The following is a 115,343-nucleotide window of genomic DNA, read 5'->3' on the forward strand; positions in this document are numbered from 1 at the left end:
AAGAAAACACTGATTGATGAATGTCAGGATCTTAAAATAACTCCAAAGTGGTTTGCTGATGAAGATGACCCATGGAGTGGAAAATGTTTAGGAGTTAATGAAAAGGGTGAAGTGCATTCTAAAAAGAGTTTAAATCCTTTAAAATGTAGACCGGAGAAAGTAAAAGTTCTGTGGCATAATTATGAAAGATTTAATGGGTTTTGCTTTGAGGTTGACGGTGAAAAGGGTCCTGAGTATTACGCTAAGAAAATTGATATCTCCAAATGCAAGCCAACTTTTACTAAATTCATTTTTTATAGAAAGAAGAATGAAAAGAGTGGGAATTGCTTTGATGCTGACTCAAAGACTGGTGGAGAACTCTACCATAAAAGGGTAGGAGCAAAGTCTTGTAAAAGAGAATTGCCCCAAATTAAAAAAGACTAGATACCAACAGCACTTTGCAATGGTGCTTTATTGTATGTAAAAAGTTCTGTTAGATAACTCGTCTTGTATTGAACGTAGTGAGCAGAACCAGGAATTACTGGATTCATAATGGAGCCCTTCACTGAGTAGCTATCCTTACTTAATATTTCACTATCATGTTCTCTGTTTAAGCTACAATGACCTAGTTCGTGATAGATCATAACTTCCCTTTGATAGCTACTTGCCTTATCCCACCAAGATTTCTTGATAATAACTTCTTTCGTTCCGTCACTATAGCTATTACAAACTCCGTCAAAATTTTCGTTAGAAGTATCACCAAAGTTAACTGGAATATCTCCAATATTAAAGCTTGGTTGATTGAGATACTTTCTCGCATTTGAAGTAAAGCTATCTGTATAGGGTTTGAATGTAGAGTCCGAAGAAGCAAATTGTCTTGTGCCACTAATATGTTGAATATGCTTTTGCGAAGCTACTCCACATCCTGTAAAAGTGAGTAATAAAAATGTCATAAGTAGTAATTGTTTCATTTGATCCCCTTAAATGTCACACACTACTAAGAGCAAGAAGGATGCCGAATATTACCTTATAATTTCAGTAGTTTAATAAGATTTTCTTGTAAAAAAAATGTACAGTGATCTAAGTTGTCTCTTTTTTAAACACTAATTCCATGTATAATTTAACTATATTTAATTGAAGGTAAGTATGAATAGAACAATCTTAATTGTAGATGATGAAGAGGATATTAGAGATCTTTTAAAGGTTTACTTTGTTGATGAGGGATACAAAGTTATCGAAGCAAAAGATGGATTAGAAGGCTACTCTAAATTAGAGAATGAAAATGTCGATGTCATTATTTCTGATGTTAAAATGCCAAATTTAAATGGAATTGAATTTTCAAAAAGAGCGAAGGCCTTTAAGCCTGATATTCCAATCTATCTGGTTACTGCATTTAGCGAATATACTGAAAAAGAAGTTTTGGCCATTGGTGTTGAGGCCATAATATTTAAACCTTTTGATATAAGTGAAATTGTCGATTTAGTAGATCGTCATTTTAAATAGTCCTATGAGAAGTTTATCACAGTGGCTCGAAGAGTATGGACAAAGTCACCAAAATTCAGTCAATCAGACGATTCATAAGATATGCGTTCCTTTGATTGAGTTTTCATTGCTGGGGATATTTTGGTTAATTCCAACGCCGCAGATCTTTTGGAATATTCCTTATCTAAATTGGGCAACTCTGTTTAGCTTCTTAGCATTAATCTTCTATGTTTCTCTTCTTAATTTCAAGTATCTCCTAGGTTCAATATGCATGCTCTTTCCGATGCTTATTCTGATCTCATTTCTTAAAAATAGCTATGGTGGAATTATTATTTATGGATTTGGTTTGATCTTTGCTCTTTCCTGGATAGGTCAGTTTATAGGTCATAAAATTGAGGGGAAGAAGCCATCTTTCTTTAAAGACTTATTCTTTCTTTTAATTGGCCCTCTATGGGTATTAAAGTCACTCTTTCAAAAATTAGGAATTGAAGACTAACTCTTTTTAAAAGTTAAATTATAAATAGTTTGGCCTCTTTCAAGGTACTTTCTTTCAAAGTGAGTACGTCCTCGTACACCATCTCTAGATGTGATCTCTTTACTTTCAATTAATTGAAGTTTCCAAGTTGAAGTCATAAACTCTTTACATTCTTGTGCATAGAAAAGCTCATTCGTTGCAAAGATGATTTCTCCATCGGGCCTTAATGTATGGATAACCTGTTGCATGAAAGGCATGGCATGGAATCTCTTATTTTGATGTGCAGGTTTAGGGTTCGGATTTGGAAAGAGAAAGAAGTACTTACTAACAGTCTCCTTTTCAAGAACATGAGATATCCATGAAATAGCATTTTCGTGTAAAGGTAGAAGATTTGTAGGGCTACCATGATTAATAAATCTTCGGTGAAACTTTTCAAACTTATCTCTTGTGTGCTCCAATGCCACGAGGTATCTGTCGGGATTTGCACCAGAGTATTGTATGGGATGAAGACCAACTCCACAGCCAACTTCTATATCAAGAGGTAATGAAGGGTACTCAAAAGAATCTATTTTAGGTTTAGGAATATTATCTATGGAAAATTTTCTCATTACAATTTTATATCAAATTTCTAATATAGTTAAAAGAAATTCGTGCTATAAGTAGGAATGAATGAAGCATATCTCTATGGACTAGGCGCTAATTTGACTTTCGCCCTTGGTTCTCAGATCTTTACAATGTACTCAAGAAGAATCTCATCAGTTTGGATGAACTTCTTTAAAGCTCTTGTAGGTCTTGTATGCTTTGGTCTATCTGTTTCATTATTCTCTACATGGAATAGTATTTCGCTGACATTCTTTCTACTATTTTTCAGTTCTGGCTTTATTGGTCTTGGAGTTGGAGACATATTCTTGCTTAAATCCTTTAGTGAGATGGGTCCTGGTAGAACGCTTATGTTATTTGGATTTCAACCTCTGATCATTGGCATTTTGAGCTACTTTGTTTTTGGGCAGACAATCGACTCTACTAAATTTTGGGCGATTGCTTTTTTTATTCTCTGTCTGGGCACTTTCTCGATTGAATCATTTAAAAGTTCTGGCTCGTGGAATGTTCGCGCTATTTCTATTGCTTTTCTAGGAATGACTTTAGATGGAATAGGAGTTGTCATTACCAGATATAGCTTTGATAATAATCCTCTGATTGGATCGATGGAGGGGAATTTCTATCGCTGCATTGGGGCCGTGAGTGTCTTTCTCATTCTATCGATAATTAGACCTTTTGGTTTTTTACAGAAATGGAAAATGCAAACCACAAGAGATAAGTTATTGCTTTGTGTTGGAAGTCTTCTTGGAACATTCATATGTCTGGCCCTCTATTTGAAGGCAATGCAAACAGCACACCTAGCAACTCTTTCGGGAATCGCTATTACAGGAACTATCTTTTCAAGTTTATTTGAATCTATTATTGAAAGGAAATGGCCAAGTAGATATTTAATTCTAGCTTTTATTTTCTTTTTATTTGGAATGAACTTTCTTCTTTTCTAAAGAATTATCTCCAAAAATCTTCATGATAGTTGAACTTTGTCAGTCTTCTCACTTCTTGTAGGTAAGTATCTAACTTCTGTGAGAACTGAAACTCTGGAAATATGTACATACCCCATAAGTGTGAAGCTATCATAATGTCTAAGATAGTTATTTTTTCACTCTGATAAAATGGAAGCAGCTCCTTTTCTAGAGAACTTAATGTCGTACTGAGTCCGTTTAGAAAAGTTTCTTTATTTTGTATGAGTTTTGAAAATGGTCCTCGTTTAGATTCTTTCTTATCTTGAAAATACTTTCTCGATTGATCATTGAACTCTGGTGTCCACATCCAATATGGCATACATAGTGAGTGAACATTTGATCCAATTTCGCTAAGTAGAGAATTTAGTTCTTCTAACTTTTCTTCAGTTAATAAGTCACAACGCAATAGGTTGTCAGTATCAAGGATTTTTATAATATCTAAGCTCTCATTACTTACTCTTGAATCTCCAAAATCGAATATAGGAAGCATTTTTACTCCCATTAATTGAACTGGAGTAGATTCATCGTCGTATGGAAGAACAATGGATTCATATTTAAGATTTAAAAGGCCTAGGGCCATTCTAACTCTGACACAGAAAGGGCAATGTACGTAATGATATAGTTTCATAGCAATATATTAGTAGATGAGACTTTTAGTGGCAATTAAAGAGTAGAATATTAAACATTTTCTTAACAGAGTGAGTTTATCTAATTAGAATAATATGTATTATAGGAGAATATAGTGTCACTAGAATTAATATCAAAAGATAAGAGGTTCTATCCTTTGTTTTGGACGATGTACCTAGGTGCATTAAATGATAACTTATTTAAAAATGCTCTCGTTCTATTAATTACTTATAAAAGCATTTCTTTAATGGGAATGAATTCCGGAGCGCTAGTTGCGATGTGTGGAGGGATTTTTATTCTTCCTTTCTTTCTCTTTTCGGCAACTGCAGGCCAGCTGGCAGATTCTAAGTCTAAAACCACTTTGATAAGAATCACAAAAATCACTGAACTCATCGTCATGACTTTAGCGGCAATTGGTTTCTACTCTAACAGTTTCACTTTATTATTAATCGTCCTCTTTTTAATGGGAACTCAGTCTACTTTCTTTGGACCTTTGAAATATGGAATCATCCCTCAGTTGCTCAAAAAAGATGAGTTAGTTTTAGGTAATGCCTATATTGGAGGTGGAACCTTCTTAGCTATACTTGTTGGAACAATTTTAGGGGGAGTTGTTGTTTCTACAGATGATCCCGGACTTTTGAGCTCCCTAGGAGTGCTAAGTGTTTCAATATTAGGTATAATTAGTGCTTTTAAGGTTAAGAATGTTGAGGCGGTAGATTCTACAGTTAGGCCTGACTATACTTTTGTTAGGCCAACAATTGAGATTATCAAGTTAACCATGAAAGAGAGAAGTATCTTTCATACTTGTATGGGAATTTCTTGGTTCTGGTTTATAGGTGCCGCAATTCTTTCTTTAATCCCTAGTCTTTGCAAAGATGTATTTAATGGTAATGAGGCCGTTGGAACTCTTTTTCTCGCAACCTTCACCATTGGGATGGGGATTGGGTCTTTTCTAGCAGAGAGACTTTCTCAGAAAAGACCTGAAACAGGTATGGTCGCAATAGCAGCAGTCCTAATGAGTATCTTTCTTGCTGACCTTGCTTATAGTGCTAGTCAATATAGCTTTATCCAGAGTGAGAATCACTTTAGTGTTTTAGAATTTTTAAGACAAGACTACTCTTTAAGGGCAATAATAGACCTATTACTTGTTTCAGTCTTTGGAGGAACATATATCATTCCTCAATTTACTTATTTACAGGACTTTACTCCAAGAGCTATTTTATCTCGAGTGATTGCTGGAAATAATATTTGGAATGCGATCTTTATGGTATCCGCAGCAGTTATGATTATGGTGTTGAGTTCTCTGAGTATGAGTATCGCACAAATCATTCTTATCATTGCTGTCTTAAACTTTCTATTTTCATTCTATCTCTATTATGTAAACTCTGATGTTACACTTCGATTTCTCTTTTGGATAATGTCCAAAGTCATCTACAAATTAGAGATTGAGGGCAGAGATAATATTCCTACCGATGGAGCAGTAGTTATTGCATGTAACCATGTTAGCTTTATTGATTGGGTTTTAATTATGTCTGCTAGTCCAAGACCTGTTCGCTTTGTCATTGACTACGCCTATTATTATGCAAAGGGTATGAAGTTTTGGTTTAAGCAAGCTCATTTGATTCCTATTGCGACTAGAAAGCAAGATCCTCAAATCCTTAATGAGGCCTTTGAACTTATTAAACAGTCCTTGGAGGAGAAGGCCGTTGTGGGGATATTTCCTGAAGGCTGGATTACAAGAGATGGAAAGCTGAGAAAGTTTCAACCAGGAATTAAGAAAATTGTTGAGACGACTCCTACTATTGTTGTTCCAATGGTAATAAAGGGACTATGGGGATCTTTCTTCTCTTTTGAAGGAAAGGGAGTTTTAAAAGGTTTCTCTTTGAGAAGAAGAAGAGTCACTCTCAAAATTTTACCACCCATAGCTGCTGATAAATTTAACTTTAAGGAATTAGAAGAAATTATACATAGTGAGGCACAATGAAATATCAAAAAGATGGAAATACTGTATTCTTGGTCGCTGATAAGGGTGAGAACCTATTTGAAGCTCTTTATAAGGCCCAAGCAGAGCTAGGTTTTACTGGAGCTCAAGTAAAGGGGATAGGAGCTCTAAAAAATATCGAGATTGGTTTCTTTCATTGCGATGAAAAAAATTATGATAAGACCATAATAAAGGAAGAGAAAGAGCTTCTTTCATTAGATGGGAACTTTACTTTCAATGAAGGAAAACCATTCTTTCACTTGCATGCAGTACTTGGTAATGAGGATTATACAACAAGTGGTGGGCATCTCTTTGATGCGACCGTTGCTGTAACATTGGAAATCTATCTGCAATTAAATAATTTGAAAGTAGAAAGAAAGCCTAATGCTGAAATTGGACTTAATTTGTGTGAGCTTTAAGTGAAGGAAGTAATTGTTGTAGACCTTGATGGGACCTTGGCCGACTGTGAGCATAGAGTTCATCACGTTGAACAGGTACCTAAAGACTGGAAGTCATTTAATGAGAAAATGGAGTTTGATAAACTTAACCTTTGGTGCAAGAAAATTATAGACTCAATGAGAAGTAATGGCATCGAAACAGTTTTACTTACTGGAAGAGGGGAAGAAAATAGGGATAAGACTCTTAAATGGTTAGAAGAAAATGGAGTCGAATTTTTAGATCTTTACATGAGACCAGTAGGTGATGAGCGCGAAGATGCTCATATTAAAAAAGAAATTTACTTAGAAAAAATCGCTCCTAGCTATAAGACGCTCTTTGTTATCGAGGACCGTTTAAGTGTAGTGAAAATGTGGCGATCTATTGATGTTACTTGCTTGCAGTGTGAGTGGGGTGATTTTTAGCAGTGCGTTGCGGCGGTAGTTGAGAGTTAAGAATATGTTAGTTGTGAAATACGATCAGACTATAGTAGAACTATTATATACATTACTTTACGTCTCCAATTGAGGCAAATAGAGGATTAGTGAGCCCAAGACTGCAAATTGTAAAAAATGATAAAATTGTAACGATTATTGGTGACTTCGCTGAGGATAAATTACTCCTTAATGAAGCCACTGATTACTTTAAGAACTGGCTTAATGAGTATCAAGAAGTTCTTGAAGATGACTGTCACTTCTACTTTGAAGATAAGACAGGAAATAAAACAGAATTTAAGTTACAATAGAAATTAGCTAGAACTATAAACCAAGGATGGTTAAATGAAGTTACTTCCATTAATAGTAATGACACTTCTCATTACAACATCATGTAAAGAGCAAAAAGAAGAAGACAAAGCTCCAGATGAAACTTTTAGATTTGGCAAAGAAATCGCCCCTGAGAGAGCTTTATCTGATAGTGAATTTTCACTAATAAAATCAACATGTACGGACTTACAAAATAAGAGAATTAGATTTAGTGAAAGAGGAGATAGGGAGTGGAGTTTTATTTTTACACTGCTTGAAAAATCTTGTTCTGATTCTAACTATGGTGCACCTATAGAAGTGAGCTCGGCCTTAAGAGTTCCTCGCAGTGGCTCTGTGTTCTTTGAGGCCCCAAGAGTAGGAACTTTCTCTTCGGATATTTTAACTGATGAACATCCTAGTTTTGAGGAAATCTGCACTAGTGTTTTAAAAGATATTAATGTTACTAATACGATCACTAGTGGAACTGTAAAGTATCAGTATCGTTTTATTAAGGCGCAAGAAGGAGCAATTTTAGAGATGGCAAAATTCTCTCAAAACGTGAGCGGTCGTTATACTCCTAACTTTATTGAATCATACTCCGTTCTTTCTTCTGCTTATGCCCATAGAGGTGGGATGGTTTACGAAAGGTATCGCGTGACTCCTTGTTCAAATGGATCTTCCCAGATTTACCGTCAGACTCTAAAAAAATAATTTCCCTATTCTTAACCATAACAGTTATCAGCAATGTTATGGTTAAGACTAGATATGGTATTAGCTCTACTAGCCTCAGTTTCCAATCTTGTTTCATTTACCATCCTTGGTTGAAACACTGTCTACTTTCCTATAAGCAAGATAAAGGCCAACATTTTCATACATTACAAGGTCAAAATATCCCCAAATAGTTTCATATAGTCACCGATGTCAATACTCTGTTAAGTCTTTGTGAACTCTTTTGTAGACTCTTGTAATAATTTGTTGAGCTTTCTATAGTGTGACTTCTGGAGGTTCTATGAACATTTTTTTTCTTTCTACTCTTATTTTAAGTACACCTACTTTCGCAACAGAAATTATTTTTCCAAAAAATTATAAAAAAAAGATGAGGGCTTTCATCACACATGCTGAGCCACACGATTTTGATACATTTAAAGTGAGTAATAGATATAATAAAGAATATATTATTATTTGCGCTGGGAATCCATTTCATAATAATAGAACTTCATATATAGAATACGAAAACTTTTTTGGGGTTCATTCGGCCGACTTTAGGTTCAGTAATAATTCCGACTGTCACACTCTAAAGGAATATCTTACTGCTGTCTTTCCAAGTATCAATAAAGAAAACCCCATTGAAATAACCTTCGACAGAGATAAATATGAAGTTGATACAATTATCTTACCAAATTTAGATATGCATGAAGATGGGGAAAGTGAAAAAGATATTTTAAAGTTAAGTACATTGTAGATTGTTTATCTCAAGAATTAGTTCATAATGGATGAATGGAAAGTGGATTAAGAAAGAATATTTCAAAAGTATTTATATTTAATAGTAGTTGGATGTTTCTAATTGTTCTTCCTGTCATGGTGCCTTACTTGAGATCTAAGGGCCTATCCATGCAGGAAGTCTTTGAATTACAGTCTATATTTTCATTCTTTGTTCTCATTTTTGAATTACCGTCAGGATATATTGCAGATTTAATTGGTAGAAAGTACTCTCTCGTTGTGGCCAGCTTCTTTCATGGACTTGGTTTTTCCATTATGCCTTTTGCTGACACATTTTGGCACTTAGTGGGCTTTGAGATTCTTCTTGCTATCGGTGTTTCACTTTTTTCGGGAACAGATATTTCTATAATCTATGACTCTATTGCAGCTATTAAGAATAAAGGACCAGCTGATGTGGAGGGAAAGCTTATTGGGAAAAAAATATTCTACTCCCAAACATCTGAAGCAATTGCTGCTGTGGTATGTAGTTTTCTTGTCATCTATCATTTAAATCTTCCTGTTTATGTGCAAGCGATAACGTGCTGGATTCCATTTTTCATTTCCTGGACAATAGTTGAACCTCCAAGACTATTGATGGATAAGTCTAAGCATAAAGACAACTGGCTCCATATCTTAAAGACAGTCTTTCGAGGAGGAGCTCTACTTAATTTAATACTTCTTAACTCAATTTTTTATTCAGCGTCTACATTACTTGCTGTGTGGGCCTTCCAAGATTATTGGAAAGTGCAGGGAATAGATTTAAAGTATTTTGGACACCTCTGGTTTTTAACAAATATTGTTGTAGGAATTGTCGCTAAATATGCTCATTCCATTGAACAGCGACTTGGTAGTGTCGTAACTTTAATTCTCTTAGGTATTCTTCCCGTTGTAGGTTACTTTGGAATGGGATTCTCTGGAGGAGTAATTGGTGTAGTTTTCTGCTTCTCTTTTCAAGTAAGTAGAGGATTAACTCAAGTCATTTTAAAAGACGCTTTGAACTCAAGAATAAGTGGCGAGTTAAGAGCAACCGTTAATTCTATGGTTGGTCTTGGAATGAGGTTTGTCTTTATTATTGGTGGACCACTACTAGGTTGGCTAATTGATAATAAGGGATACGAAGTGGCATTTGGAAGTTTTGGAAGTTTCTATCTATTAATATTTGTCTTCCTTCTACTTCCGATTTTAAAGCTTAAAGGGGAGTTTAAATAGTGCGACCTCGAAGCCGCACTATTTTAAATTAGAAAGAAGTTGCAGCTTCTACAATATCTTTTTCACTAATATTATGAAGTGAGTATAGCTCATCTGCTAAGTACGCAGATTGTCCAAACTGACCTCTGTTTGCAAGTGACTTAACTTTAAAATCAATATTATTAAGTGCAAGTTCGTGAACTAGTGTCGCTCCCATTCCACCTATTAGTTGATGATCTTCAATTGTAATCAACTTTCCAGCTGTCTTACTTAGTTCGGTCTTAAAAGTTTCAATATCAACTTTATTTGTAAATGGGTTGTTGATAACAGTGGCAGAAATATTTTTTTGCTTTAAAAGTTCCGCTGCTTTTAGTGCCTTTTGAACCATCGGACCATTAGCAACAATTGTTACATCTGTTCCTTGCTCTAAAACTTGGGCCTTTTCCCACTCATAGCTAAGACCTTCTTTGTAATGAGTAGGATGACTTTCTCTACCGTAAAAGAAAAGTACTGAGTCTGCTACTTGTCCAGCTTCACGTTTAGATTTACTCAACTCAATCGCCTTTGTCATATAAGCTTGCGCTTCACTTGAGCATGAGCAAACCACTGTTGTTACATGTGGAATGGCCGCGGTGGCCGCGAGGTAAGTTGTTGCTTGGTGAGATGCTCCATCTGCTGCATCTTGAAACCCTGCATGGCTATAAAGACCAATAATTGGAGCTTGTGAAAGAGAGGACATTATTAATGGAAGATTCCCTTTCGTTACTGCAAATTGTGCAAATGTATCTACAATTGGAATTAGGCCTTGCTTAGAAAGACCTACGGCAGTGTTAACCATATTCGATTCTGCAATACCAACATCAATGAAGTTTCCAGGAAATGCTTTTTGAAAGTCGCTTATTCCAGTAGAGCCCTGTAAGTCAGATGAAACAGAGAAAACAGGAAGACCTGATTCAACCGCTGCAATAGCAGCTCTTGCAAAACCAGGCTGAACTTTTTCTTTCTTTACAGAAGGAGCCGCTGCAGATTCTTCTTTTGCTTGGGGTTTAGAAGAAAGGATTTGTTGGGCCCATGAAGAAAGTTCTTCAGGAGTTTGTCCTTCAAAAATCTCATCTAAAAATGCAGTTAACTTCTCATCATATGCTTTTAGTGGATAACCATGACCACCAGAAGCACTTTCTTCAGTAGACTTTACCCCATATCCCTTTATCGTTTTCACAATAATACAAACAGGCTTATTAGGATTCTTTTTGGCCTTATCTAATGCCGTTTCAATCGTATTATGAACTTTTTGTAGATTGTGACCTTCACTTTCATTAATTACTTCCCAACCAAGAGTTGCAAGTGAGTTGAAAGTAGGGTTCATTGAGAATGAGTCGGCTTCAATTCTTCCTGAAAGTTTTGTATTGTTGTCAGAAATTACTAAAACAAATGGGTTTAGTTGTCCTTTTGCGGCGAGACCAGGAATAGCAGCAAAACTCTCTTTCGTTTCACCTTCCATACTTCCACCGTCACTTAATAGGCAGATGGTCGTTCTATCGTTTCCAATAATTTTATCTGCTAGAGCAAGACCTTGGGCCTGAGGAACACCTGAACCAAGAGGACCGTTAGAGATAAAGACACCTTCAGGATTAAGGTGTGATTCTCCGTGACCAGTTAACTTACTCTCTACAGATCTAAACTTTCTAAGAGCTTCAAAAGTTAAGTCATCAAAACCATAATTTGCTCTTATCGCATAGATTCCATTTTCAGCATGACCAGCGTCGTTGACAAAATTATATTGATCAAACCAATTCGCATTCTTTTGTTTAAACATTATTGCGTGAATTGAAGAAGACATTTCTGCAAAAGCAGCAGGTCCCCCCCAGTGACAGGCGGCGCCACCTATAACTGCATGTTGATTCATGAGTGCAACCAAACCACGTGTCATTTTTGGACATGCCAGAGTCATCTCTGATCCATCGATAGACTTAACTGTCGTTGCATACTTTGGTTCATTCTTTGGTGTCGCAGCTAATTTATTAATTATTTTTAATGGCTTGAGAGTATTGAGTTTACTCATATATTGGCTCCATGAAGTTTGTTAAAAATGTGATCACATAAAGTTAGTCTAAAAACATTAGACTGTTAAGTATTTGCTGATTTTATTGCGCTGGATTGGATTATTAATAAGTTATTAAATTCAGCTAGATGTACTAGGTCTAAATGGGGTTTATTGTCCTTTCATGTCTTTGAAATCTTGATTTTGTTGGCAATTTTGTAAAAACTTGAGAAAAATGCTTGTTGAGATTTGGTTTGTAAGTGCCTGATAAGATAGCTAATTTAAGACAAAAGTTAATTTTATCTTAAGGGAAAATGAAATAATCCGATATAATTTATGTAGTAATAACTTGTAAGAGGTAAGTATGTGCGACGTATGCAAAGCTGAAAATCTCGACTCGGACTTTATGAATGGGGCAAGAAATAAGAATAATGCTTCAAAGTTGTATAGAGTTTTTAAAGGTCAAGTTGCAGTAGTAAAGACTTGTCCACTACATGATATTCAATTATTCATGTTAGGTGAGCAGAAGTTTCTTTTAGAGAATTTGAGTTTTTTAAAATTTTTAAATCAAAATAGGCGAAGTTTTATATCTAATTCATTCTAGCCTGATGACTTCTATTAGACTTATAATTAAGTCTAATTAGGAGTCAGCGTAATGTCGTATCAGAGTTCATTTATAAATGGATCATTTTCTAAGCCTACCCAAAGAAAATTAACAGTAAGCAATAAGTTTTCTAACGAAACCATTGGAGAGTTGTCTTTTTGTGATGATGAAGACCTCGAGAAGGCCATCAGTACTTCGGTTAATGCATTTGAAAGTTATAGAAATACAAGTGCACAATTTAAGTATGAGTGTTTAAAGAAGCTATTAGGTTCTCTAGTGGCAAACAAGGATAAACTAGCTCAACTTATTTGCGAAGAAGCTGGAAAGCCTATTTCATATGCATTAAGCGAAGTCGATAGAAGTATAAGTACAGTCGAGTTTGCTGTTGAAGAGTCGAGACGGATTCGTGGTGATATTATTCCCATGAACTTTTTAAATGCTGTCGGTAGAAGTTCATTCACTAAGAAAGTTCCCCTAGGGCCTGTTCTTGCAATTTCTCCTTTTAATTTTCCTCTAAACCTTGCTCTTCATAAAATTGCACCTGCTCTTGCATGTGGTTGTTCAGTTGTTTTAAAACCATCTCTATCTACACCTTTAATAGGCATAAAATTAGCTGAACTCATTGCATCTGCAGGATTTCCTAAAGGGCTTGTCAATGTTGTTATTTGTGAGGATGAGTTAAGTGAGAGATTAGTTAGGGATGAAAGATTTAAGTTACTATCTTTTACCGGTAGTCCAAAAGTCGGATGGTATTTGAAGTCTATTGCAGGAAAGAAGAAGGTTACTTTAGAGCTCGGTGGAAATGCTGCTGTTATTGTTGATGAAACAAAAGATCTTCCTAGCGTTGCTAAGAAAGTTGCAATAGGCTGTAATTTATATGCGGGACAGATATGTATTTCGACTCAAAGAGTTCTTGTAAATGAAAATATATATGATGATTTTAAGGAACTTCTAGTTCAAGAAATTAAAAAATTACCTATTGGAGATCCGAATAATGCTCAAACAATTATAGGACCCCTTATAAGTGCTGATCAAGTTAATAGAGTTCAAAATCTAGTTGATAGTGCGATTAGGGAAGGGGCAAACGATTTAATAGGTTTCGAGCTTTCGCGTAAAGAAGAAAATATACTCGGCCCTTACTTATTGGAAAATGTCTGTACAACAGATGACTTATGGAGTGAAGAAGCTTTTGCACCCGTGGCAGTAATGAGATCGTTTAAAACTTTTGATGAAGCTATCGCAATGGTTAACGACTCAAAGTATGGTCTGCAAGTAGGTATTTTCACCGACTCGATTTCAAAAGTTAAAAAGTCACTCGATTTTATCGATGTCGCGGGCATTATTATTAATGATATTGCTGGCTTTAGAATTGATCATATGCCTTATGGCGGCATTAAGGATTCTGGCCTTGGACGAGAAGGTATCGTTTATGCTATAGATGATATGACTTTTGAAAAGCTGGTGGTGTTTTAATGCGTTTGTTTCATGTTCTATTATTTTTTATTTCAATCTCAATTTCAGCTAATGAGTGGAAGTTTCTTCAAACATATGAAGGAGTAGATTTATATGAGCTTCAAAACTCTTCCGAATATGCGACACCTTTTAAAGCAATTGGAACAATTCCTGTTGATATAAGTAGTGTTATCAAATCCCTCTTAGACATAGACAAGAAGCATGAATGGGCCCCAAAACTAAAGTCGGTGGAGCTACATAAAGACTTGGGAAAGAATACTTTTATCTTCAGTGAATATTACAGAACTCCATGGCCTTATTATGATAGACAATTTCTATTAATGGGAGAGTTAAAAAAAGAAGGGCGTACAGTCACTTTTAAGGCAAAAAACTATAAAGACGAAAAGCTTATTCATGATGACCATGTTCTTGCTAGTGTTGAGATTTTAGATTTTGTGCTAGAGGAAGTGAGTGGAGGAACAAAAATAACTTTCACTTTTAATGGCGATATGGGTGGTTGGATACCATCTTTTGTTTCTAATATTATTAGAAAGAAATGGCCTCTCAGGTTTATTCAGGCGCTAGAGAGGCTCTCTAAGAGTGGAAAAATTAGAACTACTGACTACTATATCAACTATATGAAGTCTATCGAGAACTAGTTCTATCCCAATCTGTTAAGTTGTACTTATCAAGAATTGATTTTAGCTCTCCAGATTTTCTCATTTTCTTTATATGAAGGTGAAGTTGCTTATCTAATATTACTTTAATCTTTGAGTTATTCTTAGTGACAATTAAAATAGGGTTGTGTCCCGTAAGTGAAGTCGGGCTGATAGATAATGCTGAAGTATGCTTCGATTTAAGAAAATTATATTTCATTACGTTATAATCATCTAACGCAATATCTCCTCGCTTGATTGCAATTAAATCGATTAAGCGCTTATGAATATTGGAGCCCGTAACTTCATTTATTAAGTCTTCGCTACCTTGCCCCTGGTTGATTCTACTCATTTCTTTTACAATATTATCCGTGGCGCGAGATCCTTTTGGAAGCAAGATTTTCTTTCCTTTGAGATCTAGGTTTTCTAAAACAACTATATTATCTTCATTTCTTGAAATAACGCCAGTTGATCTAAATCCTAGAGGCGTTTTAATTGTCGTTAAATTTACTTCATCTCTTAGATCTAGAGCGGTAAGTATTCCAAAGTCAACTTTCTCTTTGTCAATACTATCTGAAATTCTCGCGTATGGAGTAGAAATAGTTTTTAAAGTATCTTTGTTACTTTTAAAGTAGCTTTCAAGTATTTCAACGATATAGCCTTTAAACTCACTGTCTATACAGTAATAAGGACAAGATGGTGTTATAGATACTTTATATGTAGCTGAGAGAACCAGAGGGCTAAATAAGAGATAGATTAATAAAAATCTAATCATTAATTGACCTCTTCAAGTCATTATTCCACTTGCTATTTGTCATCCAAGGTTTAGTAAATGAACTTGGAATCTTGCCATTCCAACCAGGGTACTTACTTAAAGTCTCTTTGGTTATTGGGAAAGTTGGTATTAAAATTTTCTTAGAGACTTCTAGGCCTCTTAAAACTTTATAACCCGTTTTCATACTTTCTCTTCCAATTGAAGCACAAAATTGAGCACTATCAATTACTGTTAACTTTCCATTCTTAATATTTTGTACTGATTTAGGGTCTCCATCAATCGTCGCAATTTTAATCTCTGTTCTTTTATTCTTATAAAGGTGATCGACAATAGACAGACCGCCACCATCATTAACTGTGAATATAACATCTATGCTATTTTTTGACGGAAAGTCTGAGAGAATATCTTTAGCTGCTTGAAGACCAGATACTGGCTCAACAGCATTATAAGTTCCTATGATTTTAAATTTTTGCTTCAGGTTTTTTAGTGTATCTATAAAGCCATCAACTCTTTCAATAGTACTAGAGACTTTAGGGTATTCCACAATGATCAATTTTATCTCATAATCATCTTTGTAGAGTTGAGCAATATATTCTCCACCTAATGAGCCGGCCTGGTAGTTATTTGAAGTTAGAAAGCTGGCCAGCTTTCCATCTAGTATGTACTGGTCATAGGCAATAACAGGAATTTTAAGTTTATTTGCCGCTAATAGAGGAGGTGTTAATGCCGCATTATCAGTTGGTTGGATAATAATAAGATCTACTGGTTTCTTCCTTTTAAGAACTTCGTAAAACTGTTTTATTTGATTTCTCACTCCATTAGTTCCATCACCAGCAACATAAGATATAAGATTAATACGATCAATACCTGCCGAATTAATGGCCTTGGCCTGTTCTTCAAGCCCAGACCTCATAGCGACTTGTCCTTCAATCTTTGAAGACCAATATAAGACTGCAACATCGTAGTCTTTTGCAAATGTTGCTATGCAGAATAATGTGCAGATAATTATTTTAAAGTTCATAGAGGATCTCGATTACTATAGTACATTTGTTCTATTAATTTACTCAATAAAGTATCAAAATTCCATGTAAATATTATGAATAAAGATCGAAGTTACTGTTATCTTAAGTTTCTCTTATTTCATGATATGTGTCATTTTTTCAAACCTTTGCCAAAGTATTAATAATTTTGATGTAATAAATTAAGGAGTTTATTCATGTCTAGATTAGTTCTTTTGGTAAGTAGTATTCTATCGTTTTCAATTCTTGGGAGCACAGCTTCTTGGGATAGTGCAGATTGGTCTCGAACAGCAACATTAGCTAAGGGTGAGAATCGCGAAAATATCTATAATTTAGAGCAAAGTAAATTAGAGAAACTATCTCATAAAGGTTATCTCCATGCTCTACAGTATCCTGTTACAGTGACTGGACTTCTCGTTCCTTATGATCCTTTAAAGAACTTTTTGGAAGCTGACGAAGTCAACCCTCTAAGAAGACTTGTCACTAAACTAGCGAAGAAGAAAGTTGGTTTCAATGATATGGATGAAATGTACAGCTGGCTTGGAGCTAACTCTTATAATGATGAAGATGCTACTGGGATTTATCGTATTCCGTATCCTAATGGAGAGAAACCAGACTTTCCAATGGGGGTGACTTTGATGGAAACAGCGAGGGGAACAGGCATGACTTTTAGCTGTGCTACCTGTCACTCTGCAAATTTATTTGGAACCACTGTCATGGGACTTACTAATAAGAGGGTTCGCGCAAATGAATTCTTTCATATGGCGAAAAAAACTGTACCTCTAATTCCTAGTCGCTTATTTAAAGTTTCAACTAGGGCGACTGAAGACGAGCGCTTGATGTTTAAGAGAACTAAGTACAATCTTAACTCTGTTGGAGTCGTTGTTCCACAAGTGGTTGGTCTCGATACTTCGCTACCGCAAGTGGCCCTTAGTTTATCTAGAAGAAATTTAGATGAATACGCTACAAAGAATAAATTCTTAGAAAAATTTCCTCGAAAAAATGAACTTGAACACTTTGTTGCAGACTCTAAACCTGCAGTTTGGTGGAATTTAAAATATAAGACGAGATGGCTTTCTGATGGTTCAATAGTTGAAGGTAATCCTATTTTAACAAATTTCTTATGGAATGAAATAGGTAGAGGAACGGACTTAAAGAAGCTAGAAAAATGGATGCAAGATAATACTGAAACTATTAAAGAGTTAACTGTCGCAGCATTTTCTACGAAAGCGCCAAGATGGACAGATTTCTTTGATGTAGAAACAATCGACCTAGAGGTTGCCAAACGAGGTGAGGTTGTTTTTAAGAAAAGGTGTGCCGAGTGCCACGGGAATTATGAAAAAGCTTGGAACCTTCCAAACGCTCACGAGCTGGATGCCGTCGAATTACTTGAGACGACTTTAGTCGATTATCATAAGAAGACACCTGTTAAAGATGTCGGAACAGATCCTCAGCGATATCAAGGGATGAAATATTTTGCGAAGAGATTAAATGATCTGAAAATTTCTAAGTGGATGAAGACAACAGTTGTTCCACAAAAAGGTTACGTACCACCACCGTTAGTTGGTATTTGGGCAAGGTATCCTTACCTTCATAATAATTCTATTCCAAACCTATGTGCTTTTCTTACTCGTGCCGATAAGAGACCTAAGAAATTTGTGCAAGGACCTGCTGATAATAGGGAAACTGATTTTGATAGCGAGTGTGTAGGTTATCCTGTTGGAGATGCTATTCCTAAAGAGTGGTGGAAAGATAAAGACGCTATTTTTGATACTACTAAACCTGGACTTAGAAATATCGGTCACACAAAGGCCTTTATTGATAAAGATGGTAATGAGCTATTAACTCCAACTCAAAAAAGAGAGCTTATTGTATTTCTAAAGACTCTATAAGGAATAAATGTGCATACTGTGGAGTATTCTCCTATTACTGAAGAGGATTTAGATTTAGTTTTAGCTTTTACTGATAAATGGATTGGAAAGAATTATTATCAAAAAGAAGAGCTGGCCCAAATTATACAGCAAGGACATAAGTGTAATCTTAATGCTTCTGTTAAAGCTTGTGTTGGGGGAGAGTTGGCCGGAATTAGACTAACTCTTGCTCCAGGTAGTTGGATTAAAGAAACGAGTGAAGGGCTGAGCCTTTCTAAATGGAATATCCCAGAAGGTGATGTTGCCTACTTCAAGTCTCTATTTGTAAGTGAGAAATTTCAAAAGTTGGGGATTGGTAAAGAACTCTCAAAACGTTCAATTGATATTCTTAAGAAGATGAATGCCGCAGGAATTCTTTGTCATTCGTGGCTCGAGTCTCCTGGAAATAGCTCGCAAAAGTATCTTCTCAGTATGGGTTTTAAAGAAGTTCGTCAGCATCAAAAATTTTGGTCACAAATTGATTACTTATGTACTAGATGTTCTCCAAAGAAGTGTGCTTGCACAGCCGCAGAAATGTTGAAGCTTCTTTAAATAAATCTAGTATTTCCTGACAATTACTTCTTGTTAAATATCTATATGATAGTCTTCTAGTCTAGGAGAAATATATGAGTGTATCAATTTGGCAAGACCGATCAAATCGTCACAATTTAGCTGAGCAATGTAGTGATATTATTGTTATCGGTGGTGGCATTGCAGGGCTATCATGTGCCTATTGGATCTTGCAAGAAGATAGCGAGCTTAAAGTAACACTAATAGAAAAAGGCGAAGTTGGTGATGGTGCAACAGGAAGAAATGCTGGCTTCATTACTTGTGGATCTGTAGAGCATTTTAATCGTCTTGTTGAAAAACACGGTGAGAGTGAGGCCTTAGAAATTTGGAAGTTTTCAGAAACAAACCTTGAACTTCTAGAAGAACATCTAATTACTGGGAGTGAAAAAGAGCTCCAATTTGAAAAAAAGGGAAGCTTCTCCCTTGCGTCAACTGAAACTGAATTTCAAGAACTTAAGAAGTCTGCATTACTAATGCAAAAGTTAGGTATAGAGGTAGAAGTCATTGAAAAAAGTGATATCGATAGTAGGCTTGGTGCGAGAGGTTTTATCGGTGGAATTAAGTATCTAGGGGATGCTTCTATTCACCCTATGAAGCTTCTTGATAAAATGAAAGAGAAACTACTTTCATTTAAAAATTTTAAATTATTTGAAAACTCAGAAGTATTTAAGATTAATTCAGTTTCACAAGAAAAAGAAGTTTTAACAAAGGGCCATCGATTTAAGGCCCCAATTGTTGTTCTTGCAACAAATGGTTATTCCGCGTTACTTCATGATTATTTTAAAGATAAGATTTATCCAACGAGAGGGCAGATCTTAGCAACTTCATCTGTTGAGAAGTTTATGGAAGGGCCGTGTTATGCAAATTTCGTACTTGATTACTTTCGCCAACTCCCAAGTGGTGAGTTAGTCATTGGAGGTTTTCGACAATTGCAAAAAGATGTTGAAATTGGATATTCGGATGAGACTTCAGATGTAATTCAAAACGCTTTAGAACAATTCATACAAACTCACTTGCCGGCTCTTTCTGAGGCAGATATTACTCACCGTTGGTCTGGTATCATGGGGTTTTCGGTTGATGGTCAACCTATGGTTGGAGCGATTCCTAGTGATCAGCAAATCTACTTTCTGGGAGGATTTACTGCTCATGGCCTAGGGCTGGCTTTTCATGGGGCAAAGTGTTTAGCTGATATTTTGTTTGATAGAGAGATTCCTTCATTTATTTCGGCAAAGAGGTTTTAATGAAAATTAACGGGCTTTTACAAGAACTTTGGGATGATTACACTTCAATGGCACCGTCGGCACTTTTTATACATGAACTGATGCAGCAGCGAGGAGAGAATGTCGTAAATGATCATATTGCTTTAAGAACATTTTCCCATGAGTCTATTGGTATTGATCAGTTTGCAATACACTTTGAAAAGTTCGGCTATAAACGTTGTGGAGATTATGAATTTGAAGCTAAGAAATTAGATGCTATACACCTTGAACACTCCTGTAATTCTAAGCTTCCAAAAATTTTTCTAAGTGAACTTCGTTATAATGAACTTTCAAAAAACTCTATTGAGATAATAGAAAGGTGTATTGAACCTCTTAAGCTGTTATCAATTGATTCGCTTCTAGCAAAGCCCTTAAGACCATCTATTAGTTTTCGTGAGTATAAGCAGCTATATGAGGAATCTGAGTACGCTGCATGGTTATGCGCAATAGGCTTTAGGGCCAATCATTTTACAATAAGTGTGAATCACTTAAAGACCATTGAGTCTTTACTTGATCTAAATGAGATTTTGAAGGAAAATGGTATTTTATTAAATACTTCTGGTGGAGAAGTGAAAGGTAGCAAGAGTGAATTTTTGGAGCAGTCTAGTACTATGGCCGATAAAATGGACGTTGAATTTACAGACTGTACCGAGAAAGTACCTACTTGTTACTATGAGTTTGCTCTTCGTCACCAGCTGCCAACGGGGAAGCTCTATCAAGGGTTCGTCACAAAATCAGCCGATAAGATCTTTGAAAGTACCAACTGATTCCTGGGTATTTACTAGACCTATTGCTCATAGGGGGCTTCATGGAAATGGGGTCTTGGAAAATACAATCGAAGCCTTTGATAAAGCGATCAAAGAGAATCATCCAATAGAGTTAGATATTAGGGTAACTAAGGATGATAAGTTGGTTGTTTTTCACGATAGAACGACCTCCCGAATCTTTACAGAGAATTTAGATGTAGAGAAAAGTCATTTATCTGATTTATTAAAATTAGAGGCTAAAGAGAATAGTGCAAAAATTCCTACTTTAGAAAATATTTTAGAGTATGTTGATGGAAGAGTTCCTCTTCTTATTGAGATTAAAAATGAGAACTTTGATGGTAGGCTTGAGCGTTTATTAGTCGATCAACTGAGAAATTATCATCATGAGTTTTCAATTCAATCTTTTAATCCTTGGAGTCTAAAGGAAATCTCTCGACTAGCTCCTGATTTTTCAATTGGACTTTTATCTGGAACATTTAAGAAGTCAAAAATGAATTTCTTTTCAAAGCTTGCCTTAAGAAATCTTATCTTCATTCCTTATCTAAGACCTGACTTCCTATCTTTGGAGTTTAGTGGCTATAGTGGTATTCAAAGAAGAATTGCTGAGATTTATGGAAGCGAAAGAGTTATCTTTTGGACTATTCGAGATAAGAAACAATTGCCTCTGCTGGGAAAACATAATTATATCTTTGATAACTTTGAGGACAATAAATGAAAAAGTATGCGATTTTAATACTGTCATTATTAGGAGTAGCTGCTGTAGGCTATTACTTACTATCTTTCGATATTAATAGCGAAATTGAAGAATCAAGCTTGCAGGATGCTCCATCAAAAGAGTCTAAGACCATTGCTTATGAGAGTAATAAGAAGGTAAAGCTCAACATTCATACTGACAACAAAAATAATACTGAAGTTGATGTAGAAGAACTCGAGAAGATCAATGAATATCTAGATCAAGTAGAGAAGGATTGGTACAACGAGGTAGAGAACCTTTTTCTGAGTGATGCTAAAAGTGGAGAAAGCTTTTTGCAAGAATATAGAGATTTAAAAAGAGGTTATGAGCAAGAAAGAGAGCGAAGATATGAAGATTTTCATGCGAAAATGAGAAAAGAGCATGGACCTAATTACTCTTATTCGCCTTCGGTCGATGAAGAAATGTTTAATGAAAAACTAGTAAAATCTTATGAACTCCAGTTAAGCAAAGTCATCGGAGAGAAGCTCATGATTGAATATATGAGTTTAAAAGATTCCTTTAATGAAAAGCAAAAGAGTTCTAAGAAATCGCAAGATGATTTCTTTACATCAATTGAGTTCTAATGAAGAAATGGATTACAACTTCCTATATTGAAAACTTCCGCTCCTATGTATTCAATCACTTTATAGCAAAGAGAAGTAACCATGATCTTTCTTTAAGTGGTGAATTTGATGTTCTTGAATGTCCTAATTGGGTTGTCGTAATTGCGCGTGATGAACATAAGAAATTATTATTAGTTAAACAGTATCGTCACGGTATAGATGACTTCACTCTAGAGGGCCCTGCTGGTGTTATAGATCCTGGTGAAGACCCTATCGTAAGTGCCAAAAGAGAGCTACTAGAAGAGACTGGCCATGAATCAAGTGATTGGACATACCTTGGAAAATTAAGTGCGAACCCTGCTTTTCAGACTAATTTCTGCCACTTCTTCTTTGCTGATAATTGTGCTTACAAAATGGAGCAAAGACTAGACCCACTTGAGGAAATTGAAATAATACTAGTAAATCAATCTGAGATTAAAGAAATGATAGCGAATGGTGAAATTCACCACTCGCTCTACTTGGCCGCCCTGGGGCTTTATCAATTACACTTTAACTCTTCTTTGGAGTTTTCTTCGTAACCTTTTTCTTCGTACTTTTCTTGGAAGGTGATTTTAGCGTGAACCAATCTTCACTAGTAATAGGATGAAAGTAGTCAGCTTCATCGACAAGAAGTTTAGAAGTGGTTGATTCAACTGAAGCGATTTCTACTCGAACCCCTTCTGACTTTAAGTGTGAAACGAGTTCAATATAGTCCGAGTCACCAGACATTATAATAATCGTATCAACTTTTTGTGCTAATTGAGTGGCCTTAATAGACAACGGGATATCTGCACTCTTGTGGCAAGGTCTTACTGAGCCGTGAAAGTTGTTGTGTAGTCTTTCGGCGAGCTTTGAGGAGATATTCTTTCCTTCTCTAAAGTAGATAAAGCGATTTAATCCTCTATTATCTAATAGTTTTGGAATTAGAGAATCAAAATTAAGCATTGTTGATTCTTTCTTTGTTTCTGAATGTATTGATCTCTCAATATTATTCCCATCCACCAAAATCGCAACGGATTGGCTGATTAGTACGTCTTTGTTCATTTTACCTCTTGTTCATTCTTGAGAACGGTATTGAATTAAATTATAGAGTAATGCCCCTATATTTAATCTCTTTGCCTTTATATCTTCATTGTATAAAGGATTGAAGTTGAGGTTAAAGTGATACTTCATCACTTGTCCCTCTGTTGGAATTTTCATATTTTTAATCATGTAGAGAAATACGGTCTTAGTAAACATCTTCTTCCATCCGTAAAGCTCGGCAATCTTAACGATTGAACCTTCGTATATTAAAAATGCCTTATCAAGCTCTCGCATGTCAATAACATTATCATTATTTAAGTCAAATCTAACAAATGTCGACTCTATATTGAGTAGAGCACCCACAACAAGTGTGAAATCTCTAATTCCCATTGGAACAGATTCGTCGTCAACATCTCTAGCAAAACCTTCCGTTTTACGGATGAAGTCCGTAGACTCTTCTCTTGGAGATCTTTTAAAGTAGTTATCTAGCTTAGGAAAGTACTTGCCATAGTCTAGATCATTTAACCAAGCATTAAAGAAGTGTGGTCTGTAGCATCTTGGATAGAAAAGTAAGTCTTGATCAGTTCCTTGATTAGGGCAGTGATTCTTTACTTTATGCATGAGTTCATCGGCCAAAGTTACAGCAACTATAATCATGCTAGCGTACTCGGCCCCTTCATCTACATTAATTGCATTATCACCATCTGATGCATTTTGAAATAAATCACCTAAAAGAATAGTATTTTCACCAAAGGTTTCGATACTCTTTGTCCAGAGATTGAACTCTTCTAATACAGGTTTAAAATCAAATAAGAGCATATTGATTCTATCTACATCAACTGCATCCTTACCATTGACTTTTATGCTATATCCTAGCATTGCTTTTTTCAGTGCGAATCTTATAAGGCTTAATTGTGTAAAGCCATACTGATCTCTTTGAATATCTTTACCAAAGAACTGTATGAACTTTGTTGTCTGTTCATCGCTATCATTTTGACGAACAACTTTTTTAGTAAAGTGTCTATGCTTCTTTACCGTATAAAGAAATTCTCTTCTAAGTGAAGACATAGAACCATCTCTAATAAGAGGATAATCACTGGTGCGATAAAGATTCAAGTAACTAATCTTCTTTGGTGAAGATAGTTCTTTTTCAAAAAACTTATAAGTCTTTTCAGTGTAGTGTAGAGACTCTAAAGCTTCGTGAATCCATTCAAAAATAGTGTAGAGGTGTTCCGATTTAAAATTTGCCACTTCTGGAAATTTTGAAGGGTCAATTTTAGGATCTTTGATTTGATGAAGAACTCTTCCTTTGAACTTTAATAGTGTTGGGGCAAACTTCTCGAAGTCTATAGGTGAAGAGTCATCAGAGGTTGATTGGTGAATGAACCAATTCAACGAATTCATTAACTCATAACCAGTAAAGTAGCTGACTTGCGTATCAAGCACTAAGTTTTTCTTAATCTTGGAGTAAGTTTCAAGGTTAAGTGCCGATTGCTTAATAGTATCTACTTCGTTGGTATTATCTGTATGTATGAGCTTAAATACAGAGGAGATATATGAAGGAATTTTCGTAGAAATAGTTTTTACTTCAGAAAATGTGAGTACATCTCTAGAACCACCAAAGAGTAAGGTCTTTAAGGGTTTTAACTTTTCAATATAGTCAACGATATCTGCATCACTACTTTCTTGATCTACTAGTATAGGCCTTAGTCCTTCTAGGATTCTTACATAGTCCAAATTCTCTTTGATATAGTTCACCCTAGGAAGAACTGCTTGAATAGTGATGTTAAAGAGTTCTGCTTTTTCCTCTAGTTCTTCTGTAAATATATCTACCGCACTCGGGTCTTTTTTCGCAATATCAGATTTTTCGTTATAGCTTTGTAGCAGCTCTAGGGCAGACATTGAAATTTCTGTAATATTTAATAGGGCCTTAATTTCACCAACTGTAATCACTTCTGGTGTTGAGATAAAGACTTCCTCTTTTAAAGTCCTCAGTATTGCATCAATATCACTTTCTTCAAGGCTAATTCCTCCGAGCTCTTTTGACGAATCTTCTGAATTTGGAGAAAAGAGCTCTTTTAGAATAATTTTTAGATCATTCATCGTCATAGACTCAAGTGAGTCATCTTCTTCAATAAGAGATGAAAGATTCTCGACTACTTTCTTTAGAAAATGCCATTTCCATGACGAGTCTTTTTGATATGAATCATTCAGATAGCTCAAGTCAAAGTAGCTCGCCGCTAAACCTTTAATTTTGTCCAATGTTTTATGTAGCTCTTTTTCACTTAGCTGTTCTTTGGTTCCACCAGCGATAAGCACCTTAATACCAAAAATTGCATCCAGAAAGTCTATGTCAAAGTTGAAGCTGTCGACTTCACGACTTAAGGTCTTTGCAAAGTTGAGAATATTAATTCTCTTTGGTAGATGTTCCTCTTTAGAAAGAATATTTTTAATTCTATCGACTCTAATATCAATTTCATTCAAGTACTTCTTTTTAACAATCACTTTTTCTTCAAGTGTGAGAAGTTCAATTTCTTTTGTTAGGGTCTTGTGGTCTTCATAGAACTTCATTCCCTCTAAAGAAATATTCAAGTAGGTGAGAAGATGATTAAATTCGATAAAGTTAAAGCTCGTTTCAGCTCCTCCAATTAGGTCTTTCTTTACACTTTTAAAAACTTTTTCGTAATCTCTTAGATTAAAGTCTGAATCATTACCTGAAACTCTATCGAATATAACGAAGAGGTCCTCTATTTTGAAAATGATGTCACTATCAGGAGCAGGATGAATGATATTTTCGAATCTCTTTAAAATATTTTGCTGAAATCCAATATATGTCTTTTGGTTTTTAAAATGTTCTTTGCGTATAAAAGTTAAGTCTGTTGCCATAACCACCAGTTTAGGTAGTTTTACGATTGCATACTCTATCTCTTTAGAAGTTAAAATATTCTTATCTCCACCAAGAAATATCTTTTTTATAAAGAGAATGGCTTCAGCAAGTTTATCATCAATAGGGTTCTTCCCTAGGTCTATTCGATCATTGAGACCTAATAAGAACTCCTTGAGGTCTACGGATTTAATTTCATTACCTGGGCGATTTATTATCTCTAAAGACGAGTCAGTAAAGTCCTGTAATGCTTTCATTAGGGCCTTTCTCTTTTCAAATGCTTGCTTACCATCTTTTTCATCTTGCATTTCCTTTAATGCTTTAGTGACGATGATGGCCTGCTTATTCACAGTTAAAAGAAGTCTAAAAAGAGGGGAAATATTATCTCTACTTATTGTTGTTGCTTCATCTTTAAGCAGTAACATATTTAGTTCGAAGATTAATTTTAGACCTTGAATGATGGTATCTGAATTATTCTTAAAGAATCGTCTTACGAAATTCGAAAGTTCACTCTCTGATATTGTATCTCTGTCACCACTTCTAACATAGCGACTAAATTGGTTAAAATTCTCTTCAAGACATTTAATTTGATTTTCAATATTGAGATCAAAGATATTACCAAATTGATCAGGGTCTAACTTACAACTAGAACTTAGCTCATTAGAAACAAAGATATCCTGGTCTTTCACCGGGGCGTCGTTAATAAATCCACAAGAACTTACTAAACAAAAGATCAATGTAATAAAGGCAACTTTTAAATTCTTCATTTAACTCTTTGTTTATTTTTTATTGAATTTATCTGATTTGGGCCTTAATTTGAAGAAAAGTATGACGAACCTGTGTTTATTACACAGTGTGTTAAAACTTCTGGTTTGAGCGAGCAATACAAGTCATAATAAGAGAAAAGGAGCATTTTTCTTGCTAAGTTTACGCAATATCAGATATTTAGCCTTGCTGATTGTCAGCATTCCCTGCGCTCACGCAGGTCTTGAAGGTAGTTTCTCGTTTGAAACCTTTCAAAGGTTGAATAATCCTAGCGAAAAGACTGAAGCCGTTAATTGGTCTGGTCTATCTCTTGGTTATAAAGACACAACTAGAGATTCAGAAGTTCAAGCAGAAGGGAGTTTTAGGTACTATTTCAGTGGCCCTAAGTCATTAAATTACTCTGTACCAAGCTTATACTATAGTGCCTTTACGGAAGACTCGACTTGGACCTTTGGTCGTAAAGTCGTAAATTGGTCGCCAAATGAAAAGTACTGGCTCTTAGGTAATTTAAACCCAAGACAGGGTTATACTTTGCTTTCTTCTAAGCAAGAAGGTCTTACAGGTTTACATTACACTAAAGAGATGTCTAAAGAAGCATCTCTGGATATTTTCTTTTCTTATTTTTATATTCCTACCATGAACCCTAGTGTTGATATTCAAGATGGTGAGGTTGTAAGTACTTCGGAGTGGATGAGAATGCCTCCAAAGAAGACGATTATTTTGGATCAGGTCGTTCCAATTTACTATGATATGAATCGACCAACTAATAGTGATATAATTTTTCAAAAAAGTATGGGGATAAGTTCTAAGTACAAGTGGACTGGAGGAAATGTTTCGGCCTATGCGATCTATAAGCCTGAAAGTAGTCTCCGCTCTAATGCAGAGGCGTCTCTATCTAGTGACGGTTCACAGGTTCTGGTAACGGCAAATCCTATTGTAAACCACCACCTTATATATGGTATGCAAACTTCTCAAAAGTTTGGTGATGTTCTAGGTGTAATATCTTTTGATGTAACGGACCCTAATGCAAAATTAGGAGATGACTTCGAGGTTTTAAATCCACTGCAATTAAAAGATAATGATCGGGTCTTCGAAAGTGAGTACTTTTCCATAGAACCAAGTTACGACAAAGAAAGTTATCTAACTTTTTCAGCTCAGGTTGATAGGCCTTTCTACTCACTTTCAATGAATTATATAAAACTTATGAGTGAAAATTCTCGTGGAAGTGATGATTTCTTCTCTGAGACAGTAAAGTGGAAAAGTACAATTGGAACGATGGCAAAAGTTATGTGGACTGATCAGTTCTTTACTTTGCTTGATTATAGACTGGACTTTGAGCGTAAGGATCAGATTATTAGAATGGAAGGAGACTATATTTTTAACAGAAGCCTAGGTGTTAGGTTAGGAGTAGAACTTATAAAGTCTCCGGAGATAAACTCATATTGGAGTGCCTATAGAGCTAATGATACCGTTTATACTTCTTTAAACTATCTCTTCTGATTCCAATTTCTTTTTTCTAAACTCGTCCAATTTTTAAAATTATCTCTAACCTTAGATTCTATCTCATCGAGAGACTGCTTTAGCTCCATCTGATAACTCTCAAAGGATCGATCAGTCGTAATTGCTATCGGGCTTCCATAACAGACAATAATTCTAGTAAAGAGTTTAGGTAATCTAAACTTATCCCAACTATTAAAAGACCAGAACTTCTCAGCAATTGGTAAGTAAGGAATAATAGTTGTTTCAGACTTTATGGCCATATCTACTATGCCTGGTTTAACTTCTTTCGCTGGTCCTTTTGGACCATCAATTGTCACTGCTCCAGGGTGAGCTTGGCAGAGCTTTTCAATCATTTCTTCTTTAGCGGCCTTGCCACCTTTATCTACACCGGCCTTATTTCTAGAGCTTCCTCGAACCACAATTGTTCCTATTTTTTTGCAAGTGTAGGCCACTGGGTCTGCATCCTTAGATCTAGAGACAATGACGATATGTGGATTTCCTCTTTGGGCAAGTATTCCATGTAGCAGGTTTTGATGCCAAATTCCAAGTAGGTAATTGCCATGTTTGCTAAGTTTTTGGGCCTGTGTGATATTTTCAAGTCCCATAAATCTGTATCTGTATGTTGAATTGAGAAGTCTAGCTATAAAGTAGATAATATTGGCAATGAACATAAAAAAAGCTCCTATATAGACAAAGACTATAGAGGAGCACTAATCGCTTTACAAGTAGAGACTATCTATTTGTTGATTGAAATAGAACATCTAGACCAACTTTTTTGATCTTAGATTTCTTAATAATTGATTTTTCCTCATTCTTAGAAAGAGGTTTTGGTTTCGGCGCATGAGCTGCTTTAGACATGTCCATTCCTTCTCTTTCAAGAGCAATACTTACTTTAACCGTTCTACCGTCGATGACTTTTCCATTTAATGCTGCTACAGCATCAAGGGCGGCCTTTTTGGTCTGCATCTCAACAAATGCAATACCTTTACTCTTTTCAGTTTTTTCGTCTAAAATTAAGTTAACTTTTTCAACGTAACCAAATGGCTTGAATAACTTCATTACGCCAAAATCATCTTTTTTATAGTTTAAATTCCCGATGTAAACGACAGGATTCTTCTGCGCGTTTGGATCAAATTTTACAGGTTTCTTTGGGGAGCTAGCTTTAGTAAAGCTATTAGGTCTTTTTGCATTAGTTGTTTTGCCAACTCTTGCTGTGTTTTTCGAGCTACTTCTTTTGAAGTCTCTTTTTTCCGTTTTCATAATGCGTCCTTATAATAGGTTTTTGCGCAATGTAGCACTAATCATTGTAGAAAACTACATAAGAAGTAGAAAATTCAATGTACTTTCTGGCCAGTACTTACTAGCTCATGTAAAAGTATTGTTATTATATTTATATTTGGAGAGAGAATGTTCAAACAATTACTACTAGTTAGTGCTATTTTACTAACTTCACTGAACTCATTTGCAAACTCTGCTGAAAATGCACAGATTACTGATGTGAGTACGTATGAACCTCATTGGACTAAGTTACCAATATTTGGAAAAGAAGCTCATGATCTGGGTTACGAATTGCCAATCCCTGTAGGTCTCTCACTTGTCTATAACTACCAGTCCATCGACTATAAGGCAGATGAAGATCTTCTTGTACAACTCTCTGGAGGAGTCTTAGGAGCACTATTTAAAAGTAAACTTCTTATCCCTAAAGATGATGTTAAAATTACAGGTCATGATTCAAGCGTTCAGCTCAGAGCAGATGCATGGGTCTTTCCTTTTCTAAACCTCTTCGTTGTTGGTGGATATACTGAAGGAAAGAAAAATATTTTAGCAAAAATGGATTCTCTTTCTAATGGTGGGTGGATAGGTGACGCTATATTTGTCGGAAAGACTTTACCGATTCCTATCGAGTACACCGCTGTTAATTTTGGTGGTGGGATGATTCTTGCTGGACAATATGAACTTTTCAAATGGACAAATCCAATTGTCTTCACTTTGATGGGGATGGGGACTAATGCATGGACTGATACATTAGATTCCACTATTCAAATGGGTGTTGCACAATTAAAGCTTGGTCAACGATATAAAGTTCCAGGAGGAATGTTAACTTATCTGATAGGTTATAATTATCAATATCTAAATCAAGATGTAACTGGAAGCTATAATTTTTCTGGAACAGACCTTGAAGTTCTTATGAGAGATGTGGACTTTGATGTAAAAATTCAAAGTAAAGAAACTCATAACCTAGCAGTAAGTTTTAACTATGACTTTGGACATAAGCAGCGTTGGAGTATCTTCACTGAGTATGGATTCCTAAATTGGGATCAAGTCGTTTTCCAACTAGGTAGACGCTTCTAAATTACTTTTGGCACTTAGGGCAGTAGTAAGTACCTCTTTGTGCCAAGAATATCTTTTTAACAGGTGTTTCACCACATAATTGACAGATCTTTTGATAGAAAACAACAAGGTGTCCTACGCCACCTCCAGCACTTCCTGTCGTATCAGCATAACCACCTTGAAATGTCGTACCACCAGTCTGAGTTGCCCCATCCAAAACAACCTTGCAAGCACTGTGCATTTTTTTTATCTCAGTAAGAGTCAAAGATTTATTTCTTCTCGTCGGGCGAACAAATGCTCGTGCACAAATTTCGTTCACTATATAGTTACCTGTTCCCGCATAGAGAGACTGGTCCAGTAGGTGCACTTTTATTTGCCTATTAGGATACTTCTTTATGGTTTCAGTTAAATACTCAATGCTAAACTCTTTAGATCTCAAGTCATGTCCAAGTTCAGCGAGCTTATCTTGAGTTTCACTCTCACTTAATTGATACATATGACCAAATCTTCTAGGGTCGATATAGCTTAAATAACCTTTAGAGTGCTTGATACATAGGTGATTATGTTTAAGGCCTATTTTATCGCTAGGCCTTTCTTTGCCAATTCTCCAACCTCCAGTCATTCCCAAGTGACTTAGTAAGAATTCATTCTTATCAAGTTCAAAGTAGAGCAACTTTCCTTTTCTATGCACTTTAATAATTTTACGATTTGATAAATCAATTGGTGTATGTGCAATTGATGAAATCACAGATGACTGCGTACAACTAATAACTTTTAGTGGGAGGATTTCGTTTATTTGGTTTTTTATTGTTTCTACTTCTGGTAGTTCTGGGATAGCGTAACTCCTAGATATTATTAATGTTTCTTGTGTCTTTGTCAGAGTGCGAATAAATCTGAATTTGACATGTTAAACTGTTAAAATTTATAGATTTATTCTTCTCTCCACGATTTCTCTAGATTATGTACGATTGTATCAATTTTAATCAAGTATATAAATATTTCTATCGCCATATGTAAATATTATTAAATAAATTATAGTGGGGGAATGAAAGCTATAAATTTAAAACTATTAATTGTTCTATCTTTATTAATCAATTTTCAAGCATATTCTTCTGGGGAATGTTTGTCATCATATTATGACGTAAATCGTTTTAACGAAATATCTACAGCTGTCTTAGATAGAATAGATAAAGTTTATAGCGATATGGATTATCTGATGGAAAATCATTTTAATTCAGACATTCTAAAGTCACAGAGTAGTTATGAGAAAATTCAATTTTTAATATCTACTTTAGACTATAATATAGATGGTGAATTGGAGAGGTCTGGAGATATCTTAGCTGATATTCATTATACTGTAGAAAATAATTCCTGTGATAAATCTAAGTTCAAACTACATCAACTTAGTCAAATGATCGCGCTAAAAAATTATTATTCAGATTTAAATTATTTTGCTGAAATTGAAGAAGAATTTAAATTAAGTGCAGACAGTTTTATAATGTTTCTAATTTTTAAATATTTTGCTTTAGATGATTTAAAAGGTAGTGAGTTAGCTTCTCAACTGTATTGGAAGATTAGATATCCTTTTTCAAAACTTGACTTTTCTGAAGTCGAATGGATTATTTTTAATCAAGGATTTAATGAGAAATTTGATACGGTTGAAGACTTTATCTTGCTAAATAGCCATTTAAAGAGTCCTGAGGTTGTATTAGAATACGTTTCAAGTATGCATTCGTGCAATGTATCTTCTGAGATTTGTTTTCGTTTTAAAGAGTACTTTGTAAATAAGTTCAATAATATTGATGAAATAAGTAAGTATAATTTTTCTACTAATGATAGGAAGTTTATTTATCTTTACTTAGTTAACCCTAAAAAAACAATTGCTTTACTCGAAAAAGCTGGCGTTGCTTCAGAAACATTAAAACTTTTCAAGAAGTACGTTAAGTTAGCTGGAAGTGAAATATGGTCAGTTGGGTCAAGTAATAAGAATGGACAAGGAGGAACTTCTTTTCATTTTAAGTTAAAAGGTAACAAAGAAAAGAGCTTTTCGGTCAATGTTAACTCAAGATATTTTTCTTTAAATGCTGTTAATGTAGATACGTCAAAAAATGATGACCTAGATATTGTTGTGAAAGTGGGTGATAGAATTTTAGACTATAGACCAGGTGTTTTTTTGAATAAATATAATATTTGTAATGATATTTCAGATTGTCGTGTAACTATGACAATCAAAAATAGAAAAAGTAAGTCTGTAAAAGTTTGGGTGGATCAGTTTTATGGTTCAGAAATATAATGGTCAAACCTGATTCTGAATTATTTATACTCCTAAATTATATAGGATAAGTTATTGTAATGGCTAAGTGGCTACTTTTTTAAAAAATCTGACCGATCTATGAACTCATGTGAAGTTCAATTAAATAATGTGAAATAGATAAAGTTTGCGAAGACGAGTTTTAATTCGTAAGTATTAAAAAAAAAAACGACGAGAGTTGAAATTGTTTAGCCACCGGTTAGTTCGGGAATAGTGACAATAAGTGTCTGCAATGAAAGAATAAAGTAACGAAATCAACTTAGCAAATTTGGTACTCAAGAGTACTCGAGCTTAGTTATAGTTTCATCTCATGATATTCCCATGACATGAATTGGTTATAAAATAGCAATGAAGCAAAAAATATCGCTTATCATATTCATTTTAGGGCTGGTTCTAGTGATTTTCTCGTTCACACTTAGAGAGTCATACGAAAAAGAGATGTATCAGTTATATATAAACCAGCAAAAAGATAGTCTTGTTAAGGGGTGGACAAAAAGCTGGCAAGATTACCTAGTGCAAAACTATAAGCAAGAATCTGACTCAAATGTTATTACAGTAAAGGTTGATCGCAATGGGAAGCTGGTTGATAAGAGTTTTTTCCCTACTAAATCAAAAAGTGAAAGTGACTGGAAGCAGTTCAATTCATTATCTAAGGTTAATCAAAAGAAGTTTCTTGAGTCCCAACTAGAAAAGAAGGGGAGCTGGGATAAGGCACTAGCTGTTAAGAGGTTGTATTCTCTGGATGGTTCTTATCAATTCAAAGAACTTAGCCTTTATGAAATGACTCTTGTTGACCAAAAAATAAAAGAGTCGGTTTCACTCATCTTTACGCAATTAAAAAATAAATCTGATTTTAGTAATATAGAAAATCGCTATACTTTTGATGATGTCTTAATGATCGCTGATAAAGATGGAGTTGTATCATTATCAGTTCCATCGCTAAACTATCTAACAAAGACGATGTTTCAAGCTTTTAGAAGTGATGCCAATGTTACTGAGATAGAGTTATCCACAAACCCTTTCAATATTCAAGTCAAGCAAGGGTTTAATCCTTTTAAGTTCAATTCTGTTAGAGAAAAAACTCTAATGGGGCTTGGTTTTGTCTTACTCTTTTTAGCTGTAGGACTTTATTTATTGGAACTTAAAAATAAACGCTTAGAGGTACTTAAAAAGGTTAGCTTCCTAAATCAGCTTGTTCATGAAGTTAAAACGCCAATAACAGGAATAAGACTTAATTCTGAATTACTTTTAAAGCATGGTCATGATGAAGAGTTAATTACAGCACTAATGAAGTCATCCAAGCGACTGAATGACTTTTTTGAAGATATTGTCCTGATAAATAAGGTAGATAAATCTCTAAATCTTTCGAGATTAAGTCTATCTGAGTTTCAGGATTACTTAGATGAAATAGTTTCTGAGTTTAAAAACAAGGTCGTTATAACCAATTTTATTCAAGATTCGGTAAATATTGATAAGGGTAGATTAAGAGTCGTTCTTAGAAACTTACTTAAAAATGCCATTAGATATGGGAAACGTGGGACATTAAAAACAGAGTTGTCAGATAATATTTTGAAGTTTCAAGTCCAAGATGAAGGTCCAGGAATTGACTTGAATGATAGTGGGAAAATTTTTGAAGAGTTCTACCGTGCAACATCAGCTAAGAACACATCACCAGATGGCCTTGGAATTGGCCTATCTATTGTAAAGAATTTAGTGACTCAAATGAATGGTGAGATTGAGCTAAAGAATCCAGGAAAGGAGCATGCTCTCTTTGAATTAAGGGTTAAGAATGAGTCATAAAATACTAGTTATTGAAGATGATGAGAATATTCAATTAGGACTTAAAAAGGCATTAGAAGCTGAATCTTTTATTGTTGAACAGGCTCTTGACGGTGAGGATGGAGTTTATCTTGCTAGAACTATTGCACCTGATTTAGTAATTTTAGACATTATGATGCCTTTCATGAATGGTTTTGAAGTCATTTCAGAATTAAGAGGTGAAGGAAGTGAGATTCCAATAATTGTTCTTTCTGCAAGAGTTGAAACTGGGGATAAAGTCCGTGGCCTCAAATTAGGGGCGGATGACTATATGGAAAAACCTTTTGCTCTTGAAGAGTTACTTGCAAGAGTTCATCGCAAATTAGGATCTTCAGTCAAAGAAGATGTCGTATTTGGAGAGTTTAATTACAGCTTAAAAACGTCTACCTTGAGAAAGTCAGATTCAGCGATTGAACTTTCAGGAAAAGAGATAAAACTAATAGAGTTTCTTTTAAAACGAGATGGACAAGTTGTTAATAGAGAACAGATTATTTCTGCGGTTTGGGGAAGTTCTTATGATGGAACTGATCGAACAGTAGATAACTTCATATTGGGCCTTCGGAAAAAGATTGGGAAAGAGCATTTAGTAACAGTAAGGGGACTTGGCTATAGGTTCATGACAAAACCATGACATGACCGTGAAATTGTGGGGATAGAGACATTCGATAATGGTTTTAACAACAAATCACTTATCGAGGAGAATAGAATGAAAAAAATGATTACAGTTACATTACTTGGCGTTGGAATGAATGTATTTGCTAACGGACTTGATGTTGCGCACCGATACCAAGATGCAATGGATGCTCATAAGGTTGAGCAAAACACCTCGCGGGCTAAAGTTATTCTTGAAGATATTCTTGGTGACATATCTAATGATCACCCATTATTTGAAGATATTTATAAGTCCTACCTTGAGTATAATGGTATGAAATCTAGTGATGACCTAGAAAAGGCCATTAAATTTGCAACAGGAAGAAAAGAATCAACATACTGTAAGGGTGTGGGTCTTGTTCACTCAAAACTATTTCACAATGATAATACTGAATCTACATTAATTTTAGGTAATGGAAATAGATCATTCTTAGATAAAGATGCATATTCAGTAATGCATGAAGGAAGATGGACTTATCAAGTTGATACTGGCTATAGAAAGCCTGTTAAGAGTGAAGTATGGATTAACTCTAGTGGCGAGAATCACTATGACATTCAAGAATTAAGACAAAGAGAGAACGGTAGAGATAAGGGTAAATACACTGCTAAATGGAGAGATGGGTCTATGTCATCATCTACGAGCAGTAATGGAAGTCCTAAAGAACCAATTCCGATGTTTTTAGGCATGGATCTTCATAGATGGGGAAATAGTGATCTTGGTTATAGAATTAATTTTAAAGTTGGAGAGACTGATAAGACTAACTCAGGTGAAGCTACATTTGGTCATGGAAGAATTCAACTAAGTGGTGAAAGGACTGTTAAAAAGCATCTTAAAAAGTACAGCGTAAAAGACTTTGATAACAAAGAAAGAAATTATAGTGACTGCTTCCTAGTTGAAACTAAAGTTAAGTTTGCTGGGATTGAAAGAAGAAAAAAGTAACTTATATTCTTAGGCGAGATCTTCGAGACTCGCCTTTTTCTAGAGTACTTCGAGTACCAAATGAGTGTCATTCCATAGAATAGAATGTACTTGAATTAAATAGAACGAAAATGCGAATTCCTATAATTAATTAATGATCCTAGCGTTTTTAAGAATTTAGATTATCTATTTGTTAATAATCTGGTAGTTCGGGCATTCTACATCGTCTTGATATTATAATTGCGAAGAATTAATCAGCTCATACATAATAAAATATTTAAATTAAATCTCTAAAATATTTAGGAATTTTATAATCCTTTAAGTCTTTAGGAATGAAAAACCTTTCTTGCTGATTAAATAAATCGGCAGAAAGGTTTTTGTTATTTCGTGGCTCAGAATCTTGTGGATCTTTTGAGTTCACATCTACAAATATTAAGGGCATTGATAGGTCATCAATAGATTCTTTTAGAATCATTAATTTACTATTTAGACTGTAAGGAGGTTTATAAAGTACAAACTCTTCAATATGTTCTTTTGGAATAACACCTGAAAAACAAAGTCCATACTTACACGCGTGACTTTGCTCTCTCATATAAAGTTGTAATAGGTTGTTCTCGGATGACTTCAAGTCATCAATCCAAATATATTCAATATAATTCTTTGGAAATAAAACAAATTGTGCACTTGTGCCCTGGCCTTTGTGACACCTCGGCCCATAAAGTATAAATCCTTGTTTAAGAAGCTCTTCTTTTTGAGGAAAAGATTCATCAATAAGTGTAAAATAGTGATTGAGTGCCATCGTCACAAAATAACCTCGTGAAAGTGTAATAACTAAAAACGATTATCTCAATTTGGCTACGAATTATAAAGCTTTAAGTGAGTGTTATTTATTATAAGTTTCGAATGTTCAGTTAAGCCTTCGTGACAATAAGTATTTGAAATGAAAGAATATAATTATTTTTTAAGACACTCTTGGTTCTGATATAAATAATAGAATGACTGAAAAAAACAAAAGTATTAGCTTATATTTATCGTGAGTACAAAGGTGATTTTCAAGCTCTTGTCTTAGATCACCCAAGTTTTTTTTTTGAGCAAAATCTATAAGTACCATCAGTGTTTTTTAAAAAGGTTAAAGATGATTAAAGGTATTATTACAAGTCTCATGTTTGTGGATAGTATACAAGAAAGTAGAGACTTTTATTGTCGCTTATTTAATATCGAACCATTTGAAGAAGATAAACTATTTTGTTCCTTCAAGTTCGCAAATACATACTTTAATCTTCATCTTGCTGATGAGAAATCTCCTAAGTCTAGAGGAGGTACTGTTGTATATTTGCATGTAGAGGATATCGATGTATTTATAGATAATGCCAAACTATTAGATATGAAGATTTATAGAGGACCACTTATAGTAGAAGAAATTGGTCGAACTATATGTCAACTTGAAGATCCTTTTGGTAATATTATAGGTATTGAGGGATAGTAAGCATCTTTACTTAGTGAATTAGGAGAGAACTTGGAAGATTGTATATTTTGCAAAATTTTAAAAGAAGAGGCACCGGCCAGCTTTGTTTTTAGAGGAGATAGAGTCAGTGCATTTATGGACTTAAATCCTATAAATAAAGGACATGTTCTAGTAGTACCTAATGAACATCATAAAAGATTTTCTAGTATCGACAATGAAACAGTTGGTGAAATGTTTAAAACTGCGCAAGTAATTCTGAAGTCTATTGAGAGCTCTAGGATACCTTGCGAAGGTGCAAATCTCTTTGTTTCTGATGGTGAAGTTGCAGGTCAAGAACCACCACATACACACTTGCATATAGCTCCACGATTTAAAGGTGATGGATATCGTATGGGATTTTCTGGTACTGCTGCTGATGAGTCGCCAAGAAATAAGCTAGACGAAACTGCTCGTTTGATCGTTGCAAATTTGTCATGAATTTCGAATCCTAAAATTTAGTAACTTAATTGTCACAAATATATAAAAACAGGAACCAAAATGGCTAAACTACTAAAACCAAAGTCTCTTTCAATTGGCGATACTATAGGAATTTTTACACCATCTTATCCGGCGTACATTCTAAATGAAGAAAAATTCCAATTAGGAATTAAAGTTATTCAAGATCTGGGCTTCAAAGTTAAACTAGGAAGTTTAACAGATCAAAGGGCGAATGAAGGTTATAGACCAGCAAGTGGTAAGGCAAGGGCCGATGAGTTTATGGCCTTATATAGAGACCCCGATGTTCGTTGCTTAATTGCGACGCTTGGTGGGATGAATTCAAATAGTATGATTCCTTACTTAGATTTTGAATATATTAGAAATAATCCTAAGATCGTTTGTGGCTATAGTGATGTGACTTCACTCCACTTAAGTATTCTTCATTATAGTGGACTAAGTACTTTCTATGGTCCTGCAATAATGAGTTGGTTTAGTGAATGGCCCAAGGGTGAGTTAGAGACTATTGAGAGTTTTTTGTCTGCTGTTTCTAAAGATACTGTTTACCCTCGTGACTTAACACCTTTTGATAAGTGGTCGAATCATTTTAGAGACTGGTCAGATGGTAGTTGGAAGACACAGAAAAGAAAATGGGAGAATAATAGTGGATGGAAAGTTCTATCGACTGGCGATGTGACAGGGGAGATTGTTGTTTGTAATCTAAATACGCTCATCTCAGCAGCAGGCACAGAGTACTTTCCTAATGTAAAGAATCGAATTCTACTAATTGAAGAGATGGCAGCGCCTTATTCCAAAGAAGAGAGAAGCTTGACACAGCTAAAGCTCATGGGAGTTTTTGATGAAATTTCTGGTCTTATTATTGGTAAGCCTGAAGTTCCAAATAGTGAAAATGCACCGTTTGATATGAATGAATTAATAATGGAGATAGTAGGTAAAAGAGACTATCCAATTGTTTCGGAGTTTGATTTGTCCCATACGTGCCCAATGCATACGCTTGCTCAACTTAGTAAAGTTCAACTTATTGCTAAGGGGAATTATGATGTTACCTTTAAGATATTGGAAAGAATGACGCTTGATTAACATTATTTGTAGTATATTCTAAACTTTTCATTTCACAATCTGTTTGCTAGCTTGACTCTGTACCATAGTACGGAGTGTATAGTATGAATATGAATGAAGCCCTAACGATTGGAAAACTTGCCGTCGCATCAAATGTAAATGTAGAAACTGTTCGCTACTATGAGAGAACAGGTATACTTAAGCAACCTAAGAAACAAGGTAGCTTTCGTTACTATTCGCAAGATTACGTGCTGAGAATAAAGTTTATTAAGCGATCTCAAGAGTTAGGATTTACTTTAAAAGAGACTAAAGAACTCTTAGATTTGAGAATTAAAGATCAGGCGAAATGCAGTGATATTCTGAATAAGACTGAAGAAAAAATCAGTGAAATAAATAAAAAAATTAAAGACTTAAAAAAAATGAAGAGATCTCTAGAAGGATTAGCTAATTGTTGTGTTGATGAAAATCAACCTTTAAGCGACTGTCCTATTCTAGATTGTTTTATCTCTTAGAGGATCATTATGAAAAAAAATATACTATTTCTTTGTACTGGAAATTCTTGTCGTTCACAAATGGCCGAAGGTTGGGGAAAATTCTTAAAATCTGAAAAGTTTAATTTCTTTTCAGCTGGAACAAAAAAGCATGGACTAAATCCTTATGCTATTAAAGTTATGAATGAAGTAGGAGTAGACATTTCTACGCACGAGTCAAATACTCCTGATGAACTTGGAGACAATAAAATGGATATTGTCTTTACAGTTTGTTCTGATGCTCATGAATCATGTCCAATTTTTCCAGGAGGAAAGATTCTTCATGTTGGCTTCGATGACCCTCCTAGATTAACTAAGCAAATGAATGATGAAGAAGAAATTCTCGCGGTATATCGTAGAGTACGTGATGAAATTAGGACTTTTGTTTCTGAAATAGAAGTTTTCACGGAGAAAGAATCATGAGTAACGAAAGTAGCAATATGGGATTCTTTGAACGTTATTTAAGTGTATGGGTTGCTCTTTGTATTGTCGTTGGGGTTGTTCTTGGGAAAATTCTTGGAGATTCAATTGGATTTTTAAGTGAGATGAATATTGCATCTGTTAATATACCGGTTGCAATACTTGTTTGGCTTATGATTTTTCCAATGATGGTCCAAATCGATTTTAGCTCGATTTTAAAAGTAGGTAAGAACCCTAAAGGCCTTGCTTTAACGATCATTATTAATTGGGTTATTAAGCCTTTTTCAATGGCCTTCTTTGCTTGGATCTTTTTTGATAAACTCTTCTTGGCCTATTTATCTCCTGAGCTTGCAAGTGAATATATTGCTGGAGCTATCTTATTAGGAGCGGCCCCTTGTACCGCGATGGTCTTTGTTTGGTCATATCTTACGAAAGGGGATCCTGAATATACTCTTGTTCAAGTCGCGATTAATGACCTAATTCTTCTTTTTGCTTTCATACCAATTGTTAAATTTCTTTTAGGTGTAACGAATATTACAATACCTTACGATACCTTAATTTCTTCAGTCGTTATATTTGTGATCGTTCCGCTAATTGCAGGATTTTTATGTAATAAGATTTTAATAAGAACTAAAGGGTTGAACTGGTTTACTAATAGCTTTATGCCGAAGTTAAAGCCTCTTTCAATTTTTGCTCTTCTCACAACTTTAGTTCTTCTCTTTGCATTTCAAGGAGAGAAAATAATTTCTTCTCCATTTAATATTCTTCTAATTGCTATACCTTTAACATTGCAAACTTACTTCATCTTCTTTATCGCATGGATCATTGGTAAGAAGATAAATCTTCCTCATTGTATTCTTTCGCCTGGAGCAATGATAGGAGCGAGCAACTTCTTTGAACTTGCAGTTGCTGTTGCTATAGCATTATTTGGACTAAATTCAGGAGCTGCTTTAGTAACTGTCGTAGGTGTTCTAATTGAAGTTCCGGTGATGTTGAGCTTAGTTAAATTATCTAATAAGTGGAGATACTAAAGTGAATTATTTAAAAGGTGAAAAATTTGAGCTTACTTTTGATCATAGCACCACTCTAGATCATAAACCTCGAGTTTTAATCCTATATGGATCTCTTCGTGATAGGTCATATTCGCGACTGCTGGCCCAAGAGTCTGCAAAAATTCTCGAATTTATGGGCGCTGAAGTTAAGATATTTAACCCTTATGGGCTCCCACTTTTTGATAATGATAAATCAATCGATCACCCGAAAGTTCAAGAGCTTAGAGAGCTTAGTCTTTGGTCTGAAGCTCAAGTTTGGTCTTCACCAGAGTTACATGGGAATATGTCTGGTGTTATGAAAACTCAGATCGACTGGATCCCTTTAACTCTTGGAGCTGTTCGACCGACCCAAGGAAAAACCTTGGCAGTTATGCAAGTTAGTGGAGGTTCTCAAAGCTTTAATGCCGTAAATAATATGAGAATTCTTGGGCGTTGGATGAGAATGATTACAATTCCAAACCAATCTTCTGTTGCTAAGGCCTATCAAGAGTTTAATGAAGATGAGTCAATGAAGGACTCTTCTTTTAGAGATAGAGTAGTAGATGTTATGGAGGAGCTTATGAGGTTTACATACCTGACAAGAAACCATTCTAAGCAACTGGTCGATCGCTACAGTGAGAGAAAAGCATAACTAGCATCTCTTGTCTTTAACTGTTTGTAATTACTCAGTTTTTAGACTTTTTTGCTATATATAATTAATTTAATATTAATTTGCCTTTACCAAAATATATAATATCATTTTACTATGAAGTTATTGGTAATTTTGCTCATTTTTATTTCTACGAATATTGTCGCTTTAGATAAGATAATCTTATCGGGCGATGATCATGGCAAATATTCGAGACGAAGTTATCCGATTGAAATCCTTAAATTAGCACTGGAAAAAACTCAAAATAAGTATGGGCCGTATTCTATTAGCTACACATTGAAAATGACTAGAGATAGAGCTCTATCACAATTAAAAAGTGGTCATATTAATGTTCATGAAGCTCCGACACGAACGCAGTGGGAGAAGGCCACGATTCCTATTTTAATTCCACTGACCAAAGGTTTGTTAGGCTATAGACTTTTCTTTATTCGTAGCAAAGATCAGAAATTATTTTCTAATATACAAAATATAGAAGACCTTAAGAAGTACAAGCCCGGACTAGGTTCTCAGTGGAGTACAACAAGGGTATTAAAAGCAGTTAAAGGTTTTGATATCGTCGAAGGCTCTACATATGAAGGCCTGTTTGCAATGCTTAACTCAGGAAGGTTTGATTTCTTTATAAGAGGTGTTAATGAAATATATGGGGAAGCGCTAAATATTGAGACAACTTATCCTGAGATATCTATTGAGAATGATTTAATCGTAAATATTCCAATGCCACTTTATCTCTTTGTTTCTAAAAAAACACCACGTTTAGCACAGAGAATTGAAGAAGGAATCCTTTTGGCCATCGATGATGGTAGTTTTGATGAAGTCTTTAATAAATATCATAAAGAGAGTATTTTAAAGGCCAACTTTTCAAAGAGACGTTTTATTCATATTGGTAACCCGTTACACGAAATATCCAAAAAGTATCAGGGTACCAAATATTGGCTAAGTGTCGAACAGTTAAAAAAGTATAAATAGTCTCTAAGCTTACTCGCTAAAATTTGAATCTAAACTAATTTGTCTTCTTCTTTTCGTTAAGTTTCTTTATCTCCTCTTCAATTCTAGAGATATTTAAAAGTAGTTTTTTTGAATTTCTAATAACCGCCATATTTGCTCCATTTGTTTTGATGGTGATATTTTAGTTTGATCTTTCAAACAGTATCGGATACATTTCTACTAACTTTAGTTATTAAGCATTATTTATTAAGTAAGTTATTGAAACTACATGGAGTTGATTATGAAATTTTCCTTATTATGCCTTTCTCTTTTTCTAAGTTTATCGAGCTATTCACAAGTGAAGCTCATTGATATCGGAGTAATTGGCCTAGCGTCTCATGACATGTTTACTTGGGATAAGGATAGCCAGACGAATTTAGAAAATGGAAGACTAGACCTGAGTACTATATTTGATTACGAAAATGGAGGTCGTTGGGAGCAAGGTGGAAATCCAAAAAATGCAGAGAATGCTCCTGTGTGGTCTATAACTAAAAGACTAGTTAATTTTTATAAATCTCAACTTGAACAAGTAGATCCTGTAGAAGCGAGACTTAGGACTGTTGAACTTTTTCACAGCTTAATCGAAGAGTCTTTTACAAGAATGTCTGGCCTAGAGTTTCCTCATCAAGCAATAGATGATGATGTTACAAACACTGAACAAGCTGTGCTAAGAGCACTTCATGATATTCTTCCAGGAAGAGTTAAGACTTATAGAGGCAGATTATTTCCTCTAAAAGAATTTGCGTTGACTAATTTTGTTTTTGCAAAATTCTATCTTAACGAAGAAGAGCTAGATCAAAGTATTAGTTACTACAATGGTGACTATGATGAAGAATATAAGAAAATTAAAATTCCATTTAGTAGGAAGACTGTTAATTTAAAAGAGGTCGATAAATCTTTTATAGAGAACTTCTCAAGCTTTAGTCATCAAGAGATGCTAGATGAACTTGCAAGCGTTGGTAGGGGAGATTCTCGAATCTCTGAGGTTTCATTTATTAATCATTTTAAAGAACTCTTTGCTAAAGGAGTTTGCTCTAAAGGCAATAAGTGGATTAGAAATAAATTAATCTGCTTATAATAAAAAAGGTAGGGGGTCTAAACTCCCTACGCTTTTTTTACAACTGAACACTTAAGATACATTGAACCGTGACCGTCAATTTTACAAGAAATATCATGGTCGTTAACTGGCTCATCTAGTAATCTAATATTTTTAACTTTTGTTCCAGATTTAATAGTACTCTTACCAGCTTTGAGGTCTCTGATAACTGTGACGCTATCCCCATCTTGTAATTTGTTTCCATTTGAATCCAAGAACTTTTCGAGCACTTCTTCTTCTGTCTCAACACTAAGGCTCCACTCGTGAAAGCACTCTGGGCAAATCCATAATTGACCGTCAGTATATCCGTATTGAGAGTTACATTTTGGGCAGGGCTTATTATCATCAGACATTGTTATTTTCCTCTTTTTATTTTGAACAAATACTACCTACTCACCTAAAGATCGTCTAGCTTGAATTGGGCCAGGTCATGAAGCCTGAATTTAGATAGTTGGCCATTTTATCATGTCTAAGACTTAGGCAATTTTTCTCTAATATGGTTAAATTTACATTTATATATATGCACAGATTGATTTCAAGTAGGATTTATTTAGCTTTTATAAATTAATCTAAGGAATCTATTGTGAAAAAAATGATCTTTTTTGGTTCTCTATTACTATCTACATACTCGTTGGCAGGCATTGATTCAATTGAAGTTGGTGGAACTTTCATTAATGATGAAGGTTGTAGAGTCTATCAGGTGAATTGTTCAAACTTTGAAGCTGAAGATGGTGAGAATTATAACTCATGTCGCTTTGAAGTTTTTGTTAAAGGGAAATCTGTCGCTAGACTTGGAAAAGGTGGAAAGATTGTATTTGCAAATAACAAGAAAATAATTGCAGAAGATAAGGGTTTTAGATCATCTCTTAGCATTCCAACATTTGTTAATGTTAAAGCTCAGATGACGATTACAAACACATATATTGATCGCGGAACTTATCCTGAACTTTCGGTAAATGGATTTGACCTAGTGGTAACTAAAGGTGTTTTGGGCCGTGAAGTTGTTCGCTGTAATAATCTAGTTTGGGAAGAGAGCGAAATTTAGTTTTCTTTATTAGTACGAGGAGAGTTAACATTTAATCTCCTCGTGTACCTTCTTAGTTATTTAAAGAGTACTTCTTTCTAGCAATCTGCAGCTTCTTATAACTTTCAATTAGTTTTAAATGCTTATCAAGCCCTGTTAAGTTCATATCTGTTTTTGAAAGACCGTAGAATTTAACTTCTCCTGAAATGGTTTTTAAGACAGTACTAACTAAGTCTTCACCATACATTCTTGTAAGCGAAGGGAGGTAATTGTTCATGTCTAGTTCAGGCCCAATTTCGATATCAAGTACAATATTTAAAGCTTGGTAATACTTCTTTCTCTCAGATGAGTTATCATTAAAAGTTAAGAACATTTCAACATATTCTTTAGCTTCTTCAAACCTCTTTAAAGCTAGAAGACATAGGCACTTTAGTTCTCCAATATCTAATTGTCCCCAAACTGTATTTTCGTCAAACGCGATACCTATGATCTCAGATATTCTTGTATAGTTGTCTATTTCGCTATTCTCAAGCTTCCACACTAATTTAGAAAGAACCTTATCACTCAGAGAGTGAACTTTTAGAATCTCTTCCCTAAACTCTAGAGATACGTTATGGTTGTCCCAAACTAGGTCTTCGACTTGGTAGATCTCTGAGTAGTTAGGAACTAGAATTCTACAGGCCTTTGAGCCAAGCTCCTCATAGTCAGCAATATAAACTTCTTTACCCATTTCTTTTAAGATATTCATTAAATATTCATATTCTTGGGCCGTTGTTCCAGAAAAGTCCCAATGAACAAAATCAAAATCACTCTCTTCGCTAAAAAACTTCCAAGAAACTACACCTGTAGAGTCGATGAAGTGATCAACAATATTATTATGTTCTTTGACAGCAAATTCATTAAAAGTCGGTGCTGGGACGTCGTTTAGGCCTTCAAAACTTCTTCCTTGTAAAAGCTCAGTAAGGCTTCTCTCTAGTGCTACTTCAAACTTTGGATGGGCGCCAAAGGAAGCAAAAACTCCTCCATTTTTAGGATTCATGAGGGTTACACACATTACTGGAAACTTTCCACCAAGAGAGGCATCTTTAACTACGACTGGATAGCCAACCTCTTCAAGTTTCTTTATTCCTTCTAGGATCGATGGGTATTTTTCTAAAGTTTTTTGATCTACTGTAGGTAGAGTTATTTCATTTGAAATAATCTCATTCTTTACAGCTCTTTCAAATATTTCGGAAAGGCATTGTACTCGAGCTTCATAGATTGTATTACCTGCACTCATACCATTACTTACGAAAAGATTTCCTATTAGATTGACTGGTATAAAGACAGCTTCATTATCTGACTGTCTGTAGTATGGCAGGGCGCAAATACCTCGTTCTTTATTTCCAGAATTGGTATCGATGAGGTGATGTGCCTTCAGTTCTCCATCATTGTCATAACATTCAAGTAGATACTCATCCATTAGTCCGGCCGGAATAGAGTCATCACTTGGAGTCGGAAACCATTTTTCACTAGGGTAGTGTACAAACTCTGCGTTACTTAATTCTTCACCAAGATAGAAATCATTATAAAAATAATTTGTACTTATTCTCTCAAGGTATTCTCCAAGAGCAGAGCAAAGGGCAGAATCTTTAGATGCACCTTTACCGTTAGTAAAGCACATTGGAGAGTCAGCATCTCTTATGTGAACAGACCACACATTAGGAACTTGATTTCTCCATGAAGCAATCTCTATTTTGATCCCAAGATCAGATAGAAGTTTTGTCATCGTCTCAATTGTTTGTTCTAGGGAGCAGTCTTTCCCCAGAATCATTGTTTGTTCACCATCTTTTGAAGAAGTTTCATAGATTAATGTATCATCAACCCCTAAAGTATTTAATGTTTCGATGTCAAACTTTGGAGATGCTTGTATTGTTTTCTTAACTGTGCATCTATCTATTGAGCGAAGAATTCCTTCACGATCCTTTTCTGAAATACTTTCAGGAAGCTCAACTTTTATGTGAAAAGTTTGATCGTATCTATTTTCAGGATTTATTATATTGTCTTGGCTTAGCTTTATATCTTCTGTTGGTATCCCTCTAGCGATACAATAGACTTTTACAAAGTATGCTGCACAAAGAGCAGAAGAAGCTAGGAAGTAGTCAAATGGACTTGGTGCTGTCCCATCGCCTTTGTATCGAATTGGTTGATCAGTTATGATGCTAAAGTCATCGAAGTTAGCTTCAAGCCTAAGGTTGTCTAAGAATTTTACGTTAATTTGCATGATTATATCTATCTCTATTGGTACAGACTTTACAGGGGGACAACTCAATAGAGTAATAATTACAGTTGTTTGTAAAGACTTACGTTTATTTGATTTAAACGTAAGTCTTTGAATGTTAAAGGCCTACAAAGTTTTCAAAGCGGATTGGACGTCTTCCATTTGAGAAAGCTGTTTTGAATGATGGTAGATTGTCGGCATCTATCGTTCCCCACACAAATTTCGCATCTTCTGAAAAACTAGTTAGAAATTTTCTCTGAATGGCCTTTGCTAGACCTTTTCCCTTCCATGTCTTTGAGATGAAGATTTCGTTAAAGTAAATCCCTGGCATCCCAAGAAAATCACTTCTTATTGCAGCAATTAGACCAATCAATTCTCCTTTGTAAAAAACGGATTTTAAGAGGTTTTGCTCGATGGACTCTTGCATGGTTTCCATGGAATTCAGCGAAACTTTTTCTTTTAGATGAGAATTTTCTAGGTGAAATTCTTCATATCCTTTTGAAAACCATTCATAGTAATCATTATTATCTATGTTCTTAAATGTTAAATTTCTCTCTTCTTTCCAGGCCGTTGTATCCTCTATCGTCTCCATCTTCGCTACCATATAGGTGCTACACACAAGTTCACACTTTATAGGCATAGCTGTATGAAACGAGATATAGCGTGGAGCAAAACTCGATAGTTCTTCTTCGATCAACTGATAGCACTCTAGTGCTTGCTTAGAGGTTTCGATTGAGAAATTTGACCTAAGTTGAACAAATGGAAAATCCTTATTCCCATTAAAGTGTCTAATCCCATAAATGAAAGATTTTTTCTTGTCTATATTATAGATGTGCTCCTTATAAGAATCGGTTGTTGTTCCTTCTATTTTAAAGTAGTTAAATCTCGCCTCTTTTGTTTCTAAAGAATTTAGATCCTCAAAGTCCTCTTGAATTTCTTTTGAAAGATATTCAATTGCCAGACTCGTACTTATGTCTAAACCTTCTAAATTATACGTGTTAAATTCTGCTCTCGAAAATGAAAGCAGCCGTTCATTGTTTAATGTCAATGTATTACCCTTGTTTAAATTTGATAACTTTGTTTAAGAGTAACTTGAATGAATTTTACTTTGAGAATTCCAAGTTAGCTCTGTCTAATTTTGAATAAATATTTGTCATAAGAGCCTCCTCGTTTGGAAAGAATCGTTAATAATTTTAGCACATATCTACAAGAATATTTTTATTAAAGCAACTTATTTGAGTAAATAAGTATTTGAGAGTAAATATCCATTTGCTGTATTTGAATCGAAACTTGTACTTCTTTATCCATGTATAGTACTTGCAATTGCTTTTGATTATCTGCAAGGGCCTCCAGTCGTAGAGAGGCATCAGTAAAGTTCTTAAGTAGTAGGTCGCAATCTATTTCTTCGTTGAGCATTATGTGAAGTTGCGTAGAAGATGGTGTCTCTATTTCACAAGACATTGAGTTGCATGAATACATTAAAAAGAGTGTCAAAATTATATATTTCATACACAAATATATAGCATATAGATTTTTTTATTTTAAGTATTTATTAATGATTGAATCATATAGACCACTTTTCTTTATCTCGACTAGGCCCGAATTAAAATCATCCCTTAAAGTAGGACTGTTGAAGATAGGTCTATAGTCTAGTGGATCAACTTTGCTAAAGGTATGAATAGTATATTCTTTGTCAGTGATTAACTTCTTTTGAAGTAATTTAGCCTTATAGTATTTAAAAATACTTATATCTGTTAGGGCAAGATCGTAACGTTCTTTAAAGAGAAGTTTTACTTGTACTTCTTGGTCATTTTTTTCAAAGTAAAGTTGGTCGTCTAATTTTTGTGAAATCCAGTGCGGATATCTCTTATGCGCGCCTTGGAATGATATAATTGTTAAATTCTTAATATCTTCAGGGCGTTTAATAATAAAATTATTCTTTTTAAGTGATACGAAAACATTATTATAAAATACAGCAGGTTGAGCATAGTGACCATTAAAGTGAGTTAGGTCTACACCTAAATCAGACATGGTCGCATCTACTTCTTTTTGTTTGAATGCATAGGTAATTCGAGAAAGTGGATAGTATATTGGGATGAGCTTGTGTCCTTTGACAGCCAGGGCCGCTCTTATTACTTCAATTTCGATGCCGCTATCTGTTTCGGGAAAGCAAAATGGTGGAATCTTCTCACCAAATGCCATACGTACTTGGACTGCATTGCTATGAAGCGATATAAGAAAGAAGAAAAAGAAAGTAATTAAGCGCATTGTGTTCCTATTTGTTCACTCATTCTACGCTTCAGTGGTCTTAAGATAAATGATATTTGTCATTTATTATGCGGAATTGAATATTTCTTAAGGTTGAGAGGATTGTTCTTTGTTTTGTAGAGAGCTTCTGTAGTCAGCGACAGCAACTTCTTTTTGATTCTTTAAGTTTTGAAGCTTTAGTAAAACTTCTTGAATTCTCTCTTGTGATTTGTAAGATTTTATTACCTTTTCATTTAGTGATGAATCAGCAATGACTAATTCATTTTTTAAGATCTGTTTAGTAAGACCTTTTGAAATGAATAGTGGGTTATTTACCTGGTGACAGAGCTCTGAAAATATTGAGTCTACCTGCTTTCTATTTTCGATTTCTTGTTCTAGTTCAATTTTATCAAAGCTATCGAACATAAATTTTCGATATTGTTTAATTGCTATAAATTTAAATACTGCGTAGCTTGCATAATTTGAAATTTGCTTAATTAAAAGACTCGAAGAGTGATCAAAAGGTAAGTAGTTTAGTGTGAAGAAGACACTTGTTAGAAAAAGTTCTAGTGAAAGAGCATGCTTCATTCTAATGGGAGTAAATGTTAATTGTAATAGTGAGACAATTAAAAGACCAAAGTAATAGTCACTCGTAATTCCCCCTAGGAGATAGCTGATGACAGAGACACCAACTCCAGCAAATCCAAAAGTGATGAGCGACATGAGCTCAATATTATGAGTTTTGTTTTTTCGAAGAAAGAGATAAACGAAAAATGTCGGTAATATAAAGATAATTCGGACTGCAAGAAATAGAAATAAACTTCTATGAGATAAGGACGCGTCAATAAAGGCCAATAGTATAAAAACAACACAAGCTATTGGTGCCATCGTTATAAAGTTGGTACGCAATAAATTATCTAGCATTAAACTTTTTTTATTTGCAACGAAGTCCATCTAAGAGTAATCCTTCAAGCTGTATGAGAGCAGGGCATTTTATCGCTTCACTCTAAATAAGTCTTGTACTATTTTACAAGGTCTGGATTATGATAAATATTATGTTTGATAAAGCAAACAATTATTGTATATCTTATATATTAATATTAGTGGGGCAGCGGATGAACTCTCAAGTACTTGTAAATATAAAAGTAGGCATTAAGGTTAAAATAGATGAAATCAACTCTGATGAAGCTACGCAGTTGAAACTTCTATCATTAGGTATTCTTCCTGGAGACACTTTAGAAGTCACTGGGCGTAGCTTATTTGGTGGACCAATCTCAATGAAACATGAGAATGGTACTTTCTTTGCTTTAAGACGTTCTCACGCTTCGTTAATAAAAGTTACTTCGATTTAATAAGGATACTTATAAGTGAAAACCGTTCTTTTAGTTGGATTTCCTAATTCTGGAAAATCTACTATTTTTAACTCTCTATCAGGTCAATTTCGTAAAGTTTCAAACTACTCAGGCATCACGGTTGATTCAGCTGTTGGTGATTTCGTAACTAATAAAAGTAATGAAACTAGGCTTCAAGTTGTTGATCTCCCAGGTATTTATAATCTCATCCCATCGAGTATGGATGAAGCAGTCACTACCGCAAGTATTCTGGGTCTTAGTAAGAATATTGAGAATTATCATCTGATTGCTTTAACAATTGATTTGCATAGATTTGAGGCCAGTCTTTCTTTGGCCCTTGCACTAAAAGATGTTGTCGGAAGTAGGCTTGTCTTAATTGTTAATAAGGATGATAGTAAACAGATTCAACTAGACCAAAAGAAAAAGCTTGAAGAGCTTAGTGGCCTAAAAGTTATTACAATGTCGGCCAAACATGACTCGCCAAGTGATTTAGATACGTTCATTAGAGAGAATGTCGGTGAAGATCCGATTACTCCATCTCATGATTTTGTTATAGGTGGTGCTCATATTGATTTGCTTTCTAGTATCATCGATAGTGAGAAGGTTGTTGTAAAGTCAAATTCTGAAATCTTTGATTCTGTAAGTTATCACCACCAAAGAGCGAGAGAAATTTCTCGTGAAGTTTTAAGTCGAAGTGAAGATGATTTAAAATTCACAACTAAATTAGATAAAATTCTTATACATCCTTTCTTTGGAAGTATTGTTTTCATCGCAATATTCTACCTTATCTTTCACTCCATCTACACTTGGTCTGGGCCACTAATGGATCTTATCGATGGAGGAGTATCGAGTTTTGCTGAATATGTTGGAGCAATTGTTCCAGATGGTGCAATAAATAGCTTGCTTACTGATGGTATTATCGCTGGAGTTGGAGGGGTCGTAATATTTCTTCCGCAGATCATGATTTTATTTTTCCTACTAAGTCTTTTAGAGCAATCTGGATATATTGCTAGGGCGGCGGTAATGACTGATAAGGTTATGGGGTACTTTGGATTAAATGGGAAGGCCTTTCTACCTTATATTTCTGGGTTTGCATGTTCTATTCCTGGTATCATGGCGGCAAGAACAATCCCTGATAAGAGAGAGAGAATGGCGACAATTATGACGTTGCCAATGATTACATGTAGTGCAAGGCTTCCTGTTTATGTTCTACTTATTGGGACTTTTGTTCCTGAAAAGACTGTTTTAGGCATATTTAATGCCCAAGCACTGTCTTTCTTTTTCTTGTATTTTCTAGGTAGCTTCTTTGCCTTAGTCGTCGCTAAAGTGTTTCGACTAACATTTTATAAGGGAGAGTCTTCAAACTTTATTATTGACCTGCCTGTGTATCAAAGACCTCAGTTCAGACTGGCCTTAAAAAATTCATTTACAAAAGGTAAGCTATTTTTAAAGAAAGCTGGAACTGTAATCCTAGGACTATCTATCTTAATCTGGTTCGCCTCAACATATCCCTCTCCTAATGTAGAGTTAGTTAAAGATAAGAGCGATAGTGAGGTTGCATCTATTACACTTGAACACTCTGCTCTAGGCTCAATCGGAAGATCTATCGAGCCAGTTCTTAAGCCAATTGGAATGGATTGGAAAATGGGCGTAGGCCTTCTCGTTGCGATGGGAGCAAGGGAGCTATTTGTTTCAACTTTAGGAACTATTTATGCTCTTGGTGATGTTGATGAGGAATCTACTGGACTAAGAGATAGAATGAAATCTGAAATAAATCCTGAGACAGGCCTACCAACTTATAACTTGGCCGTTGCGTGGTCGATTCTCATATTCTTTGTCTTTGCTCTACAATGTACTTCTACTTTGGCCATTTTAAAGAAAGAGACTGAAGGATGGAAAATTCCTACTATTATGTTCTCTTACATGACAGTTCTGGCCTATATAGGATCTTTTGTAGCTTATAATCTTTTATCTTAGACATTCTCTTTTTTACTTTCTTGATTTTCGGTCAAGAAAGTAAAATTAAGTGTAACAAAATATGATTAATGTTCACTTATTTGAAACATATGGAGAGTCTATGAAAATTGCACCTTTATTTAACAAAGAATCATTTGATAATGAAAATATAATTCTTGAAAGCTATAGAGGCCAGAAGGTCTGGCTAGCCTTTTTCCGATACGCGAGTTGTCCTTTATGCAATCTAAGAATTAATGAAATGATTAGAAGGTATAAAGAACTTGAGGCCGAGGGACTGAAGATCATTACTGTCTTTCAAAGTCCCAGGACTAGTGTTGAGAAGTATGTAGCAAAGCAAGAACTTCCATTTCCTTTGATTTGTGATCCCCAGCAAGAGTTGTATCAATTGTACGGAGTAAAAGGTTCATATGGAGGATTAATGTCTCTAGGTGTTGTGCAAAATCTCGCTAAGGCCTCGGCAAAGGGATTTTTTCCAGGCGTTCCTGATGGGCCACTAAATACAATTCCTGCAGACTTTCTAATTAATGAGTTGGGTGAAATTGTGACAAGCTTTCATGGAAAAGACATAGGAGATCATATTCCTTTTGAGGAAGTCTTCAAATTTTTAAAAGCATAATTTTACCACTTTAAGAGCAAAAGAAACCTAATCTGCGTCAGTGATTCATATTTGATTGCTCTCACTTTTACTACTATTCAATATCAGTTAGTAAAATTTGGAAAGTAAAACTATCCTATATAAAGAATAGGAGAGTTATGAATTTTCTTGCCGTAGATATTACTTTTCAAGAAGTACCTAATCAGGTCTCTCTTGTTATTTCATTTACGGGGTGTCCGGTAAGATGTAAGGGATGTCATACCAAGGAAATGTGGAATGCTCGAAATGGAGTTGAATTCACAAATGCTACCTTTTTAAATTTGATGAAAAAGTATAGAGGTCTAATTTCATGTGTCTGTTTCTTTGGTGGCGAGTGGGACGAGGCACGTTTATTGGAATTGTTGATTATCGCAAAAAATCATAATCTCCTAAGATGTTTATACACGGGAGATGAAGCCGTTTCAAAAGAAATTTTAAGTGAGCTAGAGTATCTTAAAACAGGTCCATGGATCCAAGAGCTAGGTGGACTTGAGTCACCACTAACTAATCAAAAATTTATTAATACGAGAACTGGAGAGCTTATGAATGAGCATTTCCAAAAACACACACATTTACATATGAGAGGTAGTCATGTTGAAACTCACGGAAGAACAAATTGAAAATAAAATCGACTTTATTAAAAAATACCAAGAGGCCACCAATGCAGCCTCGGGGTCAAAGTTTGATGCGAATGCCAATGTTTCCTTCAAAAATATCGCAACTTTAGAAGCAGAAATTAATAAGGATATAAACATTCAAGTTAATCGAAGATTAATTAGTAATGAGATTAGGGGTCTCTTTGGTGAAGATCTAGCGAAAGAATATAATAGACAAATTGAAGAACACGAAATTTATGTTCATGATGAAACCTCTCTTAAACCTTATTGCGTTTCAATAAGTATGTACCCGTTCCTCTTAGATGGGATGAAAAAACTTGGTGGTGAGTCTCTTGCACCTGAGCATTTAGAAAGTTTCTGCGGGTCCTTTATTAATCTTATCTTTGCGGTGAGTTCACAGTTTGCAGGAGCTGTTGCGACTGTTGAGTTCTTAATGTATTTTGATCATTTCGCAAGAAAGGACTATGGAGATGCATACTTCGATACTCATAGGTCTATTATCGAGAACCACTTTCAACACGTTGTTTACTCTATAAATCAGCCGGCAGCTGCCAGAGGTTATCAAAGTGTCTTTTGGAATATTTCCCTTTTTGATGAAGAGTATTTTAATACTATGTTTGCTGATTTTTCATTTCCTAATTTTGATAAACCAAAGTGGGAGAGTGTATTCCAACTACAAAAGCTTTTTATGAAGTGGTTTAATCAGGAAAGGCAAAAGGCCGTTCTCACTTTTCCTGTCGTTACTGCGGCAATGTTGGTTGATGATGAAAAACCAATTGATGATAAATTTGCTGACTTTTGCTGTGAGGAGCTAGCACAGGGAAACTCGTTTTTTATCTATCAGTCTAAGAGTGCTGATAGTCTCGCTAGTTGTTGTAGATTACGAAATGAAATATCTCAGAACACTTTTAGCTACTCTTTAGGAGCCGGTGGGGTTGCAACGGGCTCTATCAACGTGATTACAATTAATCTCAATAGGCTTATTCAGCAAGGACGAAGTCTCAAAGAACAAGTGAAGAATATTCATAAGTATCAAGTGGCCTATAGAAGCTTGATGCAGAAATATAAAGAGGCTTCATTGTTGCCCGTCTATGACGCTGGTTTTATCGACTTGAATAAGCAGTTTCTAACAATTGGCATAAATGGAATGGTTGAAGCTGCTGAGTACTTGGGTATTCAGGCCAGCGATAATACAGAGTATACAGAATTTGTTAGGAGTCAGCTTAAAGTCATTTATGATGAAAATATAAGTGCTAAAAAAGAGTATGGTTATATGTTTAATACAGAATTTGTTCCCGCCGAAAACCTAGGGCCTAAGAATGCAAAGTGGGATAGTGAAGATGGATTCATAACAAAGAGAAGTTGCTATAACTCATATTTCTATCCCGTAGAGAGCCTTGAGCTAAATGCTCTCGATAAATTTAAAATGCATGGAAGAGAAATGAATGAGTTTCTTGATGGCGGATCTGCACTACATCTAAATCTTGAGGAGCATCTAAGTAAAGAAAATTATCGCAACTTACTCAATATTTCTGCTCGTACCGGTTGTAATTATTTTTGTACAAATATTTTAGTAACAATCTGTAATGACTGTCATTTCATTGATAAGAGAACTTTAAAGTCTTGCTCTAAATGTAGTAGTACAAATATTGATCATGGAACGAGAGTCATAGGATATCTGAAAAGAATATCTTCTTTTTCAAATCCACGACAGTCTGAGCATGATAGACGGTATTATTTAAACCATCGATAAATAGTTTTGTATCAGGCAGTCTTTTGACTGTCTTGATACTCTTGACCGTACTTCGTATCGATACCTACAATATGTGATCTAAGCCAAAACTTTAGAAAATCAAAGAATGTATGATCAACAGATCCATTTTCTTCATACTTTGCTAAATGTTCTCCAAAAGTCTCTAGAAGCTTTTTGTGAATTATTTTGTGAGTAGCAATGCCCGAAAAATTCATCTTTTCCATAAACTCTTCTTCGTTTGTAAAATGTTCTACTGTGGCATCTTTTAGAGATAGAAATAGGCCTCTAAATTCTGGATTGTTTGGGTTCTCTTTATACATATCGAACATGAGATTCATAATATTTAACAAATTCTTATGTTCATTATTCATATCATCAACTTTTATGTCTAATTCTTCAGACCATTCCATTAAGCTCATAATAACTCCTTTACTAACTTAACGACTTTTATGTAAATATTTTGATTTAAGATTGGCCAAATATTTTGGATAAGTAAGCTTGATAAATATGTTGATAATTATCATCATATCTAGACTTTAGAAGATAGTGGTTGAGTACTTTTTTAAAGTAGTCTTCGCTGGATTTTGAGTGCAAGTTACTTCCAACATTGCAAATCTTATTTGAACCATTCTTAGAAACATAGAGTACTTCATAGAACCATTTACCGTCTTTAATAAGTTGCTCATCAATTGAAGTAAAACCTTCTTCGATTAGATATGTTCTCACTTCAAAGAGGTTATAGTGAGGAGAGAGAAGAAAATCGACATTACTTAAGTCATTATTTTCTATAATTCCTTTTAGTATTTCAATAGTCTCCTTTCCTCCTACTCCACATATGCATATAAGTTTAATATTACCATCATTAAGAACTTTAATTTTGGACGCATCAAGGACCTGGGAGTTTAACTTATTAGTAGAATTAGGAAAGTGATAATCTAGTGTTGCTCTTAGTTTCTCTATTATTGATGGAACAATATCTATGAAGTAAATATTCTTAGCTCTATTTTTCCTGAAAATCTCAATCCCAATCTTTCCATGATCGCAACAGGTATCCCACGCTTCTTGGTAGTTCTTATTTAAAATAGAAATTAACTTCGATATTCTATTGTTGTGCATGCTTTAGAATAATGACGTCTCTTACAATTGATTCACTCATTCTATGAGCAATATTGAACTCTAATGCCAGCATAGAGTGTTTCTGTGCAAGTTCAATAACAACGTCTCTTTTAGGGTTATTAGAGTTATATCCAATTACTATTGAACCATCTTTTTTTAAACATTTCTTCCACTGGGCCAAGCTAATATCGATTGCATCAAAAGGATTATTTAAACCATTGTCGGTTCTATGTTGTATGCCATAAGGGATATCAGTAATGATCAGATCAAACCTTTCTGAGCTAAGTAACTCAGAACAATTCGCTGAATTTCCTGATATCATTTTAAAGTGATTTTTTTCATGAGATACTTCTATAAATTTCCCTAGGCCTAGCTTATTCTTTTTACCAACAAAACCATCCTTTATTGTGGTTCGAATGGAACAAATTTTTGACCATTTCTTTACGATTTGAGTAACATCCATAATTGCGCGAGGGTCTAGCTCTATACCTTTAGAAATAATTCCATACCTAAGGCACCAAAGTAGAGTCGTTGCTCTACCGCACATTGGATCTAGTACTTTTATATTTTCTTTATTATTTATGGAGGCCTTACCTAAATTGATCATCAATTGTGTAAAGCGCTCATTCGTTTTGCCTTTAAATTTACTGCCGAAAATAAAATTATCATGTAGTGAAAATTGTGCTTTTAAATCAAGGGGCTTTAGTGTTCCATCAATTTGCTCAAAGGCGCCATGAAAGAATGACATATACGAAATTTCCTCAAGTGTTTCTTGATCTACTTCAATATCGATAAAATCTAGCAATCCAATACTATTTAATCTAGCTTCTAGGCCTGGAAAGCAAAACTGTAATTCTGCTAAGGCGCATTCAGTATATTGCGCAAAATAAGCGCTTTTGATTTCAGGTGAAATAAGTAGTGAGATTTTCTTCATGGATTCCTAAAATGTAAGACTGTTAAAGGATGGAGCTTAGCATTATTACTACGAATAGGGAATAGTTACCGGTGGTGTACTTTTGTTTGACACTGCAAACTTCTGATTGTAGATACATATTATGAAAAAACTACTTATACTTATATCACTATTATCTTTTAATACTCATGCCTCCGAAGAAGCTGCTGAAGCTTTAGGTGAGAGGCTATTCAATGATTTTCGCTTCTCTGCTTACTTTGCAAAGGTTTCTAAGGGCAATGTTAATCATGAATTGAAGAAGGGCTCTCCTGCAGTTGAAGTTATTGACACTTTAATTGGTCAGACCACTTCACCTTTTATGGGAAAGGCAACGAGTTGTTCTAGTTGCCATATGGTTGATCAGGGTCTTGAGATAGAAGGGCTTGGAATGCGTGGTTATAATGACGCCGCCAAGAGAACTCCTATTTGGTTTAGAGCAAAAGATCAGAAAACGACAACTCTAAGAAATACTCCAGCTTTAATTGGAATTAACTCTAAGTACCTTCCTCATTCATTCGTACATTTTGATGGAGAGTTAGATGGTATTAAATCGACAGTACTAGGGAACTTTACTGGTCGTAATATGGGTTGGCTTGCTTTTGAAAAAGAAGAGGCCCTTAAAAATGTTATAAGAGTATTAAAAGAAGATAATGGTGAAGGTGAACTTGCAAGCGAGTTCGGTGGTAGTTATAGAAAAATTTTAAAGGGAACTGATCCTTCTATTGAAGACGATTTTAGACTCTCAGCTGAATACCGCCTTGACTTAGATACTGCTACTGATGAGGAAATTCTTAAAAAAGTAGAGGAGTATGTTTTTATTTATGTTAAAAATATTGATTTCTCTACTGATGAAGAAGGTAATTATAACGGTAGTGCCTATGATTTCTTCTTAAAAGAAAATGGTATTCCTACTGGACCTAGTAAGAATCAAAGTGTTGGATCTTATACTTCTGGGCTAAGAAGAGCGATTGCGAAATTAGATAAGCCTCGCTATATAGAAGCATTCTCATTAGATACACACGGACGTAAAACACAATTTAAAAAAGAAGAGCTTGATGGTCTAAAAATATTCTTAAACTTAAAGAATAATAGTAGATCAATGTGTCTTCAGTGTCACATGCCACCTTTATTTAGTGATGGTCTTTATCATAATGTAGGTGTGTCGCAAAATGAATATGAAAACATTCATGGAAAGGGAAGCCTTTTAGCAAAGAAGATACCTTCACTTAAAGAGAAGGAAGCATCTAAGATTACTTTTTTAGATATTCCAAATGTTAAAGATGATAATAAGGTTGATTTTGGAGCGTGGAACTTCTTCTCAAGCTCTAAGCAATCAAATTTTAGTAATTATATGCGTTCACTCTTTTGCTCTAGTCCAGCGAATTGTGACGATGAAGAAATTTCTTCTCGTATGGTTGGAAGAATCAAAACTCCAACTTTGAGAAACTTAGGACATTCTGCACCTTACTTTCATAATGGTAGTGAAAAGGATATTCTAGGGGTTTTAAAAGTATATAAGCGTAACTCTGAACTTGTAAGAAATAGAGAACTTGTAAATCCTGCACCTCAATTAGGTCGCATGAATTTAAAGGATAGTGACTTAAAGAATTTAGAAAAATTCATTAAATCACTTGATGAAGAATACGAGTAGTTTTATAGAATATCAGTGTTAATAATCCAATGAATCTGGCATAATTATCCTAAACTTTTAAGGATAATTATGAAAATCAGAGAGAGAATTAAATCCCTAGTAAATAGTAGAACTTCTGGTGAGCATCAGTATCACCAGAATGACTTTATGTATTCAAGAAAAGGCCCTTGGCCTCAGCCGTCTCCTGTTCATCCATGGGGAGAGAGTCCTGCTGTCGTTCATGTTCCATTTAGAGAAGTTGTTGATTGGTGGATATGGATCGGTTCTAGGTATGTAGCAACACTAGGTCTTTCGCCTTATTACTTGTTAAAAGGTTTTCTTTTTCCAGGCCTGAAAGAAGTCAGCGATGAAAAGTTTCAAGATCTCTTAAATTATTCGATGATGAGTAAATTTTTAACTGATCAGCTTGACCAAGCAGATCGAGATATATTTAAAGATTACCTTGGAGAAGATCGCCAATGGTTTATTGTTGATTTACAAGCGGTTGAGGTTGTTGAAACATTTGAAGGTATTTACGTAAGTGCAACAAAAACGCTTTTATATAAAGAAGATGATAAATTTATTGTTCGTTGTATATATGTAGATAAAACAACTACTATTTTTGAAAGTACAGATGGGGATGCTTGGGAACTTGCTAAGTACTTCGTTCTTCAAGGAGGTGCTCTTTGTGCAACTCTAGTCGTTCACCCGCTTCTTCATTTTCCATTTGATAGTATAAATGCAATTTCTAAAACTTCTCTGCCAAAAGACCATGTGCTCTTTAGGTTATTAAGTCCTCATTTTCGTTTTACGTTGCCACTTGAAAATGCAGTACTAAATTATAAATCATCATTACTACAAGAAAAGTGGTATATGACTTACGCTCCTTATCCTGGAGGACCTGCTGGCCTTAGAGACTTACTTGTTGAAGGTTATAAGGGAATAAAAGATAATTTATCCTATCCACCTTTTTCATATAGTTTAACTTCTCCTAAAATTGAAGGTAAGTACGGTGTCTATCTCGCAAAGTATTACGACGTATTCTACTCCTATGTTTCGGAAGTTCTTAAAGATGTGGAGAAGAATGATTTTTGGATCTCAAAATGGGCAGATTATTGCCATAAGCACGTCGTTGACTTTCCAAACGGAGAGAAGATTTGGGAAGGGGATACCCTCATTCGGGCCGTAACAACATATTTGTTTACTGTGACTGTAGCACATTCGACTGATCACTATAATTACGGCCAAATTAATAAGCGTGAAGTTCCATTGAGAATGAGGCAAGCTCCTCCTGAAAAAGGAGTGAAAATGATTAAGAGATCGAAGTTAGTAAAACCTTGGGACCTTATGAAGTACTATATGGCGGATAACTTATTCTTTTCACCAACAACTGTCACAAGCTTGATACAGGCACGATATAATTTTAAAGAGGCCCACAGAGTTAACGCTGCGACTAAGTTTAAAAAAGATTTAATTCAATTAGATTCTGATTTAAAGAAGATGGGGATTGAATATATGCCTTTGAAAAAGATAGCAGCGAGTATTCAATTTTAATGAATGATATTTATATTCTAAGCACTTTATTCTTTGTTGTCGCTACTATTTACTCTATTGCAGGTTTTGGTGGAGGCTCTAGTTATATAGCGCTGCTCATTTTGTTTTCTGTTAACTATACAGTTGCACCTACGATCGCTCTAAGCTGTAACCTCATTGTGGTCACAGTTGGAACGATTAGGTTTATTAGAAATAAGAATGTTCTTTGGAGACTAATACTTCCTTTTATTTCAAGTTCTATTCTCTTTAGCTACATTGGCGGACTACAGAGTATTTCAAAATTTTCATTTCAATTGATATTAGCTCTTTGTTTATTCGCAGCTTCGCTGAAAATGTTACTCTTTAAAAAGAGCGCAGTTGATTTAAAATATAATACTTCACCGCCTATCTTAGGTTCTTTATTTATTGGGGCAGTTCTAGGATTTGTTTCTGGACTGGTTGGAATTGGTGGGGGAATTTTCTTGGCTCCGATCCTCTATATGCTACGATGGGGGAGTCCGAAAAATATTGCCTCAAGCGCTTCTGTTTTCATTTTTGTAAACTCAATCGCAGGACTGATTGGGCATTATCACAAGTTTAATGGATTTATTGATTATAAACCATTTCTTCCACTTCTCATTGCCGTGGGACTTGGTGGTTTTATTGGAAATCATCTAACGCTCAAGAAGATTTCACCAAGACAAATTGAGCTTGTGACAGCTATTCTTGTGCTCATTGTTTCTGTTCGCATCTTTTGGAATTTATTATGAAGCCCGATATTCTTGATCATAAAGTTCTAGAGTCTATGTACAGTAAAAGTGAACTAGGAAATTCATATAGCTTCTTACTGGGGATTGCTTCAGGTGTATTTATTAGTACTGGAGCTTTTATTTTTGTAATGATGCTTCACCTTGATTTCTTTTCGAGTTTGAATAGGCTCTTTGCTAGCAGTACTTTTAGTATTGGACTGATTCTTATTATTTTTAGCAAGACTCAGCTCTTTACCGGTAATAACCTTATGATTCGAAATCTACTCTCAAAGAATATTTCTGGATATATGGTTCTAAAGAACTGGACATTTGTCTATCTTGGAAATTTAATTGGTGCTTTAGGATTTGTAGTTGCCCTTTATTTTTTGTCTCCAACTGTTCTTGACGAACGTTTTATAGAGATTGCGATTCATAAGCTCTCTCTTGGTACAATTACTACAATATATAAAGCGATTCTTTGTAATATCCTTGTTTGTATTGCAGTGGCCTTGGCCATCTTTTTTGAAAAAAAATTATTCAAAGTGATTGCTATTGTCATTCCTATTACATTATTTGTTTTTTTGGGTTTTGAGCACTCTGTCGCAAATATGTTCTTTGTCCCGATGGGTCTTATTTTGAAAGGTGATCTTTCTAATATGCAGCTTTTACTGCTACTAAGAAATCTTAGTCTTGTGACGTTTGGCAATATCGCAGGGGGAGCTTTAGTGTCCCTATCTCTGTACTTTTTTCTTGGTGCCAAAGTAGAACGGGCCGAGGACAAAGTGCACTAGATTCAAAACGAACTAGTTCATTATATCAAATTTTCAATAACTTAGGGTCCTTAGAAGTTGGCACGGATTATGCTTATAAGAAAGCAAGCTGATTGAAAGGGATCTTCATCCCGCCTCAACTCACTTCTTTGTTTAACCATAAATTTGGTTAATATCTAAAAAATCTAAAATTTCTTTTCCTTTTAATCAGCTAAACTTTATTCAATTGTTCTTTCCCAATCTAAACAACTCTTAATAGCGTCTTTAAAAACTTTATTCTTTGAGATCAATGTTCCTTGATTTGATCCTTTTGAGTCGCAGCCACCATGAGTATGGATTCCAATAATTTTATTAGTTGAATTACTAATTATTGAAGAACCAGAGTTACCACCCATAGTATCGACTAAGTGTTCAATCGCAGATGGTTTTAACCAACGACCAATTTTTTTAATTGATCCAGAGTTCGTTTGCTGAGAAAAAGATAGGTTCGGATCGTTTTGGTCAAGTCCGTAACCTGTTATTGTCACTTTATCTCCCAAACGAATAGGAGCTTCTAGGGCCACAGAATAATAACCTTGTACATCTCCTGGATATTTTCCTGTAACCTTATTAGGAAGTAATTTGATGACGGCCCAGTCGTTACCAACTCCGTTATTCTTATATCTTAGGTAATCTTTTGAACGAAGATAGATATCTTCTTTTATTGATTCCTTTAGTCCGGTCTCATCTGAGTCAGGAACGTTGAAAGAAGCTTTTTCGAGTGCATCAACACAATGACCAGCACTAACAGCACACGAACGTCCAATCATAGTAACTGTACATCCAGCAAGTCTATTTAGGCTTGATGCCCTCGCTATTTTTCTATCATTTGATAAGGTTCTATCATCGCTATCTCCACAAATCGACTTGTCACTTGCTTGCGAGTTCAGAGAAATAAATACTATTAAAAATAGAATACTTTTCACTTTTCATCCTTGAAATTAGTTTTAAATATTATCGCTGACAATTTCATTCATCGTCAAATATTGCTAGAGATCATTTACCAATTAAGCTATTCTAGTATTATACAAAATAAGGAAAATTATGAGTCTTACTATTTGGATTGATGCAGATGCTTGCCCGAAACCAGTTAAAGAAGTTGTATTTAAAAATAGCTTCAGACTCAAAGTTCCTGTCATTCTGGTTGCTAATAGTTATATGAGCATCCCGCTAGATCCACTTATTCGTTTTATTCAAGTAGATAAGGGGGCCGATGTAGCGGATCAATATATTGTTGATAACTGTAGCCCTGGAGATCTTGTTATTACCGCCGATATTCCTCTTGCAGATTTCGTTGTTAAAAAAGAAGCTATTGCAATAAATCCTAGAGGTGAAGAATATACTGAGGACAATATTAGCGAGAGGCTTTCAATGAGAAATTTCATGCAAGACTTACGCGATAGTGGGATGGATACTGGTGGCCCTGCTCCGTATGGACCCAAGGACAAAGAAATGTTTACTAATGCCTTAAATCGGCTACTTACAAAATTGTTAAAATAACAGGTTTTTTCTATTTCATTGACTTTCATCCCAGTATTGTAGATAAACATATCTACATCTGAGCATATTATTTAACTTTAGAAAAATCACTGATGCTTGGATTAAGTGATTTCTCTTACAGAAGGAATAATATGTCTGATTTCAGTTCATTGAACTTACACCCATCTATTTTAAGTGCACTTACAAAGAAAGGTTATACAACACCAACGCCTATACAGGCCCAAGCAATTCCTCATGTTATTGAAGGAAGAGATATTCTTGGTATTGCCCAAACTGGGACAGGGAAGACTGCTGCTTTTTCTTTGCCAATTATTCATAGAATGGCAATTGCGAAAGTTAAGATTAAACCAGCAAGAGTTCAGTGTTTAATACTCACGCCAACCCGTGAGCTTGCTCAGCAAATTGAAGATAATATTTCTACCTACGCTAAACAACTAAAGATCTCTAGTAAGGCAATTTTTGGAGGTGTAGGTTACAGACCTCAGGTTCAGGCCATGAGTAAAGGTCTCAACTTTTTAGTAGCAACTCCTGGTCGTTTGTTAGATCTAATGGATGATGGGCATGTTCTTTTTGAGCAATTAGAATATTTTATCTTGGATGAAGCAGATAGAATGCTTGATATGGGTTTTCTAAGAGATGTTAAAAAAGTTATTAAGAATCTACCACCTAAGAAACAAACACTTCTTTTTTCGGCAACTATGCCAAAAGATATTGCAGCACTATCAAAGGAGCTATTGCATGACCCAATTCGTGTAGAAGTTACTCCTGAATCATCGACTGTTGAGAAGATCTCTCAATCAGTTTGCATGGTTGAAAAATCTAATAAGCCTCTTCTTTTGAAAAGTATTTTAGATGACAAAGAAATTAAAAGTGTTCTTGTTTTTACAAGAACTAAGCATGGTGCAGACAGAGTTGTAAAACACCTTGATCGAAATGGTGTTACAGCTGCCGCTATTCATGGGAATAAGTCTCAAGGTGCACGAGAAAGAGCACTTAACGGATTTAGAGCGCAGAAATTAAGAGTGCTGGTAGCTACAGATATTGCTGCCAGAGGAATAGATGTTAATCATGTCTCTCATGTCATTAATTACCACCTTCCAGATGATCCTAAGAGTTATGTACATAGAATAGGTCGTACTGCGAGAGCAGGTAGAGAAGGTAGAGCTATTTCTTTCTGTGATAATGACGAATTAAAATTGCTTAAAGGAATCGAAAAAACGATTCAGACTAAATTATTTGTGGATACGGAGCATGAATATCACGGAGTAGCGCCACATATATCTAAGCAGGTTCAAAACAAACCTAAGACAAAGCATATTCATAATCAAAAAAAGAAAGTTCAAAAAAAGAAAATGCAAAGTAGAAATGTTAAAAGGTAGACGCCATGAACTATGAAATTAGAGAGTTAAGTCATAGTGAATTTATGCCTCTTTATAGTCAATATAAAGATATTGTGTTCGAGGAAGACCATAGCTTTGTATTGTGGGATTTATTATCTAAGAAAGAATTAGAATCAATTACTTCTTTAAAAATGGAAGACGGACAAAGAATTTACTTGGCCCTATTTACAAGTGAGAATGAATTTGTAGGATGGAGTTGGGGATTTCAGGAAAATCCAACGACTTTTTATATGTGTAATTCTGCTGTGTTAGAAGATCATAGACGTAAAGGTCAGTATAGCGCTCTTGTAGAGCGCTTTATTTCTCTCCTTTCTCAAAAAGGCTATCAACTCGTTTATTCTAGGCACTGCTGTACTAACAATGCTGTGATTATCCCTAAGTTAAAGCATGGTTTCATTATTTCTAAAATGGAAGTTGATGATAAGTTTGGAGTATTAATTCATTTGCATTATTACTTCAATAAGACTCGTCGTAAAATTATGGACTACAGAAGTGGTCAATTAAAGCCTGATCTAGAAATAAAAAAAATCTTTAACATGGATAATGAATGAACTCTTTCTTAGATCAATTTCTAACAAGTGAAGAAATATCTTCTTTAAAAAGAGCGTTTAATTCGAATGAACCTTTTTATATCCAAAAAACTAAGAGGCCATTTAACACAATTCCTTTTGCTCAGAACTTTATAGATATTACTAGTATTAAAAATAATTGGCATGGCCCTGTTGATGTTCATAGTAAGGAAATTCAAGATGAATGTGACAGTATGACTGTCGATATTCATAGGGCCGCAGAGCATTTTGAGTCTGGTTGCGGTTTACTCATTAATGACATTAATAATACCTATCATTCACATAATGAACTCATAGAGGAGCTAAAGGTATTTTTTGGTGTTTCTGCCCTTAGTTACGGCAGGAGCCTTATTTATGGAACTCCAAAAAATGGTGGAAGTGCTACTCATTTTGACCAGAATTTTAATCTCATTTTTCAGCTTTCTGGTAAAAAGAAGTGGAAGCTAGAAGAGAATAAAAGTGTAATTAATCCATTAACTAGGCATGCTTTAAATCAAGAGTGTGATCCAGAGTTACAAAGCTATCTTTTAGATGATTTTCCACAGAATATTGATGATTTCTCTTATGAGTTCGACTTGGAAGAAGGCTCGATGCTATTTGTTCCTATAGGACATTGGCACAATACTCATGCTAGTGATGATTCTTTCGCTTTAAATTTTACTTTTACCACACCGTCATGGGCAGATATTTTGTTAACTGCTATGAGGGCGAGAATTATAAGTTCTGACGAGTGGAGAAAAAGGGTTTCTGGATTAAATGACAAGGCCGTACTTGAGGATAACTTAGTTCGGTTTCAATCACTTCTTGAAAACCTCGCAAAGGATTTAGAGGGCTGGAGTAGTATTGATGTTCTTTCGATGATTGAAGGGAGAGATTTAAGGCAATAATGAATAAAGCTAATTCTCTAACACATATTCATATCATTGGCGCAGGACCTAGTGGTTTATTTTGTAGTTACCTTCTCCTTAAAAGTGGATTTAAAGTATCGCTCTATGATCAGATGAGTGGAGTTGGTAAGAAGTTCTTAGTTGCTGGTAATGGTGGACTGAATTTAACTCACTCAGAAAAAGTAGGTTTATTTTCTAAGAAATATGGTGAAAATGAGCAATTATTTTATTCATTGTTACAAGACTTTTCAAATATTGATCTCCGTAGTTGGTGTGAAGAAATTGGTGTAGAGACATTTGTCGGTAGCAGTGGAAGGGTTTTTCCAAAAGAATTCAAAGCAGCTCAATTACTCAGTCGATGGGTTAGTTCTCTTAAAGATTATCCAAACTTTTCTTTGCATCTGAAAACAAAATTTAAGTCCCTTACTGGAAATACTTTAGAATTTGAAAATCAAGATAAGTGTTTTTCTGTCGTTAGTGATAGAGCTATTTTTTGTCTCGGTGGTGCCAGTTGGTCTAAAACAGGTTCTGATGGAATGTGGACGAACTCGTTTAATCTAGCGAATGAAGATATCATACCATTTAGAGCTATGAACTGCGGCTTCAATTCTTCATGGAGCACATTCTTTAAAGACTCATTTGATACTTTTCCACTTAAGAATATTTCACTATCTCATCAAGATCTTTTCACTAGGGGAGAGTTGATGGTGACTCAATATGGAATTGAAGGAGGCGCTATTTACGCCTTAAGTAGAAGTATTCAAGAAGAGCTCTGCAGTAAAGATGCTGTCATTGTTTTTCTTGATCTCTTACCAGATCTTAATGTTTCTGAAGTACATTTAAAACTTGATAGAAAGAGATCTAAAGACTCCATGAGTAACCATCTTAGAAAGAGTTTCAATTTTGATGGCCATACACGTACCTTAATCAAGGAGCTATGTTCAAAAGAGACATTTTCGAATATGGAAGCTTTAGCAAAAGCACTTAAGAAGTTACCTATTAAAATAATCAGTGCAAGACCCCTTGATGAGGCGATCTCTACAAGTGGTGGAATCTCTCTAAATAGTGTTGATGAAAACTTTCAAGCGAAGAAGCTCTCGGGAGTCTATTTTGCTGGAGAAATGCTGAATTGGGATGCTCCAACAGGAGGCTATCTGTTGCAAGGGTGTTTTTCAATTGCCTATAGAATCGTGCAATCTATTAAAAAATCATATCAATACGAAAAGTAACAAATTCTTTAGATTTAAACTCAGATGTTTTGTCAAAGTTGGTACCAAGAGCAATTTCTCCAAAGAACCAATCTTTGAACAGTAGGCTACGATAGCCAGTCGAAAGCCCATAAGAATTATAGTAGAAAACACCATTTTCAATTACAGAGTTTGCCGACATATTCCATGCTATTGCAATAGTGTCCGTAATCGAGTGGTAGAAATTTAAATTATGATTAACATTTTCTGCGTCTGAAACATGTGCCCAGTAAAAACTATTTCTTAATTGTACTTTATTAAGCTCATTAAATTTATATTCAAAGTACAGAGAAGACTCGTTAAAGAGTCGATCAATTCTAAAATACTCATTATTTTGTATATAGTATATTGAGAACTTCTCCCAGTCCCATGACCTTCTGAATCTTATTTTTGCAAATGGATCAAGAGGAACATTCATCTTAATCCCTAAATCATAGCTAAAGTTAATTTTTGCGGATTCAGTAATAAACTTTCTAACAGCTGCAGAATATCCTTCTGGTTGGGCCTGTTGTGCCGTTACGACTGGCGACTGGGCGGTGGAGTTTTGTGACGTAGCATTTTGACCTTCTAGAAGTGAAGTATTAGAGTCTTCTCCCTCTTGTTTAACAATAACTTTTGCATTCTTACTCAGAGCTGGAAACTTTGCTTGAAACTTGAAGTTTAGCTCAGTTGTCATATCTTCACTCTTTGTCTTATTAATATCAAAGTAAACTCTAAAGAAAGAAGTATTTACTTCGTCTTCGTAAGCTGAGGGAGCGAAGAAACGATCTATTTCTCCCATGAACCACTTTACTTGATCTCCAACATACTTGGTCCAGAGTCAACAGCAGTTGATGTTTCATCAATTAGTGAGCTTTGATCCTTTGACGTCTTTTCCTGGGCATTGGAAATCATTGAAATAAAGAATAAAAAGAAGATAAGAGCTTTAATAGAAAACTCCTATTGAAATAAATGTATCAATATTTGAAACTACTGAATTAGAATATCTGAAATGATAACCAAGGGTATAGCTTTTAACATATCCGTATATTCCAATCTCCGAAAATAATATATTTTTTAAAGAGTAGGCGCTTACCCTGTCTCCAAGCCATGGGTCTTTTTGAACACTCGATTTTAGAGACCCGATTGTGGCAAATGGAGCGAGTCCATAGCCTTTTCTCAGAGGATATACAACGCCAGCTTTAAATCCTAATTGTGCAGAGGAGAGGTCAGTATCTTCAGAGTTTCCTTCTATGAGAACACTTTTCTTAAATTGATAGTGCTCAATTAAGGCCGAAACAAATGCTTTAACTCTTCCTTTATTTAGAAAGTAACCAAACTGAAAGTTTCCACCGTAAATCTTATCAGTAGGTAGTCGAAGTCCAATTGAAGTGAAAAATTTGCCATCAAACTTCTTTAAGCGTTTCTTTTTTACTACAACTTCATCTTCCTTCTTCTCTGGTGATGGAGCAGCATCTTGAGAATAAGCAGAAAAATTGAAAATAAATATGAATAGAATGATAACTTTCATTAGATAAAGCAGTCGATTGGCATATTGTTAACAATACATTTTAGTAAGTCAGTTTTTGTTATAATACCGATAAGCAAATTTTGATCATTGACTACTGGTAGCGAAGAAATATCTTCTTCAATCATAATTTTACTTACGATTCTAATATCAGTATTTGATTTAACGAGTATAACCTCGTGGGACATTATATCTTTAATAGGAGTAGAGGGGGACAGTTGTTTAGCCTGGGCCTTTAGTATATCTGTCTTACTTACAATTCCAAGAATCTGTGAGTCTTCAACAATAGGGTAATGTCTCTTGTTAAACTTATCCATATCTTCTGAAGCTCTAGAGATGGACTTATCAGGTTTAAATGTTACTAAAGGGCTACTCATGATATCTTTAACAAGAATAATTGATCGAGTTTTCTTGATATCTTTACTAGATTTGCCATAAGAGTTAAAGGCCTGCTTATTGGGCCTAGCACTTGAATCGTGGTTATTATGAGAAGTAATATTAAGTTGATCAAAATCTGAAACTTCTTTGGCGTAATTGGATTTGAATGTTTTTGAAACTCCTGAGAGCTCTTTATGAAAATAAGATTGAATTTTACCATTCTTTGCAATTACTAGTGACATTAAAACCTCTACTAATATATTAGTACAAAAAAAGTAAATATCAAATATTAGTGGTCATTTTTAGAGAATTCACGAACAAGACTTGTTGCGTAAGATCCTTTAGACAAGGTGAAAGAGAGGGTAATGTCATTCCCAGTTGCTGTGATATCTAATTGATTTAAAAATATATGAGCAAGCCTGCGTGATCCAGGTAGTTTTGCTAGTGTGAAGTTTTCCATTGTAACATTTTCTAATTCAAGGATTTCGTTTTCAATCTCTAGTGCCTTGGAACTTGGAGTTGAAACCTTTGCTCCATACATTGGTCCGGTAAAGGAAATTTCACCTCTTTTAAATTCCTCTATATGCTCTTTTAGTGGATCGAAGGGAAAAGGGCGTTGTTGCTGAGTACTTTGCAGTAAGTCTCCTTCAACTAAAGTTGAAAATTGTCCATTGTTTATTCTCTTGCTAAGCCATATGTTAAATAGGTGTGATTGGTATGCAGAGAGCATTAACTTTCTCACCCAGTGGCGCTTTTCTTTCTTAGTTTTTAACAGAATTTCTTTACCTACTAACTGATTGGTTTGTTTGCTACCAAAACGTTGAGGCCCATAGTAGTTTGGAATACCATTTTTTAAAATTTCGTTCTTTAGTAAATTTGCAGTCTCAAGAGCACCATCTTTGCAGTCTCTAAGAGTAAGTGTAAATTTATTTCCGATAAGGTGCGAATTTTTAAGTTTATTAGTGTGTTTAGATATCTCTAGAATTGTGAGTTCGCTAAACTCATCTTCTATTCTTTGTTGAACTTGTGTCAGTTGTGCGTTTGCGCCAAGGGATAATGAAAACCACTGTGTTACAGTTGCATTCTTATCCTTCAACCCTGCAAATCCAATATCTGTCTCATGTACTTTGAAGATTTTTTTAAGTCTATCAACAATCTCTTTCGTTGATAAGCCAGATCTTTTAATTAAAAGATAGATATGTTGACCTTCATTTGACGGGAGATATAGTGGAATCTCTTCAACAAGGAAGTCTTCATTAGTCGTCTTAAGAACTCCACCTATAGCGAGTTCCATGGAAGTTGTATAAGGAAGATTCAAAAAACTATTCCTGTTGAAGGGCACTCGAATTTAGAAAGACGATCAATATAAGACTGTTCGAATTCTTTTTTGCTTGTTAAAGATTCTTTGAAGAATTCAGAACTCTTTAATTCTGAAAGCACATCGAAGGAGATGAACTCTTCAAGCTCTTTTAAACCTCCATCTAATGTAGCGATAATTGCATGAAATGCTCTAATATATCCAAATGCCTCTTCTTGTCTTTTGTACCCATCGTATAAGGCGTTAACTATCTCTGCTTTTTCCTGAAGATCAAGCTTTTTAGAGTTACCAATTATTGACCCCCATTCATCCATAAAAGGACCTACGGGAATTAAGAAGTCACTTGATTTTCTTAAACATTTAGGTTGTCTCATGGCCATATGTCTATGGTTCTCTTTGGCAGTAAATTCTTTATTTACCTTTCCTGCATAGACTAGAAGCGGGTTGTACTGCGGATTTACAATATGACCTAACTTATAAATACTTTTACAAAATTCGTCACTCTCATGCATATCCCATTGAACCATGACTCGATCTAGGTCCCCAAAATTATGCGCGACAAGAGGTGCAGTTCTAATCATATTAATATGATCGCGATCTTTTCTCAATTGCTCTAATAAGTCTTCTTCTTTTTTTATTTCAGCGAGAATTACATCTTGTATGCTTTTGGCCAAGTCCTCCATCTCATATTTTTTAAGAGCACAGTAAGCTCCAATAGCAACACTTAACCAAGTTCCTTCATGGGTACTAAGGACTTGCTCATTATTAATATTGTAGGAGATTCTATTTGTAACTTGTCTATAATCCCAAGACCATGACTCGATTGTTAGTTCAGTCATGCGCTCGATATGTTTCTTAATTGATTTATGTTTCCAAAGGCCTTCTCGTATTTGATTATCTACATCAGTAGGTACAAATGTACCTGCCGTACTCCAATGCGCACTTAAGCATATATGAAAATACTCACTGAGATTAATTTGACTTAGGGACTTAAGGTTCTTCTTATATAAGCGTAACTTTTCAATATAGGCCCTCATTTGTCCACTAGTGTCTAATTCTCCTGTGAATATAAAGGGGGCCGTATTTTCAACATGCTTTAAGAGTATATTTGGGGCTATGCCACCAAGTTCAAAACCGGACTGTAATTTCTTTTTCTTTGCCATAGCGATTGATAGCATAGAAGTCTAGAAATTGTATATATTAGCGTCAAATTTATAGTCGCGGACTAAATAGTAACTTAGTGAAATTAAATAAATAAATAATAAAACCAAGTGTCCAAAATCCCATGGAAGTATGTAACCAAATATTAATGGCATCTCCCAGGAAAATAGGGTGAAATACTCTTAGAAGTGCTCCAAGCACTGTGCAAGCAAAAGCAAAGATCATCCAGCGTGAAGCCAGTATCTTTCTACCTGTGTGTCCAAGGCTTACTCGAGTGATCATCCCTAGCGTAATCAGCCCCAGCCCTCCTGCATAAAAGGCATGGATATCTGAACGTCCTATTGAAAAATCTTCGTTGAATAAAATAATAAATCTTAAAAAGAAATATATTGGTAAGAATACATGACCTAAATTTAAAATAAGTAGCATTGGGTCTTTCATGGTTTCTCTTGAGACTAGCTGATAAGTTCTAGCAGTAAGAAATATTGCGGCAAATATGCTCGTATATAACTCATATTTACTATCAAGCATCAGAAGTACAATTGAGAGCAATGAAAATATAATTGATGCCAAATTTATGAATGGCGCTATTGAGATTTTAGATTGTGGAAACTTATTATTCGAAAAGAATGTTATTAATTTTCCTGAGAAAATAAAGAGCAGAATAAATAAAGAAAATGTGGCAACTTTATAACTCAACTCAACCATCCCTTGGTTTGATTGCAAAGAGTTGTAGAGGTGTAAATAATTAGCTGTAGTTAATAGAGATAGAACTAAGCACACTGGAATAATATTTCTCTGTCCCCTTAAGATAATTATCATTTTGATTAGAATGTAAATAAAAGGTAGAGGAACAATTGCCATAATTATTGTACTTGAAGGTTGAGCTATAAGAATAACTCTTGCAAGTATCCAGAGTATTAGTGATAGGAGTAGCTCCGCAGGAGTGAAAGTCTTCTTTCCCGTCCATTTTGCAGAAGCTGTTAGAAGAAATCCAGTTACAAGAGCACTTGTTAAACCAAAGACCATTTCGTGACCATGCCAGGCAAAGCTGGAAATAAGCTCTTCATTGATAGAGTAGTCATTTACTAGTATACCCACAAAGTACATCGGAACGAATATTGCTACGAGTGCTGTTAGAATAAAATAGGGTCTAAACGGATCTTTTAATAAGTGCATTATTTACTAAACCTTCTTACATTAGGGCCGGCAGTTAAACTATCCACTTGATGGGCCCAATTAATAATTGCTGGAAATCTTTTTTCTATATTTGTAAACTCTGAGATTATTGGATTAAACAAAGCATGAATGCCTGCAAATGTTGAAATATCACAGTGCGCAGGTTTATCACCAGTTAAGAATGTATTCTCTTTCAGCCTAGTCTCTAATGCACTTAAAATTTGTATGATATGGTTTAAGTGTTCTGAGTAATCTCTTTTCCAAGGGTGTGTAAGAGAGATGACTTCCTCAACAAATGAACTGTAGTTATCTAGCTTGACGTGATTGCTCGAATTTACATTACTATTTAAATAGTCCTGAAGCTTATCTAAGTTATCTTTAACCCCAAACATAAAGTAAAAATATGATTGAGTAAGCTCTTTTAGGGACCATTGATGAAGAGTGAGAATCTCAAAATCTGTGAACTCAGTTGACATGCGTGGAGAAAGTCCTTCAACGCTTCTTTCTAGCATTGGAAGGGCCCTGTCAGGACCTAGAAATTGCCCATTAATATTAAAAATTGGAAGAGCGTCGTGCTCTTGCTTAATTTTATTCTTAGTGACAATAGGCATAAGTTTTAGCTCATGAGGGATTTTTAAAAAGTTAAGATAACTGATAAGATAGATACCAATGATAGAAGCGGACTCAACTCTAGGAGTCCCAAACCACGTGTAAAGCGTTAGTATTTTTTGCATTTTATCCTCTTGTTATTATGAAGAGATTTTATCGAACCTAGAGTCGTAAGACAAGATTAACCTATAGGGATAAGAAATATATGATCTATCTCATCTGTCTTTCCATTTTATATTCTTTTAATAGTCATGCAGACTCTTTTAGTTTGGAATTGGATAATGATATTTTAACTCAGACGGATTATTATTACTCTAATGGGCTTCTTATAGAGTATGAAAGTGATAAGCTCGCCACGGCCAGGCCATGGAAATGGTTGGGGGATAAAAGTGAGACAGGGGTAAGCTTTAAACATGAAATTTCTACTCCTGTTGATACAGGAACTTCTCTAGCTCAGCCTGGAGATCATCCTTACTCTGCCGTTCTATATACTTCTATGTTCAACAAATATATTGCTGAGGATAAGGAGAGTTCAAAAGAAGTCTTACTTGGTGTTATTGGTCCTCTTGCTTACGGTGAGAAGATACAAAATGGTATTCATGACTTATTTCCCTCTCATCCAGTAAATGGTTGGGCCCACCAGCTCAAAAATGATCTTTTACTTAATTTTAATTATGAGCTTTGGACAAAAAATAGAGGTCATTCTTTTACTTATGGCCCTTGGTATCGTGCAGAGTTAGGGACATATTCAACTCAATTTCATTTTGCTTATAGATCAGAAGTCTTATTCTATAAGAATCATCAATTTGAGATTCAGTTTGGCGCCTATCTCAATTTCTTCGACGTAAAATTGCAAGGAGGTGTTTTTTCAGATGATGAGTATGGACTATCTTCGGATGAGGTGAAGACTTTGAACTATCTGGGAAAAATCTTTTATCGTTACCGTCGAAAAGCTCATGAAATTAGACTTGGCAACAGCTTTAAAGGAGTCCAGTTCAAAGGGGGCAAGCCGCACTCGTGGACTACTCTGGGTTATAAGTATCACTTCTAAACTGTCCGCTTCTTAGACACTATCTTTTATTTACACAATTTCTCCACTCTGATTTCAGTTAATTAGAGCATTTTTTTGGCATAGGTCTTGCTCATATTGTCTTACGGAGAAACATATGAAAAATATTTTTAAAGCAGCTTTAATTCTATCTATCTTTGCCTCGGCCTCTAGTTACGCAGAAAATTTTCGAGGAAGACTTTCTAAGAAAAATGATAAGACTTACTTCGAAACTGAAGGACAGTCATTAATTGTCGAGATTGATAAGAGATTTAAGTATGCCCTCGATGATGTGGTTGTTAATTCTCCTGGATATATTTTCGAATTTGAAGGTGAAGTAATTGATGGTTCTTTACATACAAGTAAGGTCCCTACAATTTTTGCTGGAACCAAAGATCTCAATGGACACTTTACGAAAGACTCTAGTGGACAATTATTTATTAATGAACAAAAAGTTAAATTTGGTCGCACTAAAGTTATTTATAATGACTCCTTTGATAAGTTCTCGAAAGAATACTATTTAAATAAAGATGTTGTTACTCAAGGACACTACGAAGATGATACCTTTGTTATTAATGCTATTGTTGAAAAAGGACTAATCTCTGCTGAGGCCCAAAATCAGTATCCTCCTAGTGAAGAATTTTCTAAAGACCCTGAAGAGTTTATTCTTAAGAAGATGCCTTTGAATAAATACTCTCAATCTTCAACTCCTTTTAGAGGAACAATTATTAACAAGAAAAATTATGATGTTGAAGTCGGTGAGTCAGTTCTTATTATAACACTCAGTGGAAGACAAGGAGATGCTCCCGGTTCAGCGGCAGGACATTTCACTGTTGGTATGGGTGAGGTTCAAGAAGATATGTCTATTAAAGGAGAGGTCTTTAACTTCTACTTTGTAGGCCCTAAAGAAGTTCTTGCGGGAAATACAGATCTAACAAGTTATTTTGGACATTTGATTCAAGGTCAGCAGAATTATCGTCCTACCTATACGCTATATGCTTATGGTGTTGATAAGAAAAAACTTAGAAGTGTTAGAGATCAGCTGGAAAAAGAAAATCACAAAGTGAGAACAGTTAAAGGATTAGAAATTACTCCTGGATATAACTGTACAACTACATCTACAAATGAACTTAAGAAAATAGGAATAGTTGGTAATCATCAAAATATTTTAAGATCAATTTTTGACGTTCAAAATATTTCCTATATTAACCCTTTTTCTTACGGGGCTAGAAACTCTAATGGGCAAGGGACTTTAGGTATGATTAGAACACTTAGTTATACTTTAAGTGAAGATCCTGAAAACTATATTCCAAGAGCGGCATTTGAGTCTTTTGTTAAGAATTTTTCTAGAAAGTCTCAGATCAAAAAAATGGGGATCAAAAAGGTAGATTATGTATTTATTCCTCAGACAAAGTCTAAGAGACAGGTTGGAGGAATTTCATACGATGATCCAATAAAAGAGGGTAAGAAAGTTCTAGACTTTGATAAGTTACGCTCAGCTAGGATAGAAAATGAGCGTAAGGCAAGAGAAATACTAAATAACTCTACCTCTACAGAAGAAGAAATTTTATGGGCCAGAGAAATCTCCGAAAATGAGGTATCATGGGAGGAGGATCAAAAAATGGTCCGAGAGTTTTTATATAATACAATTGATTAGTGCCTATGACTAAAAGAAGTAAATTAAATGTTCTATTATTTGTTTTGCTATTCATTTCTATAGGATACAACTTCTTTAATGCAATGAAGTCTCTGGAGACGGAGACTTTTGAAAAACTAGACAATGTAGAAGCACTTTTTAATGGAAATAAAATTACCGGTATTCAATTTCTTGGAAATCTCCTCGTAGTCAAGGTCAACAAGAACCTACACACGTATCAAATCACAAAAGAACAAGCCGCAGAAGTTAATTTAGAGGCAAAGAAAAGAGGTCTTAGTACTTATATTTCATCTAATAAAAGACCACCTACTTGGATTAGTGCTCTCATAAACTGGGGACCGCTCACAATTATTTATCTGATTATGTTATTGAGTATAAACCTTAGTAATCGTTTTAAGCTTTAGGTTTTCTATTGTCATAAGAAAATGCCACAAGTAATCTAGCTGCATGAAAAAAACTATCAACTACTCAATTATTTACACGTTATTTTTCCTTATTGCTGTCTCTCCTGTGTTGGGACAAGAGTCTGAACCTGAAGATTGGGGAGTTGGAATAGGTTTTAGAAATGCCAAAATCCCTTTCAATACTTCTCAACAAAGTGTATCTGACGTTCTTCCTTTATTCTTTTATAAGTCGGGAAATCTCGAAATTGAAGGTCTGAGTGTGGATTATAAAATTTTCGATTTAAAAGAGAATGGCTCTATTAGTGTAACTAGTAAGTATAGGTTCTTTGATATCCCGAAGGAATATCAAAATAGTATTAGGGGTAGTTCATTTGATGCAGGTTTAAAATATGCATATACTTTTAAAAACGATCTGCAGGCGGCTTCTTCACTTTTCTTTGACGGGTCAATGAGAAGTTATTTAGTTTTTGATGTCCAGAAGGATTTCTCTTTTGGAGGCCTTGATTTTAGACCGCGTGCCTTTGTCGAGCTGAGATCTGCTTCTTTTAACGACAGGTATTATGGGTTAAATATAGATTCCCCTGGGTTTGGAGCTTCAGTTGGTGCCGGTGTTAAGGCCAAATATCATATCTGGAGTAATTTGCACTTACTCGCAAATATTAACTATAAGAAATATGACTCTAGCACATCTAAAATATCTACTATGAAGTCTAGCTCCCAAGTAGAGAGCTTTCTAGGATTTGGATTAATGAAGAGTAAATCGAAGAAAAAATCTTCGAAACTAAAGAGCAGACCTTATCTTAGAGTAGCATTTGCAGAAGCGACTCCTTCTAATATGAATCAAATTTTAAGCCTTCATACTCGCAAAGATCCCTATGAAAACACTTTAACAAGCTTTTCCTACGGAGTTCCTCTTAGCGATACTTTGCTAACACTACCTATACAGGTTTATCTACAGCCGATGCTCACACTGCATCAAAAAAGTGAGGTTCAAGATAGATCTCAGGAATTTGGACTTGTCTTTAAGGCCTATCTTCCGATTAAATGGCCATTTCTGTGGAGGCTTGGTGTTGGAGAAGGGCTCTCATACATAAACTCTGTAACTTATATTGAAAAGACAGAGATGAATGAGAAGAACTATAGAGAGACTAAGATGATGAATTTCTTAGACTTTACTATAGATTTCAATCTTGGAAGTATCTTTAGGACACAAAAACTGAATAATTCATGGATTGGTGCGATGATTCATCACAGATCTTCTATTTTTGAAAGTTCTTCATTATTTGGTCGTATTAAAGGTGGCAGCAATTATATCGGCGGCTTCTATTTACATGATTTCTAAGCACTTTCATGGACTTTTTAACATATCTCTCCTATGATGCCTCTTTTAAAAAAATAAAGGGGAAAATATGAGCGTTGATTGGAAGAACGTTAGTTATGTCTTAGGACAACAAATTGGTGGAGATTTTAAAGAGCAAAATATCGAAGTAGACGTAGAGTCTTTTTGTAACTCTTTTAAGGCCGCTTTTAATGGTGAAGCAATGACTATGGCACCAGAGTTAATGCAAGAAACTATGCAAAGTTTTCAAGCACATATGCAAGCTATTCACACTGAAAAAATGGGTAAAGCTTCTGCTGAAAACCTAATGATTGGTGCTGAGTATCTAACAAATAATGCCAAGAATGAAGGCGTTGTAACTCTTGAGAGTGGACTTCAGTATAGAGTAATCACTGAAGGTACAGGTAATTCTCCAAGTGCTACTGATACAGTTGAAACTCATTATGAGGGAAGACTAATTGATGGAAGTGTTTTTGATTCATCTTACCAAAGAGGTGAGACAGTTTCTTTCCCAGTTAATGGTGTTATTCCAGGTTGGACTGAAGCTCTTCAATTAATGAAAGAAGGAGCAAAGTGGGAGCTTTCTATTCCTGCGACTCTAGCTTATGGAGAGGCCGGTTCTCCTCCAGTAATTCCACCAAATGCTACTTTAGTATTTGATGTTGAGCTAGTTGCTGTTAAGTAATTATTCTCTATCTCCCTCTTTCTTAGAGGGAGATTGTAAAAGTTATATCAACTAAGTCATTGTTATTCTTACAAATATCCTTACTAAATAAAGTCGTTTTACAAAACGCGTTAAATATTGCTAGTATCCGAGCTCATCACCAATTCTAGAAGGGGAGTGACGATGAAGTTAATTTCGATATTATCTTTAGTACTAATTGTATCTTGTGGGACAAAGAATGAACTTGATACTCCAGCTCCACAGGCCTTAGCTGGTACTCCTGAGCTAGTCGCTTTTGACGATACTCTAGACGTAGGTAACTTTGTTGAGTTTGTCTCTCCAAAAATTGTTCAAATAACATCTGGTGAGAATTGTTCTTATTCTGTGCGTACGAGGGTGGATATTACTAACTCCGATCATATCTCTAACACTATCGAACTCAAAATTCGCAAAAATGATAGAGCGAATAGAAGAAACTCTAGAATTTGTCCGGAGAGTTTTGGAGTAAATGAAAATACGACTAAGTCATATAGCTATTCTTCTTTAGCAAAGACATATTCCGAGCGTAGAAGAGAGTCTCTAGACGCTGAGTTCTTTTGTCTTAAGAATACTTGGTGTAAGCGTGCAGAGCTTTATAAGCAAAGAGAAACTTTCTACGAAGGTATTAAAGTAGATTACACTGAGTTTAGAATTGTGAACAAAAATGGCAGAGTATTTAAAAGAATCTCGTGGGTCGCAAAAGATAATCTCTTTTTAAATACAATTGCATTTCAATTAAAGACTTGGAGCGGAAGTCAATTGCTAGATTATAGAAGAGCAACTAAGTTTTCAGTGAAAAACCAATAGTGGTTTTCACTTAGAGTCCAAAACCTTCTATTTTCTGATTCTTTGAAAGTAGAAGTGATCCAAATAACCTATCCCATATTGATAAGCAAATCCCATAGTTCTTGTTAAAGTGCTGTGGATTATTGCTGTGATGAAGCTGGTGTTGATAAGGTGATATGAAAACTTTTTCTAATACACCAAATGTGACCGGCACATTACTATGTCTTAAGTTTGATAAGCACATATTAAAAATAAATCCAATGATATTCACGCCTAGAATTTGGTAGCCACTTAAATTAGTTCGATACAAGTAAATAAAGAAAGCTATTGAAACAGAGTACGTAAAAATATTTCTAAAGAACATGATGATGGACTCAACTGGATGTGATCGATGTAAAGTCATGGGGGTTAAGACTTCTGCACTATGATGAACACGATGGAACTTCCATAAAAATGGAATCTTGTGCAGGAGATAGTGTGTATAGAAGCGTGAGAAGTCATCGATAACAAAAGTTATAACCGTGAAAATTAAGATCGATCCGTAAAGTGGAAGGGGAGATATTTCTGGAAGAACTGATCTTAAGAATCTTAGAAATAGAATTGTACTCTCTGGTAGTAGGTTTGCCCAAGTTAATAAGATAAGACCTTTGATAAGAGAGTTTAACGTGAATAAATAAAAGTCAGTTTTTGAAGAAGGATGTAGCCAAGTTTTAAGCGAAAAAAGCTCTTTTACACCTTTAGAATATAGTTTATTTTTTCGAATGATAAAGCAAAATAAAGCACACCCAAGTAGAACTGGTAGATAGAGCCTACTTTGGGCCGAAGTAAATGTTGAAGTGAGATCTTCTAAAAGCTTTAAAATCTGTATTGTAGTCCTCCAGTAACGAGACGAGGCTTGCCTGGCCTTGCTCCGTAAGGTCTGTATGAAACCAGATAAGTATTATCAAAGATATTTTCAACCTTTAAAAATAATCTTGCGTCACTTATCTTGTACTTCATGGCCAGATCAATAACACCGTAGGCTGGTATTTCCTTTCTTCCTACTTGAACTGCCTGATCATACATCTTGCTTTGCCAGTTAAAAATCATACTAGTACTCAGGTTTTCTACTCTAAAGCCTGTTGAAAGGGAGTACCTTTGAAGTGGAATGTACGGAAGTGGGTCACCTGGGTTGATTTGACCGATTCCCCATTCTTCATTATTTGAAATTGTTGTAGAGTCAAACTCTGCTCTTGTTAGGGTGTAGTTAAGAGATACAGGAAAGGTCCACTTCTTATATCGTATATCTTTAGAAATAAGTGCTTCTATCCCTCTGATCTTTGCCTTCCCGCCATTATACTCTTCTGTTAGTTTCGAGTCATCACAGCCAGATGAGAAACTACAACTTCCTTTGATATTTTTATAATCACTGTAAAAGGCAATTGTTTCAGCGTAAATCACGCCATTGTACCTAACACCTGTTTCGTAATTAACACTTTCTCCTGGAGCGACGAGATCACTTTGACCTGGACCAACTATTGTTACACCCTTATTTATTCCAGCTAAGAGTCCAAAGTCTCTGTTAACTTCATAAAAAACTCCACCTCCAGGCACGAAGTAAGTGTCCTTTCTAGTGTGGGATTGTCCAATTAATTTATCCTCTCGCTTTACTGTAACGTTTTCAACTCTTGCACCAATATCTACTTTAAGATCATTAATTTGAATTTGATCATTAACAAAAGTCATTAAAGCTTGAGAATCGTCTTTATTTAAAGTTGTTGTTTTATATGTATCTGTGGCCTTTGAAAGATATCCTGAAGTCATATTGAATAGGTTTTCGCTATGATGTCTCTTTACTTGATCTTTATGAAATCTCATCCCAATATTTATATCATGCTCAAAGCCTAAAGCATCGTCTGCATAGTAGGTAACTTCGGTTTGAATACCTTGAGAGAAGTACTTTCTGTCATTATCTCCAATAACAATTAAATCACTTCCGTTGCTGGCACTAGTGTCTTGTTCACCTTTGATAATACTGTAGTAATATTGGTTTATTCCAGACGTAGGATCATCTAATATTTCGCTTACACTTGTATTATTATTAAGTCCGTTAAACTTTGACCAATTTCTTCTAAATTGATGATGATAGACCTTGGTGTTCAAATCAAGGTCACTATTTACTTTTAAGTCATAGTGTAACTGAATCAATTGGTGATCATTAAGCATTCTATCATTTTGAGAAGCGCTATATCTTTGGTTAGGGTCACTTGAGAAGTCACTATTAGCTAAACCTAGATAAGTCTCGTGTGAATCTTCATCACTGTAGCCAAGTTTAAGGACTAGGTTTTGCTTCTTGGCCGACTTACTTCCTTTAAATAAGCTTCCTTTTACTAAGAGATCATTCTTTTTAAAGCCTGTTTCTCCACCATTTGGAAGAGTCTTAAAGCCATCGCTACTGAGGTTATTATATTCTAAAAGCCATCCAGAACCATCTGAGCTAGAGCCTGTCTTTGCACCAATTCTTTTTAAAGAACCTGCTGATAGGTTTAGCTCGCCCATAGTTGTTGAAGGTATTGAAGAGCTGACTAGGTTAACAGCTCCACCAATTGAGTTAGGGCCATACTTAATTGATGACGGACCTTTAAAGACCTCTACTGATTGTGCTCTAATAGCTAATGGAAAGTAATATGCGGCAGGGGCACTGTATGGTGCTGGACCACTAAGGATTCCATCTTCCATTAAAGTCACTTTCTTTGATCTATGTGGATGAGTTCCACGCATTCCAATATTCGGTCTAAGCCCATAACCATCTTCTTCCTGGATATTAACCCCAGGAACTTTCTTTAAGATTTTTCCAGCGTCCTCGTACTCAAATTCAGCTAACTCTTCCTTCGACACCACATGAGCGGAACCAGTTTGTGTAAAGGTTTCTTCCTTTGCCCCAAAAATATAAACTGTTCCATCTACTGGAGCAGAAGGAGTAAGTTCTTTTAGTGCGGGCGCAGGTGCTTGGATTACTTGAGCATTTGCAATTGTAATTAGGCCAAATAAAGTGAGTAACATTAGTCATTATCTCCTTGAGCTTGACGAGGAGCTTTAAGGGCCAGGTATACAAGAAAGTCATTTTTTAGATCATCTGAGATCGACTTGATATCTTTGTGAATTGCACATATTTCAACTTTTCTATCTTCTCGAGTTGTTGCCAAGCAATCTTCTTTGTTCATGCTATCAACAAGTGAAACTAGATCTTGATCACTTAACTGATCTAACTTAGTCAGAGTTAGGTCAATATTTGCATTCATTCTATTCTTAAGCTCTGTTGCACCATTCTCTTTAAGATAGTCGTCAAAGCCAAAACCGTTAATAGAGCGACTATTCATATAGTCTTTTCCATTAAATAAGGCCTTGAAGCCTAAGAGGTTGTAGTACATGGCCTTGATAGAGAACTTACTCATTTGATGTTCTGCACTTTTAGAGCAACTTGCTGTTGGACACAGGTCTGTTAAACCTAATGGCATAGCAAGTTTATTGTCTTTAAGAACTTTATCTAAATAGAAAAGAGAGTCAGAAAAATTATTAATTGTTTGGTTCTCGTCACCAAGAACTCCATTTTCTAAAATTCTTTTAGTTAGATTTCCATAGTGTGGATTCCAAGAATCATTAAGTCTTTTTGCAATCTTAATTATATAGTCTGTAGATCTTTGTATGTATGCACATTTTGATATATTTCTGACCTGTAAACTTTGTTCAGACCAATTTATCATATTTCCTCTCGCTCTTGAACAAGAGTGAGTTGGTGGAGAGTGGTAGAGATACTCTAAGGCATCAAGCCCAGTAATATTAAAACTCTCTTTATAGACATAGTTAGGGTTATCAAATAGCTTTACTATTTCTTTATCAATAGAGCAGGTATTTGTCTTAGTTAGTGCGTGAGAATACAGCTTATATCTTATTTCGTAATCTCTCTCTTGTATTGGACCTATCATCATTGCCTCAAGGTAATGATAGCTCTCCATCGCTTTTTTCCAAGTTTGCTTTATTTCATCTTCTAGCTCTACTGTATCTGTTGCTGAACGATAGGCAGAACAAAGAAGTCTCGTTTTTACTTGAAGGTTAACCGTGTCATCATAAAAACGTTGGGTTGCAGGAACAAGAACATTAAGCCCAATATTCATTATGAGTTTTCTTTTTTCAAACTCCCCAGAGTTCATGTCCGATATTTCTTGCGCAGTAAATGGGTCTACTTGCGAGTATTCAATAGTAGAATTTTTATTCGTATCAGGTAGGGAAGTATTAAAATCTCCACAGGCCGCTGATAGACAAAGTAGAGATATTAGTAAAAAATTTTTCATGTTAATCCATTTTTAAAATTGGGCCAGTTTCCTGACCCAATGAAATTAAATTACCAGTTAGAAGATGTTGTTGGAAAAGCGTAGATACTATTAAGTAACTCTCTCGCTTTAGTCAAGTCTGACTTATACTTTACAACTGTATCAAGACCATTCTTATGAAGAGCTGGCTTATCAGCTAATAGAGTATGTAGCTCGTCGAACTGAGCATCACTCATGATCGATACAGGAGAGAATTGAAATGACAGTGCAAAACCTTTCATCTCTGACCAAAACTTTGCATGGTTAGTGAATAAGTAAGCTTTAGTTCCGTAAGCATCCATTTGAGAAATTGTAGAATTAATATAATGAATAGTTACAGCTGCAAGTGTTTTTTCCCAGTTTCCTAATGCCTTATTTGCTAGGGCAACAACATATTTCTTGTAGTCGGCCGGTGCTTTAGTAATTAGTTGTCTACCTTGAATAAAAGCAGTCATTGTATTTCCACTTAGGTCCATTTCAAAACCGTAGTTTTTTGCAATTAAGTCCATTCTAGAAAAGTTAGTTGAAAGACCTTGATTTAACTCACTTAAAACAGATATCTCACCATCGTTATTAGTATCGATTGAAAGTTTTGAAGCGATTTGAACGTCTGTGTAAGAGTTATAGTCTCTTGCTGCTCCAAAGTAACCAAAGGCCTCATCAAAGTGATGTTCCATTGAAGTATATGCCTTACCTGGTTTGTCCGGAGTAGTGTTACCTGAGTTTAGTCCACCTGTTACAGAAGTCGTTGTCGCTAGGTAATCTCCAGCTGCTTGAGAGTATGAAACTGCTCCATGAAATGTCTTTTGAACAAGTTGAGCAAGGTCAAGTCCGTCTTCAGTTATATATGCACCAGAAACTCTTTGAATTTCTAAGTCACCATTTTTAACACTGAATGCTTGCCCATTTTCTGCATTATTACTAATTGTTTGAAAGAATGCTTGTACTAAGTCTTCTGGCTCAGCAAAAGAGTCACCTTTGTTGTCAGCATTTACTTTTCTTAAGTCAATGTTACCAACTTTGAATGAACTCCATCCCTTTAACTCTTTTCTTCTTAGAGGATTATCATTTCCAGCAATTTTAGATGAAAGGTTTTTACCAGGAGATTGAATATCAGAGTAGAAGTCACCTTCGTAGATATAAAGAGCTTGTCCATCAAGACCTTTTGCTTTTACTTTAAAGATGCTGTCTCCATTAATAATTTCGTCAATATATGCATCAGTGTTCTCATTGTAAGCAAAGTAGCTATTTAGAGCAGTAAGTGTATCAACGCTGTCGTGTCCGCCTCTTTTTAAAGAAGTCATATAAGACTTGATATCATTGATAAGAACTTGTCTGAAGGCCTGACCTGTGTAGCTTACACTGCTTGATCTTGAGAACTTGCTTGTGTAGTTGTACGTCGCAGGAGCACTGTTCATTATATTTTTGATATGCGCTGGAGCATTTAGAAGAGTATTATTTGCACTCTCTAGTGAATTCATAGCGTTAGTGTTTAGCGTGATTGCCAATGAGGCAAGCATTAGTTTCTTATACATTAAGATCTCCTTTTGAATCTTGGGTATTAATTGGGCTTGTTATGTCAGGGATACAATAGTTTGGCAAGTCAAACAATCGATTCGTATGTAGTTTTTATGTATTGTCGCTATACATAAAATTAGGTATAAGTAATTATTCTCAATTGGAGTATCATAAGTGTTTGATTTATTAAAAGAAAAGAGCTTTAAAATAGCAATGGTCCTATCCATTGTGTTTCATTGTGGACTATTTTATAAGTCTCAAGAAAATATTTTTAGAAATCAGCAAGCTGCTGCAGTACAAAGTAGTAACCAAAAGTTAAGAATAAGTTTACGCAAGAGAACACCAAAGAAGAAAGTCGTACCTAAGAAGGTCGTTAAGTCAAAGAAGAAAAAGTCTCCTAAGAAAATTGTTAAAAAAGAAGTTGTCGAGCAAAGAATAGAAAAGGTTCAAGCGGCCATAATGAAAACGGTCTACAATCACCAGTCTAAGTTTTCTCCGACTCCTAGATATCCTAGAAGGGCACAGAAGAGGTCTCAGCAGGGAAAAGTTCTTGTTTCAATATTTATAGCTGAGAACGGTAGTGCTTATGACGCAAAGATTATAGAATCTTCTGGTTACAAGCTACTTGATGATGCTGCGCTAAGGACTGCTTTAGAGTGGAAGTTTGCTCCGGCCATTCATAATGGTGTGCCTATCAAATCTGTTAACAATCAAAGCTTCGTTTTTTCCCTTCAAAACTAGTAAAAGGTGACTGACACCTGCGAGCTTTTCAACTATAATCACTCATAAATTTATTACTAAAATGCGTAGAGATACGCTACATAGACCAACTTAAAGAGAGCTAAATTATGAGTGTTAGAGTTAGATTTGCCCCATCTCCTACAGGGTATTTACATATTGGTGGAGCGAGAACAGCACTGTACTGTTACCTTATTGCTAAAGCAAAGAAGGGCTCTTTCGTTCTTAGAATTGAAGATACGGATCTTGAAAGAAGCAAGAAAGAGTATGAACTTGCTATGATTGATGACTTAAAATGGTGTGGTCTTACTCATAATGAAGGACCTGATATTGGTGGTGATTTTGGACCATATCGTCAGTCAGAGAGAACTCATACATACCTAAAGTATGCCAATGAATTTGTTGCTAAAGGGCTCGCTTACCCATGTTTTTTAACAGGTGATGAACTAGAAGAGCTTACAGCTAAGGCCGAATCTGAAAAGAAGGCACCTCATACCTATCATGGAAAGTATCGTGATCTAGATCCTAAGGAAGCTGCTGAGCGTGTTGCTAAAGGCGAAGAGCACGTAATTAGATTTAAAAATCCTGGCAAAGAATGGGAGTTTAAAGATCTTGTGAGAGGAAATGTTAAATTTCCTGTGGACATGGTTGGAGACTTCGTCATTATCCGCTCTAACGGCATGCCTGTTTATAACTTCTGTTGCGTAATCGATGACTACTTAATGGAGATGACTCATGTTATTCGTGCAGAAGAACATCTAAATAATACTGTAAGACAATTAATGATTTATGAAGCAATAGGGGCGAAGCCACCTCAATTTGTTCATTGCTCGTTACTTGTTGGAGAAGATAGACAAAAACTTTCAAAGAGACATGGCGCAACTTCTGTTAAGCAATATCGAGATCAAGATTACCTTCCAGGAGCTTTGATTAATTATCTTTGTTTATTAGGTTGGTCTCACCCAGAAGAGAAAGATATTTTTGATATCAACGCTCTTGATGATATTTTTAACTTAGATCGCTTTAATAAATCTCCGGCCTTCTATGATATCAATAAGCTGAAATACTTCAATGAACAGTACTTAAGAGCGCTTCCTTTAGATGAACTTGTTGCAGGTTTTTCTAGAGCGATTGATGATTCACATGAATGGCACACAAAAGATCAGCAGTGGAAGAATGATTTCAGTGAACTCTTTAGAGAAAAAGTTCAACTCTTCAGTGATATTGTTCCTCAACTTGGTTTGATCTTTGATGAAGCAATTGAACAAACTGAAGATGTGGTTGAAGTTAATGGATGGGAAACAACTCCAACAATTAGAGATTATATTAAGTCGGAAGTTCAAAATATTAAGAACTCTGGGTCGAGTTCTATTTCTAGTGAGCAGTTTAGCGAGATGATGAATCACTTGAAAAAAGGATTAAAAATTAAAGGAAAGCCATTGTTTATGGGCTTAAGAGTTGTTCTTACAGGGAAGACTCATGGACCAGATCTGTCTAAGGCCATTCCACTTACACCTATAAGTACTATTGAAAAAAGGTTGAATTAATGAATTGTTACGAAGATTTTAAAAAACGTGGACTTATCGAAACTGAGTCTCATGAAGAGATCAAAGATGCTTTAAATAATAAGAGTATCAGCTTTTACTGTGGCTACGATCCGACAGCAAAATCTCTTCAAATTGGAAATCTCTTCGCTGTTATCACAATGATGAGATTGCAGAAATATGGGCATAAGCCTTATGTCCTAGTTGGTGGTGCGACAGGAATGATTGGAGATCCATCAGGAAAGAATGCTGAAAGAAATCTTTTAAATGAAGAGACTCTACAAGCTAATATAAATGGTCAAAAGGCACAGCTAGAAAATCTTCTTGATTTTAACTGTGGTGAAAATAGTGCAGTTGTTGTTAACAATTATGATTGGATGAGTGGGTTTACTTTCTTAAATTTTCTACGAGACGTAGGTAAGAGATTTAGATTATCTGAGATGCTAGCAAAGGACTCCGTTAAATCGAGACTCAACTCGGAAGCAGGTATTTCATTTACAGAGTTTGCTTACCAAATGCTACAGGCCTATGACTTTTCTTATCTGAACGAGAAGTTTGGTGTATCTATGCAAATAGGTGGAGGCGATCAGTGGGGAAATATTACAGCAGGTATTGATCTCACGAGAAAGTTACATTCTAACCAAGTTTTTGGAATGACTATTCCTCTCGTTACAGACTCTCAAGGAAAGAAGTTTGGTAAGTCTGAAGGTGGAGCAACAATTTACCTAGACCCTCAAATGACTTCGCCTTATAAAATGTATCAGTACCTTATTAACACTGATGATTCTTGCGTAGAGAAGTATCTTAATTACTTCACTTTCTTATCTCATGAAGAAATAGAAAGCATTGTTCAAGAGTCAAATGAGACTCCTCACTTGAGAATTGGTCAAAAGAAAATTGCAGAAGCTGTGACAGAATTAGTTCATGGTAAAGAGGGCCTAGATTCCGCGAAAAGAGCGACTCAGTTCTTCTTTGGTGAAAAAATTGAGAATGTAAGTGATGCAGATGTTGCTTCTATCTTTGAAGATATTCCCTCGGTAACACTTTCAGCTTCAATTTTAGAAGGCGGTCTTGTTATAGATATGCTCAGTGAAACACCACTATTTAAGAGTAAGAAAGAGGTGAGACGTTCAGTTGAACAAAAAGGTGTTTATATCAATAATGTTGCTGTTGCTAGTAGCGAGCAAACTCTCTCAAAAAGTGATTTGGCCTCTGAGACTTCTATGGTTCTTAGAAAAGGAAAGAAGAACTACTGTGTAGTTACCTTTTCATAATTGGTTTATCCTTAATATAATCTTAAAGACCACTTTATGTGGTCTTTTTTTTTGTCTGCTAACTTCTCATAATTCAAGAGAGTTTTAATTTTCATTCATATTGTCCTAATACTCTGCCGATATGTTTATATAATCATAAGCAATTGTAGGAGCTATTATGTCATCATTTGACCAGAGTAAATTAAATGAATATTTCGAGGACGAAAAAGATATTCTTGGTGATTTGATTGTCGATTTCTTTGAGGAACTCCCCGCTATGTTAGAGCCGATTAAGAAGTCGATTGAGGAGCTTGATGCTTCAGGGTTACAAATATCTGCTCATACTTTAAAAGGGTCTGTTTCAAATTTCTTTGCAGCTGAATGTGTTGAGCATGCATATTTTTTGGAAAAAATGGGAAGAGACGGAAGTGTGGACGCTTCAGTAGCAATGGAGTCATTTAATAAATTAGATGATGCTCTGAAGGTTTTAAATACTGATTTAGTGAATTATTCAAAAGGATTTTAGAGCAAAAAAAAATCGACGACTGCTAAACGTCCTGTTGCTATCGCCGACTCAAAGTGCTCAAATATTTTGTCTCTGCCTATTAAATATTCTAATCGAGGCCTGCGTTTTTTAAAAGAATTATTTTAAAAAAAAATAAATGAAGTCTATTCCTCGGTTAAAGATAAGTGTCTAAAATTTATCACATACCATCGATTCTATTGATTACTGTTTTTTTTTAGTCAGGTTTGTTTTTTCTGGCATTATCTAACTTCGTATACTTTTTCGCCTGAAAGTGACCTTTGGATGTACGAAATGTATTTCTTTAGGATGGATTGATCTTCTTTTCTCACTCGTTCTACTTCATCTCTTATAGCAATGATTGAATCTGTTGTATCTTTAATCATAAAGCCTCTTACAATGCCAGATAAGGCCGATTTTGGAGATATGAGAGTCTGGTATTGCATGAGTGTCATGCCATTATTGTAGCGAGTGAAATAGACATTTCCATCCACTGAGTAAGCACTGTCAGACTCTACTAAGTACCATCTGGCCATATACTTATTTTCTGAAATTTTCTTAAAGTCACTACCATTAGTATACTTACTATTTGGAAGTGGCCATGGGAGCTCTAGTTCATAAGCGGTGTGAACTTCAGTTGCGCTAATGTGTTTAACTGGCGTTGATTTTATCAAGTTAGGAAGATAGTTTTTTTGATGATCAAGAGCTAGAAAAATCGCCAAGGCCTCAAGAGGGCTTGAATCGATTAAGATATTAACTCTCACTCTTGGCCATACATTACCTTTTACTTTTTCTTGATAAATTACGGCCTTCTTACTTTCTAGTTTTTTATGGTCCTCTTTTTTTATGACGCTTTGCGCGAGAGAGCTAGATGAAATTAAAATGAACACAATGAGAAAAATTTTCATGTTTTTACCAATATAAGCTGAGTTTTATTTCTATATTCTTTTACAAGCTTTTGTCGAATTTACAAGGTGAAAATTTTCTGGCAAAAAGGTCATAAATCAAAAAGCTAGGCATCCTATGAAAAAATACGAATCAATACGAATTTTTAAGAATCCAATATTAGAGGCCTGTACTCATGTACATCCTGTTGTCCCTCTCTTATTATGGCTTCCTGTTGCTGTCTACTGTGCCATTGTAGGCTTTAACAGCAACAATCTAAGTATGGGGCAAGCTGTACTTTGGTTTGGTATTGGGTTGATTGTGTGGACTCTTACTGAGTATCTACTACATAGATTTATGTTCCACTTTCCTGCTAAGAATAAGTGGACTAAGCAGTTTGTCTTCTTATTTCATGGTCTACACCATGACGATCCAAATGACCCAACTAGACTGGTAATGCCTCCAGTTCCAGCAGTTTTGATTATGGCGTTGTTATACTATGGATTTGGTCTTGTGGTACCAGCTCAGTTTCTACTTGTATTTATGTCGGCCTTCATAATCGGCTACTTATGCTACGACTATATTCACTATGCGACTCATCACTTTCCAATGAAAGGTGCTATCTCTAGATACCTCAAGAAGTTTCACTTACAACACCACTTTAGACATGAGAAGGCCAAGTATGGTGTTTCTTCTCCGCTATGGGATATTATCTTCAGAACGATGGAAGGCCCAAAAGAAGATGGTCATTAGAGTGTTAAAGAAATCAGTTCTAATTATTTCAATTTTCTTAAGTTTAAGCTCATATAGTAAAGAACAGATAGGTCTTGATGCTTGGAGTGATATAAAGACTTCATTCAATTGGCTCTTAAAAGGCTCTCTAGAGCAATTTACAACACAGAATAACTTATATTATGCAGCCGCTTCTGTGCCGGCCCTTTGGTATAGTTTTGAAGAAGATGATCGACTATCTGATCACGCTAGGACAAAGAGTATTCCAAAACAGATGGAACTCGCAGGTGACTTTGGTGTTGTTTTGAGTTTTCCTATTGTCCAAACTGGATTCTATATTTACGGTCGCTCTACAAAGAATAATCACCATGTTCAATTTGCTATGGAGTATGTTTCTTCTATGTACTTGGCCTTAGCTGAATCAGCACTTCTTAGTTTAGTTGATGTTCACCAAAGACCGGATGGATTAAATCTTTCAAAATGGGAAACTGGCTTTAGGGGAGATTCTTCTTTTCCTTCTGGACATGTCATTCCATATTACGGTCTATTTTTTAAAACACTACAATTCTATGGCCCATATTGGTCAATTGCTCCTGCTATTCTTTCGATTTGGACTGCTCAACAGAGAGTTCGTTCAGGAAAGCACTACACTTCTGATGTTGTAGGCTCATTCTTTTTGATGGCATTTGCATCTGAAGGGGTCAGAAAAGCGGCAGGTTACTCTAAGAATCATTCATTTTATAAATGGATCTTCGAGCATGAAGCCACTCTTTCTGTAATTGAACATAAGAATGTCTATGGACCAAAGGTTGTGTGGAAGTTCTAGAGCCAATTTCTCGTTTTATAATCTGAAAATGTCACTTGTATTGTACGCTCCAGATCCCAATCATATTCTTTAGCTAGGTCTTGTTGTGACTTTGTTGAGTTACAAACCCAACCGTTAGGTAGGAGCTCATTTACTTTATCAGGAGTAAGTCTTATATCTAGTTTTACAAACTTAGAGAGGACTCCAATTGATTTTCCAATGACTTTAATTAATGGAGCAGGAATTTTCACGTTAATAATATTTTTTTTATCAGATAGTTTCTTTATCGTTTTATACAGTTCATCGAGTGTGATTTTCTCTGGGTAAGATGCAAAGTAAGACTCAATTTTAGAGTTCTTCATCGATAGCGTTTTGATAATACAGTCTACTAAATCATAAACGCAAACAAAGCTATATTCGTTTTGTGTTCCTTGCATACCTGCTGTAACGACAAGTCCAGATTTAATCATTTTGAACACATCTAAAACAGCAGGGTCTCTTGGGCCAATCACCATTGGTGGGCGAACAATATTACTTACCCATGAATCTTTAGCAAGCTCCACGAGGTAGTTTTCAGCTTTTAGTTTTGAGCGGCCATATTCGCTGACAGGAGCTGGAGTAGATGTCTCATCGACTCTATTGCTCACACCGGAAGGACCAACAGCGGCAAGAGAAGATATAAGTGTAAAATTTAGTTTATTATAGCGCGCTACTAAGTCGAGAATTAATTGTTTTGTACACTCCGCATTGATTTCATAGAAAGCACTTGTGTCCATCGAGTGAACAATACCTGCGGTATGTACAACAGCATCAAGATCAGAAGGAAGTTTTTCTAGCCAGGAGTTTTCCCCCGATGAACTTAAGGAACCTTCAATATAAGTTCCTTTTACATCGAACTCTTGTGCCTTTTTAGGAGATCTTATCAAAGAGAATACTTCATGGCCTTGTTCAGTCAATTGATCAGTAAGATGTGAACCAACAAAGCCGGTGGCCCCAGTAACTAAAACTTTCATTATAAATTCTTTGAGAAAACTCTATAAGTCTTATAAGGCTTTGCGCCCATACGAATAAGAGGTTTATTCATATTGATATTATCTTCTAATATCCAACTCATTTCTACTTCATCGTAACCAGCATCAATACACATTTGTTGCGACTTTGTGTATAGGATTGTGTCTAACCCAATTTTTCTATATTCGGCCTTTACTCCCATGGTTAGAACTCTTACTCGATTCATATATTTTTTAGCATTTAGTAACTTTAAAATACCAAATGGTAGAAGCTTTCCGTTTGGAACTTGCTTTAACGCTTGATTAACATCAGGTAGCGCTACAACAAAACCGGCAGGGTCACCATCAACTTCACAAATGAGAATTAGCTTAGGGTCAACGACTGACTTTAAGTCCTTACAAGTATGCTCCCATTCTTCTTTAAGCATTGGAACAAAGCCCCAATTGCTTTCCCAAGCACTATTATAGATATCCCACATGAGCTCAGTTTCTTGTTTCCATTTCTTCATATTTACGAAGCGATAAGTAATCTTTTTGGATTTTTCAGCTCTTTTAGAAATTCTTTGAATTACCTCAGGCATTTCAAAATGAAGATTGAGACTATAGGCAAGAAGGTCTTTAGATTTTTGATAACCACAATTTGCTGTTTTAGGTCCGTGGTACGGAAGATTATAGGTCATCATAATCTGTGGGTCGTCATTAAAACCATCAACTAATGTTCCTACAGTATAATTCGTTGAAGGATTCACTGGACCACGAATTTCAACCTTGCCAAAAGATTTTACATATTCTTCAGCTTTTCCTAGAAGTTGTTTAAAAACTTCTTCATCATCAATGGCCTCAAAGAAGCCATAGAAACCAATATTTTCTTTATGGAACTCATTATGCTTATGGTTGACTATTGCTTGAATTCTTCCTACGTCTTTGCCGTCTAGGACTGCTATCCAAGCTTTGGTATCTGATGTTTTATAAAATGGATGTTTAGGATTGAATTGGTCTTTTAGAGCGAGTTTTAATTGAGGGACCCAGTGAGCATCATTTGCATAGAGGTCCCACTGGAGGTTGATAAATCTTTTTTGATCTTTCTTATTGTTGAGTATATCAACCTCTTGAATTATTAAACTCATTTTTTGCCTCAGTGATGTATACTAGGGATATCAAACTCTTTTTTCGCTATTGCAAAAATCTCTAATACTTTAGTTAATTCTTCAATTGAATGTGATGCCATATAGCTTGTTCTAATTAGGGCCTCTCCCTTCGGAACCGCTGGGGCCACAACTGGAGTGGCGAACACACCCATCTCTCCTAAGAACTTAGTAATCTGCATTGCTTTTAAGTCGTCTCCAACAAATACAGGAATAATTGGAGTTGTTGACTCATAAGTGTAGAAACCAATTTCTTTGAAACCTTTTTGCATGAAATCAACATTTCTCCAAAGGTTTTGATGAATAGTTTCATCGGCCAGGATTACTTCTAAACAAGCTCTAACCGTAGCAACGGAAGCCGGTGCCATTGAAGCAGAGAACATAAATGATCTCGCTGTATGTCTAATATAGTCAATATCTGCCTTTGAACCAGAAAGTACTCCACCAATAGAAGCAAATGACTTTGAAAAGGTACCCATGTTAAAGTTAACTTTTTCAGTTACTCCAAAGTGGTCCATTGTTCCACGACCTCTATCTCCCATAACACCAAGGCCATGGGCATCGTCTACATAAACAATCGCTCCGTACTTGTCTGCTAATTCGATTACTTTATCAAGCTTAAGAACTTTACCTGTCATTGAGAAAACACCATCTGCAACAATGATAACATTCTTAAATCTATTTACGTTTGCCGCTAATTGTTCTTCAAGAGACTCCATATCATTGTGTCTATATTTAAATGTTGCACCAAGAGCTAATCTAGAAGCATCAATTAAAGAGGCATGATTTTCAGAATCAAATAGCATACAGTCTCTTGGACCACACATTGCTGAGAGAGCGCCTAGGTTAGTCTGCATTCCTGTTGAAAAAACAAGAGCATCTTCATGACCTAAGTACTGAGCTAATTTCTCTTCAAGCTCTTCATGAATTGATAAGTTACCATTTAAAAATCTAGAACCAGTACAACCTGTTCCATACTTCTCTAATGCCTGAATAGCAGCTTCTTTAACGTGTGGATGGTGAGTAAGACCTAGATAATTGTTAGAGCCGATCATGATCTGATCTTTATTACCGTAAGTAATCACTGTACCTTCAGAAGCTTCAATCGCTCTAAAGAATGGGTAAATATCATGTTGCTTCATCACATTTACTCTATCGATTATCTTAGTATTACTTCCAACAAATTCTCTTGCCATAGATCATCCAAAATTTGAAAGGGTCCGCGATGTCCCTTATTGTGTATTTCATAAATATAGTTCGTCTTTTTAGCTTTTAGGCTAAAAGTAGTCAACGAAATCCTTGATGCAGTGAAATATCTATATATCAGTATTTTTATTGTTATGTAAGGCTAAGTTATTGAAATATGATATTCTTTTACCTTGCAAATAGGTCTCATCCGCAATATTTAAATATAGTGAAAAACTTAATTCTTCTCCTATTTTCTCTTGTTGCTATTGCTGTTGGTATTGGTGGTTACGTCTATTTAAATAAGAAAGAACAGGCGCCAGTAAGTTTTGATCCCTCTCTTGCAATAGATGAAACAAACTTCAAGAGTCCACAGCTAGAAATACCCAAACGTATTTCGGCCTTCAAGCGTTTGGCCCAAAAAAGAAATCATAGTTTCAGGCAATGGTTGTTAGAGAACTTTGAAAAACTTCCACATCGGCTAAAAGAGGTCGCTTTAGAAGAAATTGGCAATTTTGGTGACGATGAAGTGAACTCGTTTCTACTTGTACACCTCGAGGAGACAAAATTTAAGTTAGCTTCTCTTAAAGGACTAGGTAAGATTGAAAACGAGAAGAGGGCAAAGATTTTAGAACAAATTGATATTAGTAGTTATAGTTCTTTGGAACTTAATCAGTTTCATTTCTCAAGCTTTAAAGCAAATATTTATTTTTCTAAAAAAAAGACTTCTCTTTTGTATTTAACAGACAAGGCCAAAGAACTACCCGATGGAGTTGAAAGGGAGAGTATTGTAAATTTTCTTGCTATCTCTGTTCCTAACTTTGAACGCTATCATGAACTGCTCAAAGATCTTATGTTCGCAAGCAGGAGTGCAGTTATTGTAAAGCGATCAATTGTTCACTTGGCCGTCTATGAAACATCTTGGATGAAAATTCAAATGAAAAAAGTGTTTGCTAGTAAAGATGAGTTTCTAATTCGAGCCTACTTAGATCGGGTAGGAGCGGTATGTCCGATCAACTTTTGGAAAATTTTAGATGAGTTCTTTTCATCAAATAAGAAGCTCGCTCTCGATTACGCATTTAAGATGAATACTGCTTTAGCTATACAGTTCATTAATTCTAGGCTTAAGAAGTCTGAAAAACTATACGAGATTTATAAAGAAAGATTTAATGAAAAAGTGAAGTTGTGTTACTGACCGGCGGCCTTTTTACTTTTTAGATTCTTACGAATTTCTTCGGCCCTCGCTTCACCATTAATCGACTTAAAGAGTTCTTCTTCAGTATGTTTAGGTACATCGATAAAGGCAACTCCTACTTTGAAATTGCCAGTCAGCTCACCGTCACGGTCTTTATCAGGCCATGTTTTCGCTATCTTTGCTTGAGGAATACTAAACTTGTCTCTATTAAGTCGTAGCATACAGTCATCAAATATAGTTCCTTCTGGTAGGTCCTTTACTTCTTCCTCAGTAACTGTAAACGAAGTTCCGCCGGCTGAAATATCATGCCCATCGTAAACTTTATCATTTATTTTGAATTGAACAGCGACAAAAGGTCCTGCGTTTAATCTGTAATTTGATCTTTGTTGAGATCGATAAACATCATTATTTACTTTGAGACTATAATTCTTTGTTTCAGAATCATACTTTAGTGTACTGTAGCTGAAGTATTGAAATTTATTGTAGTTAATTTTTAAATAAACTTCTTTATCGGTTAACTTTGACTTACCAAGTTTAGAGAGAAAACCTCCCTTTACTTTCATGGATATAGTATTTTGATCACTCACATATTCGTATAATTCAAACTCTTCTAATTGATCTTCCTTTTGGCCTTGACACCATAGGTAAATAGTCAACGCTTCTTTGGCGCAGTTTTCAAATACTGAGCTAACCTCAGTAGGCTCAACGATAGAAAAGTAATGTTTTTTATTCGCGTCTTTAATAGTCATTTTCTAGTTAAAAATTCTTTATATATATATTTTAATCAAATATTTACTTTTTAGGAAGAAAGGAAGATTTTTCAGCTACTTAGGTTTTCTTGTCTATGGAGAAATAGTGACAAATGCCAAGAAAAAGGTGTAATTATAGGCAAATACACTTTAAAAAGAGGATTTCTCATGAAAGACGCGGCTCCGCAAACTATATATTTGAAAGATTACAAGCAATCAGACTATTTAATCTCTGATATTCACTTAACATTTGATTTAGATGATACAAAAACTCAAGTAATCTCTGTTATGAAGGTCAAAGCAAATTATGATTACTTACAGGGATCAAGAGAGCTTTTTTTAAATGGAGAAGAGCTTGTTTTAAAAAAGATTCTTATTAATAAAGTAGAGCTTAGTAATTCTCAATATGAATTAGTTGAAGAGGGATTAATTATAAAAGAAGTTCCTGCTGAGTTCGAACTTGAGATTCACAATGAAATAAACCCGCAAGAAAATAAGGCCCTAGATGGTCTTTATAAATCTGGAACAATCTTTTGTACTCAGAATGAACCAGAAGGTTTTAGAAGAATTACTTACTTTATAGATCGTCCTGATATTATGGCCGTTTATACGACTAAGGTAATAGCGAATAAGTTACTCTATCCAATACTTCTTTCTAATGGAAACCCAATTGCTTCTGGTGACTTAGAAGATGGTAAGCACTTTGTAGAGTGGTTGGATCCATTTCCAAAGCCATCATATCTGTATGCTCTTGTTGCTGGAGATCTTGGACTTGTAAAAGATGAATTTACGACAATGACGGGACGTAAGATTGCTCTTGAAATTTACGTAGATAAAGGAAATGAGTCTAAGTGTGATCATGCTATGAAGAGTTTAATTAACTCTATGAAATGGGATGAGCAAGTATATGGCAGAGAGTATGATCTCGATATATATATGATTGTTGCAGTAGATGCTTTCAATATGGGAGCAATGGAAAATAAGGGATTGAATATCTTTAACTCTGCTTATGTTCTAGCAAAGCCTGAAACAGCGACTGATGATAATTTTGCAGGAATTGAAGCTGTTATTGGTCACGAGTATTTCCACAACTGGACAGGAAATAGAATAACTTGTCGTGATTGGTTTCAATTAACTCTTAAAGAAGGTCTTACTGTTTTTAGAGATCAAGAGTTTTCTTCAGATTTAAACTCTAGAATAGTAAATAGAATTTCAAATGTGAAAACGCTTAAGTCTAGACAGTTTGTCGAAGATGCTGGACCTACGGCCCACCCGATTAAACCAAGTAGTTATATTGAAATAAATAACTTCTATACAATGACTATTTATGAAAAAGGAAGTGAGATCATTCGTATGATTCACACTCTATTAGGAAAAGAAGGCTTTAGAAAAGGTACTGATAAGTACTTTGAACTTTTTGATGGACAAGCTGTTACGACTGAAGACTTCTTACATGCTATGAGTATTGCAAATGATAATTATGACTTCTCTCAATTTTCAAATTGGTACCATCAAGCTGGAACTCCTGTTATAGATATCAAAACGTCCTACGATCAAAGCGCTAAAGAGTTCTCGATAACTCTGGGACAGTCTTGTCCAGCTACTCCAGGACAGGCCACTAAAAAGCCTTACCATATGCCGTTTGGTGTCGGTTTAGTTGATAAGCAAGGAAATGATATTACTCTCAAACTTAAGGACTGTAAGAGTGAGCAGCCTCAACTTGAACAGAATATACTTCATCTTACTAAAGAAGTTGAAACATTTACTTTTTCAGGTGTTGAGCAAGAACCTGTACCATCTTTAAACAGAGGGTTTACTGCACCTGTTTTACTTAAGACGGATAGGGGACTTGGGGATTATGTCTTTTTAATGGCCAATGACTCTGACGAGTTTAATCGTTACGAATCTGCACAAGCTCTGGCCAAGTCACTTATGAATTGCCTAGTTACAGATGAGCAAAATCAGCAAGAGCTAAAGCTTGATCTGCCGTATGTAGAAGCTTTTGGAAAAATGCTAGCAGATGAAACAATTGATAATGCTTTTAAGGCCCTCGCAATTACTATCCCAAGTGAAGGTGATCTACTGCAAATGCAAGAAATTGTTGACTATGAAAGTACCCATAAAGTTAGAAATTTTGTAATTAAGACTTTGGCAAATACGCACAAAGATCTCTTTGAAAAAATATATCATAAACTAAATGTTAAAGAAGAATACTCTCTTACTCCACAAGCAATGGGAGCGAGAGATCTTAAGAGTGCAGTTCTCGGTTTCTTAATGGCAACTGGTGAGCAGAAGTACGATAAACTGTGTTTTGAGCAATTTGATAGCTCAACGAATATGACTGATGAATATGCATCACTTGTCTTATTGGCTGACGGTAACTCTTCTTATAAGGATGAAGCTGTAAGTTCATTCTACAAGAAGTGGAAGCATGAAACTTTAGTTATGCAAAAGTGGTTAACTGCTCAGGCCAGCTCATCAGCTGAAGGGACTTTTGAAAGAGTACAAGAGCTTTTAAATAATGAAGTCTATGATAAATCTGTACCTAATCTTGTAAGGTCTTTAGTATCAGTTTTTGCAGCTAACTTAACTGAGTTCAATCATAGCTCCGGAAGAGGTTATAAGTTTATAGCTGACCAAATTATTGAGATAGACAAGATTAATCCGCAAATGGCCTCGAGATTATCTAGTGCCTTTAAAGACTATAAGAGGCTACCTGCTCATCTAAAGGGTCTAGTGAAGGTTGAGCTAGATAGAATCCTCAGTGTTGAAGGATTGTCTCGTAATGTTTATGAGATTTTATCTAAAACTAATTCTATCTAAAATAAAATAGCACGTTGTAGGTCTTCTATAACGTGCTGAAATTATATTAAATTTACTCATATTTACTACTATTAAAGCTTTACCTAGAAGTTGATACGAACTAATATTGCTTATGAAAAAAATTACTTTAGTCATATTCTTCTTTTGCTCAATATTGCCAAGCTTCTCAAAGGAGAAGCTTGTTCTTGGGACTTTTATCATTCCTCGCTATATTCAATCTTCTACAAAGGGTGAGTTCATTGAGCTCACAAAAGAAATCTCTAAGCTTTCTAATATGGATATTGAGATAAAAATACTTCCACCTAAAAGAACATTGCTCGCCTTTACTCAAAATGAGATCGATGGTTATTTCCCTGCACTAGATGCCTTACAACATGGAAAAGTAAATAAGACCTCTGACTTCTACATAAAAGAAGATTTCATCTTCGAAAGAAAATTAAGTTCTTATAAGAAATTAAAAACTAAAGTAAGAGTTTGTCTAACGAGAGGCTACCCTTACCATCGTAAAGTGTTAAATAACAAAGACTGGGTTATTTCCTATGCTAGTTCGGATGAAAACTGCATTGAACTTGTAAATTTAAATCGGGCAGATATCTTTATTGGAGAAGAGATTACGGGTCTTGCTGCAATTAAGAATTTAAACCTATCTAATAAAATTACGTATAATAAATTTACTCCAATATCTGAACAAAGTGTTTACTTTGCTTTTCCTGATAATGAAGTTGGAAAAAAAAGAAGCGCTGCCTTCGATAAAGCATTAAAGAAAATTATAATGTCAGGTAAGTATAATAAGTTGTTTCATTTAAAGGAAAAAAAATAGTGGATAAGTTAAATAGTCAAAGCTCGAAAGAAGACTTAGAAAAATTAAAAGTTGAGATGGAAACGAAAGCGCGTGTCTCTCTTAATGAAGAAGGTTTAAATGGTCTTCTTGTTTTTACACTAGATAACTTTGCCTATAGGTACCTCGAAACTTCAAGTTGTACTGACATACACTCTCAAAAAAAATCTGATCATCACTTCTATGTTGAAAGTGAAGATACTGATGTGATGAGTATATTAAAAACTAAAGACCCAATCGCTAAGCCGGCTTTAATTCAATTAGCAAAGAAATTTTCTTCTACTAAAGGAGTAGGCATAAAAGTAAAGTATGAGCTTCATTGTAGATTCACTGAGCTTAATTCTGATAATACTGGTGAGCTTGAGTGCTTTTCAATAATCAATTGGAATAGTGATCAGAACTTTAAAGTTGAAGAGGGTCTGCATGTTAAAAAATCTTCAAAACTTAAATTTTCTGACCCTCTTATTTTAAGAAATAAATTGGCTCTTCTATTAGAAGAAGTTTGCGAGATTTTCTAGAAGCTAGTTCTAATAATAAGATCCGTTTCATTAACTTTTTGTTCAATATTAGTGAGCCTCTTTTTCAAGGCCTTAACATTTTGAAACTTTACTTTTTCTACAGTTAACCCATTTCCAGAATAGGTATCTGAAGCGTCCTCTGTACAAAAACCTATTGTAGAGTCAGCAAGAACCTTAGCTTGGCCAGCGACTTGTAAGACCTTCTTACCTTCTGCGTGCTCCTCTAGTAAAGAGAAAGAGAGCGTCGTTAAGTCGCTCAAAGTTGACTTGAGAGAACCTAGGTTAAAGCAAGTTGCAGATAGTGCATTCTTAGAGATATCGTCTTGTATGGTTTGTACTTTTATGATGGCCGTTTGCGATTGACCTTCAATCGTCGGTATTAGTTCTATCGCTTGTACGTTTGAACTCATTATCATTAGTGTCACAAGGAAACTTTTCATAATAAACTCCTGTTTCATTTATATGAATGACGCGATGTTGTACAACTAGCTTCAATGTGGCCGTACAATTGTAAAAAAGTTATGGGATATAACTATCTGAAATTATATAAAAACAGGCGAATCTCTTCGCCTGTGATTAAGAAATTATGAGTGGAGAATTGATTTTCCATCTGACTTAAGGTCACGACAGGCCTGTTCAATTCTAGCAGTCATTGTCTTTTCTGCGGCCTTCATCCATGCTCTTGGATCGTAGAAGCTCTTATTTCCAACTTCACCGTCGATCTTTAACATAGAGTCATAATTTTTGAACATATGATCAACAACACCCTTTGAATAAGCGTATTGAGTATCAGTATCAATATTCATTTTCACAACACCATAACCAAGTGTTTCGTGAATTTCACTTAACTCTGAACCAGAACCTCCGTGAAATACGAGCCAGTTGGCAGCTTCTTCACCAAATTCTTTTACAACTGCTGCTTGTCCATTTTTAAGGATCTCTGGACGTAGCTTTACGTTACCAGGCTTATAAACACCATGAACATTTCCAAAAGTTGCAGCATACATAAACTTACCGACTGGTCTTAGTGCTTTTGCAACTTGAACCATCTCTTCAGGAGAAGTGTAGAGTTTATCAGCTGGAGTATCTTCATTGTTAACTCCGTCTTCTTCTCCACCAACAACACCAGTTTCAATTTCTAAAATGATTTCATTTTTTGCACATCTTTCTAATAGTTCCTTAGATACTCTTATATTTTCTTCAAGAGGAAGCTCAGAACCGTCATACATATGAGAGTTGAAAAGGTTTGGCTCACCCTTAGCTCTTCTTTTTTCAGTCTCTTCAATTAGAGGAATCATAAAACCATCTACTTTATTAGGATGGCAGTGATCTGTGTGAAGCGCGATTAGGACATTATATTTCTGGGCCATTAAATGAACGTGTTGAGCAATTGAGATTGCTCCGAGGGCCATATCTTTTACAGATTGACCTGAGGCAAATTGTCCTCCACCAGTTGATACTTGGATGATTCCATCTGATTTCATATTAGCAAATGCTTCTAGGGCAGCATTGGCCGTAGAGGTTGAAGTAACGTTAATGGCAGGGTAGGCAAAACCACCTTTTTTCGCTCTATCAAGCATCGTACAGTATTGTTCATAATTAGCTACAGGCATATTTACTCCTTTTATGGATTAATTAATCATTAGATTGGTCTAACATTAAAGCTTAATTATTCTAATCTTTCACCATGCAATGTGTATAAAAACACTCGGTTTGTGCCGTGCGCATATGCGACAATTGTTTTCAAATCCCTAAAAGTATGTTTAATTAGCCTTTCGCAAATACAAAAATAAATATAGATCCCTAGAGGAAAGTTATGCTTAAGAAAACAGAATTAAAGTATTCACTGAAAAAAACAGACAAAGCGACCCTTCAACAGTGGTACACGCTGATGACAGTGGGAAGATTAGTTGATCTTCGTGCTCCTAATTACTTAAAGCAGGCCATTGGTTGGTCATATCATGCACCTTATGCAGGTCATGATGCTATTCAGTTGGCAATTGGACAGATCTTCACTTTAAATGAAGACCATCTCTTTCCTTATTATAGAGATATGTTAACAGCATTATCAGCAGGTTGTACTGCAGAAGAGCTTATCTTAAACGGTATCTCAAAAGGAACTGACCTAGCTTCTGGTGGTAGACATATGTCGAATCACTTTGCTAAACCAGAGTGGAATATTCACAATGTTTCTTCTTGTACAGGTAACCACACGCTTCATGCTGTTGGTGTTGCTCGTGCGATGAAGAGGTATAATCACACAGGTGTTGCTATTTCTTCGCAAGGAGAGTCATCGGTTTCCGAAGGTTATTGCTACGAAGCGATCAACGGAGCAACTAATGAGAAACTTCCTGTTATTTTTGTTTTTCAAGATAATGGTTACGGAATCTCTGTGCCTAAGAGAGATCAAACGGCAAATGAATTTGTTGCTGACAACTTTACGGGTCTAAAGAACTTAAGAATTATTCACTGTGACGGAAAAGATGTCTTTGATTCAATGAATGCAATGACTGCTGCTAGAGCACATGCTATTGAAAAAAATGAACCAGTTATCGTTCATGCAAAGTGTGTGAGAATGGGAGCACATTCGAACTCAGATAAGCACGAATTATATAGAGATGAAAAAGAGATCGCAGACGCAGTTGCTCAAGATCCGTATGAAGCATTTAAGAAGCAGTTAATAGATAATAAAATTTTTACGAAAAAAGAGCTTGAAGCAATTGATGAAGACTCTAAGAAGACAGTCTTAGAAGCACATTCGGCTGCGATGAAAGCTCCTAATCCAACTCCTGAGTCAATTTATGACTTTGTTCTTCCTGAGCCTCACGTTCCACAGAAGTATGTAGACGGAACTCATAATGAAGAAGGTGAGCCGATGAAGTTCATCGATGCTCTTAATGGACAACTTAAAAAAGAATTCAGACACAATCCAAATACTTTTATCTGGGGGCAAGATATGGCCAATAAAGATAAGGGTGGTATCTTCAATGTTTCGAAGGGAATGCAAGCTGAGTTTGGTAAAGAGAGAGTTTTTAACGGTCCAATTGCGGAGGATTTTATTCTTGGTACGGCCAATGGTTTCTCTCGTTTCAATAAGGACATAAGAGTTGTTGTCGAAGGTGCAGAGTTTGCAGATTACTTCTGGCCTGCAATGGAGCAATATGTAGAATGTTCACATGATTACTGGCGTTCAAATGGTGCATTTGCTCCAAATATCCTGATAAGATTAGCCTCAGGTGGATATATTGGTGGTGGTCTTTATCACTCTCAGAACTTAGAAGGAAACCTTGCTGGTATTCCTGGTGTTAGAATTGTTTGCCCATCATTTGCTGATGATGCCGCAGGTTTAATTAGAACTGCTATGAGAAGTGAAGGTCCTACATTATTCTTAGAGCCGAAGTCTCTTTATAATGCAAAACAAGCAATGACAGTTGTTCCTGAAGACTTTGAAGTTCCTTTTGGAAAAGCGCGAATAAGAAAAGAAGGTAAGGACTTAACAATCGTTACTTATGGAAATACTGTTCATCACTGTCTTGAAGCGGCACAAACGCTTACAAGTGAAGGATATGATGTCGAGGTTATTGATTTAAGATCAATCGCTCCTCTAGATGAAGAGACTATCCTTAACTCTGTTAAGAAAACTAATAGATGTGTAGTTGTCCATGAAGATAAGGTCTTTGGTGGATTTGGTGGTGAGATTGTTGCCATGATAAATGAAAAAGGGTTTGAAGACCTTGATGCTCCAGTTAAAAGAATTGGATCAACATTTACTCCGGTAGGTTTCAATAGAATTCTAGAAAAGGCCGTTCTACCAAATGTAGATAGAGTTTTAACTGGAATTAGAGAAGCTCTAGCTTACTAATAATTATTAAGCGCTCACAAAGTGAGCGCTTTTTTTTTCCTAAATTAAATTATCTAAGTGTTCGATTTATAATTATCTTTTTATTTTTGAGTTAAAGTAAATACGCCGTCCCAGTCTGCAGGCGGAGGATTTTCTTTAAACTGTGTACATCTTTCGAGATATATTTTTGAAGGGTTCTTCTTTTCCTTAAGTAGGGGAAACCTTCTTAGCTCTAAATCTAGAGTTTGGTTAAAGTAGTCTATCGCCATATCCCACTGTTGGTTCTTATAATGAATGAGACCTTTATGGAATAACTCTTGTAGCTGAATTAATAGTTCCGATGCATCTTCTCTAAGATCTAGTAATTCATAAGTTGTAACTGGCTCAGATTTTCCCACAACACGAATTGTATCGAGTTCTCTAAAGAGAAATTTAGACTTTTCACATTCATTTAAAGTGTATTCTGATAGTTGAGTGAATATTCCATACTGCTTAGCTGCTTCTTCAAGTCTGGCCGCAAGGTTCACAGAATCTCCCATCATTGTATAGTTCATTCTTGAGGCCGAACCCATATTCCCTGTTACAATTTCACCTGTATTAATTCCGATTCTCATTCTCATTTCATGAACGATTGTTGGCCACTTATCTCCTTCGCTGACCCATTTTTCTCTTAGTTTTAAAAGTGCAGCTTGCATTCTTGCTGCAACAACTAGCGCCCTTGTTGCATGATCTTCTAGAGGCATTGGAGCACCAAAGAAGGCTATGATTGCATCTCCTTCATACTTATCGAGAGTACCTTTTTCTTCGAGTAGAATATCGGTCATTACTGTTAAGTATTCATTTAGAAGGTCTACAAGTTGAGTTGCCGACAGAATTTCAGAAAAGGTCGAAAATCCCTGTATGTCTGTAAAGAAGGCCGTTCTAGTTCCACATTCACCACCTAGAGCAGGTTGCTGACCATTGGTGTACATCTCATCAATTAGCTCTGGAGAAATATATGATCCAAAAGCAGATTTAAGAAATGCTTTATCTTTATTAGCTAAGTAAAAATGTAGAAATGTATTCCAGGAATAACTGGAGACAATGGAGAAGAAGCAAAAGAAGAGCTTAACTTCATATCCATCTGGTATTAAGTAGTAAGTATCATAGTAGTAAAGACCCGCAATCAAAACTATAGTTGAAGTAATATCAAGAATAGGGTTTTCAAAGAATTGGATAAGAAGAATTATTAGTGAACCTCCTAGAAGTATTGACCATGATATGAAAGTTGAGTCATTTTGAGGTCTAAAAAATCTTCCTTCTAAGAGCATTTGAGTAAGGTTCATGTGAAAATAAACCCCTGGAAGCATAGAGCTTACTGGAGTATGACGAAGATCATACGCTCCATATGCACTGGCACCTACAAAGACGATTGTATTGCTAAAAACCTCTTTCATTTGTTCGTCGTTATCTGCGGCCTTTACAATATCGGCTATACTTACTCTAGGGAAGTTCTTTTCACTACCAAACCATCTAAGTTTTGTTTCACCTTTATAGTTTAGTTCGAAATCACCTGTTTTTATTTTAAATTTAAATTCACCTGGAGTGAGAAGATTAATCTCTGGAGAGTCTCCCGTGTATTGAGAGTACGCCTCTAGTCCGTAGCTTGGAAGGTATAGGGTATCAATATTACCAACAATTCTATAATGTCTCATTATTCCATCGAGGTCGGCCTCAACTTGAATATGTCCTAGACTTGGCTCCGTTTGTAATAGTTTTTCTATTGGCCATACGGCCTTAGAGACTTTTCCAGGTCTGAGCTCAATGCCTTCTCTCGTTTTTGACTCTAGTATAAAGTTGTAAAGTTGGTCTGGTAGTTCTTCAAATGTTTCTGCGCCTTGAGTGTCTAGAGAGTAGGGAATGATCACCTTATTTCCCGGTATACTTTGAAAGTTAGTGATCGCATTTGCCATTAAATCATCAACAGAGAGCTCGTTACATGACTGACTTTTTTCTGCGAAGAAAACATCAAATGCAATTACCTTTGCGCCAAAATGTCCTAACTTAGTTATTAGTTGTGCCCAGGTCTCTCTGTTGACCGGCCACTGACCTAGCTCCTTTAATGAATAATCATCGATATCTGCCATAACAAGCCTTTTGTCTTGTTTGGACATATCTAGAGTTTTCCTCATTCTAAAGTCGAAGAACCTATCTTCAAAAAATGAAGTATAACCAATGAGGTTCTTAATTTCTGGATCTTCTATTTCTCTTTCTGATAATGAGAAAAACACACTAAGCGAAGAAAAGGAGATAATAAAAATAAATCCCAGATATTTAATTACTTTTGACCACATAATAACGTCCTAGAATTTATACTTTAGCGCGGACGTCGTCACATGCTTTGTATATTGGTAGTCGGATTTTAAAGATGTATTCTTTGTATACTCATAGCTGACTGTAAATTTTAATTTCTTTGTAACTTTCTTAGTGAGCTTAATGACTGGGGTAAAAGTTTTTTCAACTCCTCTGGTTAAGCTCTCTGTAGGATCAACATAGTCTATGAAACTCATAGAGGCGCCCATAAGAAGTGTTATGTTAGGAAATAGAGTAGGGTTTATAAAATCAAATCTTAGCAGAGTCGTATTTGTTGAATTTTTTGGATTATTATAAGTATCCATTGAGTCATATGAAAGTAAGAAAAGTAAGATATTTCCTCTTAGTGTTAAATAGGTTTGATCAGCTGAAAAACCTGTCGTTTTTGCATTCTGATCTTTTGTTTTAGAAATCAGGTCTTTATATTTAACTTTAAAAGTCGTGTCACCCTTAGTAAAATACTTAAACTTTTCTCCTAAAGAGTAGCTCATGTACCTAGAGTAGAATGAGTTTTCATTAGTATCGGCCCTGTACCTTCCACTATAGTTATAGTTAATATCAAAAAGAAGTGAGGCCGGATTGTTAAATAATTTATGTTCGTATGAATTATTTAATCCTGCTCCAAGATCAAAAGAATCTTGTGTTTTAACATTGATTGATTCTCTATTTGTATGTTTTTTGTAATCAAGAGAAGTTTCAGGACTAATGATAAATCTCTTTTTTAAAATCCAATCATAGCTCGCATTCGCTTTTGTTCTAAATATAAATGAATCTTCAAGTGAAGCTGCGGAAGCGGGGAGATCACTTGTTAAAGAGATATTATTATCGTAGCTAAATTGTTGATCAATGGAAGCGTTCCATCTTCTTTGATCAATTCTTCGTCCATTATATAGAAGATTAGGGTCTAGGCCGAATTCTTTTTCAATTTCTTTTTTTCTGTTGAAAATCTCACCACTGAGTGAACTTGACTTATCAACTTTAAGGGCCAAGTCCATTTGTGGGAGTACAAATTTTTCAACTAATCTTTCTGTTTCGGCCTTTGTTCTGGCCATTGAAAGGAGTACTTCAGCAAGTTGAAACCTCGCAACTTGTAAAAGAGCGGTATCATTATTCTTCGATTTAATCAGCTTGACGTAGCTGGCCTTCGCTTGCTTATACTCTTCCAGGATTTGCGAGATATGTGCAACATAGTAAAGGGAAGACTCTTGCTTGTAATTTAGTTTATATGATTTTGAAAATGCAATTCTAGATTTAGTGAGTTCATTATTTGCATATAATGCTTGGCCAAACTCGTAATATAAATCAGTCGCCCTGGAGCCTAGTTTAATTGCAGTTCTAAAGTGAGAAATTGCTAGGTCATAGGAGTGAATACGATTATATGAAAGAGCTAGTAGGTAGTGCTTTGTTATGAGCGAGTTTTTTTGAGTATGGCTTAGTTTTTCGAGATTACTTATTACGTTCTTGTATTGCCCTTCTTTAAAGTCTAGGAGTGCATCCTTAATTTTTGAAGATGTGTCTGCAAAGCTAGTACTCGAAAGTAGAAGTGAAATAAATAAAGATTTATTGAGTATTCTCATAGGGTCAAGTCCATTTAACCAATAGAATTGAGCTCATAATGAGCTCAAAGTATCTGATAATATTAGATTATATTATAACTAAAAATGACTTATTTTGAATCAATTAATTAATATTGAATTTTACCCGAGTGCTATTGTTGAGTATATCGTTTCTCGCATCTGTTGCGTCTTCGATATTTGAGTCTATTTCATCTTTTATCTCATCAAGGTCTACTTCTCCTTCGTCGTATCCATCGTCACTTTGATTATAGCTTTCATTGTAATCATAGTCTTGAGCAGTATTATCGTCATAGTCCATCTTTGGAGCAATAGGTTGGTCAAGTTTTGGATCGATTGGCTTATTAATAGGGCCATCATCATCGTCTGTACTTGCAGGAGCTCTTTGCTTTGAATCTTCTAGCGCAATAAATTTCCCGTCATGAGTAAGCTGGTACTCAGGATGATGAAAGTCTCCAGTCGAAGGATGAAACCCTCCCATATCTGACGGAGGAATATAGGTTTGTGTTACAGCATCAAATGCTGAACCTGGTGGAGGTGGAATATATTGGGCCGTATTAAGGTCTATAAAACCACCTGCTGCAGGTGCTATTTCACCTGTTACTTTATTAACCATTCCCTCTGGAGGGGCAGTGTTCACAGAATTAGTCTTAGTTACTTTTTCTAAAACTTCTTTAGTTTCTTTATAACCGATAGTCTTTTGAACTTGGTCTTCGACTTTAGAGTGATTAGAGAATTTCTTAGCATCAACTCCTGGAGGAATTACATTTCTAAACTTCTTCTTTGGTTGAATTGGAGCAGTATTAGTTTGATCTTTTAGAGTAGTAGGTCCATCACTTGACTTCATGGTTTCAAGTTGAGCTGGATTAATTTTTACAGGAATAGTTGCTCTATCTGTTTTTCCTGGAGCAACTCCAGAGAATTGACCTTTTGTTACAATTACGGCCGTATCTCCAGAGACAATCCTCTCAAGAGAGCTTTGTGTTTCTCTAATATTTCTTACCGATTCATTAATTTGGGCCATTGCAACGGCACCTGAGAAAGTAATTAGAGCAGTATTTTCATTAAGAGGATTATAAGTTACAAGAAAGTCTGTTCCTCTTACACCCATGGCAGCCGTCTTCGTTTTAATGAAGAGTTTTGATTTATCTTTATCTTTAATATCTAAGTAGTTCTTAGTTACTTTCGATCTTAGAGATCCTTTCATTAGGGTAATGATTCCGGCCTTATTCTTTGGAAATTTACTGATAACCATTTCCGACTTTGGACCGAGGTTCATCTGAGATTTATCAATGAATAGAAGTTTAACAAAAGACTTACTTTGAGTTTTAACTAGTAATCCTTCTTTTACCCATGAGCCTTTCTTAAGAGGAGTTAATTCTTTAGTTTTAGGGTTTTCTACTAGAACTTTCCCTTTCAAGATAATTGCTTTTGCCACACCTTTGCTTTGTGCAAATATATTTGTATTTATACTAAATATAAGAGTCAAGGTTAGTAGTAGTTTTAGCAATTTAGTCATTCGTAGGTCCCATTAACAATAAACAGTTTTCGTATATCTTTTCGTCTATTATAGGATGAAACTTGAGATTCTTTGTTTATGAGAAAATGAGTAGGCCAACTAGTTGAAAGTTAGTTGGCCTATAAAAAGGACTGAGTACTATTCTTGTCAGTCTTATAGAGCTTTGAGTAGGTCTTCTGGAGGTCTTCCTATAGCTACTTTGCTACCATTTACGAGTATTGGTCGTTCTAGTAATACAGGATTTTCACTAATAATCTTTGCCCATTTAGTGTTACTAAGCTCATCATTCTTAGAGAGGCCTAGTTCTTTGAAAGTGGCCTCTTTCACTCGGATAAGCCCTTGAAGTGGGTTGATTCCTAGATCTTTTATTATAGAACTAACTTCTTTTTGAGCTAGGCCTTCTTTTAAGTACTCTTTAATTTCGAAGTCTACGCCCTTGGTATTTAAAAGTTCTAAACCTTGTCTCGATTTGCTACATCTTGGATTGTGATAATAAATCATTGTAATCTCCTAAAATAAAACGATTCCCATACTGATCATAAAAGTTTCTGCTCCAACGTCATTTTCTTTTGTCTGGGAACTTAGAATATTTGTCTTGGTTGGGTCAGTTGTGTCAACTAGGTACGACTTAACAGAGTATAAACTGAAGTATGAAATTTCAATATAAACTGGATGCATCTCTTTTAGCTCGAGGTGCTCTTCAAATCCTAGGCTCACTCCCCATCCGACAGAGTCATAGGTGAGTTTAAATTTATTACCTTGAAATGGACCCGTTGAAATAAACTCTTTTAAGCGTACTGTTTGCTGTGAAAAGATTGGACTAACTCCTGCAGCGATTCTCCAGCTATTCAGTGGCTCCCAAGGAATGAAATATTTTAGGGTAGGGTAGACCATTAGGTTTTGATAATTACCACTTCCAGTGAATTTATTATCATTAACTTTAAAGGAGAGATCATTTACTTTACCAAAGAAAATTGTAGAAGAAGCAGATAGTTCATAGCGCTTCCATCTATAACCTACGTGAGTATTAAAACCATATGATCCAAAGTAGTTGTGAGCAGCAATTTCTTTATCATCATCCCCTGGCTCTATTTCAAAAGTACCAATTCTACCTACACCCATATTTATACCGGCCTTAAGGTAGATATCATTTTCAAATGCGAACGTATGAACTGAGATAACGAATGAAAGAATAAAAAATAAACTCTTCATTAAAAATCCATATAAAAGTTGAGTCCAACTTTCCCTTTGAGATCATAAGATGGTGTAAGCATCATCTTACCTTCGTAAAACCAAAAAAGCGTAGAGGGGTTAATGATGTGTCCAAAGACTCTTCCAAACATATTTCCGGTATTAAGTAAGTAAAGTGAGAATGTCTCTATTCCAAGCCCTAGAACCGAACCAAGAATTGGTGTTTGATAGAGGTCTTGAATACTGGCTGGCTCTGTATAAATTTCAACTGTGAACTCAAAAAGGGTAGAAGAGATCATAGTCATCGCGAGGGAATGAGTTCTTGAATAGCCATTGGCCCGATAATAGAGAAAGAGTTGAGATCCAGTATATGGATGGACAATCCAATTCCAAAAAGGTTCATCCTGATCAAAGACAATTTTTCCAAAGTTTTCTTTATAACGATCAAAGCTCCCTTCATTCTTGAAGGTGTGTATTTGAGTAAGTGGGTAGACAAACCAAGAGGCGGCATAGATTCCTCCAATATGTTTGAAGTTCTCTGCTGTCGTGTGATCTCTGTCTACATAAGTATAAAAATACTTACTTTCGCGTCTCGCCGAGTAGGTATTTATACTTAAAAGAATTGCGCTTAGTAATAATACTAATTTTATAATATTTTTCATTAAAACTGTCTTTATATGTTCTACTCTTATTGATATCATGTGCCGACTAAATATTAAACAACTATGGTGAAAAATGCTTGAACAATTAAAAGATGAATTTGTTAAACATGTTCGCGGCTTACAGGATGAAATAACTGCAAAAATGCACGAAATTGACGCTAAATTAGAGCTTCAAGAGGATTTGTGGGAAAGAGAGGATTATGAGTCAAACCCTGGGGGAGGAGGTATTACACGTGCCTTTACGGGGGATATCTTTGAAAATGCAGGGGTTAATACATCTGTCGTTCATGGGGCAATTTCGCCAGAATTTGCTAAGAAGATTGGAAGTAGTGATGCCAGAATGTGGGCCAGCGGTATTTCTTTGATTATTCATCCAAAGAATCCAAAAGTTCCGACTTGTCATGCGAACTTTAGAATGATTCAGGCCGGGGATAAGTTCTGGTTCGGTGGAGGGGCAGATTTGACTCCTTTTTACCCAATTGAAGAAGATTTTGAGTACTTTCATGGTGTGTGGAAAGAAGCATGTGACCCTTACGGTATTTATCAAGAGTTCAAAGATAAGTGTGATGATTACTTTGTAAATAAGCACAGAAATAATGAAATGCGTGGAGTGGGAGGAATCTTCTTTGATCACTATAATACTGGTGATACTGAGGCCGACTTTAAAATGGTCAAAGATTTGTCTAATCAGTTCATAAGATCTTATTTTCCAATTGTAGAGAAGAGATTGAATGAAAAATTCGATTCAGAAGATGAGGACTTCCAACTTCATAGAAGAGGAAGATATGTAGAGTTTAATCTGTTGCACGATCGTGGAACAATGTTTGGTCTTCAATCTAATGGACGAACTGATTCTATTTTAATTTCTCTACCTGCAAGAGTGAAATATTCTTATAGGTATGCTCCTAAGAAAGGTTCGGCCCATGAGAAAATGATGGAGTATTATTTCCCGAAGGCATGGGTTTAGGCTTCTTATAATCTAGGAGATGAGGTCGAAATAAAAAAGGCCCACTATAAAAGTGGGCCCTTATAATACTTACTAGATATTTCTAGTATCTCTTTTGTGCTTTTTTAAGAAGTTTTTTCCACTTACCTTTAATGTCTAGCATAAGTAGTACACCACCATTTTCACCGTCTTGGTCATTACCAACTACAGAAACAGTTCCTGCTCTTTTCTCAGAGATATAGTATCTGAAAGAAAGGATAGAGTTTTCAACATTTAAGTTTACTGGAACGAAGATACCAAATACTTCTGGCCCAACATAAACGCTCATGTTGTTAAATTTTTCGATACTAAATGCAACCGCTGGTAATGATCCTGAAACAACTCCTGGAAGTGGTCTACCACCTGGAAGTTTCTGTGGATCAAGTCCGTAAAGGTCATCGTTGAACATGTCATCAATTGAAATTGAAACTGACATTAATGTTCCGTCTGATTGAAGATCCGGTGAGATTTCAATATATGAATTTGGGTATTTTGGAATGTTGTATCTAAGTCCACCATCAAGTTGAACATTTTCTAAGACCATAGAGATCATTAGATTGTCCTCAAGTAGAGTTACATTTGGTCCATCAACACCATCAATTTTTACGTTTGAGTTTTTTCCATTACATGCAGTAAAAGAAAGGAGTCCGACAATTGTTAATAATAAGAGAGTGTATCTCTTTAGTAGAGAAGTTGAATTCATTTAATCCTCCAATGAATAATATTTCGTGCTTGAAATAACTATCGGAAAAAAATTCCCCTCCATTAGGAAAACT

The 115,343-nt window shown here is 35.4% G+C and carries 116 protein-coding genes (1 of these 116 running past the window's edge); 69 read left to right on the top strand and 47 right to left on the bottom strand.

Annotated elements, in window-relative coordinates; translation table 11 throughout:
- Window positions 1-423, top strand: the 3' portion of a protein-coding gene (locus tag DPQ89_RS11555; protein ID WP_127717099.1) for a hypothetical protein. The gene continues 702 nt to the left of window position 1, outside the view; 423 of the gene's 1,125 nt are visible here — the last part of the coding sequence; its start codon lies off the left edge, out of view; its stop codon occupies window positions 421-423.
- Here DPQ89_RS11555 and DPQ89_RS11560 read toward each other — a convergent pair.
- Window positions 420-950: a hypothetical protein gene (locus DPQ89_RS11560; RefSeq protein ID WP_127717100.1), complete on the bottom strand. Its 531-nt coding sequence runs from the start codon at window positions 948-950 to the stop codon at window positions 420-422. The two genes, DPQ89_RS11555 and DPQ89_RS11560, sit on opposite strands and share 4 nt — an antisense overlap.
- A 175-nt stretch (window positions 951-1,125) precedes the next feature.
- Here DPQ89_RS11560 and DPQ89_RS11565 point away from each other — a divergent pair, with 175 nt between their 5' ends.
- On the top strand, window positions 1,126-1,482 hold the full coding sequence (locus DPQ89_RS11565) for a response regulator (protein WP_127717101.1): 357 nt from the start codon (window positions 1,126-1,128) through the stop codon (window positions 1,480-1,482).
- 4 nt (window positions 1,483-1,486) lie between these two features.
- Complete coding sequence (locus DPQ89_RS11570) at window positions 1,487-1,957, top strand: DUF962 domain-containing protein (protein WP_127717102.1); 471 nt, start codon at window positions 1,487-1,489, stop codon at window positions 1,955-1,957.
- On the opposite strand, the gene DPQ89_RS11575 is transcribed toward DPQ89_RS11570, so the two are convergent.
- The gene (locus DPQ89_RS11575; RefSeq protein ID WP_127717103.1) at window positions 1,954-2,544 is read right to left on the bottom strand and encodes a hypothetical protein; all 591 of its coding nucleotides are present in this window, start codon (window positions 2,542-2,544) and stop codon (window positions 1,954-1,956) included. The genes DPQ89_RS11570 and DPQ89_RS11575 overlap by 4 nt on opposite strands.
- Before the next feature lie 57 nt (window positions 2,545-2,601).
- Here DPQ89_RS11575 and DPQ89_RS11580 point away from each other — a divergent pair, with 57 nt between their 5' ends.
- On the top strand, window positions 2,602-3,477 hold the full coding sequence (locus DPQ89_RS11580; RefSeq protein ID WP_127717104.1) for a DMT family transporter: 876 nt from the start codon (window positions 2,602-2,604) through the stop codon (window positions 3,475-3,477).
- Window positions 3,478-3,481: 4 nt separating this feature from the next.
- Here DPQ89_RS11580 and grxB read toward each other — a convergent pair whose 3' ends face one another.
- Window positions 3,482-4,123 (bottom strand): glutaredoxin 2, encoded by a 642-nt coding sequence (gene grxB / locus DPQ89_RS11585; RefSeq protein WP_127717105.1) that lies wholly within the window; start codon window positions 4,121-4,123, stop codon window positions 3,482-3,484.
- 114 nt (window positions 4,124-4,237) lie between these two features.
- Here grxB and DPQ89_RS11590 point away from each other — a divergent pair, with 114 nt between their 5' ends.
- The 7 genes from DPQ89_RS11590 to DPQ89_RS11620 all read left to right on the top strand — a co-directional run bounded on the left by DPQ89_RS11590 (window position 4,238) and on the right by DPQ89_RS11620 (window position 9,969).
- Window positions 4,238-6,106, top strand: coding sequence for an MFS transporter (locus tag DPQ89_RS11590; protein ID WP_127717106.1), 1,869 nt, complete (start codon window positions 4,238-4,240; stop codon window positions 6,104-6,106).
- Window positions 6,103-6,522, top strand: a complete 420-nt coding sequence (locus DPQ89_RS11595; protein ID WP_127717107.1) for a PPC domain-containing DNA-binding protein — start codon at window positions 6,103-6,105, stop codon at window positions 6,520-6,522. Before DPQ89_RS11590 ends, DPQ89_RS11595 begins: the two co-directional genes overlap by 4 nt.
- Window positions 6,523-6,963 carry an HAD family acid phosphatase gene (locus tag DPQ89_RS11600; protein ID WP_127717108.1) on the top strand — a complete coding sequence of 147 codons (441 nt, stop codon included), beginning with the start codon at window positions 6,523-6,525 and terminating at the stop codon, window positions 6,961-6,963. It abuts the gene before it with no gap.
- A gap of 119 nt (window positions 6,964-7,082) precedes the next feature.
- The gene (locus DPQ89_RS11605) at window positions 7,083-7,283 is read left to right on the top strand and encodes a hypothetical protein (protein WP_127717109.1); all 201 of its coding nucleotides are present in this window, start codon (window positions 7,083-7,085) and stop codon (window positions 7,281-7,283) included.
- Between the two features lie 34 nt (window positions 7,284-7,317).
- Entirely contained in the window at window positions 7,318-7,992 is a 675-nt protein-coding gene (locus tag DPQ89_RS11610) for a hypothetical protein (protein WP_127717110.1), read from the top strand.
- A gap of 298 nt (window positions 7,993-8,290) precedes the next feature.
- Window positions 8,291-8,743, top strand: a complete 453-nt coding sequence (locus DPQ89_RS11615) for a hypothetical protein (protein ID WP_127717111.1) — start codon at window positions 8,291-8,293, stop codon at window positions 8,741-8,743.
- Between the two features lie 35 nt (window positions 8,744-8,778).
- The gene (locus DPQ89_RS11620; RefSeq protein ID WP_127717112.1) at window positions 8,779-9,969 is read left to right on the top strand and encodes an MFS transporter; all 1,191 of its coding nucleotides are present in this window, start codon (window positions 8,779-8,781) and stop codon (window positions 9,967-9,969) included.
- A 28-nt stretch (window positions 9,970-9,997) separates the two neighbouring features.
- On the opposite strand, the gene DPQ89_RS11625 is transcribed toward DPQ89_RS11620, so the two are convergent.
- Window positions 9,998-12,010, bottom strand: coding sequence for a transketolase C-terminal domain-containing protein (locus tag DPQ89_RS11625; RefSeq protein ID WP_127717113.1), 2,013 nt, complete (start codon window positions 12,008-12,010; stop codon window positions 9,998-10,000).
- 343 nt (window positions 12,011-12,353) lie between these two features.
- Here DPQ89_RS11625 and DPQ89_RS11630 point away from each other — a divergent pair, with 343 nt between their 5' ends.
- The 3 genes from DPQ89_RS11630 to DPQ89_RS11640 are packed head-to-tail and all read left to right on the top strand — an operon-like array spanning window position 12,354 to window position 14,704.
- Window positions 12,354-12,593 (top strand): hypothetical protein, encoded by a 240-nt coding sequence (locus DPQ89_RS11630; RefSeq protein ID WP_127717114.1) that lies wholly within the window; start codon window positions 12,354-12,356, stop codon window positions 12,591-12,593.
- 51 nt (window positions 12,594-12,644) lie between these two features.
- A complete protein-coding gene (locus DPQ89_RS11635) occupies window positions 12,645-14,066 on the top strand; it encodes an aldehyde dehydrogenase family protein (protein ID WP_127717115.1) in 1,422 nt (473 codons plus the stop codon).
- Complete coding sequence (locus DPQ89_RS11640; protein ID WP_127717116.1) at window positions 14,066-14,704, top strand: hypothetical protein; 639 nt, start codon at window positions 14,066-14,068, stop codon at window positions 14,702-14,704. The genes DPQ89_RS11635 and DPQ89_RS11640 overlap by 1 nt, the downstream gene beginning before the upstream one ends.
- Here DPQ89_RS11640 and DPQ89_RS11645 read toward each other — a convergent pair.
- On the bottom strand, window positions 14,691-15,476 hold the full coding sequence (locus DPQ89_RS11645; protein WP_127717117.1) for an ABC transporter substrate-binding protein: 786 nt from the start codon (window positions 15,474-15,476) through the stop codon (window positions 14,691-14,693). The two genes, DPQ89_RS11640 and DPQ89_RS11645, sit on opposite strands and share 14 nt — an antisense overlap.
- Window positions 15,469-16,497 carry a substrate-binding domain-containing protein gene (locus DPQ89_RS11650; protein WP_127717118.1) on the bottom strand — a complete coding sequence of 343 codons (1,029 nt, stop codon included), beginning with the start codon at window positions 16,495-16,497 and terminating at the stop codon, window positions 15,469-15,471. Before DPQ89_RS11650 ends, DPQ89_RS11645 begins: the two co-directional genes overlap by 8 nt.
- 195 nt (window positions 16,498-16,692) lie before the next feature.
- Between DPQ89_RS11650 and DPQ89_RS11655 the strand changes: the two genes are divergently transcribed.
- From DPQ89_RS11655 to DPQ89_RS11685, 7 genes are all read left to right on the top strand, one after another.
- On the top strand, window positions 16,693-18,387 hold the full coding sequence (locus DPQ89_RS11655) for a hypothetical protein (RefSeq protein WP_127717119.1): 1,695 nt from the start codon (window positions 16,693-16,695) through the stop codon (window positions 18,385-18,387).
- 9 nt (window positions 18,388-18,396) lie between these two features.
- Complete coding sequence (locus DPQ89_RS11660) at window positions 18,397-18,957, top strand: GNAT family N-acetyltransferase (RefSeq protein WP_164848372.1); 561 nt, start codon at window positions 18,397-18,399, stop codon at window positions 18,955-18,957.
- A gap of 74 nt (window positions 18,958-19,031) precedes the next feature.
- Complete coding sequence (locus DPQ89_RS11665; protein ID WP_127717121.1) at window positions 19,032-20,216, top strand: FAD-binding oxidoreductase; 1,185 nt, start codon at window positions 19,032-19,034, stop codon at window positions 20,214-20,216.
- Window positions 20,216-21,001, top strand: a complete 786-nt coding sequence (locus DPQ89_RS11670; protein ID WP_127717122.1) for a DUF1338 domain-containing protein — start codon at window positions 20,216-20,218, stop codon at window positions 20,999-21,001. The genes DPQ89_RS11665 and DPQ89_RS11670 overlap by 1 nt, the downstream gene beginning before the upstream one ends.
- Window positions 20,985-21,716 (top strand): glycerophosphodiester phosphodiesterase family protein, encoded by a 732-nt coding sequence (locus tag DPQ89_RS11675; protein ID WP_164848373.1) that lies wholly within the window; start codon window positions 20,985-20,987, stop codon window positions 21,714-21,716. The genes DPQ89_RS11670 and DPQ89_RS11675 overlap by 17 nt, the downstream gene beginning before the upstream one ends.
- Window positions 21,713-22,318: a hypothetical protein gene (locus DPQ89_RS11680; protein ID WP_127717124.1), complete on the top strand. Its 606-nt coding sequence runs from the start codon at window positions 21,713-21,715 to the stop codon at window positions 22,316-22,318. The genes DPQ89_RS11675 and DPQ89_RS11680 overlap by 4 nt, the downstream gene beginning before the upstream one ends.
- A complete protein-coding gene (locus DPQ89_RS11685; RefSeq protein ID WP_127717125.1) occupies window positions 22,318-22,875 on the top strand; it encodes an NUDIX hydrolase in 558 nt (185 codons plus the stop codon). The genes DPQ89_RS11680 and DPQ89_RS11685 overlap by 1 nt, the downstream gene beginning before the upstream one ends.
- Here DPQ89_RS11685 and DPQ89_RS11690 read toward each other — a convergent pair.
- Together DPQ89_RS11690 and DPQ89_RS11695 are read right to left on the bottom strand one after the other, a co-directional pair.
- The gene (locus DPQ89_RS11690; protein WP_127717126.1) at window positions 22,847-23,380 is read right to left on the bottom strand and encodes an NYN domain-containing protein; all 534 of its coding nucleotides are present in this window, start codon (window positions 23,378-23,380) and stop codon (window positions 22,847-22,849) included. The two genes, DPQ89_RS11685 and DPQ89_RS11690, sit on opposite strands and share 29 nt — an antisense overlap.
- A gap of 12 nt (window positions 23,381-23,392) precedes the next feature.
- A complete protein-coding gene (locus tag DPQ89_RS11695; RefSeq protein WP_127717127.1) occupies window positions 23,393-27,010 on the bottom strand; it encodes a hypothetical protein in 3,618 nt (1,205 codons plus the stop codon).
- Between the two features lie 151 nt (window positions 27,011-27,161).
- On the opposite strand from DPQ89_RS11695, the gene DPQ89_RS11700 reads away from it, so the two are divergent.
- A complete protein-coding gene (locus DPQ89_RS11700) occupies window positions 27,162-28,508 on the top strand; it encodes a hypothetical protein (protein WP_127717128.1) in 1,347 nt (448 codons plus the stop codon).
- Here DPQ89_RS11700 and DPQ89_RS11705 read toward each other — a convergent pair.
- Complete coding sequence (locus tag DPQ89_RS11705) at window positions 28,496-29,179, bottom strand: lysophospholipid acyltransferase family protein (RefSeq protein ID WP_127717129.1); 684 nt, start codon at window positions 29,177-29,179, stop codon at window positions 28,496-28,498. The genes DPQ89_RS11700 and DPQ89_RS11705 overlap by 13 nt on opposite strands.
- 61 nt (window positions 29,180-29,240) lie before the next feature.
- A complete protein-coding gene (locus DPQ89_RS11710; RefSeq protein WP_127717130.1) occupies window positions 29,241-29,768 on the bottom strand; it encodes an RNA-binding protein in 528 nt (175 codons plus the stop codon).
- 147 nt (window positions 29,769-29,915) lie between these two features.
- Here DPQ89_RS11710 and DPQ89_RS11715 point away from each other — a divergent pair, with 147 nt between their 5' ends.
- A complete protein-coding gene (locus DPQ89_RS11715; protein WP_127717131.1) occupies window positions 29,916-30,860 on the top strand; it encodes a hypothetical protein in 945 nt (314 codons plus the stop codon).
- 1 nt (window position 30,861) lies between these two features.
- Here the strand turns inward: DPQ89_RS11715 and DPQ89_RS11720 are convergent, their stop codons facing one another.
- The gene (locus DPQ89_RS11720) at window positions 30,862-31,728 is read right to left on the bottom strand and encodes an Fpg/Nei family DNA glycosylase (protein ID WP_370350945.1); all 867 of its coding nucleotides are present in this window, start codon (window positions 31,726-31,728) and stop codon (window positions 30,862-30,864) included.
- 156 nt (window positions 31,729-31,884) lie between these two features.
- Between DPQ89_RS11720 and DPQ89_RS11725 the strand changes: the two genes are divergently transcribed.
- The 4 genes from DPQ89_RS11725 (at window position 31,885) to DPQ89_RS11740 (ending at window position 36,559) form a co-directional block, all read left to right on the top strand.
- Complete coding sequence (locus DPQ89_RS11725; RefSeq protein ID WP_127717133.1) at window positions 31,885-33,132, top strand: hypothetical protein; 1,248 nt, start codon at window positions 31,885-31,887, stop codon at window positions 33,130-33,132.
- A 366-nt stretch (window positions 33,133-33,498) separates the two neighbouring features.
- The gene (locus DPQ89_RS11730) at window positions 33,499-34,950 is read left to right on the top strand and encodes a HAMP domain-containing sensor histidine kinase (protein ID WP_127717134.1); all 1,452 of its coding nucleotides are present in this window, start codon (window positions 33,499-33,501) and stop codon (window positions 34,948-34,950) included.
- Window positions 34,940-35,599 (top strand): response regulator transcription factor, encoded by a 660-nt coding sequence (locus DPQ89_RS11735; protein ID WP_127717135.1) that lies wholly within the window; start codon window positions 34,940-34,942, stop codon window positions 35,597-35,599. The genes DPQ89_RS11730 and DPQ89_RS11735 overlap by 11 nt, the downstream gene beginning before the upstream one ends.
- Before the next feature lie 75 nt (window positions 35,600-35,674).
- Complete coding sequence (locus tag DPQ89_RS11740; protein ID WP_127717137.1) at window positions 35,675-36,559, top strand: hypothetical protein; 885 nt, start codon at window positions 35,675-35,677, stop codon at window positions 36,557-36,559.
- A gap of 256 nt (window positions 36,560-36,815) precedes the next feature.
- Here the strand turns inward: DPQ89_RS11740 and DPQ89_RS11745 are convergent, their stop codons facing one another.
- Window positions 36,816-37,337, bottom strand: coding sequence for a hypothetical protein (locus tag DPQ89_RS11745; protein ID WP_127717139.1), 522 nt, complete (start codon window positions 37,335-37,337; stop codon window positions 36,816-36,818).
- 336 nt (window positions 37,338-37,673) lie between these two features.
- Here DPQ89_RS11745 and DPQ89_RS11750 point away from each other — a divergent pair, with 336 nt between their 5' ends.
- From DPQ89_RS11750 to DPQ89_RS11790, 9 genes are all read left to right on the top strand, one after another.
- Window positions 37,674-38,021: a VOC family protein gene (locus tag DPQ89_RS11750; RefSeq protein WP_127717141.1), complete on the top strand. Its 348-nt coding sequence runs from the start codon at window positions 37,674-37,676 to the stop codon at window positions 38,019-38,021.
- A 33-nt stretch (window positions 38,022-38,054) separates the two neighbouring features.
- Window positions 38,055-38,480 carry an HIT family protein gene (locus DPQ89_RS11755; RefSeq protein ID WP_127717143.1) on the top strand — a complete coding sequence of 142 codons (426 nt, stop codon included), beginning with the start codon at window positions 38,055-38,057 and terminating at the stop codon, window positions 38,478-38,480.
- A gap of 60 nt (window positions 38,481-38,540) precedes the next feature.
- Window positions 38,541-39,578 (top strand): S66 peptidase family protein, encoded by a 1,038-nt coding sequence (locus DPQ89_RS11760; protein ID WP_127717144.1) that lies wholly within the window; start codon window positions 38,541-38,543, stop codon window positions 39,576-39,578.
- Between the two features lie 83 nt (window positions 39,579-39,661).
- Window positions 39,662-40,069, top strand: a complete 408-nt coding sequence (locus tag DPQ89_RS11765; protein ID WP_127717145.1) for a MerR family DNA-binding protein — start codon at window positions 39,662-39,664, stop codon at window positions 40,067-40,069.
- Window positions 40,070-40,078: 9 nt separating this feature from the next.
- Window positions 40,079-40,510, top strand: a complete 432-nt coding sequence (locus tag DPQ89_RS11770) for an arsenate reductase ArsC (protein WP_127717147.1) — start codon at window positions 40,079-40,081, stop codon at window positions 40,508-40,510.
- A complete protein-coding gene (gene arsB, locus DPQ89_RS11775; protein ID WP_206611166.1) occupies window positions 40,507-41,538 on the top strand; it encodes an ACR3 family arsenite efflux transporter in 1,032 nt (343 codons plus the stop codon). Before DPQ89_RS11770 ends, arsB begins: the two co-directional genes overlap by 4 nt.
- Before the next feature lies 1 nt (window position 41,539).
- Window positions 41,540-42,190 (top strand): arsenical resistance protein ArsH, encoded by a 651-nt coding sequence (gene arsH, locus DPQ89_RS11780; RefSeq protein ID WP_127717148.1) that lies wholly within the window; start codon window positions 41,540-41,542, stop codon window positions 42,188-42,190.
- 114 nt (window positions 42,191-42,304) lie between these two features.
- Window positions 42,305-43,174, top strand: coding sequence for an ABC transporter substrate-binding protein (locus DPQ89_RS11785; protein ID WP_127717149.1), 870 nt, complete (start codon window positions 42,305-42,307; stop codon window positions 43,172-43,174).
- Between the two features lie 259 nt (window positions 43,175-43,433).
- On the top strand, window positions 43,434-44,270 hold the full coding sequence (locus DPQ89_RS11790) for a hypothetical protein (RefSeq protein WP_127717150.1): 837 nt from the start codon (window positions 43,434-43,436) through the stop codon (window positions 44,268-44,270).
- A 26-nt stretch (window positions 44,271-44,296) separates the two neighbouring features.
- Here the strand turns inward: DPQ89_RS11790 and DPQ89_RS11795 are convergent, their stop codons facing one another.
- Window positions 44,297-44,641 carry a zinc ribbon domain-containing protein YjdM gene (locus DPQ89_RS11795; protein ID WP_127717151.1) on the bottom strand — a complete coding sequence of 115 codons (345 nt, stop codon included), beginning with the start codon at window positions 44,639-44,641 and terminating at the stop codon, window positions 44,297-44,299.
- Window positions 44,642-44,871: 230 nt separating this feature from the next.
- On the opposite strand from DPQ89_RS11795, the gene DPQ89_RS11800 reads away from it, so the two are divergent.
- A complete protein-coding gene (locus DPQ89_RS11800; protein WP_127717152.1) occupies window positions 44,872-45,333 on the top strand; it encodes a hypothetical protein in 462 nt (153 codons plus the stop codon).
- Window positions 45,334-45,385: 52 nt separating this feature from the next.
- Here the strand turns inward: DPQ89_RS11800 and DPQ89_RS11805 are convergent, their stop codons facing one another.
- The 5 genes from DPQ89_RS11805 to DPQ89_RS11825 form a co-directional block, all read right to left on the bottom strand.
- The gene (locus DPQ89_RS11805) at window positions 45,386-47,575 is read right to left on the bottom strand and encodes an OsmC domain/YcaO domain-containing protein (protein WP_127717154.1); all 2,190 of its coding nucleotides are present in this window, start codon (window positions 47,573-47,575) and stop codon (window positions 45,386-45,388) included.
- Window positions 47,576-47,690: 115 nt separating this feature from the next.
- Window positions 47,691-48,620: a hypothetical protein gene (locus DPQ89_RS11810; RefSeq protein WP_127717155.1), complete on the bottom strand. Its 930-nt coding sequence runs from the start codon at window positions 48,618-48,620 to the stop codon at window positions 47,691-47,693.
- Between the two features lie 173 nt (window positions 48,621-48,793).
- Window positions 48,794-49,081 carry a hypothetical protein gene (locus DPQ89_RS11815; protein ID WP_127717157.1) on the bottom strand — a complete coding sequence of 96 codons (288 nt, stop codon included), beginning with the start codon at window positions 49,079-49,081 and terminating at the stop codon, window positions 48,794-48,796.
- Window positions 49,082-49,108: 27 nt separating this feature from the next.
- The gene (locus tag DPQ89_RS11820; protein ID WP_127717159.1) at window positions 49,109-49,840 is read right to left on the bottom strand and encodes an ABC transporter substrate-binding protein; all 732 of its coding nucleotides are present in this window, start codon (window positions 49,838-49,840) and stop codon (window positions 49,109-49,111) included.
- Window positions 49,841-49,927: 87 nt separating this feature from the next.
- The gene (locus tag DPQ89_RS11825) at window positions 49,928-50,773 is read right to left on the bottom strand and encodes a hypothetical protein (protein ID WP_127717161.1); all 846 of its coding nucleotides are present in this window, start codon (window positions 50,771-50,773) and stop codon (window positions 49,928-49,930) included.
- A 161-nt stretch (window positions 50,774-50,934) separates the two neighbouring features.
- Here DPQ89_RS11825 and DPQ89_RS11830 point away from each other — a divergent pair, with 161 nt between their 5' ends.
- From DPQ89_RS11830 to nrdD, 5 genes are all read left to right on the top strand, one after another.
- Window positions 50,935-51,171, top strand: a complete 237-nt coding sequence (locus DPQ89_RS11830; RefSeq protein ID WP_164848374.1) for a FeoA family protein — start codon at window positions 50,935-50,937, stop codon at window positions 51,169-51,171.
- A gap of 15 nt (window positions 51,172-51,186) precedes the next feature.
- Complete coding sequence (gene feoB / locus DPQ89_RS11835; protein ID WP_127717164.1) at window positions 51,187-53,148, top strand: ferrous iron transport protein B; 1,962 nt, start codon at window positions 51,187-51,189, stop codon at window positions 53,146-53,148.
- Between the two features lie 100 nt (window positions 53,149-53,248).
- Window positions 53,249-53,764 (top strand): peroxiredoxin, encoded by a 516-nt coding sequence (locus tag DPQ89_RS11840; protein ID WP_164848375.1) that lies wholly within the window; start codon window positions 53,249-53,251, stop codon window positions 53,762-53,764.
- A 137-nt stretch (window positions 53,765-53,901) separates the two neighbouring features.
- Complete coding sequence (nrdG, locus tag DPQ89_RS11845) at window positions 53,902-54,402, top strand: anaerobic ribonucleoside-triphosphate reductase activating protein (protein ID WP_127717167.1); 501 nt, start codon at window positions 53,902-53,904, stop codon at window positions 54,400-54,402.
- On the top strand, window positions 54,374-56,152 hold the full coding sequence (gene nrdD, locus DPQ89_RS11850; protein WP_127717169.1) for an anaerobic ribonucleoside-triphosphate reductase: 1,779 nt from the start codon (window positions 54,374-54,376) through the stop codon (window positions 56,150-56,152). Before nrdG ends, nrdD begins: the two co-directional genes overlap by 29 nt.
- A gap of 11 nt (window positions 56,153-56,163) precedes the next feature.
- Here the strand turns inward: nrdD and DPQ89_RS11855 are convergent, their stop codons facing one another.
- From DPQ89_RS11855 to DPQ89_RS11865, 3 genes are read right to left on the bottom strand one after another with little or no spacing between them, the layout of a single operon-like run.
- Complete coding sequence (locus DPQ89_RS11855) at window positions 56,164-56,571, bottom strand: bacteriohemerythrin (RefSeq protein ID WP_127717170.1); 408 nt, start codon at window positions 56,569-56,571, stop codon at window positions 56,164-56,166.
- Window positions 56,572-56,617: 46 nt separating this feature from the next.
- A complete protein-coding gene (locus DPQ89_RS11860) occupies window positions 56,618-57,268 on the bottom strand; it encodes a tRNA (adenine(22)-N(1))-methyltransferase TrmK (protein ID WP_127717171.1) in 651 nt (216 codons plus the stop codon).
- Window positions 57,255-58,202 carry a TRM11 family methyltransferase gene (locus DPQ89_RS11865; protein ID WP_127717173.1) on the bottom strand — a complete coding sequence of 316 codons (948 nt, stop codon included), beginning with the start codon at window positions 58,200-58,202 and terminating at the stop codon, window positions 57,255-57,257. The genes DPQ89_RS11860 and DPQ89_RS11865 overlap by 14 nt, the downstream gene beginning before the upstream one ends.
- Window positions 58,203-58,323: 121 nt before the next feature.
- Between DPQ89_RS11865 and DPQ89_RS11870 the strand changes: the two genes are divergently transcribed.
- The 4 genes from DPQ89_RS11870 to DPQ89_RS11885 all read left to right on the top strand — a co-directional run bounded on the left by DPQ89_RS11870 (window position 58,324) and on the right by DPQ89_RS11885 (window position 62,923).
- The gene (locus DPQ89_RS11870; protein WP_127717175.1) at window positions 58,324-59,871 is read left to right on the top strand and encodes a cytochrome c peroxidase; all 1,548 of its coding nucleotides are present in this window, start codon (window positions 58,324-58,326) and stop codon (window positions 59,869-59,871) included.
- A 69-nt stretch (window positions 59,872-59,940) separates the two neighbouring features.
- The gene (locus DPQ89_RS11875) at window positions 59,941-61,404 is read left to right on the top strand and encodes a hypothetical protein (protein ID WP_127717176.1); all 1,464 of its coding nucleotides are present in this window, start codon (window positions 59,941-59,943) and stop codon (window positions 61,402-61,404) included.
- Window positions 61,404-62,153, top strand: a complete 750-nt coding sequence (locus tag DPQ89_RS11880) for a sulfite exporter TauE/SafE family protein (protein WP_127717178.1) — start codon at window positions 61,404-61,406, stop codon at window positions 62,151-62,153. The genes DPQ89_RS11875 and DPQ89_RS11880 overlap by 1 nt, the downstream gene beginning before the upstream one ends.
- Window positions 62,150-62,923, top strand: coding sequence for a formate/nitrite transporter family protein (locus DPQ89_RS11885; RefSeq protein ID WP_127717179.1), 774 nt, complete (start codon window positions 62,150-62,152; stop codon window positions 62,921-62,923). The genes DPQ89_RS11880 and DPQ89_RS11885 overlap by 4 nt, the downstream gene beginning before the upstream one ends.
- 197 nt (window positions 62,924-63,120) lie before the next feature.
- On the opposite strand, the gene DPQ89_RS11890 is transcribed toward DPQ89_RS11885, so the two are convergent.
- Window positions 63,121-63,867 (bottom strand): serine protease, encoded by a 747-nt coding sequence (locus tag DPQ89_RS11890; RefSeq protein ID WP_127717181.1) that lies wholly within the window; start codon window positions 63,865-63,867, stop codon window positions 63,121-63,123.
- 118 nt (window positions 63,868-63,985) lie between these two features.
- Here DPQ89_RS11890 and DPQ89_RS11895 point away from each other — a divergent pair, with 118 nt between their 5' ends.
- The 5 genes from DPQ89_RS11895 to DPQ89_RS11915 all read left to right on the top strand — a co-directional run bounded on the left by DPQ89_RS11895 (window position 63,986) and on the right by DPQ89_RS11915 (window position 68,526).
- Window positions 63,986-64,441 carry a YaiI/YqxD family protein gene (locus DPQ89_RS11895; RefSeq protein ID WP_127717182.1) on the top strand — a complete coding sequence of 152 codons (456 nt, stop codon included), beginning with the start codon at window positions 63,986-63,988 and terminating at the stop codon, window positions 64,439-64,441.
- A 131-nt stretch (window positions 64,442-64,572) separates the two neighbouring features.
- Complete coding sequence (locus tag DPQ89_RS11900) at window positions 64,573-65,820, top strand: DEAD/DEAH box helicase (protein WP_127717184.1); 1,248 nt, start codon at window positions 64,573-64,575, stop codon at window positions 65,818-65,820.
- 5 nt (window positions 65,821-65,825) lie between these two features.
- On the top strand, window positions 65,826-66,392 hold the full coding sequence (locus tag DPQ89_RS11905; RefSeq protein WP_127717185.1) for a GNAT family N-acetyltransferase: 567 nt from the start codon (window positions 65,826-65,828) through the stop codon (window positions 66,390-66,392).
- The gene (locus tag DPQ89_RS11910; protein WP_127717187.1) at window positions 66,389-67,297 is read left to right on the top strand and encodes a JmjC domain-containing protein; all 909 of its coding nucleotides are present in this window, start codon (window positions 66,389-66,391) and stop codon (window positions 67,295-67,297) included. Before DPQ89_RS11905 ends, DPQ89_RS11910 begins: the two co-directional genes overlap by 4 nt.
- Window positions 67,297-68,526: an NAD(P)-dependent oxidoreductase gene (locus DPQ89_RS11915; protein ID WP_127717189.1), complete on the top strand. Its 1,230-nt coding sequence runs from the start codon at window positions 67,297-67,299 to the stop codon at window positions 68,524-68,526. The genes DPQ89_RS11910 and DPQ89_RS11915 overlap by 1 nt, the downstream gene beginning before the upstream one ends.
- Here DPQ89_RS11915 and DPQ89_RS11920 read toward each other — a convergent pair.
- From DPQ89_RS11920 to DPQ89_RS11950, 7 genes are all read right to left on the bottom strand, one after another.
- A complete protein-coding gene (locus DPQ89_RS11920; RefSeq protein ID WP_127717191.1) occupies window positions 68,498-69,325 on the bottom strand; it encodes a hypothetical protein in 828 nt (275 codons plus the stop codon). The genes DPQ89_RS11915 and DPQ89_RS11920 overlap by 29 nt on opposite strands.
- A 144-nt stretch (window positions 69,326-69,469) precedes the next feature.
- Complete coding sequence (locus DPQ89_RS11925; RefSeq protein ID WP_127717192.1) at window positions 69,470-70,054, bottom strand: hypothetical protein; 585 nt, start codon at window positions 70,052-70,054, stop codon at window positions 69,470-69,472.
- Entirely contained in the window at window positions 70,054-70,671 is a 618-nt protein-coding gene (locus DPQ89_RS11930) for a CBS domain-containing protein (RefSeq protein WP_127717194.1), read from the bottom strand. Before DPQ89_RS11930 ends, DPQ89_RS11925 begins: the two co-directional genes overlap by 1 nt.
- Window positions 70,672-70,718: 47 nt before the next feature.
- Entirely contained in the window at window positions 70,719-71,723 is a 1,005-nt protein-coding gene (gene truD, locus DPQ89_RS11935) for a tRNA pseudouridine(13) synthase TruD (protein ID WP_127717195.1), read from the bottom strand.
- Between the two features lie 20 nt (window positions 71,724-71,743).
- Window positions 71,744-72,925: a hypothetical protein gene (locus tag DPQ89_RS11940; protein WP_127717197.1), complete on the bottom strand. Its 1,182-nt coding sequence runs from the start codon at window positions 72,923-72,925 to the stop codon at window positions 71,744-71,746.
- Window positions 72,926-72,959: 34 nt separating this feature from the next.
- Entirely contained in the window at window positions 72,960-74,087 is a 1,128-nt protein-coding gene (locus DPQ89_RS11945) for an NnrS family protein (protein WP_127717199.1), read from the bottom strand.
- Window positions 74,087-74,821, bottom strand: a complete 735-nt coding sequence (locus tag DPQ89_RS11950; protein WP_127717201.1) for a hypothetical protein — start codon at window positions 74,819-74,821, stop codon at window positions 74,087-74,089. Before DPQ89_RS11950 ends, DPQ89_RS11945 begins: the two co-directional genes overlap by 1 nt.
- An 80-nt stretch (window positions 74,822-74,901) precedes the next feature.
- Here DPQ89_RS11950 and DPQ89_RS11955 point away from each other — a divergent pair, with 80 nt between their 5' ends.
- The 6 genes from DPQ89_RS11955 to DPQ89_RS11980 all read left to right on the top strand — a co-directional run bounded on the left by DPQ89_RS11955 (window position 74,902) and on the right by DPQ89_RS11980 (window position 80,654).
- Entirely contained in the window at window positions 74,902-75,747 is an 846-nt protein-coding gene (locus DPQ89_RS11955) for a lipid A-modifier LpxR family protein (protein ID WP_127717203.1), read from the top strand.
- 115 nt (window positions 75,748-75,862) lie between these two features.
- A complete protein-coding gene (locus DPQ89_RS11960; protein WP_127717205.1) occupies window positions 75,863-77,401 on the top strand; it encodes a hypothetical protein in 1,539 nt (512 codons plus the stop codon).
- A gap of 5 nt (window positions 77,402-77,406) precedes the next feature.
- The gene (locus tag DPQ89_RS11965) at window positions 77,407-77,805 is read left to right on the top strand and encodes a hypothetical protein (RefSeq protein ID WP_127717207.1); all 399 of its coding nucleotides are present in this window, start codon (window positions 77,407-77,409) and stop codon (window positions 77,803-77,805) included.
- Window positions 77,806-77,848: 43 nt separating this feature from the next.
- Window positions 77,849-79,147, top strand: a complete 1,299-nt coding sequence (locus tag DPQ89_RS11970; protein ID WP_127717209.1) for a MipA/OmpV family protein — start codon at window positions 77,849-77,851, stop codon at window positions 79,145-79,147.
- A 67-nt stretch (window positions 79,148-79,214) separates the two neighbouring features.
- Window positions 79,215-79,829, top strand: a complete 615-nt coding sequence (locus tag DPQ89_RS18755) for an FKBP-type peptidyl-prolyl cis-trans isomerase (protein WP_127717211.1) — start codon at window positions 79,215-79,217, stop codon at window positions 79,827-79,829.
- Window positions 79,830-79,991: 162 nt separating this feature from the next.
- The gene (locus DPQ89_RS11980) at window positions 79,992-80,654 is read left to right on the top strand and encodes a hypothetical protein (protein WP_127717213.1); all 663 of its coding nucleotides are present in this window, start codon (window positions 79,992-79,994) and stop codon (window positions 80,652-80,654) included.
- Window positions 80,655-80,664: 10 nt separating this feature from the next.
- Here DPQ89_RS11980 and DPQ89_RS18830 read toward each other — a convergent pair whose 3' ends face one another.
- The 4 genes from DPQ89_RS18830 to DPQ89_RS12000 are packed head-to-tail and all read right to left on the bottom strand — an operon-like array spanning window position 80,665 to window position 86,517.
- Window positions 80,665-81,558, bottom strand: a complete 894-nt coding sequence (locus DPQ89_RS18830; protein ID WP_127717214.1) for a sterol desaturase family protein — start codon at window positions 81,556-81,558, stop codon at window positions 80,665-80,667.
- A complete protein-coding gene (locus DPQ89_RS11990) occupies window positions 81,489-83,675 on the bottom strand; it encodes a TonB-dependent receptor plug domain-containing protein (RefSeq protein ID WP_127717216.1) in 2,187 nt (728 codons plus the stop codon). The genes DPQ89_RS18830 and DPQ89_RS11990 overlap by 70 nt, the downstream gene beginning before the upstream one ends.
- Window positions 83,675-84,964: an imelysin family protein gene (locus DPQ89_RS11995; protein ID WP_127717218.1), complete on the bottom strand. Its 1,290-nt coding sequence runs from the start codon at window positions 84,962-84,964 to the stop codon at window positions 83,675-83,677. Before DPQ89_RS11995 ends, DPQ89_RS11990 begins: the two co-directional genes overlap by 1 nt.
- Before the next feature lie 50 nt (window positions 84,965-85,014).
- Complete coding sequence (locus tag DPQ89_RS12000) at window positions 85,015-86,517, bottom strand: DUF4856 domain-containing protein (protein ID WP_127717220.1); 1,503 nt, start codon at window positions 86,515-86,517, stop codon at window positions 85,015-85,017.
- Between the two features lie 157 nt (window positions 86,518-86,674).
- Here DPQ89_RS12000 and DPQ89_RS12005 point away from each other — a divergent pair, with 157 nt between their 5' ends.
- From DPQ89_RS12005 to DPQ89_RS12020, 4 genes are all read left to right on the top strand, one after another.
- Complete coding sequence (locus DPQ89_RS12005; protein WP_127717222.1) at window positions 86,675-87,241, top strand: energy transducer TonB; 567 nt, start codon at window positions 86,675-86,677, stop codon at window positions 87,239-87,241.
- A gap of 107 nt (window positions 87,242-87,348) precedes the next feature.
- Complete coding sequence (gene gltX / locus DPQ89_RS12010; protein ID WP_127717223.1) at window positions 87,349-88,785, top strand: glutamate--tRNA ligase; 1,437 nt, start codon at window positions 87,349-87,351, stop codon at window positions 88,783-88,785.
- Window positions 88,785-90,056, top strand: a complete 1,272-nt coding sequence (gene tyrS / locus DPQ89_RS12015; protein WP_127717225.1) for a tyrosine--tRNA ligase — start codon at window positions 88,785-88,787, stop codon at window positions 90,054-90,056. Before gltX ends, tyrS begins: the two co-directional genes overlap by 1 nt.
- A gap of 157 nt (window positions 90,057-90,213) precedes the next feature.
- Window positions 90,214-90,561 (top strand): Hpt domain-containing protein, encoded by a 348-nt coding sequence (locus tag DPQ89_RS12020; protein WP_127717227.1) that lies wholly within the window; start codon window positions 90,214-90,216, stop codon window positions 90,559-90,561.
- Between the two features lie 239 nt (window positions 90,562-90,800).
- On the opposite strand, the gene DPQ89_RS12025 is transcribed toward DPQ89_RS12020, so the two are convergent.
- Window positions 90,801-91,466 (bottom strand): hypothetical protein, encoded by a 666-nt coding sequence (locus tag DPQ89_RS12025; RefSeq protein WP_127717228.1) that lies wholly within the window; start codon window positions 91,464-91,466, stop codon window positions 90,801-90,803.
- Between the two features lie 115 nt (window positions 91,467-91,581).
- On the opposite strand from DPQ89_RS12025, the gene DPQ89_RS12030 reads away from it, so the two are divergent.
- On the top strand, window positions 91,582-92,196 hold the full coding sequence (locus DPQ89_RS12030; protein ID WP_127717229.1) for a sterol desaturase family protein: 615 nt from the start codon (window positions 91,582-91,584) through the stop codon (window positions 92,194-92,196).
- A gap of 1 nt (window position 92,197) precedes the next feature.
- Window positions 92,198-93,001: a phosphatase PAP2 family protein gene (locus DPQ89_RS12035; protein ID WP_164848376.1), complete on the top strand. Its 804-nt coding sequence runs from the start codon at window positions 92,198-92,200 to the stop codon at window positions 92,999-93,001.
- On the opposite strand, the gene DPQ89_RS12040 is transcribed toward DPQ89_RS12035, so the two are convergent.
- Genes DPQ89_RS12040 through DPQ89_RS12050 form a run of 3 tightly spaced genes read right to left on the bottom strand, consistent with a single transcriptional unit; the run spans window position 92,998 to window position 96,331 of the window.
- Window positions 92,998-93,993, bottom strand: a complete 996-nt coding sequence (locus tag DPQ89_RS12040) for an NAD(P)-dependent oxidoreductase (protein ID WP_127717232.1) — start codon at window positions 93,991-93,993, stop codon at window positions 92,998-93,000. The genes DPQ89_RS12035 and DPQ89_RS12040 overlap by 4 nt on opposite strands.
- Window positions 93,993-95,117: an N-acetyltransferase gene (locus DPQ89_RS12045; protein ID WP_127717233.1), complete on the bottom strand. Its 1,125-nt coding sequence runs from the start codon at window positions 95,115-95,117 to the stop codon at window positions 93,993-93,995. Before DPQ89_RS12045 ends, DPQ89_RS12040 begins: the two co-directional genes overlap by 1 nt.
- Window positions 95,118-95,125: 8 nt before the next feature.
- Window positions 95,126-96,331, bottom strand: a complete 1,206-nt coding sequence (locus DPQ89_RS12050) for an aminotransferase class I/II-fold pyridoxal phosphate-dependent enzyme (RefSeq protein WP_127717234.1) — start codon at window positions 96,329-96,331, stop codon at window positions 95,126-95,128.
- Between the two features lie 218 nt (window positions 96,332-96,549).
- Here DPQ89_RS12050 and DPQ89_RS12055 point away from each other — a divergent pair, with 218 nt between their 5' ends.
- A complete protein-coding gene (locus DPQ89_RS12055) occupies window positions 96,550-97,515 on the top strand; it encodes a hypothetical protein (RefSeq protein ID WP_127717236.1) in 966 nt (321 codons plus the stop codon).
- Here DPQ89_RS12055 and DPQ89_RS12060 read toward each other — a convergent pair.
- Window positions 97,509-98,264: a PilZ domain-containing protein gene (locus DPQ89_RS12060; RefSeq protein ID WP_127717238.1), complete on the bottom strand. Its 756-nt coding sequence runs from the start codon at window positions 98,262-98,264 to the stop codon at window positions 97,509-97,511. The genes DPQ89_RS12055 and DPQ89_RS12060 overlap by 7 nt on opposite strands.
- Window positions 98,265-98,432: 168 nt before the next feature.
- Between DPQ89_RS12060 and pepN the strand changes: the two genes are divergently transcribed.
- The 3 genes from pepN (at window position 98,433) to DPQ89_RS12075 (ending at window position 102,443) form a co-directional block, all read left to right on the top strand.
- Window positions 98,433-101,087 carry an aminopeptidase N gene (gene pepN, locus DPQ89_RS12065; protein WP_127717239.1) on the top strand — a complete coding sequence of 885 codons (2,655 nt, stop codon included), beginning with the start codon at window positions 98,433-98,435 and terminating at the stop codon, window positions 101,085-101,087.
- Window positions 101,088-101,199: 112 nt separating this feature from the next.
- Window positions 101,200-101,907 carry an ABC transporter substrate-binding protein gene (locus DPQ89_RS12070; RefSeq protein ID WP_127717241.1) on the top strand — a complete coding sequence of 236 codons (708 nt, stop codon included), beginning with the start codon at window positions 101,200-101,202 and terminating at the stop codon, window positions 101,905-101,907.
- On the top strand, window positions 101,907-102,443 hold the full coding sequence (locus tag DPQ89_RS12075) for a hypothetical protein (protein ID WP_127717243.1): 537 nt from the start codon (window positions 101,907-101,909) through the stop codon (window positions 102,441-102,443). The genes DPQ89_RS12070 and DPQ89_RS12075 overlap by 1 nt, the downstream gene beginning before the upstream one ends.
- Here DPQ89_RS12075 and DPQ89_RS12080 read toward each other — a convergent pair.
- Window positions 102,440-102,883 carry a hypothetical protein gene (locus tag DPQ89_RS12080; protein ID WP_127717245.1) on the bottom strand — a complete coding sequence of 148 codons (444 nt, stop codon included), beginning with the start codon at window positions 102,881-102,883 and terminating at the stop codon, window positions 102,440-102,442. The genes DPQ89_RS12075 and DPQ89_RS12080 overlap by 4 nt on opposite strands.
- A 144-nt stretch (window positions 102,884-103,027) precedes the next feature.
- Window positions 103,028-104,056: a class II fructose-bisphosphate aldolase gene (fbaA, locus tag DPQ89_RS12085; protein WP_127717247.1), complete on the bottom strand. Its 1,029-nt coding sequence runs from the start codon at window positions 104,054-104,056 to the stop codon at window positions 103,028-103,030.
- A 203-nt stretch (window positions 104,057-104,259) separates the two neighbouring features.
- Here fbaA and DPQ89_RS12090 point away from each other — a divergent pair, with 203 nt between their 5' ends.
- Window positions 104,260-106,305, top strand: coding sequence for a thiamine pyrophosphate-dependent enzyme (locus tag DPQ89_RS12090; RefSeq protein ID WP_127717248.1), 2,046 nt, complete (start codon window positions 104,260-104,262; stop codon window positions 106,303-106,305).
- An 80-nt stretch (window positions 106,306-106,385) separates the two neighbouring features.
- Here DPQ89_RS12090 and DPQ89_RS12095 read toward each other — a convergent pair whose 3' ends face one another.
- From DPQ89_RS12095 to DPQ89_RS12120, 6 genes are all read right to left on the bottom strand, one after another.
- A complete protein-coding gene (locus tag DPQ89_RS12095) occupies window positions 106,386-108,617 on the bottom strand; it encodes an adenylate/guanylate cyclase domain-containing protein (protein ID WP_127717249.1) in 2,232 nt (743 codons plus the stop codon).
- A 9-nt stretch (window positions 108,618-108,626) separates the two neighbouring features.
- Window positions 108,627-110,213 carry a tetratricopeptide repeat protein gene (locus tag DPQ89_RS12100; RefSeq protein ID WP_127717250.1) on the bottom strand — a complete coding sequence of 529 codons (1,587 nt, stop codon included), beginning with the start codon at window positions 110,211-110,213 and terminating at the stop codon, window positions 108,627-108,629.
- A gap of 103 nt (window positions 110,214-110,316) precedes the next feature.
- Window positions 110,317-111,729: a FecR domain-containing protein gene (locus tag DPQ89_RS12105; RefSeq protein WP_127717251.1), complete on the bottom strand. Its 1,413-nt coding sequence runs from the start codon at window positions 111,727-111,729 to the stop codon at window positions 110,317-110,319.
- A 153-nt stretch (window positions 111,730-111,882) separates the two neighbouring features.
- Window positions 111,883-112,230 carry an arsenate reductase (glutaredoxin) gene (arsC, locus tag DPQ89_RS12110; RefSeq protein WP_127717252.1) on the bottom strand — a complete coding sequence of 116 codons (348 nt, stop codon included), beginning with the start codon at window positions 112,228-112,230 and terminating at the stop codon, window positions 111,883-111,885.
- Window positions 112,231-112,239: 9 nt separating this feature from the next.
- Window positions 112,240-112,941: a hypothetical protein gene (locus tag DPQ89_RS12115; RefSeq protein WP_127717254.1), complete on the bottom strand. Its 702-nt coding sequence runs from the start codon at window positions 112,939-112,941 to the stop codon at window positions 112,240-112,242.
- Entirely contained in the window at window positions 112,941-113,582 is a 642-nt protein-coding gene (locus tag DPQ89_RS12120; protein ID WP_164848377.1) for a DUF3943 domain-containing protein, read from the bottom strand. The genes DPQ89_RS12115 and DPQ89_RS12120 overlap by 1 nt, the downstream gene beginning before the upstream one ends.
- Window positions 113,583-113,655: 73 nt before the next feature.
- Between DPQ89_RS12120 and hemF the strand changes: the two genes are divergently transcribed.
- Window positions 113,656-114,549, top strand: coding sequence for an oxygen-dependent coproporphyrinogen oxidase (gene hemF / locus DPQ89_RS12125; protein WP_127717257.1), 894 nt, complete (start codon window positions 113,656-113,658; stop codon window positions 114,547-114,549).
- An 82-nt stretch (window positions 114,550-114,631) separates the two neighbouring features.
- Here the strand turns inward: hemF and DPQ89_RS12130 are convergent, their stop codons facing one another.
- Window positions 114,632-115,270 carry a hypothetical protein gene (locus DPQ89_RS12130; protein ID WP_127717259.1) on the bottom strand — a complete coding sequence of 213 codons (639 nt, stop codon included), beginning with the start codon at window positions 115,268-115,270 and terminating at the stop codon, window positions 114,632-114,634.
- Between the last annotated feature and the right edge of the window lie 73 nt (window positions 115,271-115,343).

This window comes from Halobacteriovorax sp. HLS (genome assembly GCF_004006665.1).
GTDB lineage: Bacteria > Bdellovibrionota > Bacteriovoracia > Bacteriovoracales > Bacteriovoracaceae > Halobacteriovorax.

Bases quoted from the DNA above. Each gene is read 5' to 3' on its own strand.
- DPQ89_RS11670 (WP_127717122.1), top strand. From the start codon at position 20,216: ATGAAAATTAACGGGCTTTTACAAGAACTTTGGGATGATTACACTTCA.
- DPQ89_RS11565 (WP_127717101.1), top strand. From the start codon at position 1,126: ATGAATAGAACAATCTTAATTGTAGATGATGAAGAGGATATTAGAGAT.
- DPQ89_RS12095 (WP_127717249.1), bottom strand. From the start codon at position 108,617: ATGTGGTCAAAAGTAATTAAATATCTGGGATTTATTTTTATTATCTCC.
- DPQ89_RS11865 (WP_127717173.1), bottom strand. From the start codon at position 58,202: ATGAAGAAAATCTCACTACTTATTTCACCTGAAATCAAAAGCGCTTAT.
- DPQ89_RS11735 (WP_127717135.1), top strand. From the start codon at position 34,940: ATGAGTCATAAAATACTAGTTATTGAAGATGATGAGAATATTCAATTA.
- DPQ89_RS11785 (WP_127717149.1), top strand. From the start codon at position 42,305: ATGAAGTTATTGGTAATTTTGCTCATTTTTATTTCTACGAATATTGTC.
- DPQ89_RS11990 (WP_127717216.1), bottom strand. From the start codon at position 83,675: ATGTTACTCACTTTATTTGGCCTAATTACAATTGCAAATGCTCAAGTA.
- DPQ89_RS12105 (WP_127717251.1), bottom strand. From the start codon at position 111,729: ATGACTAAATTGCTAAAACTACTACTAACCTTGACTCTTATATTTAGT.
- DPQ89_RS11875 (WP_127717176.1), top strand. From the start codon at position 59,941: ATGAAAATCAGAGAGAGAATTAAATCCCTAGTAAATAGTAGAACTTCT.
- DPQ89_RS12025 (WP_127717228.1), bottom strand. From the start codon at position 91,466: ATGAAAATTTTTCTCATTGTGTTCATTTTAATTTCATCTAGCTCTCTC.
- DPQ89_RS11860 (WP_127717171.1), bottom strand. From the start codon at position 57,268: ATGCACAACAATAGAATATCGAAGTTAATTTCTATTTTAAATAAGAAC.
- DPQ89_RS11615 (WP_127717111.1), top strand. From the start codon at position 8,291: ATGAACATTTTTTTTCTTTCTACTCTTATTTTAAGTACACCTACTTTC.
- DPQ89_RS11645 (WP_127717117.1), bottom strand. From the start codon at position 15,476: ATGATTAGATTTTTATTAATCTATCTCTTATTTAGCCCTCTGGTTCTC.
- DPQ89_RS11750 (WP_127717141.1), top strand. From the start codon at position 37,674: ATGATTAAAGGTATTATTACAAGTCTCATGTTTGTGGATAGTATACAA.
- DPQ89_RS11870 (WP_127717175.1), top strand. From the start codon at position 58,324: ATGAAAAAACTACTTATACTTATATCACTATTATCTTTTAATACTCAT.
- truD (WP_127717195.1), bottom strand. From the start codon at position 71,723: ATGGAACTCGCTATAGGTGGAGTTCTTAAGACGACTAATGAAGACTTC.
- DPQ89_RS11630 (WP_127717114.1), top strand. From the start codon at position 12,354: ATGTGCGACGTATGCAAAGCTGAAAATCTCGACTCGGACTTTATGAAT.
- DPQ89_RS11815 (WP_127717157.1), bottom strand. From the start codon at position 49,081: ATGAAATATATAATTTTGACACTCTTTTTAATGTATTCATGCAACTCA.
- DPQ89_RS11895 (WP_127717182.1), top strand. From the start codon at position 63,986: ATGAGTCTTACTATTTGGATTGATGCAGATGCTTGCCCGAAACCAGTT.
- DPQ89_RS12130 (WP_127717259.1), bottom strand. From the start codon at position 115,270: ATGAATTCAACTTCTCTACTAAAGAGATACACTCTCTTATTATTAACA.
- DPQ89_RS12070 (WP_127717241.1), top strand. From the start codon at position 101,200: ATGAAAAAAATTACTTTAGTCATATTCTTCTTTTGCTCAATATTGCCA.
- DPQ89_RS11620 (WP_127717112.1), top strand. From the start codon at position 8,779: ATGGAAAGTGGATTAAGAAAGAATATTTCAAAAGTATTTATATTTAAT.
- nrdD (WP_127717169.1), top strand. From the start codon at position 54,374: ATGTTGAAACTCACGGAAGAACAAATTGAAAATAAAATCGACTTTATT.
- DPQ89_RS11745 (WP_127717139.1), bottom strand. From the start codon at position 37,337: ATGGCACTCAATCACTATTTTACACTTATTGATGAATCTTTTCCTCAA.
- DPQ89_RS11795 (WP_127717151.1), bottom strand. From the start codon at position 44,641: ATGTCTGATGATAATAAGCCCTGCCCAAAATGTAACTCTCAATACGGA.
- DPQ89_RS11980 (WP_127717213.1), top strand. From the start codon at position 79,992: ATGAAGTTAATTTCGATATTATCTTTAGTACTAATTGTATCTTGTGGG.
- DPQ89_RS11650 (WP_127717118.1), bottom strand. From the start codon at position 16,497: ATGAACTTTAAAATAATTATCTGCACATTATTCTGCATAGCAACATTT.
- DPQ89_RS11570 (WP_127717102.1), top strand. From the start codon at position 1,487: ATGAGAAGTTTATCACAGTGGCTCGAAGAGTATGGACAAAGTCACCAA.
- DPQ89_RS11575 (WP_127717103.1), bottom strand. From the start codon at position 2,544: ATGAGAAAATTTTCCATAGATAATATTCCTAAACCTAAAATAGATTCT.
- DPQ89_RS11880 (WP_127717178.1), top strand. From the start codon at position 61,404: ATGAATGATATTTATATTCTAAGCACTTTATTCTTTGTTGTCGCTACT.
- DPQ89_RS11655 (WP_127717119.1), top strand. From the start codon at position 16,693: ATGTCTAGATTAGTTCTTTTGGTAAGTAGTATTCTATCGTTTTCAATT.
- DPQ89_RS11705 (WP_127717129.1), bottom strand. From the start codon at position 29,179: ATGTTCATTGCCAATATTATCTACTTTATAGCTAGACTTCTCAATTCA.
- grxB (WP_127717105.1), bottom strand. From the start codon at position 4,123: ATGAAACTATATCATTACGTACATTGCCCTTTCTGTGTCAGAGTTAGA.
- gltX (WP_127717223.1), top strand. From the start codon at position 87,349: ATGAGTGTTAGAGTTAGATTTGCCCCATCTCCTACAGGGTATTTACAT.
- nrdG (WP_127717167.1), top strand. From the start codon at position 53,902: ATGAATTTTCTTGCCGTAGATATTACTTTTCAAGAAGTACCTAATCAG.
- DPQ89_RS11805 (WP_127717154.1), bottom strand. From the start codon at position 47,575: ATGCAAATTAACGTAAAATTCTTAGACAACCTTAGGCTTGAAGCTAAC.
- DPQ89_RS11830 (WP_164848374.1), top strand. From the start codon at position 50,935: ATGAACTCTCAAGTACTTGTAAATATAAAAGTAGGCATTAAGGTTAAA.
- DPQ89_RS11910 (WP_127717187.1), top strand. From the start codon at position 66,389: ATGAACTCTTTCTTAGATCAATTTCTAACAAGTGAAGAAATATCTTCT.
- hemF (WP_127717257.1), top strand. From the start codon at position 113,656: ATGCTTGAACAATTAAAAGATGAATTTGTTAAACATGTTCGCGGCTTA.
- DPQ89_RS18755 (WP_127717211.1), top strand. From the start codon at position 79,215: ATGAGCGTTGATTGGAAGAACGTTAGTTATGTCTTAGGACAACAAATT.
- DPQ89_RS11995 (WP_127717218.1), bottom strand. From the start codon at position 84,964: ATGAAAAATTTTTTACTAATATCTCTACTTTGTCTATCAGCGGCCTGT.
- DPQ89_RS11690 (WP_127717126.1), bottom strand. From the start codon at position 23,380: ATGAACAAAGACGTACTAATCAGCCAATCCGTTGCGATTTTGGTGGAT.
- DPQ89_RS11970 (WP_127717209.1), top strand. From the start codon at position 77,849: ATGAAAAAAACTATCAACTACTCAATTATTTACACGTTATTTTTCCTT.
- DPQ89_RS11930 (WP_127717194.1), bottom strand. From the start codon at position 70,671: ATGTCACTAGTAATTGCAAAGAATGGTAAAATTCAATCTTATTTTCAT.
- DPQ89_RS11760 (WP_127717144.1), top strand. From the start codon at position 38,541: ATGGCTAAACTACTAAAACCAAAGTCTCTTTCAATTGGCGATACTATA.
- DPQ89_RS11900 (WP_127717184.1), top strand. From the start codon at position 64,573: ATGTCTGATTTCAGTTCATTGAACTTACACCCATCTATTTTAAGTGCA.
- DPQ89_RS11695 (WP_127717127.1), bottom strand. From the start codon at position 27,010: ATGAAGAATTTAAAAGTTGCCTTTATTACATTGATCTTTTGTTTAGTA.
- DPQ89_RS11820 (WP_127717159.1), bottom strand. From the start codon at position 49,840: ATGCGCTTAATTACTTTCTTTTTCTTCTTTCTTATATCGCTTCATAGC.
- DPQ89_RS11920 (WP_127717191.1), bottom strand. From the start codon at position 69,325: ATGGGAGAAATAGATCGTTTCTTCGCTCCCTCAGCTTACGAAGACGAA.
- DPQ89_RS11765 (WP_127717145.1), top strand. From the start codon at position 39,662: ATGAATATGAATGAAGCCCTAACGATTGGAAAACTTGCCGTCGCATCA.
- DPQ89_RS12000 (WP_127717220.1), bottom strand. From the start codon at position 86,517: ATGTATAAGAAACTAATGCTTGCCTCATTGGCAATCACGCTAAACACT.
- DPQ89_RS12120 (WP_164848377.1), bottom strand. From the start codon at position 113,582: ATGAAAAATATTATAAAATTAGTATTATTACTAAGCGCAATTCTTTTA.
- DPQ89_RS12115 (WP_127717254.1), bottom strand. From the start codon at position 112,941: ATGAAGAGTTTATTTTTTATTCTTTCATTCGTTATCTCAGTTCATACG.
- DPQ89_RS11625 (WP_127717113.1), bottom strand. From the start codon at position 12,010: ATGAGTAAACTCAATACTCTCAAGCCATTAAAAATAATTAATAAATTA.
- DPQ89_RS12040 (WP_127717232.1), bottom strand. From the start codon at position 93,993: ATGAAAGTTTTAGTTACTGGGGCCACCGGCTTTGTTGGTTCACATCTT.
- DPQ89_RS11665 (WP_127717121.1), top strand. From the start codon at position 19,032: ATGAGTGTATCAATTTGGCAAGACCGATCAAATCGTCACAATTTAGCT.
- DPQ89_RS11950 (WP_127717201.1), bottom strand. From the start codon at position 74,821: ATGCAAAAAATACTAACGCTTTACACGTGGTTTGGGACTCCTAGAGTT.
- DPQ89_RS11925 (WP_127717192.1), bottom strand. From the start codon at position 70,054: ATGAAAGTTATCATTCTATTCATATTTATTTTCAATTTTTCTGCTTAT.
- DPQ89_RS11710 (WP_127717130.1), bottom strand. From the start codon at position 29,768: ATGAAAACGGAAAAAAGAGACTTCAAAAGAAGTAGCTCGAAAAACACA.
- DPQ89_RS12050 (WP_127717234.1), bottom strand. From the start codon at position 96,331: ATGGCAAGAGAATTTGTTGGAAGTAATACTAAGATAATCGATAGAGTA.
- DPQ89_RS11680 (WP_127717124.1), top strand. From the start codon at position 21,713: ATGAAAAAGTATGCGATTTTAATACTGTCATTATTAGGAGTAGCTGCT.
- pepN (WP_127717239.1), top strand. From the start codon at position 98,433: ATGAAAGACGCGGCTCCGCAAACTATATATTTGAAAGATTACAAGCAA.
- DPQ89_RS11855 (WP_127717170.1), bottom strand. From the start codon at position 56,571: ATGAGCTTAATGGAATGGTCTGAAGAATTAGACATAAAAGTTGATGAT.
- DPQ89_RS11955 (WP_127717203.1), top strand. From the start codon at position 74,902: ATGATCTATCTCATCTGTCTTTCCATTTTATATTCTTTTAATAGTCAT.
- DPQ89_RS11740 (WP_127717137.1), top strand. From the start codon at position 35,675: ATGAAAAAAATGATTACAGTTACATTACTTGGCGTTGGAATGAATGTA.
- fbaA (WP_127717247.1), bottom strand. From the start codon at position 104,056: ATGCCTGTAGCTAATTATGAACAATACTGTACGATGCTTGATAGAGCG.
- DPQ89_RS11725 (WP_127717133.1), top strand. From the start codon at position 31,885: ATGAAAGCTATAAATTTAAAACTATTAATTGTTCTATCTTTATTAATC.
- DPQ89_RS11635 (WP_127717115.1), top strand. From the start codon at position 12,645: ATGTCGTATCAGAGTTCATTTATAAATGGATCATTTTCTAAGCCTACC.
- DPQ89_RS11945 (WP_127717199.1), bottom strand. From the start codon at position 74,087: ATGCACTTATTAAAAGATCCGTTTAGACCCTATTTTATTCTAACAGCA.
- DPQ89_RS11685 (WP_127717125.1), top strand. From the start codon at position 22,318: ATGAAGAAATGGATTACAACTTCCTATATTGAAAACTTCCGCTCCTAT.
- DPQ89_RS11560 (WP_127717100.1), bottom strand. From the start codon at position 950: ATGAAACAATTACTACTTATGACATTTTTATTACTCACTTTTACAGGA.
- DPQ89_RS12090 (WP_127717248.1), top strand. From the start codon at position 104,260: ATGCTTAAGAAAACAGAATTAAAGTATTCACTGAAAAAAACAGACAAA.
- DPQ89_RS11905 (WP_127717185.1), top strand. From the start codon at position 65,826: ATGAACTATGAAATTAGAGAGTTAAGTCATAGTGAATTTATGCCTCTT.
- arsB (WP_206611166.1), top strand. From the start codon at position 40,507: ATGAGTAACGAAAGTAGCAATATGGGATTCTTTGAACGTTATTTAAGT.
- DPQ89_RS12045 (WP_127717233.1), bottom strand. From the start codon at position 95,117: ATGAGTTTAATAATTCAAGAGGTTGATATACTCAACAATAAGAAAGAT.
- DPQ89_RS11960 (WP_127717205.1), top strand. From the start codon at position 75,863: ATGAAAAATATTTTTAAAGCAGCTTTAATTCTATCTATCTTTGCCTCG.
- DPQ89_RS11965 (WP_127717207.1), top strand. From the start codon at position 77,407: ATGACTAAAAGAAGTAAATTAAATGTTCTATTATTTGTTTTGCTATTC.
- DPQ89_RS11770 (WP_127717147.1), top strand. From the start codon at position 40,079: ATGAAAAAAAATATACTATTTCTTTGTACTGGAAATTCTTGTCGTTCA.
- DPQ89_RS11915 (WP_127717189.1), top strand. From the start codon at position 67,297: ATGAATAAAGCTAATTCTCTAACACATATTCATATCATTGGCGCAGGA.
- DPQ89_RS12080 (WP_127717245.1), bottom strand. From the start codon at position 102,883: ATGAAAAGTTTCCTTGTGACACTAATGATAATGAGTTCAAACGTACAA.
- DPQ89_RS11825 (WP_127717161.1), bottom strand. From the start codon at position 50,773: ATGGACTTCGTTGCAAATAAAAAAAGTTTAATGCTAGATAATTTATTG.
- DPQ89_RS11840 (WP_164848375.1), top strand. From the start codon at position 53,249: ATGAAAATTGCACCTTTATTTAACAAAGAATCATTTGATAATGAAAAT.
- DPQ89_RS12020 (WP_127717227.1), top strand. From the start codon at position 90,214: ATGTCATCATTTGACCAGAGTAAATTAAATGAATATTTCGAGGACGAA.
- DPQ89_RS11940 (WP_127717197.1), bottom strand. From the start codon at position 72,925: ATGCTATCAATCGCTATGGCAAAGAAAAAGAAATTACAGTCCGGTTTT.
- DPQ89_RS11640 (WP_127717116.1), top strand. From the start codon at position 14,066: ATGCGTTTGTTTCATGTTCTATTATTTTTTATTTCAATCTCAATTTCA.
- DPQ89_RS11715 (WP_127717131.1), top strand. From the start codon at position 29,916: ATGTTCAAACAATTACTACTAGTTAGTGCTATTTTACTAACTTCACTG.
- DPQ89_RS11730 (WP_127717134.1), top strand. From the start codon at position 33,499: ATGAAGCAAAAAATATCGCTTATCATATTCATTTTAGGGCTGGTTCTA.
- DPQ89_RS11885 (WP_127717179.1), top strand. From the start codon at position 62,150: ATGAAGCCCGATATTCTTGATCATAAAGTTCTAGAGTCTATGTACAGT.
- DPQ89_RS11580 (WP_127717104.1), top strand. From the start codon at position 2,602: ATGAATGAAGCATATCTCTATGGACTAGGCGCTAATTTGACTTTCGCC.
- DPQ89_RS11790 (WP_127717150.1), top strand. From the start codon at position 43,434: ATGAAATTTTCCTTATTATGCCTTTCTCTTTTTCTAAGTTTATCGAGC.
- DPQ89_RS11595 (WP_127717107.1), top strand. From the start codon at position 6,103: ATGAAATATCAAAAAGATGGAAATACTGTATTCTTGGTCGCTGATAAG.
- tyrS (WP_127717225.1), top strand. From the start codon at position 88,785: ATGAATTGTTACGAAGATTTTAAAAAACGTGGACTTATCGAAACTGAG.
- DPQ89_RS12030 (WP_127717229.1), top strand. From the start codon at position 91,582: ATGAAAAAATACGAATCAATACGAATTTTTAAGAATCCAATATTAGAG.
- DPQ89_RS11610 (WP_127717110.1), top strand. From the start codon at position 7,318: ATGAAGTTACTTCCATTAATAGTAATGACACTTCTCATTACAACATCA.
- DPQ89_RS12060 (WP_127717238.1), bottom strand. From the start codon at position 98,264: ATGACTATTAAAGACGCGAATAAAAAACATTACTTTTCTATCGTTGAG.
- DPQ89_RS12100 (WP_127717250.1), bottom strand. From the start codon at position 110,213: ATGAGAATACTCAATAAATCTTTATTTATTTCACTTCTACTTTCGAGT.
- arsC (WP_127717252.1), bottom strand. From the start codon at position 112,230: ATGATTTATTATCACAATCCAAGATGTAGCAAATCGAGACAAGGTTTA.